92 protein-coding genes, 1 tRNA gene and 2 pseudogenes (1 of these 95 only partly in view) are annotated in these 95,822 nt (G+C 35.7%); 31 read left to right on the top strand and 64 right to left on the bottom strand.

Features of this window, described 5'->3' with window-relative positions:
- Positions 1-45: 45 nt before the first annotated feature.
- The 14 genes from ACYQ0O_RS02535 to selA form a co-directional block, all read right to left on the bottom strand.
- Entirely contained in the window at positions 46-3,201 is a 3,156-nt protein-coding gene (locus ACYQ0O_RS02535) for an EAL domain-containing protein (RefSeq protein ID WP_459890326.1), read from the bottom strand.
- Positions 3,202-3,448: 247 nt separating this feature from the next.
- Positions 3,449-4,147, bottom strand: a complete 699-nt coding sequence (locus ACYQ0O_RS02530; protein ID WP_459890324.1) for an RAMP superfamily CRISPR-associated protein — start codon at positions 4,145-4,147, stop codon at positions 3,449-3,451.
- A 10-nt stretch (positions 4,148-4,157) separates the two neighbouring features.
- Positions 4,158-4,742 carry a hypothetical protein gene (locus ACYQ0O_RS02525; RefSeq protein WP_459890322.1) on the bottom strand — a complete coding sequence of 195 codons (585 nt, stop codon included), beginning with the start codon at positions 4,740-4,742 and terminating at the stop codon, positions 4,158-4,160.
- On the bottom strand, positions 4,729-6,045 hold the full coding sequence (gene cmr4 / locus ACYQ0O_RS02520; protein WP_459890320.1) for a type III-B CRISPR module RAMP protein Cmr4: 1,317 nt from the start codon (positions 6,043-6,045) through the stop codon (positions 4,729-4,731). The genes ACYQ0O_RS02525 and cmr4 overlap by 14 nt, the downstream gene beginning before the upstream one ends.
- Before the next feature lie 5 nt (positions 6,046-6,050).
- A complete protein-coding gene (locus ACYQ0O_RS02515) occupies positions 6,051-9,683 on the bottom strand; it encodes a CRISPR-associated protein Csx11 (RefSeq protein ID WP_459890318.1) in 3,633 nt (1,210 codons plus the stop codon).
- Positions 9,684-10,718, bottom strand: coding sequence for an RAMP superfamily CRISPR-associated protein (locus ACYQ0O_RS02510; RefSeq protein ID WP_459890316.1), 1,035 nt, complete (start codon positions 10,716-10,718; stop codon positions 9,684-9,686). It lies immediately after the preceding gene.
- The gene (gene cmr1 / locus ACYQ0O_RS02505; protein ID WP_459890314.1) at positions 10,702-11,928 is read right to left on the bottom strand and encodes a type III-B CRISPR module RAMP protein Cmr1; all 1,227 of its coding nucleotides are present in this window, start codon (positions 11,926-11,928) and stop codon (positions 10,702-10,704) included. The genes ACYQ0O_RS02510 and cmr1 overlap by 17 nt, the downstream gene beginning before the upstream one ends.
- A 32-nt stretch (positions 11,929-11,960) precedes the next feature.
- On the bottom strand, positions 11,961-12,092 hold the full coding sequence (locus tag ACYQ0O_RS02500) for a CRISPR-associated endoribonuclease Cas6 (RefSeq protein WP_459890312.1): 132 nt from the start codon (positions 12,090-12,092) through the stop codon (positions 11,961-11,963).
- Positions 12,093-12,140: 48 nt separating this feature from the next.
- Positions 12,141-13,311 (bottom strand): IS3 family transposase gene (locus ACYQ0O_RS02495; protein WP_459890310.1). Its coding sequence is split into 2 segments (ribosomal slippage): positions 12,141-13,038 and positions 13,037-13,311, totalling 1,173 coding nucleotides; the frame shifts between segments, so codons are not numbered across the junction.
- An 81-nt stretch (positions 13,312-13,392) separates the two neighbouring features.
- Complete coding sequence (locus tag ACYQ0O_RS02490) at positions 13,393-14,478, bottom strand: SPL family radical SAM protein (protein WP_459890308.1); 1,086 nt, start codon at positions 14,476-14,478, stop codon at positions 13,393-13,395.
- Between the two features lie 9 nt (positions 14,479-14,487).
- The gene (locus ACYQ0O_RS02485; RefSeq protein ID WP_459890306.1) at positions 14,488-15,435 is read right to left on the bottom strand and encodes a hypothetical protein; all 948 of its coding nucleotides are present in this window, start codon (positions 15,433-15,435) and stop codon (positions 14,488-14,490) included.
- Complete coding sequence (locus ACYQ0O_RS02480; protein ID WP_459890304.1) at positions 15,428-16,495, bottom strand: GGDEF domain-containing protein; 1,068 nt, start codon at positions 16,493-16,495, stop codon at positions 15,428-15,430. The genes ACYQ0O_RS02485 and ACYQ0O_RS02480 overlap by 8 nt, the downstream gene beginning before the upstream one ends.
- Positions 16,496-16,515: 20 nt before the next feature.
- On the bottom strand, positions 16,516-17,868 hold the full coding sequence (locus ACYQ0O_RS02475) for an aminopeptidase (RefSeq protein ID WP_459890302.1): 1,353 nt from the start codon (positions 17,866-17,868) through the stop codon (positions 16,516-16,518).
- Between the two features lie 13 nt (positions 17,869-17,881).
- Complete coding sequence (selA, locus tag ACYQ0O_RS02470) at positions 17,882-19,297, bottom strand: L-seryl-tRNA(Sec) selenium transferase (protein ID WP_459890300.1); 1,416 nt, start codon at positions 19,295-19,297, stop codon at positions 17,882-17,884.
- Between the two features lie 103 nt (positions 19,298-19,400).
- On the opposite strand from selA, the gene ACYQ0O_RS02465 reads away from it, so the two are divergent.
- The 3 genes from ACYQ0O_RS02465 (at position 19,401) to ACYQ0O_RS02455 (ending at position 22,803) form a co-directional block, all read left to right on the top strand.
- Positions 19,401-19,474 (top strand) — tRNA-Arg (locus ACYQ0O_RS02465).
- A gap of 590 nt (positions 19,475-20,064) precedes the next feature.
- Positions 20,065-21,972 carry a DNA/RNA helicase domain-containing protein gene (locus ACYQ0O_RS02460; protein WP_459890298.1) on the top strand — a complete coding sequence of 636 codons (1,908 nt, stop codon included), beginning with the start codon at positions 20,065-20,067 and terminating at the stop codon, positions 21,970-21,972.
- Positions 21,973-22,035: 63 nt separating this feature from the next.
- Entirely contained in the window at positions 22,036-22,803 is a 768-nt protein-coding gene (locus ACYQ0O_RS02455; RefSeq protein ID WP_459890296.1) for a DUF3800 domain-containing protein, read from the top strand.
- 789 nt (positions 22,804-23,592) lie between these two features.
- Here the strand turns inward: ACYQ0O_RS02455 and ACYQ0O_RS02450 are convergent.
- From ACYQ0O_RS02450 to ACYQ0O_RS02405, 10 genes are all read right to left on the bottom strand, one after another.
- The gene (locus ACYQ0O_RS02450) at positions 23,593-23,784 is read right to left on the bottom strand and encodes a hypothetical protein (RefSeq protein ID WP_075068519.1); all 192 of its coding nucleotides are present in this window, start codon (positions 23,782-23,784) and stop codon (positions 23,593-23,595) included.
- 13 nt (positions 23,785-23,797) lie between these two features.
- Positions 23,798-24,178 carry a hypothetical protein gene (locus ACYQ0O_RS02445; RefSeq protein ID WP_459890294.1) on the bottom strand — a complete coding sequence of 127 codons (381 nt, stop codon included), beginning with the start codon at positions 24,176-24,178 and terminating at the stop codon, positions 23,798-23,800.
- A gap of 86 nt (positions 24,179-24,264) precedes the next feature.
- The gene (locus ACYQ0O_RS02440; RefSeq protein WP_459890292.1) at positions 24,265-24,579 is read right to left on the bottom strand and encodes a hypothetical protein; all 315 of its coding nucleotides are present in this window, start codon (positions 24,577-24,579) and stop codon (positions 24,265-24,267) included.
- Positions 24,572-27,148 carry a toprim domain-containing protein gene (locus ACYQ0O_RS02435; protein WP_459890290.1) on the bottom strand — a complete coding sequence of 859 codons (2,577 nt, stop codon included), beginning with the start codon at positions 27,146-27,148 and terminating at the stop codon, positions 24,572-24,574. Before ACYQ0O_RS02435 ends, ACYQ0O_RS02440 begins: the two co-directional genes overlap by 8 nt.
- Positions 27,149-27,640: 492 nt before the next feature.
- Positions 27,641-27,838, bottom strand: coding sequence for a hypothetical protein (locus ACYQ0O_RS02430; protein ID WP_459890288.1), 198 nt, complete (start codon positions 27,836-27,838; stop codon positions 27,641-27,643).
- Positions 27,839-27,947: 109 nt separating this feature from the next.
- Positions 27,948-29,264 (bottom strand): hypothetical protein, encoded by a 1,317-nt coding sequence (locus ACYQ0O_RS02425; RefSeq protein WP_459890286.1) that lies wholly within the window; start codon positions 29,262-29,264, stop codon positions 27,948-27,950.
- A 112-nt stretch (positions 29,265-29,376) separates the two neighbouring features.
- Positions 29,377-30,408, bottom strand: coding sequence for a tyrosine-type recombinase/integrase (locus tag ACYQ0O_RS02420; RefSeq protein WP_459890284.1), 1,032 nt, complete (start codon positions 30,406-30,408; stop codon positions 29,377-29,379).
- Positions 30,409-30,935: 527 nt separating this feature from the next.
- Positions 30,936-32,045, bottom strand: a complete 1,110-nt coding sequence (locus ACYQ0O_RS02415) for a metallophosphoesterase (protein WP_459890282.1) — start codon at positions 32,043-32,045, stop codon at positions 30,936-30,938.
- Positions 32,042-33,028: a radical SAM protein gene (locus ACYQ0O_RS02410; RefSeq protein WP_459890280.1), complete on the bottom strand. Its 987-nt coding sequence runs from the start codon at positions 33,026-33,028 to the stop codon at positions 32,042-32,044. Before ACYQ0O_RS02410 ends, ACYQ0O_RS02415 begins: the two co-directional genes overlap by 4 nt.
- On the bottom strand, positions 33,015-35,864 hold the full coding sequence (locus ACYQ0O_RS02405) for a PAS domain S-box protein (RefSeq protein WP_459890278.1): 2,850 nt from the start codon (positions 35,862-35,864) through the stop codon (positions 33,015-33,017). Before ACYQ0O_RS02405 ends, ACYQ0O_RS02410 begins: the two co-directional genes overlap by 14 nt.
- Positions 35,865-36,380: 516 nt before the next feature.
- Between ACYQ0O_RS02405 and ACYQ0O_RS02400 the strand changes: the two genes are divergently transcribed.
- Together ACYQ0O_RS02400 and ACYQ0O_RS02395 are read left to right on the top strand one after the other, a co-directional pair.
- Positions 36,381-36,788, top strand: coding sequence for a threonyl-tRNA synthetase editing domain-containing protein (locus tag ACYQ0O_RS02400; RefSeq protein ID WP_459890276.1), 408 nt, complete (start codon positions 36,381-36,383; stop codon positions 36,786-36,788).
- Between the two features lie 57 nt (positions 36,789-36,845).
- On the top strand, positions 36,846-37,268 hold the full coding sequence (locus ACYQ0O_RS02395; RefSeq protein ID WP_162506843.1) for a secondary thiamine-phosphate synthase enzyme YjbQ: 423 nt from the start codon (positions 36,846-36,848) through the stop codon (positions 37,266-37,268).
- 76 nt (positions 37,269-37,344) lie between these two features.
- Here the strand turns inward: ACYQ0O_RS02395 and ACYQ0O_RS02390 are convergent, their stop codons facing one another.
- The 11 genes and pseudogenes from ACYQ0O_RS02390 to ACYQ0O_RS02340 form a co-directional block, all read right to left on the bottom strand.
- Entirely contained in the window at positions 37,345-38,325 is a 981-nt protein-coding gene (locus ACYQ0O_RS02390) for a M20/M25/M40 family metallo-hydrolase (RefSeq protein WP_459890274.1), read from the bottom strand.
- On the bottom strand, positions 38,292-38,753 hold the full coding sequence (locus tag ACYQ0O_RS02385) for a GNAT family N-acetyltransferase (RefSeq protein WP_459890272.1): 462 nt from the start codon (positions 38,751-38,753) through the stop codon (positions 38,292-38,294). Before ACYQ0O_RS02385 ends, ACYQ0O_RS02390 begins: the two co-directional genes overlap by 34 nt.
- A gap of 21 nt (positions 38,754-38,774) precedes the next feature.
- Positions 38,775-39,089 (bottom strand): hypothetical protein, encoded by a 315-nt coding sequence (locus tag ACYQ0O_RS02380; RefSeq protein WP_459890270.1) that lies wholly within the window; start codon positions 39,087-39,089, stop codon positions 38,775-38,777.
- A gap of 5 nt (positions 39,090-39,094) precedes the next feature.
- The gene (locus tag ACYQ0O_RS02375) at positions 39,095-40,117 is read right to left on the bottom strand and encodes a uroporphyrinogen decarboxylase/cobalamine-independent methonine synthase family protein (RefSeq protein WP_459890268.1); all 1,023 of its coding nucleotides are present in this window, start codon (positions 40,115-40,117) and stop codon (positions 39,095-39,097) included.
- Positions 40,118-40,167: 50 nt separating this feature from the next.
- Positions 40,168-40,353, bottom strand: a complete 186-nt coding sequence (locus ACYQ0O_RS02370; RefSeq protein WP_459890266.1) for a MarR family transcriptional regulator — start codon at positions 40,351-40,353, stop codon at positions 40,168-40,170.
- Positions 40,354-40,371: 18 nt separating this feature from the next.
- Positions 40,372-40,866, bottom strand: coding sequence for a rubrerythrin family protein (locus ACYQ0O_RS02365; RefSeq protein ID WP_459890264.1), 495 nt, complete (start codon positions 40,864-40,866; stop codon positions 40,372-40,374).
- A gap of 27 nt (positions 40,867-40,893) precedes the next feature.
- Positions 40,894-41,046 (bottom strand): annotated as a pseudogene (rd, locus tag ACYQ0O_RS02360) (rubredoxin); the annotation flags it as partial.
- 102 nt (positions 41,047-41,148) lie between these two features.
- A pseudogene (locus ACYQ0O_RS02355) lies at positions 41,149-41,934 on the bottom strand (flavin reductase); the annotation flags it as partial.
- A 1-nt stretch (position 41,935) separates the two neighbouring features.
- Positions 41,936-42,280, bottom strand: coding sequence for a hypothetical protein (locus ACYQ0O_RS02350; protein WP_459890262.1), 345 nt, complete (start codon positions 42,278-42,280; stop codon positions 41,936-41,938).
- 263 nt (positions 42,281-42,543) lie between these two features.
- On the bottom strand, positions 42,544-43,923 hold the full coding sequence (locus ACYQ0O_RS02345) for a multiheme c-type cytochrome (RefSeq protein WP_459890260.1): 1,380 nt from the start codon (positions 43,921-43,923) through the stop codon (positions 42,544-42,546).
- Positions 43,924-43,945: 22 nt separating this feature from the next.
- Positions 43,946-44,482 carry a cytochrome c3 family protein gene (locus ACYQ0O_RS02340; protein ID WP_459890258.1) on the bottom strand — a complete coding sequence of 179 codons (537 nt, stop codon included), beginning with the start codon at positions 44,480-44,482 and terminating at the stop codon, positions 43,946-43,948.
- A 161-nt stretch (positions 44,483-44,643) separates the two neighbouring features.
- On the opposite strand from ACYQ0O_RS02340, the gene ACYQ0O_RS02335 reads away from it, so the two are divergent.
- On the top strand, positions 44,644-45,462 hold the full coding sequence (locus ACYQ0O_RS02335; RefSeq protein WP_459890256.1) for a DUF3786 domain-containing protein: 819 nt from the start codon (positions 44,644-44,646) through the stop codon (positions 45,460-45,462).
- 70 nt (positions 45,463-45,532) lie between these two features.
- On the opposite strand, the gene ACYQ0O_RS02330 is transcribed toward ACYQ0O_RS02335, so the two are convergent.
- From ACYQ0O_RS02330 to ACYQ0O_RS02285, 10 genes are all read right to left on the bottom strand, one after another.
- On the bottom strand, positions 45,533-47,272 hold the full coding sequence (locus ACYQ0O_RS02330; protein WP_459890254.1) for a methyl-accepting chemotaxis protein: 1,740 nt from the start codon (positions 47,270-47,272) through the stop codon (positions 45,533-45,535).
- Positions 47,273-47,544: 272 nt separating this feature from the next.
- A complete protein-coding gene (locus ACYQ0O_RS02325; RefSeq protein WP_459890252.1) occupies positions 47,545-47,745 on the bottom strand; it encodes a hypothetical protein in 201 nt (66 codons plus the stop codon).
- A 110-nt stretch (positions 47,746-47,855) separates the two neighbouring features.
- Positions 47,856-48,593 (bottom strand): multiheme c-type cytochrome, encoded by a 738-nt coding sequence (locus ACYQ0O_RS02320; RefSeq protein WP_459890250.1) that lies wholly within the window; start codon positions 48,591-48,593, stop codon positions 47,856-47,858.
- Between the two features lie 64 nt (positions 48,594-48,657).
- Complete coding sequence (locus ACYQ0O_RS02315; RefSeq protein ID WP_459890248.1) at positions 48,658-49,956, bottom strand: radical SAM protein; 1,299 nt, start codon at positions 49,954-49,956, stop codon at positions 48,658-48,660.
- 8 nt (positions 49,957-49,964) lie between these two features.
- The gene (locus tag ACYQ0O_RS02310) at positions 49,965-50,309 is read right to left on the bottom strand and encodes a ferredoxin-thioredoxin reductase catalytic domain-containing protein (protein ID WP_459890246.1); all 345 of its coding nucleotides are present in this window, start codon (positions 50,307-50,309) and stop codon (positions 49,965-49,967) included.
- Positions 50,302-50,550: a glutaredoxin family protein gene (locus ACYQ0O_RS02305; protein WP_459890244.1), complete on the bottom strand. Its 249-nt coding sequence runs from the start codon at positions 50,548-50,550 to the stop codon at positions 50,302-50,304. The genes ACYQ0O_RS02310 and ACYQ0O_RS02305 overlap by 8 nt, the downstream gene beginning before the upstream one ends.
- A 17-nt stretch (positions 50,551-50,567) precedes the next feature.
- Positions 50,568-50,915: a cytoplasmic protein gene (locus ACYQ0O_RS02300; RefSeq protein ID WP_459890242.1), complete on the bottom strand. Its 348-nt coding sequence runs from the start codon at positions 50,913-50,915 to the stop codon at positions 50,568-50,570.
- A 61-nt stretch (positions 50,916-50,976) separates the two neighbouring features.
- Positions 50,977-51,129 carry a rubredoxin-like domain-containing protein gene (locus ACYQ0O_RS02295; RefSeq protein WP_459890240.1) on the bottom strand — a complete coding sequence of 51 codons (153 nt, stop codon included), beginning with the start codon at positions 51,127-51,129 and terminating at the stop codon, positions 50,977-50,979.
- Between the two features lie 16 nt (positions 51,130-51,145).
- Positions 51,146-51,589 carry a flavodoxin domain-containing protein gene (locus ACYQ0O_RS02290; protein ID WP_459890238.1) on the bottom strand — a complete coding sequence of 148 codons (444 nt, stop codon included), beginning with the start codon at positions 51,587-51,589 and terminating at the stop codon, positions 51,146-51,148.
- 26 nt (positions 51,590-51,615) lie between these two features.
- Positions 51,616-51,912, bottom strand: a complete 297-nt coding sequence (locus ACYQ0O_RS02285) for a hypothetical protein (RefSeq protein ID WP_459890236.1) — start codon at positions 51,910-51,912, stop codon at positions 51,616-51,618.
- Between the two features lie 152 nt (positions 51,913-52,064).
- Between ACYQ0O_RS02285 and ACYQ0O_RS02280 the strand changes: the two genes are divergently transcribed.
- The 15 genes from ACYQ0O_RS02280 (at position 52,065) to ACYQ0O_RS02210 (ending at position 65,787) form a co-directional block, all read left to right on the top strand.
- Entirely contained in the window at positions 52,065-53,036 is a 972-nt protein-coding gene (locus ACYQ0O_RS02280) for an NAD(P)H-dependent oxidoreductase (protein WP_459890234.1), read from the top strand.
- A 268-nt stretch (positions 53,037-53,304) separates the two neighbouring features.
- Entirely contained in the window at positions 53,305-53,508 is a 204-nt protein-coding gene (locus ACYQ0O_RS02275; RefSeq protein WP_075068481.1) for a hypothetical protein, read from the top strand.
- 16 nt (positions 53,509-53,524) lie between these two features.
- Complete coding sequence (gene rbr / locus ACYQ0O_RS02270) at positions 53,525-54,100, top strand: rubrerythrin (protein WP_459890231.1); 576 nt, start codon at positions 53,525-53,527, stop codon at positions 54,098-54,100.
- A gap of 30 nt (positions 54,101-54,130) precedes the next feature.
- Positions 54,131-54,511 carry a desulfoferrodoxin gene (locus ACYQ0O_RS02265; RefSeq protein ID WP_459890229.1) on the top strand — a complete coding sequence of 127 codons (381 nt, stop codon included), beginning with the start codon at positions 54,131-54,133 and terminating at the stop codon, positions 54,509-54,511.
- Positions 54,512-54,522: 11 nt separating this feature from the next.
- A complete protein-coding gene (locus ACYQ0O_RS02260) occupies positions 54,523-54,732 on the top strand; it encodes a rubredoxin (RefSeq protein WP_075068524.1) in 210 nt (69 codons plus the stop codon).
- Between the two features lie 23 nt (positions 54,733-54,755).
- Complete coding sequence (rd, locus tag ACYQ0O_RS02255; RefSeq protein ID WP_075068480.1) at positions 54,756-54,914, top strand: rubredoxin; 159 nt, start codon at positions 54,756-54,758, stop codon at positions 54,912-54,914.
- 68 nt (positions 54,915-54,982) lie between these two features.
- Complete coding sequence (locus ACYQ0O_RS02250; protein ID WP_459890227.1) at positions 54,983-55,654, top strand: DVU0298 family protein; 672 nt, start codon at positions 54,983-54,985, stop codon at positions 55,652-55,654.
- A gap of 18 nt (positions 55,655-55,672) precedes the next feature.
- On the top strand, positions 55,673-56,983 hold the full coding sequence (locus ACYQ0O_RS02245; protein WP_459890225.1) for a cytochrome ubiquinol oxidase subunit I: 1,311 nt from the start codon (positions 55,673-55,675) through the stop codon (positions 56,981-56,983).
- A 20-nt stretch (positions 56,984-57,003) separates the two neighbouring features.
- On the top strand, positions 57,004-58,026 hold the full coding sequence (cydB, locus tag ACYQ0O_RS02240; protein WP_459890223.1) for a cytochrome d ubiquinol oxidase subunit II: 1,023 nt from the start codon (positions 57,004-57,006) through the stop codon (positions 58,024-58,026).
- A gap of 19 nt (positions 58,027-58,045) precedes the next feature.
- Positions 58,046-59,239 carry an FprA family A-type flavoprotein gene (locus ACYQ0O_RS02235; RefSeq protein ID WP_459890221.1) on the top strand — a complete coding sequence of 398 codons (1,194 nt, stop codon included), beginning with the start codon at positions 58,046-58,048 and terminating at the stop codon, positions 59,237-59,239.
- A 55-nt stretch (positions 59,240-59,294) separates the two neighbouring features.
- Positions 59,295-59,996 carry a thioredoxin-dependent peroxiredoxin gene (gene prxU, locus ACYQ0O_RS02230; RefSeq protein ID WP_162506838.1) on the top strand — a complete coding sequence of 234 codons (702 nt, stop codon included), beginning with the start codon at positions 59,295-59,297 and terminating at the stop codon, positions 59,994-59,996.
- 65 nt (positions 59,997-60,061) lie between these two features.
- On the top strand, positions 60,062-60,826 hold the full coding sequence (locus tag ACYQ0O_RS02225; RefSeq protein ID WP_459890219.1) for an exodeoxyribonuclease III: 765 nt from the start codon (positions 60,062-60,064) through the stop codon (positions 60,824-60,826).
- A 20-nt stretch (positions 60,827-60,846) separates the two neighbouring features.
- Positions 60,847-62,226, top strand: a complete 1,380-nt coding sequence (locus ACYQ0O_RS02220) for an MBL fold metallo-hydrolase (RefSeq protein WP_459890217.1) — start codon at positions 60,847-60,849, stop codon at positions 62,224-62,226.
- A 285-nt stretch (positions 62,227-62,511) separates the two neighbouring features.
- Positions 62,512-64,749, top strand: a complete 2,238-nt coding sequence (locus ACYQ0O_RS02215) for a bacteriohemerythrin (protein WP_459890215.1) — start codon at positions 62,512-62,514, stop codon at positions 64,747-64,749.
- 54 nt (positions 64,750-64,803) lie between these two features.
- Positions 64,804-65,787: a glucokinase gene (locus ACYQ0O_RS02210; protein WP_459890214.1), complete on the top strand. Its 984-nt coding sequence runs from the start codon at positions 64,804-64,806 to the stop codon at positions 65,785-65,787.
- Here ACYQ0O_RS02210 and ACYQ0O_RS02205 read toward each other — a convergent pair.
- The 12 genes from ACYQ0O_RS02205 to ACYQ0O_RS02150 form a co-directional block, all read right to left on the bottom strand.
- A complete protein-coding gene (locus ACYQ0O_RS02205; protein ID WP_459890212.1) occupies positions 65,755-68,850 on the bottom strand; it encodes an efflux RND transporter permease subunit in 3,096 nt (1,031 codons plus the stop codon). The two genes, ACYQ0O_RS02210 and ACYQ0O_RS02205, sit on opposite strands and share 33 nt — an antisense overlap.
- The gene (locus tag ACYQ0O_RS02200) at positions 68,847-70,046 is read right to left on the bottom strand and encodes an efflux RND transporter periplasmic adaptor subunit (RefSeq protein WP_459890210.1); all 1,200 of its coding nucleotides are present in this window, start codon (positions 70,044-70,046) and stop codon (positions 68,847-68,849) included. The genes ACYQ0O_RS02205 and ACYQ0O_RS02200 overlap by 4 nt, the downstream gene beginning before the upstream one ends.
- 10 nt (positions 70,047-70,056) lie before the next feature.
- Positions 70,057-71,430, bottom strand: a complete 1,374-nt coding sequence (locus ACYQ0O_RS02195; protein ID WP_459890208.1) for a TolC family protein — start codon at positions 71,428-71,430, stop codon at positions 70,057-70,059.
- 80 nt (positions 71,431-71,510) lie between these two features.
- Positions 71,511-72,509, bottom strand: a complete 999-nt coding sequence (locus ACYQ0O_RS02190) for a radical SAM protein (RefSeq protein WP_459890206.1) — start codon at positions 72,507-72,509, stop codon at positions 71,511-71,513.
- Positions 72,510-72,571: 62 nt separating this feature from the next.
- Positions 72,572-73,537 carry an MBL fold metallo-hydrolase gene (locus ACYQ0O_RS02185; protein WP_459890204.1) on the bottom strand — a complete coding sequence of 322 codons (966 nt, stop codon included), beginning with the start codon at positions 73,535-73,537 and terminating at the stop codon, positions 72,572-72,574.
- Positions 73,521-73,961: a PaaI family thioesterase gene (locus ACYQ0O_RS02180; protein WP_459890202.1), complete on the bottom strand. Its 441-nt coding sequence runs from the start codon at positions 73,959-73,961 to the stop codon at positions 73,521-73,523. Before ACYQ0O_RS02180 ends, ACYQ0O_RS02185 begins: the two co-directional genes overlap by 17 nt.
- Positions 73,958-74,749: an SAM hydrolase/SAM-dependent halogenase family protein gene (locus ACYQ0O_RS02175; protein WP_459890200.1), complete on the bottom strand. Its 792-nt coding sequence runs from the start codon at positions 74,747-74,749 to the stop codon at positions 73,958-73,960. Before ACYQ0O_RS02175 ends, ACYQ0O_RS02180 begins: the two co-directional genes overlap by 4 nt.
- Positions 74,750-74,772: 23 nt before the next feature.
- Positions 74,773-76,032 carry a D-serine ammonia-lyase gene (gene dsdA, locus ACYQ0O_RS02170; RefSeq protein WP_459890198.1) on the bottom strand — a complete coding sequence of 420 codons (1,260 nt, stop codon included), beginning with the start codon at positions 76,030-76,032 and terminating at the stop codon, positions 74,773-74,775.
- 18 nt (positions 76,033-76,050) lie between these two features.
- Positions 76,051-76,356 (bottom strand): DsrE family protein, encoded by a 306-nt coding sequence (locus ACYQ0O_RS02165; protein WP_459890196.1) that lies wholly within the window; start codon positions 76,354-76,356, stop codon positions 76,051-76,053.
- Positions 76,357-76,382: 26 nt separating this feature from the next.
- Positions 76,383-76,553: a hypothetical protein gene (locus ACYQ0O_RS02160; RefSeq protein ID WP_459890194.1), complete on the bottom strand. Its 171-nt coding sequence runs from the start codon at positions 76,551-76,553 to the stop codon at positions 76,383-76,385.
- Positions 76,554-76,564: 11 nt separating this feature from the next.
- Positions 76,565-76,849, bottom strand: coding sequence for a hypothetical protein (locus tag ACYQ0O_RS02155; RefSeq protein WP_075068460.1), 285 nt, complete (start codon positions 76,847-76,849; stop codon positions 76,565-76,567).
- A gap of 57 nt (positions 76,850-76,906) precedes the next feature.
- Positions 76,907-77,152, bottom strand: a complete 246-nt coding sequence (locus ACYQ0O_RS02150) for a sulfurtransferase TusA family protein (RefSeq protein WP_459890192.1) — start codon at positions 77,150-77,152, stop codon at positions 76,907-76,909.
- Between the two features lie 198 nt (positions 77,153-77,350).
- Here ACYQ0O_RS02150 and ACYQ0O_RS02145 point away from each other — a divergent pair, with 198 nt between their 5' ends.
- The gene (locus ACYQ0O_RS02145) at positions 77,351-78,295 is read left to right on the top strand and encodes an AEC family transporter (RefSeq protein ID WP_459890190.1); all 945 of its coding nucleotides are present in this window, start codon (positions 77,351-77,353) and stop codon (positions 78,293-78,295) included.
- A gap of 439 nt (positions 78,296-78,734) precedes the next feature.
- Here ACYQ0O_RS02145 and ACYQ0O_RS02140 read toward each other — a convergent pair whose 3' ends face one another.
- Together ACYQ0O_RS02140 and ACYQ0O_RS02135 are read right to left on the bottom strand one after the other, a co-directional pair.
- Positions 78,735-79,652: a hypothetical protein gene (locus ACYQ0O_RS02140; RefSeq protein ID WP_459890188.1), complete on the bottom strand. Its 918-nt coding sequence runs from the start codon at positions 79,650-79,652 to the stop codon at positions 78,735-78,737.
- Positions 79,653-79,899: 247 nt separating this feature from the next.
- Entirely contained in the window at positions 79,900-80,436 is a 537-nt protein-coding gene (locus ACYQ0O_RS02135; RefSeq protein ID WP_459890186.1) for a hypothetical protein, read from the bottom strand.
- A 240-nt stretch (positions 80,437-80,676) separates the two neighbouring features.
- Here ACYQ0O_RS02135 and ACYQ0O_RS02130 point away from each other — a divergent pair, with 240 nt between their 5' ends.
- The 3 genes from ACYQ0O_RS02130 (at position 80,677) to rpmB (ending at position 82,648) form a co-directional block, all read left to right on the top strand.
- On the top strand, positions 80,677-81,900 hold the full coding sequence (locus tag ACYQ0O_RS02130; protein WP_459890184.1) for an ammonium transporter: 1,224 nt from the start codon (positions 80,677-80,679) through the stop codon (positions 81,898-81,900).
- Positions 81,901-81,966: 66 nt separating this feature from the next.
- Entirely contained in the window at positions 81,967-82,305 is a 339-nt protein-coding gene (locus tag ACYQ0O_RS02125; protein WP_459890182.1) for a P-II family nitrogen regulator, read from the top strand.
- Between the two features lie 142 nt (positions 82,306-82,447).
- Entirely contained in the window at positions 82,448-82,648 is a 201-nt protein-coding gene (gene rpmB, locus ACYQ0O_RS02120; RefSeq protein ID WP_075068452.1) for a 50S ribosomal protein L28, read from the top strand.
- A 202-nt stretch (positions 82,649-82,850) separates the two neighbouring features.
- Here the strand turns inward: rpmB and gltX are convergent, their stop codons facing one another.
- Together gltX and ACYQ0O_RS02110 are read right to left on the bottom strand one after the other, a co-directional pair.
- The gene (gene gltX / locus ACYQ0O_RS02115) at positions 82,851-84,254 is read right to left on the bottom strand and encodes a glutamate--tRNA ligase (RefSeq protein WP_459890180.1); all 1,404 of its coding nucleotides are present in this window, start codon (positions 84,252-84,254) and stop codon (positions 82,851-82,853) included.
- Positions 84,255-84,323: 69 nt separating this feature from the next.
- The gene (locus ACYQ0O_RS02110; RefSeq protein WP_075068451.1) at positions 84,324-84,548 is read right to left on the bottom strand and encodes a NifU family protein; all 225 of its coding nucleotides are present in this window, start codon (positions 84,546-84,548) and stop codon (positions 84,324-84,326) included.
- A gap of 239 nt (positions 84,549-84,787) precedes the next feature.
- Here ACYQ0O_RS02110 and ACYQ0O_RS02105 point away from each other — a divergent pair, with 239 nt between their 5' ends.
- From ACYQ0O_RS02105 to nrfD, 4 genes are all read left to right on the top strand, one after another.
- Entirely contained in the window at positions 84,788-85,675 is an 888-nt protein-coding gene (locus ACYQ0O_RS02105; RefSeq protein WP_459890177.1) for a DMT family transporter, read from the top strand.
- A 451-nt stretch (positions 85,676-86,126) separates the two neighbouring features.
- Positions 86,127-89,216, top strand: a complete 3,090-nt coding sequence (fdnG, locus tag ACYQ0O_RS02100) for a formate dehydrogenase-N subunit alpha (RefSeq protein WP_459890175.1) — start codon at positions 86,127-86,129, stop codon at positions 89,214-89,216.
- Positions 89,217-89,244: 28 nt separating this feature from the next.
- A complete protein-coding gene (locus ACYQ0O_RS02095; protein ID WP_075068450.1) occupies positions 89,245-90,024 on the top strand; it encodes a 4Fe-4S dicluster domain-containing protein in 780 nt (259 codons plus the stop codon).
- A complete protein-coding gene (nrfD, locus tag ACYQ0O_RS02090) occupies positions 90,017-91,165 on the top strand; it encodes an NrfD/PsrC family molybdoenzyme membrane anchor subunit (RefSeq protein ID WP_459890173.1) in 1,149 nt (382 codons plus the stop codon). The genes ACYQ0O_RS02095 and nrfD overlap by 8 nt, the downstream gene beginning before the upstream one ends.
- 41 nt (positions 91,166-91,206) lie before the next feature.
- On the opposite strand, the gene ACYQ0O_RS02085 is transcribed toward nrfD, so the two are convergent.
- The 3 genes from ACYQ0O_RS02085 to ACYQ0O_RS02075 all read right to left on the bottom strand — a co-directional run bounded on the left by ACYQ0O_RS02085 (position 91,207) and on the right by ACYQ0O_RS02075 (position 94,323).
- Positions 91,207-91,956 (bottom strand): putative metalloprotease CJM1_0395 family protein, encoded by a 750-nt coding sequence (locus ACYQ0O_RS02085; protein ID WP_459890171.1) that lies wholly within the window; start codon positions 91,954-91,956, stop codon positions 91,207-91,209.
- A 228-nt stretch (positions 91,957-92,184) separates the two neighbouring features.
- The gene (ftsY, locus tag ACYQ0O_RS02080; protein WP_459890169.1) at positions 92,185-93,573 is read right to left on the bottom strand and encodes a signal recognition particle-docking protein FtsY; all 1,389 of its coding nucleotides are present in this window, start codon (positions 93,571-93,573) and stop codon (positions 92,185-92,187) included.
- Positions 93,574-93,591: 18 nt separating this feature from the next.
- Positions 93,592-94,323 (bottom strand): Smr/MutS family protein, encoded by a 732-nt coding sequence (locus ACYQ0O_RS02075; RefSeq protein ID WP_459890167.1) that lies wholly within the window; start codon positions 94,321-94,323, stop codon positions 93,592-93,594.
- Between the two features lie 119 nt (positions 94,324-94,442).
- Here ACYQ0O_RS02075 and ACYQ0O_RS02070 point away from each other — a divergent pair, with 119 nt between their 5' ends.
- Entirely contained in the window at positions 94,443-95,393 is a 951-nt protein-coding gene (locus ACYQ0O_RS02070; RefSeq protein WP_459890165.1) for a diguanylate cyclase domain-containing protein, read from the top strand.
- A gap of 18 nt (positions 95,394-95,411) precedes the next feature.
- Positions 95,412-95,822 carry the 5' portion of a 16S rRNA (guanine(966)-N(2))-methyltransferase RsmD gene (gene rsmD, locus ACYQ0O_RS02065; protein WP_459890163.1) on the top strand. The gene runs 162 nt beyond the window's last position, so 411 of the gene's 573 nt are visible here — the first part of the coding sequence; its start codon is at positions 95,412-95,414; the stop codon falls past the right edge of the window.

Below are 95,822 nucleotides of genomic sequence, written 5' to 3'. Positions count from 1 at the left end.
AATTTACACAGTTTTTGAAACACCTCCATTTAATGAAGTTGAAGATTATTTGGCTTGCTCTTCTATAAGTCTTTCAGCGTCTTTTTCTGGCATGGGTTTACCAAGGAGATACCCCTGTACAAAATTACAACCCATGTCCTGTAAAATCTTCAAATGTTCTTCAGTCTCCACGCCTTCCGCCACTGTTATAAAACCTAATCTGTTAGACAAAAGTATTATAGTTTCTACCAAAGCCCTATTCCTGTAATCTTGTGTAATAGTCTTTATAAATGAAATATCTATTTTAAGCTCATCTAATGGTAATTCTTTTATGTATCTTAATGACGAATATTCTGTTCCAAAATCATCTATTGCTATTTTTAGCCTGTCTTTTTCTCTTAACTTTGTTAAAGTTGTTTTTATTTTCTCTAAATCTTGTGCAAAAATTCTTTCAGTCAATTCCATGATAGCCATATTTTCAAAATTAAAATTCAATAAATATTCTATAAACTCTTCATTGGTAAAGTCATTTAAAGATATATTAAATGATAGTAATTTATTCCATTTTTTAGTTTGCTTATAAATTTTATTTACAAGCCATTTCTCAAAATCCAGTAAAAATTTACTTTCTTCCAACATATCTATAAATACATAAGGTGGGTAGATGGTTCCATCTTTATCCTTAATCCTGACAAGTGCTTCAAATCCCTTCAATTTTAATGTCTGAGCCTCAAAGAATGGTTGATAGTATAAGACAAATAGATCTTCCTTTAATGCCCTTTCTATAAGATTTAGGGTATTTGTATATTGAATTAATTTTTTATCAAGATCTATATCATAAAACAAAATTGTATTCTCTTGTCGTTCTTTTGAATATCGTAAAGCTATTGATGCCTTTTCATAAATTTCGTTAAATTTTGTTCCATCTTTTGGAGCTAATGATACTCCAGCATGGAAAGATAGACTAATTTTATCTTCTCCAATAGATATAGATTCATCAAATAATAATTTTAATCCATTTATAAAATGTTCTATCTCATCGTCTGAATAAAAATTTCCTTTGTAAATACCAAATTCATCTCCTGAAATTCTTGCGATTATAGATCCAGGAAGATATAATAGTAATCTACTTGCCACTGTTTTTAATACGTAATCTCCAGTTTCTAAACCATATATCTGATTTACATATTTAAAGTTAAAAATATCAATTAGCACCATTACAGAATATTGTCCTTTTGATATTGTGCTTAGTTGAGAGCTTACAATACTCAGAAAACCATTGAAATTGTATAAACCAGTCAGTACATCACTTTGTTTTATTTTTATTAGTTCATCTTGCATTTTAACTTCTTGAGTTATATCTTTTCCAATACTCATATACCTTTTTATGTTAGGTCTTATTACTATGGGAAATATTGTCTGCTCAATATAAAAAAGCTCCCCATTCTTCTTTTTATTGACAAAAATTGCAAAAAATTGTTTTCCAGGTTCTATTGTTTTATATAATTTTTCAAAAAACTCTTTTGGATGAATTCCAGATTTAAATATTCTGGGATTTTCTCCAATTAGCTCTCCTTTAGAATACCCACTTATTCGACACACGAACTCATTTACATAAACAATGTTAGATTCTTCATCAGTTATTAGAACCCAGGATGGAGCTTTTTCAAGAGCATCTTGAAGAATTATGGAGTTCCTTATTTCATAAAATCTTTCTATGGCAAACTCTAAGTCTGATTTTATTTCATTTAAAACAGATAACACTTCTCCATCAAAAAAACCTGGCTCAGAGGAGTACATAGTTATTACATTCTTAATATGACCATTTTCATCTTCTAGGGGAATGGCAGCTACTGACAAAAAACCTGTTTTTTTTGCCAATCCTTTCCAGAGTACAAATCTCTGGTCTTTCTGGGTGTTTGATATTACAACTATCTTACCTGTTCTAAATGCCGTTCCAGTTGGTCCTCTTCCAGTAGGTAAATCTTCTTTCCATGATACCTTAACCTTATCTAAATAACCCTTATCTTCTCCATGTTTATGTAACACCCTAAGATAAGGGCTGTCTTCAGTGTCTTTGGTTGCAACCCTTACAAATCTAAGACCAGTTTTCTCAACCAATGCCTTACAGACCCTTTCAAACATCTCCTCTTCTAACGTGGATTTGGTGATAGCCGTGTCAACTTCTCTTAGCAGATGGTAGAGCCTTTCTATTTTTGCATGCTTTGTTATATCAAAGAAAATGAAAAATCCAGAATTCTTTCCTTTATATAAAATAGTAGAGCTAAAAACACTCAATATATGAATTTTACCATATTTATCTATACCTCTAATTCCATGGTAAAAATTTGAAAATTTTTCCCCTTTAAGCCTTTTTTCTATAAAATTGAGTAACTTTTCCCTATCTTCATCATAAATAAAGTCTAAAATAGTCTTTGACAAAGCTTCTTCTTTTGAATATCCAAACAGCTTATAAGTAAATTTATTGGCATATACAAGTTTTTCTTGATAAATAACAACACCTACATTATCTAAATCAAAAATAGCAGTTGCTATATCATGTTCCTCCCATTTTTTTGCGAAGAATTTAAGCCTATCAAATATAGAAATAACCTGAAATAAATCTTTGTCGCTGGCTTCTTCTAAAAAATCAAAGGATAATAATGGAGATTTAACCTTGTCATACACACTGATATGGGCCATAAATATGTGCATAACATCAAAAAAAGTATTTCTTATTATCTTTACATCTTTTTTATCTTTTATCTTATCCCAGACTTCATTATTCATAACCCCTATATCTGATTTGCCATTTAATACAAACTCAAATACTTCAAGAAAATTATCTGTAAAAATAACCTCAGCATATTTAACATCAAAATCTATCAAAGCATAGTGGGGTTTGCCTCCAGCAATAGCTACTTTTATATAATCTTTCTTAATTACATCTGGATTTTTGCCAATAATAAATAACTGATCCTTTTGATCTTTAAATTTGGCTACTGCTTTATAACCTTTTTGATATAAATAAGGTGCTTTAACTGGACTAGAGTAATATAGATGATAATTTTTAGAGCTTAATTTTTCTTCCTCTTCTTTAAAAGAAAAGAAAGGTTCAAAGTTTATCTTCTCTCCAAGCTTTATTTCAAGTTGTTTTGCAAAATCTTTCCAGAATTGCAGATTACTTTGAGCGTCATGAGGGCAAATTGAAAAATTTATCATATAACTTCCCTTCATTATTCATAGCCAGAGTTTATCATTTTTGATAAACTTGGGTTAATATGTTGTGCAGCACTTGCTCAATACTAAGGTTTGATGAGTCTATCACCCCGACATCCTCTGCAGATCTTAATAGAGCTTTTTCCCGACTTGTATCTTATTCATCCCTTCGGAGTTCTATTTAGTTCTGATTTTATTTTTTCAAATTCCGCATATTACCAATTTGTACTAATGATTTTATAACTTCCTTTTATTGAATATTCTCTACGTATTCTACTTTCATCCCTACTCCTTTTTCTTCATCCCATCTTCTTAAAATAAGCGGAAAATACAATTCTTCTTTACCAGTAAACTCTGGCGGAATAATATAATTTCCCAAATCCGCCCTGCTTAATGAGTCCCTTATTTTATTTGCATATTGACCACTTACAGAAAAGATTTCTGAAACTTCTTCAATTTTTATTTTGCCAAAGCCCGTATTTTTATCAGCCCCTATAAAGAAAATTGAACCTTTGAGACTTGTAAAAAACTCTTTAAGTACCTGATTTTCAGTTTTAATCCAGCCAACGAAGTCTTTTTTTTTGATAAATTCCCGTTCATAAAGGGCTCCCAAAAGAGAAGTATTGGATAATGGGTCTATGGCAGTTTTAAATTCAGAGGTAACATACCCCCTTTTATCAAAAGAAAAATTTTTATCATCGTTATCCATTTTAAATGGAACAATGATATCGCTATGCTCCAGAATATAAAAATTGGTCAATCTGAGGTTAGTTAAATCTTGTTCTGCTTTTTTATAATCACGATTACTGGCTAAGGCATAGAGTTTTACAAAAGTATGCCACATGGTCCAGGCAGGTATAAAAATCTCTGTTTCATACAGAGGGCCAAAAACCCTCTTTGTTATGGCAATTGGAGATAAGGACTTTAGTTTTATTTCTAAAATATTCATTGTCTCACTCCTATTCATTTTGCATGGCCTTGGCTTTATAACGGGCATAGGTAAGCATCTTTTCAAGGATGGTCTTGATAAAAAGGGCTTTTGTAAGATCAGATAACGCATTCAGAAACTTATCTTCTATCTTTGCTTTTAAATTCTCGTTAGTACCTATTTTTTTAATGACATTCAATTCTCCCAAAATTCTGCCTGTTTGAATGAGCATTGCCTGATGTGGTTCTTTATCTTGAGATTTAAGCCATATCATATAGGCAAACGGGCCATCTTCTACCAGAATACCAAGGGCCTTGGTGATTTCTGTTTCATACTCCTTAGGGTTAAATTCTAATGATTCTTCTGAACGTTTCTTTTTAGTAAAGTCTTTTTCTCTCCACTCTTTTGCTTCTGCCAAAGGATCTACTAATTTAAAACCTAAAAACTCTATTAAACTATTTTGCAATTCAGACCTATCGTAATCTTTAGCCTTTAATTCTTGTAAGTTTGAACAACTCTTTATTTCCTTATTTGCACTTTCATACAACTTTTTCGGTATATTTAACAAATCCATTCCATATTCAGCACATATTTTATCAAGGTTAGTTGCTTCCATTTTCTACCTCCTGGTTGCAACCATTAGGAATATCAAGATATTTATCGTACATGTTAATGTTTGAAAGGAGGCTTATTAATTCTTCAACTCCCTCCTTTTGCCTTTCTAAAGTAGATTTTTTTCCCTCAACATAAAATTTCCATAACCTCAATTTTTTAGAAATATCCCCAGCCTGCTCACACAATTTCTCTTTTTCTTTCTCAAGCTCTTTATTTTTATTTTCATCAGGTTCGCTTTCAATTTCAGATTGTTTGGTACTTATTTGAGCTGATAGCTCCAAGTATCCATCTTTCAAATTCTTCACCAAATTTTTTATTCCTTCCCAAAAATCTTTTTCCTTCCAATTCTCTTTTAACACCTCAATTTTTCCAAATCCCCTTGTTCCCATGCCTCCAATTCCAAGGTTAGAGAAAAGCTCAAAGCCTTTTTCCACTGTTTCAATGATAGTATCAATAGATTCATCTTTTCTGTAATTGGCCGGATTTTCGTAGGTAACATCCAGAACAAAAACCGTGCCTCTTGGCAGGGCTTCATAGGTAAATAAGGCACCAGTTTGAGCCGCCCCTGTTACTGGATTTATGGAAACAGATGTTCTGGTTTCAAGATTAGAATTTACTATATGGCTAAATACATTTGAAGAAACGATGCAAAGTCTTTTGTTTATTTTGTTAAATACAGTATCTAAATTAGTAATCTCATCGTTTTCTGCTTCCTTTTTTAGAGTCCAGTTGCTCCAGTTTCTAACATCGCCATCATTTTTATGTTCCAGCATAATCCAGCCGAAGTTTAAGACTCTTTTACCATCGTCTGTCGTTGGTAATGAACTTATAAGAGTATCAGATGCAATAAATTCATCTTTATTAATTCCATCAATACTGGCACCATCAATATATTCTTTCACAATTTCCTCCGAAGTTACCCAGACTGTTCCAATCATAGTGGCTACAGGGAAAAATAAGATTCTGGCATCAGAAAAGTAGGCAAGACCTGCTTGAGCCTTATTTTCAGTCGCAAATCCATAGGTTAAACAAACAGGACATATTCCACATGGATTTTTATCTTCTGTCTTTTTACCCTTTGCACAACCAAAATTAATTGGCATATTATTTGTTTTATAATGCAACCAACTGTAATATCTGGCATTTCCTTCAATGGTAGTCCCTGGAATCTTTGGTAGATTTGTAGCTGGATCTCTTACAATGGTATTATCGACCCTCCCTATTCTGTAGCCACCTGTTCCCACAAAAACTGGCTCTTTGGCAATAGTCAGATACCTTTTGGTCTTAAAAGCCTCATTACTCATTTCTTCTATCCTCCTTCCTTAAATCCCCTTTTTAAAACAGTGTGCCACATATCTATAAAATCAAAGAAAATTCCATTAAGCATTGTGTTTTTAAAAAATTCAAAATCCTCTCTTGTTATAGCACCTCTCTTTGTTTCTTCTCCTACTTTTAGCCTGAAAGGAATGTTCAATATAATGTTTTCAACAAACCCTACAAATATTGGGTCATCTATTGGCAAAGCGGAATCTTCTAAGTTCCATTCCTGAAGCTTGGAAATCAAAAATCCGTAGGCATTGAGTAATTGGGATGAAGTAAGATGTAATTTATTTATTAAAAGCTTCCTTAATCGTTCAAAATCCTCAATGGCCTTTAGTTTATAAGGTTTAGGAGAAGCCTTTTTAAAAAGCCAGTGCCTTCTTTCTTGTTTACTACTTCCTGCATCAAGTCGCCTTACATTAGTATCAATCCAGATAAAATCAAAATAAGATGGATAAAACCTGACTTTATCCCCTTTAGTTAAATATGTTACATGCTTGATTGTTTCCCAGCTGCCTCTATCATCTTTTTCTTTTACATAAACCTTCCAGCCGTTGTCATTTTCAACAATAAAATAGGGATAAAAGAAGTCTTCTTTATTGGGGTCACCTGGGTCTTCTTTATCAAAAGGGCCTGTAGCATGATAAAAATCATAATCATAACCATCGCTCAGTTTCAATTTGACAACTTTTCGTGAATCCATTTTAGAAATATCACATATTTCCAGCTTTTCAGATTGAACCTCTCCCGAACACAACTTTTCAGCAGCATCCAGCACCACATACATTGGCGTTCTTTTATGAAAGGCCACAAATCCAAGCCTTATAAGAAGCCTGTTTTGAACTTTATTAAACTTAATTTCATACTTCTTTTTGATATGAGTAATAATTTCCCACACATTTTTTAATGGGACAAAAAACATGGTCTTAGAAGGCTCAAAAAGATAGGGAATAATAGGAATAAAATGCTCTTCTTCACTTTTTCTTTTGACAGTTATAGTGTCATAATAAGTAGTAAAATTCTCGTCATAAAGTTCTAATCTATCTCCAGCGGTTAAATTTAAATCATCAGAGGCAGTTATTATAGCTGCCTTCATTTGGGAGCCGTTTTCTTCAGGTAAAACTACCAGCTCGCATTTTGCCCCTTTGTTATCCTTAAACCAGTAGGTATGGGTTTTTCGAAACTTCTGACTACGGGCGCTAAAGGTTATAACTGTTCGGTCTCGTTTCTCAATCTTATTTGTTGCAGATTCAAACATTTCTATTCCAAAATTCCTTGTCGTTTCCCAAATTCTTCTTAAACGGGCAAAAGATGGATGTTTGCGGGTAAGATGCAGCAAAAAAACAAGAGCTTTGTGCTTATTATCACCTTTTGTGACACATAAAGGACAAGGATATTTATTCTCCCAGTCAGGTTCTCTTTCTTCTACTATTACTTGGAAGAGCTCGTGTGGCTTATTACACTTGGTTTGTTTTTGAAGGTTTTTGTCTTTTCTAATTCCAAGCAACACTTTAAACAACTCTTCTACTGTCAAGTTATTCCCATCTTTTTTAGCTACAGAAGATTGATGCCCAAAGTCATCCTTTTCAAAGGCTTCCTTTATCAAGTCAACCAACTGATTGTAATCAGTTACATTTTCAAGTTCTCCAAATTCCTTTTTGAATGTTTCATCAAGCAACGGCTTGCTTAAAAAGGTATTTAGCATTTCTCCACTAAGCCACCTGCTTAAGTCAAAACTAATATAAACAAGGGCTAAGCGGTTGTTTTCATCTGCCACTTCATCCAACCAGATAGAGGTATCCCATGATGGCCTTTCAAGTTCTTCTTTACTCCACTTTTTGTTTTCATCATTAGCCCATTCCTTTACCCGGTTCTGCATTAGTTTAAGGCAATCAAGGCAAACCTTTCGCTCATAGGCCTTAATATTGTTCTTTTCTTTTTCAGAAAGGTTTTCCCATTCTTTATCCTTGAGTAGATAATATTCTTCCCTTGTTAAAGGGATTGGCCTTAAACCACAGGCCGAGCACTTCTCATAACCTGCTGTTTTATCTCTCCATTTTTCTTTAAGCCTGCTTATATCAGGTTTGGGGTCTGGCTTGAATTCAACAGCGTCATTTAGGTTTAAAGCACCCCTTGAAGAAGCAAATAACTTAACTTCAGGTTTTAAAAGGCCTTCAGAGATAAAAGAACACAAATTTTTTATCATTTGTTTCATGTTGACAGGTTTATGGTTAAATATGTTCTCTAAGCTTTGCTCCTGCCAATTACCTTTAAAATCCAGCATAGACTTAAGTTGAATTCCTTTTATTGAGTTCCAAATATCTTCAGTAATTTCCAAAATATTGTTTTCTTCCACGCCTTCAGGCACAAGAAAGACGCTTCCATGTTCATCCCGATAAATTTCATTACCTATAGGAATGAGCACTTCAAGTATGTCCCTAATGGTATCAAGCAGCTTTTTTACAAGCCCTTTTCTTCCAAGCACATCTCCAATCTTTGACACCTGATTGTAAAATTTGGCTCCATTAAAACGAATAGCAAGAAGTCGCCACTTTATTTTTTCAGGTTCTTTCCAGCCATAAATAAGCACTTGCGACAGGGCAGCTTTATAAAGGGATGCCACGGAATAGGAATGGTCCCATAATGTAACATCATTGGCCGGCCTACGGGTCTCCCCAAGGGCATTTAGGAAAGCCTTTCTGGTTTCATTAAGTAAATCTTTCCTCTTTTCAATCCATGTTGAAATGCTTGTTTGATTGGCAGTTAGGATATTTAGAATACTTGCAAGTTTATTTGCATAATTTTCCCGTATCTTGGTTAATGACTTCTCATCTGAATCTGATAGGCTTAAATCAATCCTTTGTCCTTGTCCTTCATACCCAAAGGCATTGGCAATGTAAGTATGGTCTTTGGATTGCATTACATATCTGCAATCTTCAGAAACCATTTTATCAATGGCAGAGTCTATACCGTCGGTACCATCTTTCTTAGCTATTAAATGACTTAAAGTTTTACTTGGAGTGTCTGAACTGCTGTGTTCACAGATGAAATTTGCTAACGTAAGATCTTCATTAAAAAGTGTTGTGAATATACTGTTTAATAATTCTTTTAGCTGTTCTTTTAAAAAATACTGTGTTTTATCAGCATTATTAAAACATAACTGTATAGTCATTAACGGCTTTAAAATTCTATCGCTAATTTCATCTATTTTTTGACCTAAATATGAATTTGAATAAGGTTTTCCTGCGTGAGATAAAGCGCTTTTTATTTGGGCAAGTGTTTTTATTTTTCCTTTTTTTTCTAATTTAATTCTTTTTTGTAGTTCTCTCTTCAAGGAGTTTAATACAGGTTCAGTTTGCAAAAATAAATTCAAAATTCCATTTTCAACTTCTACAAAATTCCCTTGACTATACTCACTCCATAAAGCGTTAAAATGTTCATCAAAGGAAAATCTATTAGGAACTAATATGTAAGGATGATAATCTCCATCCCATAGCTTATCACTGTCTAGTAAATAATGGTCTACAAACTCCTCACTCAACTTCCCAAGGTCATGTATCAACGCCCCGATTTCAGCCAAAAGGATGTCTTTTCTTTTATCTATAAGCTCTTTTAGTCCCATTTATACTTCCTCCCATTCAAATCTCCCCCAGCCATCCTTTGTCTTGGCACCAATGCCGATTTCTTTTAATCTATTAAAGGCATCTACTATTATTTTTCTGTCTTTTTCCCATTCTTCTCTGATCTCATCTACATCTATTTTGGGCTTCGCTATTAAATCAAATGGAAACCATAAGATTCTACCTACGACCGTTTCGCCAGCAGGCACAACTTCATAGTAGATAGGCCCATGAACAGGTGTTCTTTTCTTTCTGTCAAGGGGTGTAATGACATCAAGAGCAACCTTTTTAAAATATAGGTCTTCAAAAATAAGCCTTCCTTTGCAGTTTCCCTCATCATCAGTAATACGCTGCTCTTTTATTAAATACTGCCGAAATGCATTAGATATTTTTCCTAAAACCTCTTCTATTTTTTTCACATCCTTTATTCCACCTGTTGCCAAAAGGCTTTTAAAAGTAAACCAGCTTACATATCCATCCTTTTCATTTCCAAAAAGTCTTACAATTCTGGCTCTTTTTTTAAACCAGAACTTGTCTTGTTTACCTTCTTGCTTTATAATCTCATCCTCTTCTTTTGAAGCATAGTCTTCCAATTTGCTTCCATAGTTACTTTCTAACATCTTACTTTCCAGAACATCTATAGCTGTCTGCCTCAAAGCACCTTTAAGCGAGCTTCCTCTAAGCACTGGAAGTCCTGTAGGCCTTTCTTTGGCTATGGGGTTAGAGATGCTATAAAACTTATTTTCAGAAGCAGTGAAAAAGGGAAATTTTAGGATAATTTTAAAGTTAAAGCTATTGAGAAATTTGCCATAATCAATTTCTAAAATTTCATAGTCCAAGAATTCCGGGCATAAATTGTAAACAATATCCTTATACTTAAAGAATAATGCCCTCCTATCTCCTGGTTTATTCTTCCAAAGAGCATCCCTTTTGGCATGGAAAAAGAGTAAGCTATGCTCACGAATGAACTTTTTATAGCTAATTTGGCTAAATCTATTTTTCTTTAAAAAAGCAAAGTAATCATGCTTTATTTCCATTTTGCACCTCTCGGCTTTTGATAAATAAATATTTCACATTGTTATTTACTAAACTTAACTTACTTCCATCCCAGCAAATCCCTTTCTGAATTTCTGAAGGAATATAACTCTTCCATGGTACACCCTGAAATAAGGAGCTAAGCAAATTTTCAATATCAGGAACTTTTCCATTAATAGGTCCTATATTAGGCAGCCAGCCATAAATACGGAGTTCCAGCCCATTTTTTGGGTTCTTATAAACATGTGAGACTTGAATGGATGAGAATCTTGTTGTGTTTCCAGCTACTTTTCCCATAAGAAAATGTCTAAGTTCAGAATCGTTGGGAAATTTACTTTTTATATTGCTACGAATTTCTTTCCTAACTACCGGCGCCGTTATACAACAGTTATTGCTTTTCCATTTGTCAACAACTGCTTCAAGAATACCGTCCTGATAATGATAAAACTTTTTCATTTTATTTATCAAATAATCAATTTTTGTATTTACCTTTGCACTTACCTTAAATTTAACAAAAAACATCTCTTTCAGGTTTGGTAATTTTTTATCTTCCTCTTTGAATCTTTTATCAAACAAAGACAAATATGTCTCAAATTTTTCCCAATCATTCTCGGCAATGTTAATATCCTTCTCATCTATTTTAAAATCCACTACCCCATATCCCATAGAAGTCTTTGCTCCAAGCATCCCATATTCACCAATCAGATAAAGCAATATTTTTAATATAGAAGGGAAAACATCAGACAGTTTGATTATATTGCCGTCTGCTTCCCCTATAACCTGCTCTTTGTAGGCAAATCTAATCTGTGCACTTCCATAACTTCCTGATTCATAATGCCATCCTTTATATTTTTTTCTGTCACTATCTAATCTCACAACCACTTTTCCATTATAAAGAGATGTTAGCTGATTTTCTTCTATTTCCACCAAAAACCTGCTTTTCCATCCCGTTGTCCCAAAGAGATAACAAACAGGACAGATTTTTCTGTGAATGTTTAAGACCTCGGTAGAATTTTTTATATCAGGCTCGCATTGGCTATTTTTTGTAGAATCACAGGCATAATACATCATTCCCCTTACAAGCGCCTCAAACCACCATCTTAGGGAACCAATAATACTTGTTAATTTTAATTCATTAGATTTGCCATCTACATTCCCTGTCCAAAATGGAGTTAATGTTTTTAAGGTTACCTTTATTTGTTTTTGTGGCATAATAACTCCTTCTATTTTATCTCCCGCACAACCTAAAATAGACCACAACCCTGGCTATTTTTTGATACTAGCCCAGTGCTGTAGGCAACAGTGAAATAAGATTGTGGAAGGTGGAATTTGTATATTCCAATCCACCCTTTGATGTTAGTCTCTTTAAAATTCAAAGTCGAGAAATTTTTAAAGATGCCTAATTGGTAAAGTGGACCCCAACGTCAAGACAAAAAATGAGGTTGTTTAAGGTGGATTGCTCCAGCCTGTTTATTAATTGTTTGGCTCCATCCAAAATAGATTTCTTCAGGAGTTTTATACCCAAGAGATTCATGAAACCGCTCTGTATTGTAAAATCTGAAGTACCTCTCTAAACTCTCTCTTGCTTCTTTGACTGTCTCATAACTGTGAATATACACTTCCTCATATTTTAGAGTCCTCCATAGCCTCTCTATGAAAATGTTGTCAAATACTCTGCCTCTTCCATCCATGCTGATTCGTATCCCAGCATCCTCAAGTCTCCCCGTAAATTCCTTGCTCGTAAACTGTGAACCCTGATCACTGTTGAATATCTCAGGTCTGAATATTTTTAGTGCCTTCTGTAGGGCCTCAAGACAAAATCCTACTTCAAGTGTGTTTGATAGCTCCCAGGACAGTACATACCGACTATACCAATCTATTATTGCTACAAGGTACAAAAACCCTCTGCTCATCCTTATATAGGTTATGTCCGTGCTCCACACATGATCAGGCTTTTTGATTGATAAACCCCTTAATAAATAAGGATATTTCTTACATTTATTAGATGATACACTCAGCCTCTTCTTTGGATATATCGCCTCTATTCCCATCAACCTCATCAGCCTCTGTACCCGTTTGCGATTTACCTTGTATCCCTGATGTCTCAGCCATGCCGTCATTCGCCTACTCCCATAAAACGGTGCCTTCGTATATTGTTCATCTATCAGTCTCATCAGTTCCAGATTGTATTCACTCTCTCCTGCTGGCTCGTAATAGTACGCAGACCTGGACAGCCCCAGTAACTCACACTGCCTGTATATCGGTATCTCTGTATTCATTGGCTCTATCATCCTTCGCTTCTCACTTGGTGAGTATCTCAGATTTTTTTTTAAGCCAGTCCAGCTCTACCTTCAACTGTCCTATCTGACGGTATAGTTCTGCCTCAAGTTCCTCTCTGTCCTTTTCCGCCTTTTTCTTCTTGTCTGTAAATATAGATGGTAGTCCCTCAATAAGTTGCTTTCTCCATCGCCTCACCTGGCTTGGGTGTACCCCATATTCACTGGATATCTCTGAGATCGTCTTCTCCGCCTTCAGTGCCTCCAGTGCTATCTTTGCCTTAAATGTTCCGTTGTGCCTCTTCCGGATGTTACCCATCTAATCCTTGCCTCCTCTCTGTCCTTTCAGGCTAACATCCACCTTATTCCTCTGTCCAGTTTTTGGGGTCCATTATATGGTTCATTGAAATGGTGCAAAAGAAAGCCTGAGTAAATGATTGGCAAGCCCACCTAAATCCCTGGGGGTGTAACCCAAAGTAGCCTTCCATACCTCATCAGATTCCATGCAAAAATATATCTGCTTATCAACCCCATATTTTCTCAAGAGATTCACCATAAAACGGAATTGTTTTATCCTGATGGGCCTAAAGAGCCTGAGTTTTCCGTCAATACCCTTAATAAACTCACCATGATAAATATAATCAGACTCTGGCCAATTTTCTTCTATGAATTTAAAAAGATGAGGCATGCCCCTAAAAGATCCAAGGCTTAAATAGGCAATGTCTGCAGGTTTTAAATAGTCAAAAATCATCTCTATTGTCTTACTATATCCCCTCTCCCAATCTGGATAGTAAATTATTGGATCAAAATGAAGACAAACCCTAAAGCCCATATCTGCACACCTTTCAGCAGCGTTTAGTCTTTCCTCAAGGGGAGCTGTATATATCTCTTCTTTTATGGGGATGTCTATTGCGTTGAGGGACCATGCTGGGAGGACCAAGCGGGGATCTTTCACCACATCTGTCCAGGACAAATCAACAACCTTGGTCTTTAACTCAAGAACTACATTTCTAAACTGTGACAAAAACTCAATCAAATAAGACGAATAATTTGTAAGGGATTCCAGGGCCAGGGAATCTGTAAATTCACCAGTACCAATTCTGAAGAATCTATTGGTATTAAATATTTCTTCTAATTCAGAAAAAAGATCATTTAGATTTGCCCATACCTTTATGGTGTTATGTGTGAAATACGCCTTTAATATACAATATGAACAATTTAAAGGACAACCTTCTCCTATATGGAGTATTTTATAACCACAACAATTATAAAATTTGGTTCCTGGACAATTTTTATAAAATCTCCCACGATATTTTAGTAAATATACACAGTCTTTTTTAAAATCACTTGGCTCAAGGCTTGAAAAATCACCATAAATTATGGGGATAGATCCTGCATTCTTGAAAGCAGATTTTGATATCTCACTGTCTTTTACTTCATTATCTATAAATATGGTTTGTATACTTTTTTTTAAAATATCATCCATTTAGAAAAACTACTCTGTATTTAATTTAGATTTGTACCATGTATAAAATTCGTCCCACTCACTGCTCTTATTTTTTAGGTCTTCTATAAGCTCTTTTATAGTATAAGAATCATCAAGTGTGACTTCAAGATATATCTCATCTAATTCAAATCCATTGGAATGAGTAATCTTTATTCTTTTTTTATCTGTTAAATTAAAAACCCTAACCATAAATTCTTTTTCCAAAGACCTAATATTTGGGAAACAGTTGTCTCTTAAGTAATTTAGTATGTTTTGAATCTTGTCATTGGGAGACAAATCTTTTTCTAAAAGATGAGATATGGGAGTAAGTATGGTTTTTACATTGACTTTATCTCTCTTTTTCAACTTATATAAAAGTTCTAAAAATATTTTTGATTTATTTTTTCCCCACTTAATATTTTGAAAAAATGGAATAATATATACTATTTCATCATAGCTAAATTTTTTTAGGTCTTCAACAACATCTATTGAAACATTTTCATTTATCAATATATCATCAAAGTCTTCTGGAAGTGATACCCATTCCAATAAATTAGAAATTTCCTTTTTGTTCAAAATAGTATCAAAGATACCAAAAAACTCCTTTTCTCTGTTCCCTTTGCTTAAAACTTTATCAAAATACCTTGCACAAACTATTATTTTCCCAGAATTTTTAAATTCTGAGTCTATAAATTCCAGATTTATAAGCCCTTTATAAAGATCATCCATGTCAGCTATTATTACAGGGACATAAGGATCAGATATTGACTGTAATACCTCATATCCAAAAATAAGATCAAAGTAGTCTTGTTTTTCTTCAACTATAATGGGATACAAAGTTTTTTTCTTAAAAGGCTCTATATTTAGTCTTTCTGAAATGAGTTTTGAGAAGAGCCAACTCCCATTTGATTGGATTTTATCCTTAGGTACATTGATAAGTTTCCCAAAATTAACCATTGGATCTATACACCTCTACCCTATTTTTCCCTGACCTCTTAGCCCGATACATAGCTCTATCTGCTTCATCAATCAACTCTTCTCCGGATTTTTGGCCATCATAGGTAGATGAGACACCACCACTAATTGTAATTTTTACGCCTGTCTCTATTACCTCTCCATCACAATCTCTAACAATAAAATTATATCTTTCCACGGATTTTCTTATCTTTTCCGCAAGATCAAATCCCTCCTTTGAATCAAGTCCCTCTGAAAGTATACAAAATTCTTCTCCACCATACCTTGCTGGGAATAAATTGCCCTTGTTTTTTTCTATTAAAAATTTCTCACACATGCCTTTAATTATTCTTGAAACAATAATCAAAGCCTGGTCTCCCACTCTATGTCCATATTTATCGTTTATGTTTTTAAAGTCATCTATATCAAACATTAATACACAAAATGGAAGTTTATTTTTTGAACATTTTTTAAGAATGCTATCTAAATAGATGTCCAAAAATTTTCTGTTATATAAGGAAGTAAGGCCATCTAATTTCACGTCTTCATATAATTTTCTTATATCCTCATCTAATATATTTATGACATTTTTAAAAGACTTTTTTATCTTCTTTATTGCAAGTTCTATATCATCTGTCTTTTCAATTATATCTATTGTCTTTTGTTCAAGGTTTTCTATATGCTTTTTTCTTAACTGAGATACTTCAGCAAATTTTTTAACTAATTCAGAAAATTCATTTAACACTTCTGATAACTTATTTTTATAAGGTTCAAAAAGTATGTCTCCCAGGCGTTTATTCACTCTATTGTACTCGGAGAAATCAAATTTTTTCTTCTTTATAACACTTATTAAAAGTTCCTGGATCTGCTGCTTTTGTGACAATGTCAAATAGTTATAATCAGAAATATACCTGAGATATAAAATCAATGTCTGCCATCTACCATCTTCTGGAACCCCTATCCTTTTTAGATAACTTAACACAGTTATTACACTTGCCTTCTCCGATGCAAGTAACATATTGTAATCCTCCCCCTGCAGTAATTTTTGGTCCAAACTAACCATAAAAATCTCCTAGAAAATCCTTAATTAAAAAACTCTCTATAGGCGAGATAAGTTGCATATAAATCATATTTACTGCTTATTTCAAAAGGACTGTGCATTCCCAGAATTCCTGGTCCAAAATCTATTATATCCATCCCATATCTAGCTAAAAATTTGGCAACAGTACCTCCACCACCTTCATCCACTTTTCCCAACTCTGCCATCTGCCACGGGATGTTCTTTTTATTTAGTTTCTCCCTTAAAAAAGCTATGTATTCAGCATTTGCGTCATTAGCCCCAACCTTACCCCGATGACCAGTAAATTTACAAAAGACTGGTCCATATCCCAATTTAGAAGAGTTTAACTTATCGTGAAGTTCCTGATAATCTGGATCAAGGGCACCATGTACATCTGCTGATATCGCCCTGGTATTTAAAAACACTTCTGCAATTGTGCACAACTCGCCACTCTCATCAATTATTTCCTGTATAAGATATTCAATAAACCTTGATCTTGCGCTAGATGCCCCTTCTGATCCAATTTCCTCCTTGTCCCAACCAATTAAAATCTGTGTAAATTCTGGTTCCCTTTGTTCTAAAAAAGCCCTAAATCCAGAAAAGACACAGATCCTATCATCCTGTCCATATCCACCAATGAGTGATGCATCTAATCCAACAAATTTTGCCTTATATGCTGGTACAAACTGAAGTTCAGCACTATACAGGTCTTCCTCTGTAATTGAATATTTTTTATTAAGTAAATCAAGAACTGCAAATTTTATTTTGTCCTCAACATCACTATTGTCTGTGCATGGAACAGATCCAATTATTGCATTCATCTTTTCTGCTTCAAATGCATCAGATAGTTTTTTTTCCATTTGTTTGTATGCAAGATGGGGCAACAAATCTGGAATAACAAACACAGGATCTTTTGCATCTTCACCAATTATAATATCAATTTTTGTTCCATCTATCTTTACAACAACACCATGTATAGCCAATGGAATGGAAAACCACTGATGTTTTCTTATTCCTCCATAATAGTGGGTCTTTACCATTGCAAGGTAAGTATTTTCATATATGGGATGTTGTTTAAAATCAAGTCTCGGTGTATCCAGATGTGCCCCAATTATCCTAAGACCTTGTTTTAAAGATCTTTTTCCTTTTCTTACCAATACAATACTCTTGTTTTTGAATTTTCTGTAAAAAACAGGCTCCTTTGCATCAGTGGATATTCCCAATTTTATCAATTTATCTTCAATCCAGGCTACTGTTTCCCTCTCTGTTTTGCATTTATTTAAAAAATCTATATAATCTAGTGCAAAACCATCAATTTTATCTTCATGGTCCTTATAAATCTCATAGCAAGTCTTTTGTTTGTGTATAAGCTCCATACTTTTAGTCCTCCTAGTCTCCACAAATAATTTTATACGCTTCCCTTAACACGTTGGGAATAACAGGCAAATCATCTTTAAGTAAGGTCCTAACATCCAACATAAAATAATCATCTTCAATTATACCAACAATTGGCGGATCAGTATCAAGGAGAACTGACCTAAAAACATCCAAATTCTCAACAAAACCTGGCTTAATTGAAACAAGATAGGTGGGAAGGTCTTTTTCAGGGCTTGCACCACCACCCACACGGGAATTTCCCTTTTTTATTCCAAAGGAATACAACTCACCTAAATCTTGCTTTAATTTTTTCACGAGCCTTTTTGCCCTGGACTGAAGAGTAGAAACAGGTGTGAGTATCAGCTTAAGTGTTGGGATATTTTCTCCCGCCAGATCCTTGTCTTTATATAGCCTTAGAGTTGCCTCTAGGGCAGCAAGGGTCATTTTATCTATTCTAAGGGCCCTATTTAAAGGATTTTTTTTGATTTTTTCTATATACTGCCTTTTACCAACAATAATTCCTGCCTGTGGTCCTCCAAGGAGTTTATCCCCACTAAAAGAAACAACACTGGCACCTTTTTTTATTCTGTCCTGTACTGTTGGCTCGTCAATATTTAACCAATCTGGAAATTCATAAAAATTTCCACTGCCCAGATCTTCAATAACTGGCAAATCATATCTAGTTCCCAGCTCAACCATCTCTTCAATGGAAACTTCCTTGTGAAAACCAATTATCCTATAATTTGATGTATGGGCCTTAAACAAGGCCCCAGTATTCGGGGATATGGCCTGTTCATAATCATGTAAATGGGTCCTGTTGGTTGCTCCAACCTCCCTTAAAATAGCACCACTACTTCTCATGACATCAGGGATTCTAAAAGAACCCCCTATTTCAATTAACTCTCCCCTGGAGACAATGACCTCTTTTCCCTTTGCCAGGGTATTTAACACAATCAACACAGCCCCTGCATTGTTATTTACAACCAATCCAGCCTCTGCTCCAGTTAGTTCCAAAAGCAGGTCTTCAACCAAAGAATACCTGCTACCCCTCTTTCCAGTATCTAGGGAAAATTCAAGATTGGTATAGCTTGTACATCCTTTTATCACTGCATCTATTGCATGTTGAGAAAGGAGTGATCTACCCAAATTTGTGTGCACTACAACCCCTGTTCCATTAATAACCCTTCTGTATTTTGGCCTTGTGGATTTTTTTAAAAAATTTAGAACTGAGCTCTTATCCACACATACTAAAAGTTGTTCTCTGGTCTTAATTTTGCCATCTTTTATATCTTGTCTTACTTTGTCCAAAAATTGATTTATTTTCTCTTTTATAATTGTCCTTGGAATGTTGCTTAAATTTTTTTCAGAGTCCACAGATTTTAATATTATATCCACAGAAGGAATATTGGGAAATAGCTCTCTATTCAAGATATCCTCCTTAGAAAAAACAGGGTTTACTCCTCATTACAAAAAATTTTGTTTAACAAACTCTTGACCAAATTACAAACACTTTATATAGTCCTTTTCTAACGCGCCCGTAGCTCAGTAGGATAGAGCAACGGACTTCTAATCCGTAGGCCGGGGGTTCGAATCCTCCCGGGCGCGTAAGAAAAATCAGATAGTTATAAAATAAAATCATTAAACCTTAAAATAAGGTGCGCCTATAGTGCGCCTTGTTTTTGTTTGAAATACCTTTTAAAGTTTTTCCTCTCCCTCCTCAAACTGTCCTCTTGTGGAGATCATTGGTCCTAATTTAAAGGGGGTGCCTTATTGTCAAAATGAAATTTGACGAAAATTTTACAAAACAAACTGTATATTATTCCAGTTATAAAAAACTAAAGACAATAGGGAGTAGGCTAAACTAGTACCTTTTTAAGGTTGACCTGCCTGAAACAGTATATTGTAATAAGTATCTAAAAGGATGTAGGATAAAAATAGAGAGAGATGGGTAACTTGAAGAGATAGATTTAGGAGAATCTCCAGGTTTAGTTGATATTTTTCATGTAATGATATCGTGCGGCATATACAAAATACATATTAAAAAGTCTAATTTTGGAACAAGTAATCTTTAGGGAATACGTTTATATGTTGTTTCAACATTAAAGAGGGAACTTCGCTACACAACTCTCCGATTCGCTCTGCTAACCTCAAATATCCGAAAAACTGTAGGTGCAAACTCAAGGAGTATAGCAAAAATGAATTGTATTTACATTGATAAAATTAAAAAATTTACGAACGCAGACTACAGAGTTGTATTAAATCAATTCAAGGATAATTTTAAACAAGTCTACGGTGAATATCCCGATATTAAGCAACAAAAAGCATGGGAGTCTTCAGTAAAATATTTGCAGAATACTTTAAATGATACTGAAATTTACAATCTAACTATTGCTTTTGAGTATAGATTGCCGTTTAGCAATGAAAGAATAGACCTTTTGATGTTTGGAAAATATGAAAAAGACAGACCTAAAGTTGTCATTTTTGAGTTAAAAGGATGGAAATATGCTGAAAAAACAAAAACTGCTTTTATTGTTAAAAGCGACATTAATGAAACAGTCCATCCAGAATATCAAGTTGAAAACTACGTTGGGAAAATAAAATTTTCCCATTCAGAATCTGAACACTTTGACATAATTCCCGCAGTCTTAATGTATAACGCCACTCCAGACTCAATCAATTTAGATTTTGAAAGAGTTATATGTTTTTATAAGAATGATACGCAACAAGTTAGGGATTTTATTCTATCTATTTTTAAATCACCTTTAGATGAACAGCTTATTTATGATTTTTTAAATGGTGAATATAAACAATCAAAAAAATTATTTGATGCGATAAAAAAACATTTTGAGGAAATAAAAAATCAGAGCTATTTAACCTTGGCAGAAAAGGGATGGGGATTATCCATAGAGCAATTAAAACTCATAGAAGAGATAGTTAATGACCTTAAATCTGGTAAAGAAGGTATAGTTTATCTTATACAGGGTGTTCCAGGGTCTGGTAAAACTTTAGTTGCAATTCATCTTATGCTATCTTCCCTTGCTAAAGGATATCAAACATTGCTTTCCTATCGTAATAATAGATTGATAAATTCAATTAGAAATATTTTTGATTCAATTAAACGGGGACTAAGTAACCCAATTAAATTTTATTCAGTTGGCCCCAGAGCAAATTATATAGGAGTGGCCGAAAAAAACTTCCGAGGACAAAAGTTAGACATTGTTATTTATGATGAAGCACAAAGAATGACAAAAGAAAATATCCATTATGCTTTAAAAAGGGGTAAAATAACTGTTCTCTTTTACGATGAAGGTCAAATACTGAATGCGGACGAGGAGGGTTACACAGATAACTTTAAAGATGAGTCACGAAAACAAGGAAAGACTATAAAAGAGCGATTTTTAAGAGGGTTTTATAGAGTGGAAGGAGGAGAGCAGTATCATAATTTTGTAGAAGCCTTGTTGAATAATCCAGCAAATATTTCTATAGAACTTATAAATCCCTGGAAAGGGAAGTACGATTTTATAGTATTTGAAAGCATTGAGGAACTACTCTCTGCATTGGAAGCAAAAAGAGACATCGGATTTAAGGTGGCTCTAATTGCAGCATTTACGGAATCTCCAGGAGATTTTAAAAATAATACTTCTATTAAAAATTTAAGAATAGGTTATCCTTTATATTCTGGATTTAACTGTTATCAAAATTTTGGCAAAAAAATATATTGGCTTATGGATCCTAAAAAAGACTATGTTCCTTTCTGGGTAAAGGGAGAATCGAACAGACTTGAAAAGTGTGCATCCATATATGGTTGCCAGGGATTTGAAACGGATTTTGCAGGAATTGTTTGGGGAAGAGATTTTATATATTGTAATGGGAAATGGGAAATTGGGAAAAATTGCGAGGATAATATCGGTAAGCCCAGTTTAAAAGTTGTACTCTCCCAAGCAAAAAAAGAAGATACTGTGGCGAAAAAGCAGGCCTTGAAACTGTTAATAAACCGCTATAGGATTTTCTTAACTCGAGGGATAAAAGGTACCTACATATTTTGTGAAGATGTAGAAACTGCAATTTTTTTAAGAAGGATTTATAAGGAGTTCATAACCTAACAAGCCCCATATGTCAGAAAAGATGTCGTTTGTACTGGTTTCAAGATGAGAGGAAATTAGTTTATGAAAAAATTATACTCTATTTTAGACGAACTTAATGTACGTGGAAGAGTGCTTATTTTTGGTGATGATACTGATATTCATGGTCAACCTAATCCAGATATTGTTGAAAATTTAAGTATATACTGTGGTATTCTAATAGATTCAGAAGATTATAGTCAAATAGATATAAGTAAAAAATTAACTAAATTAGGAGTTTCCGAATTTCACTCTACAGAAGTAGTAAATCCTAATAGAAAGTCTCAATGGAATAAAGTAAGTTATGAAGATAGAATAGATATTTTTGAGTATATGAATCAATTATTAATAAAATTTGTTAAAGTTTTTTATTTTGTTTATATACCGGATTCGGACTATGCAAAAATAATAAATAAAGCAAAACAAGAAAATAAAATTGATAAAATTCCTAAAAATAAAAAAAAGGGGTTAAAAATAGTTTTTATTAATAGTTTAATAGAGCGATTATACAAAGAAAAAATACCATCAGCAATTTTATTTATTGATAAAGATAAAAATGATAAAAAAGAATTAACATTTTACAATGATTCTCTTAACATTGACTTTTTGGTGGGAGGCTCTCCTATAGAAGCGAACTCTTCCTTGATTTGCGGACTACAGTTAGCTGATCTTGCAGCTTATTTGGTTAGTCGTTTTGTAGGGATATCAAAATTAAGAATAGAGGGAGATAATGCTAATTGTTTTGATGAGATAATAACAAAAACATTAGCAACTCTATTTGAGATGGAGAAAAGATATATCATGCTTTTATAATTGGCAAATCTTTTTTGAGAAATAGGATGGAGTAGGTATGAAGTTACTGTAATGTATTGCTTAGGGCAAATTTAAACAAAAATTAAGGTCTAAGGAAAGGGTTGTGAACAAACACTTTTTTATTAACGTTTTTATAAAATATTTCAGGGGAAAAAGATAATCCAAATAATACATTTGTGTTCTCCTCCAATAGTGTATTGGACAAGTTATAAGTTGCTTTTTGGATCCTACCTTCTAAATTGAGATGCGGTCCAAACTGGGTCAATTTACAATGAAAATTACATCACTCACTATTTTTTATTTTATTTCAAGACACGTAGGAAAATGGGTCCTTCTTAGATGATGGTTGGATACGGCACAACGTGGCGCATAGTTCGGGCGCTTTTGCAATTAAATTTGATAGCACTAAATGTAAATATTGCGATATTTCCATTTCCATTCCAAATTTCAAAAATATATGCAGGGATAGCTCGGGCTAGTGGCGACCCCTGTCCTTTTCAACATAGGAAGGACCCACATATTGAATTTTTCTTGAATAGCTTTGCATAATGAAAAAAATCAGCATGTCTAATTTTTGTCTAATAGCGTCTACTTTTTCTTGGACAATTTTGCATTTTTGTTGAATAAACGTTGCATAATAAAAGAGCCAGGACATAGAGGAGAACTTTTAAGGGGATACCTACTAAGTGTCTATGTGGAAAAGAAAAAATTTTGGGAATTAAAAAAGCGCCCACAAGGGCGCCCAACTCATCTTATTGCTTGGGAATATGATTCAGTATAGTTATTGAGTTATCTCATATCTTCATCTTGGGAGCTTCTCTCATTCTCCAATACCACAATTTTAGGGAGCTTTTTAAATGATTTTGAAAAATATACAGTGCCAGTAATAGATCCGTCTGGACTAAATATCTTGAACCTGTGAAAGCGTTTAGTGTCTGATTCGTATATTATCTTGGCCTTTAAATCGTCTATTTTCCCCATACATTCCCCCTTTTTACTGAGATTTTTTAATATTTAATTCCTCATCAACAAATTGACAAACATCAACCACATTTTTGCTTAACTCGGATATTTTGTTTTGTATGGACTCCAACACCATTGGCTTGATGTCATCAGCGCAATCAAGTAAATACTCAAGGGCGAAAATTGCCTCCTGAAGGTCTCTAGGCTTGTCAGTATTAGATTTAAGAACCAAAAAAGCATCCCCCTCCTCAATTGCCCTCTCAAGAGCAAGATAATTACCCACATGATTAGCCACATCGTCCAGGTGATACTTCAAAAGCCCAAGCATGTCCTTTAGATCCTTTTTTAGTTCCTCTAGGTCGTTTTGTTTGATTGTTTCTTTTGTTGTGGGACTTAAATCTTCTCTTAGCATACTTTAAACCTCCTCTTAAATGCTTCACAGTTGCATTTTTTCGACTTTTAAAAACCTAACCCATAATAAACATCATGTTTTCGTTTTCATGTGTTAGTAGCGTTTTTTGCGTCCAATGATTTTAATGAGTTACAAGATGCACCAAGGCCAAAACCACCCCTTTTTGGACGTCCTCCTATACGGATTATTTTGTTAGATGGGTTCAAGATCACAGAGTGTCTTGGCAGTTTAAAAAACCATCCTGTCTTTTTGCCTTTTAAAAATTCTGTCTTATATGGCTCAAGGCCCCTACTTATAAGGACCTTTGCCACTCTGGGAGATGCTGTGTAAATCTCAGCCTCTCCATCGTTCTCATTAAAAATAATAATTGTTTCCTGTTCGTATTTATCCATTCTATTCATTACAATTTGCCTCCTCTTTGGATATACGATAGACAACCAGGCTTTCATCCGCTGGTGGATTGCAGTTTTCACATATCCAATTACCAACTGTACTTAGCCACCATTTATACTTCTTACACGAGAAACAAGGTTGTTGAGGTGGGTTAGTTATTTTTTGTTTGTCTTTTATATCCAGAGAAAGGATTTTCTTGTCACTGTTGTCACTCTTGTCATTTTTAAATAATTTTAGAGAGTTATGTTGTGACAAGAGAAAATTTTTCTTGTCACAATACTTATCACTCTTGTCACAGATATTGGTTATCTCAATAATCCTTTTATTTTGGGTTCTTGCTTTTTGTTTTATGTCTATTCCTAGTGACCTTAAGAATTTTGTTATTCTAGGTAGTTTTCTCCCTAAAGAATTAGCATTTTTTGGCCAACCTTTTTGCCTGATTATCTTTTCTCCCACTAATTCTTCTAATTCATTTAACAACTCACTTACGGTCCCCTCCCATCTCTCTTTTCCTTTAAACCACTTAAGAATAGCGTTACCTACAAAGTCAGCTTCCACTGATTTTTGAATTATCTCACACCTGTTATTATTGTATGCCTTTAAAAATTCACCTTCTTCCCAGGGTAATGCAGGTTCAGCAGCAACTACCCATAAAGCAAAGTCAGCCATCCTTGGTTTGCTATCTAACTTTACATGTGGTTTGTTTCTTAGGGCCATGACAACTGCATCAAGCAATCCCCCCAGGATATCAGGCCTAACTTTTTCAAACTCTGAGTTGAACGCGTCCTCTTCTTTTCGTTTTTCATCTTCTAGAGACGGCAAATTGATAAAGATGGCTCTACTGGCTAAATCGTGTCTTGATATTAATTCATTGATGCCATTTATTATTTGTGGCCTACAGGGATTAAAAATCACTTCTTCATAATTACTGTAAAGTTTCCTGGTAGAAAATCCTTCTCCAGTAGCTACTCTACACATACTGTCTGAAAGCCATGGGGGGATAGAAGATAAATTGGTGAGTCCTACTATCCAAGAATTATGGGCTGTTATAATAAAGTCCTCCTCGTTCTTAGGTTTGCTCCTCATATTGGCTTTGTTTGGATCAATAAGCATTCGTAACATTTTACACAAAGTGCTTTTTCCAGAGTCATGTTCTCCATGAACTGCCAAAATAGGATAACAACCTTTAGGACTAAATGAAAAAACTAACCAGGATACTACTAATATCCAGTCCTCCTCTGTTCCAATGTTAAGGAAAGGTCTTAATTTCCTTATATCTCCATTCTGAGTTGGTTTAGGTAGGGGCAACATCCCCCTAGGACGTCTAAAGGTTACAGGGGGACTTTGAACAATGCGCCAATCCTCTTTCGTTATCTCAACTGCTTCCCATTTTTCATTTCCTAGGTCTAAATAAACTGCATTGTCTTTATAACCCACACGAATAAAGACTTCCCTTTCTTCTCCTTCAAAAAAAGCTCTTGCTTCTATAACATTAAGTATCTCAGATATTGCTTGGCTGTTAGCAACCTTTCCAGTTTTTTCATAAAATTCCCTCCCTAGCCATTGTTTAAATGCGAAAGATTTAATGGGCCAAACCTCGTAGTGATCATTAATAAAAATTTTGGCGTATCCTTCTTGGAGAGAATCGTGAAATACTTCTATTTTTTCAGTTAGTTGTTTAAGGATGTCTAATTGAGATGTGTTATTCCCCTTCCCTTTTCCTTTATATTTTCTAAAGAAAACCTCAGAATCTACCATGGGAAGGGGATCGGATAGGGGTTTAGTGGAGGGCCAATCAGCAGCGTCTTTTTTAGACCCCATCTCAAATCCTAAAGCTATTGGATCAACTATGCCCAGGACCTCAACGTAAATTGATTTAAGTTTGTTGTAGACATCTTGAGCATATTTAATGCCTGGCGTGTCTGCATCAGGCCAAATTATTACTTTCCTGCCTTCTAAAGGTTTCCAGTCAGCTTTTTTAGCTCCATTTGATCCTCCAAGAGAAGTGGTAGTAACGTATTTTTGCCCTAATAATTTTTGAGCAGCAGATGCCGATTTTTCCCCTTCGCAAATTACTATGACTGAGTTAATATTTTGGTAGATGTCTTTTAGTTTATAGAGCGGGCGGGAGCGTTTGGGTGCTCCCACTTTCCATTTTCCCCCTTCCTTGTTAAACCAAGGGATTACCTCTTTGTTACCATTTTTGTCTTCATATCTAACTACATAACCCAAAATGTTTCCATCTGCGCCTTCATATTTCCAATAATTAACAGCTACTTTACCTTTCCATTTATACGAAATGCCCAAAGGTAATGAAATATATTTCTTTTTGGAGTTATTAAACTTGCTGCTTGGCCATAAATCTAACTCCTTTAATCTATTAATTATTTGTCCTGAAGGACATCCTGCAAAGCAATGGACTAGTATTTTCCCATTTTCTTCTTTTATGCTTAAGGAAGGATCGGTGTCATCATGAACAGGGCAAAGACATAACCAACCGCTTTTATATTTTTTCGCTTTGCCTAGTTGTTGCGCTATATATTCAGCCGTTATTCTTTCCATTATACTCCTTTTCATATTTTTAAAGGTTTTTTCTTTATGACAAGAAGTGACAAGAGCGATTTTTTCTTGTCACAGTTCTTGTCACACATAACCCACCTAAATTACTTATAATGACAAGAATGACAGGAGTGACAAGAGATTTCTTACTCTTATATAATTGTGAATAGAAAATTATCCTTAATAGTCTTTTTACTGGTAAAGAAATTATACACTTCGGTATCAACTTTTTCTGTCACTCTTGTCATATAACAAACACAAAATAAATGCCCATTATGTGCTTTTTGGCTTGTTTTGATATCTTGCTATCTGATTTTTGCTATGCTAAAAAAAGTAAAGGGCTGTGGAGGTAGATAGGTCTCAACCCTCTATTTGAAAAAGAGGGTGACCCTACCTCTCTTGGCGTATAAAAATAGATGCGCCATAGCCTTATGTGTTCCCTTTACCCCCTGGGGGCGGCAACCTGGTAGGGGGCAAAAGGATTCGGGGCCTCTGTAAAGGGGGCCTCTTTTATTTATTACGTCCTTTTCTTTCTTCCACCATTTTTTCCCATTCTTGAAGATCAATAAAAAGTGCACCTCCTATCTTAGAAAATAATTGAGGATAGCGCCCAGTATGACGCCAAATATACAACGTTCCTGGTTTTATAGGAAAATCTTTTGGAAGTTGAGATATTCTCACATAACGTCTAGTTACTTTCTCTTCCATTTATAATTCCTCCTTTTTCATTTTTCGTTAGCTTTAATTCTATTTAAAATTCCTATATTATCTATTTGAAAAAGGGGGTTGTCCCGAAAAAGGGCATTTTTCAGAAACCTTAACTAGAACGTAACCAATTAAAAATAGTTCTAGAGGTGTAAGGCTTAGATTTCCCTTTAAGACCCGTAAGTCCAAGTTTTAAGATTAGATTGGATTTTTTTGGCTCCTTGTTTTTTTTCATAGACTCATTTAAATCAGCCATAGCTAAAACCAATTCCTCATATATTTCCTCCGCCAATTGATAGTTTGTAACATTTGGATTTTGTTCTCTTTTTTTCGCTGCATATTTTAAAATTTTCTCTTTATCCTCTTGATTTTTAGGTCTGTATTTTGCGTAGAGGGCTGAAATTTTTTGGTGAGCATGCAGAGAGATAAAGGGAATCTTGTCTCCTAAAACTATAAGACAAAGCTCTCCAATCTTAATACTCAGTTTTGAAAGTTCTTCAGAATATATGGTTAGCAATGTGGGGTCATCAAGGGGATTGTGTAATCCAGAATCTTTTATGAAATCTTTAATCCTAGATTGATATTGTTTTTTATAGTGGTCAAAATAAGCTAGCTCGTGACCAACACAATCTACTTCTCCTTTAGAAATTAATGTATTAACAAATAAAAGATGGTTTACCAGCACATCAAATAAATAAATTATAGCCCACCATACTCTTTCAAATTCCCATGGAATCCACGGGGATCTTTCAGCAATGGTAGGAATTTCTGATTCTTCTTCTAACGTATCCAGTGGGGTAATCTTAATATTACCATAGTTCATATTCCAAAAATAAAGATCCCCAGGCTTTGAGTGTTTCAAAATGCCAAGGTTTGATCCAAAAAACGAAAAATCGCTAATTAAAGGCATATCTATACCAGGAGTGGCATATTTTTGAATTGTGTCTTGTATTTTTTTCGGTTTAAAACAATAATCGTTGAGTACAAAACAACAAGTATCCCAGTATATTTTACTGAATATAAAATTATTCAAGTATCCCTTTTGAACAGCCTTTTTGTCTTCGTTACATACGCAATGATCTTTCCTTACAACACTAATCAACACTTCTGTAAATAAGTTAAATAAAAGATCCATTATTGCACCAATTTTTTTGTTTAGAGATGAAAAAAAATCAATTTCACCTAATAATATTTGACGAACAGCTATAAGGTAGATTGACATCTCATCCCAATTGCATTTCCTAATAGGGAACACTGGTAATAAGTATACTCCAGTCATGTATCCTTGTAATGTATTAGGCCAATCATTAGGCAAGTTTTGTTTGAGTAATTGAAGAAACTGTCGTGTATTTTCTTCAAAGACTTGATCATCAACTGGAAGTGGTTGGTCTTTAAGCCAATCAATGAATTTTTGTTCAATAGCAGTCATAATGCCCTCCCCTAGGCCCCCATATTTAGAGCGGGAGAAGGCCAGGTGGGGATTCCTGACTTTTCGGGCCGCGGCACCCTATCTCCCGCAAGAATTAATTGATACCCATCAATTACTCCATATTTTGTATTTTTATTATTTTGTTTGAGGAGGATCTTATAAGTTCTGCTGCTTTTTCCGCAGCTTCTCTTAAAGCAGCTGGCGAGAGATGAGCATAACGTTGAGTAGTTTTTAAATCTTTATGTGTTAGCAATTTTGATACTACTTCCACTGGCACTCCTTTAGATACCAGAGTAGAGGCAAAGTGATGTCTTAAATCATGAAAACGGAAATAATCTGGTAATTCTGCTGCTTTTTTAATCCTTAACCATGGCCCTTTAAAATCCTTCCTCATTTCCCCATTCTTCCCTGGAAATACATACTCTGAGACTACACACAATTCTTTAAGAACCTTAAGAGCCTCTGAGGAAACAGGGATGGTAACGGTTTTCCCTCCCTTAGGTCCTTTTATTGTGATAAGTTTCTTGGTAAAATCTATATCCTCCCACTTTAGTCTAAAAAGTTCACTTCTTCTAAGGCCAGTGAGCATAGCAAATCTTACAAAACATGCGGACTCCCTACATGGCCAATTATCCAGAGTCCTTAATAATCTGTCTTGTTCTTCGGGAGTTAAATAACGCACTACTTCATTATCAACTTTAGGTAGAGTTATTTTTGAGACTGGATTCTCTCCGTGATACATTCCCCATTTTATAGCAAGATTATAAAGCCTTCTTATAATTATCAAAATATGTTTAATTGTGGCGGGTTTAAAGTAATCTCCCCTTCTAGTCTTTGTTTTATGGAGTTCTATTCTTAATTTTTCTAGATCAAAAGGGGTAATATTATCTAAGCGTTTTGAACCAAATTTAGGCTGAATATGAGCCTTATAATAATAAGCATCTGTCCGCCAAGACTTTTTCTTTTCTTTTGCATAGGGAAGATATTTTGCCCATACTTCATCTAAGGAGGGGATTTGCTTAGGCTTTTCTATATTTAATTCGCCTCTAATGAGATCAGCCTTGAGAGCTACTTCTATTTCTCGGGCAAGTGCAAGACTATTCACAATACGAGATATCCGTTTCCCTGAATGCTTAATCTCCACTCTATATTTCTTCCCTTGATAAGGGAATGTGTATCCGCATTTTTTACAGGATCTTGCCCTTAATGAGTTCCTGTTTTTGCATTTTGGACAGTGGAGGTATATAGGCATCTATTATCCTTTTTTTAAACATTGGATAAAATTCATAGGCTATTTGGTGCGCCCAAAGTGCGCCCAAAAATTTAAAATTAGCCTAATTCCTGTAAAAAACTATTAAAGGGTAATTACCCAAAAATCTTTGTTTTGTAAAGAGTTATCAAAAAGGGTTAATACTGATAAAAATGTAAATTTATGGACTTCTAATCCGTAGGTCGGGGGTTCGAATCCTCCCGGGCGCGTAAATAAAACGAAATAATTAAGGTCACTTAGAGAGAGTCTCTAGGTGGCCTTTTTCTTTTAGGTTTTCAGATTTGTCACCTATTAGTCACCTTTTGCGAAAATAGGGTGGAAACTTTGGAGAGTTTCTCGCGAACCACCATTTTTAATTGATTAGGCTGAACTCCTTTTATATTGTTTCAGACAAATCAACACTAAAAAGGTGTTGCCCTTGGCTTTATTTCAACTATAACTGCCTCATTTTCTGTAAGTATCCTCATTGGTGGGCCCCATGTGCCAAAACCCATGCTAACAATTAGATTTGTTTCATTTTGAGAGTATTTGCCATATATAAATGGGTAGAAAAGTTTTACAAGATAGTTAAAGGGATATATCTGGCCTTTGTGAGTATGGCCACCTAATTGCAAATCTATCCCATTTTTTGATGAGAATTCTTTAAATCCCCATGGTCTGTGGGAGATAAGGATGTTAAATTTGTCTTTGGATATTAAATGAGATATTTTATTTAACCAGGAATTAAGCTGTTTTTTAGAATATTTTCCATGCCCTGCAGGATCATCTACTCCTATTAAGCTTATATTGTCTAATAGATAGTTTGTGTTATTTAATAAAATTATGTTGTTTTCGTTTAAAAATCTTTTTATTTCACTAATATCATTGGTGTAATGTTCATGATTTCCAAAAACAAAAAATACATAATGACCTTTAAATAGGCCAAAGATTTTTCTTATATCTTTTTTGATAAATTTAAGATTTGACTCAAATATATCCCTACCTAAAATAATAATATCAGGAGATTCTGTTTTTATCATCTTTGATAGGTTTTTAATAATCCTGTCGCAATTCGTTATAACATGGATATGCATATCAGATAAAAATAGGATCTTATATTCTCTATTTATTTTGGAGGATGAAATGAAGTATTTAGTTGTTTTGATATTGGTTGTATTTATATAAGCATAAAATGTTATGGATATGCATAATATATTGCATAATATGAAAAGAAATTTCATTAAATTAGGTGAGTTTATTGCCAGTTTTATTAAAATGAGAGTGCATGAAAACAGAAATAAATAGAAGATAAAGCCTATCCATATATATGCCAATAACCAAAGAGGACGTATTATTTGTAAATATATGTAATCATCTAAAAAGCGCAGGATAAATGGAAGCAGACCAATTAAAAGTATTAAACTTAGTTTTTTATATCTTGGAAATATAGTGGAAAGTAAATAATATGGGGCAAGGTGCATTAAAGCATACACCAAGATTACAGTTAAGAAAAATAGGAGATAGCCTTTCATGGTTGATGATAAAATTCTGGTGGATTTAGCTCTAAAAAATTAATCTTTTTCTCTTTTTTCAAGAAATCTCTGATCTCTAAACATAGGTGACACTTATTTAAATAAAACTCCCTTTTATTTGTGAAACCAAAATCTCTTTTTGCAAGATCGTATAGCCCCTTTATTCCCCTTTTATGAAGTATATTTAACAATGGGTATTTTTGTTCATTTATTGGATTTAAAATATCCTCTATTTTTATGGCAAGACCACTGCATAGACCTGGAATGTAATTTCCATATAGGTCAATGTGAAAGTGTGATGTATTCTCAAGTTCTAGATTACAAGGTTTAGATTTTAGTATTTCATTAAGTGGTCTTTTAGGAAGGATTTTATCTAAAAAATCGATGGCCCGTCCCCCTGGATGTATCCAATATCTATTTACAATATATTTTTTGTAATTCTCACCAAATATTTTTTCATACTCCTCTAATGTGTGGGTGGAATTTATATCTAATCTAGTTATATGCGGTACAAAATCATAACTCCATGGCAAGATAGAGAAACTGAGGCTTTTTGCTAAATTCATTACATTTATAACCTTAGAAAATGGTATGTATTCATTGTGAAAAGGAGATATGGAGATAAGAAGTCCTTTTAATCCTGCTTTTTTTAATTTTATCAAGATTGACTTCGCAGAGTCTTCATATTTATACCATGAGGAATTAGTCTCAACATATTCAATAAAAAGTCCATGCCTTAGAATTATCTTAACTGATTCAGCCAATTTTTCATGTCTTAAAAAGGGCTCTCCTCCACCAATGTGTAGTATTGGGTTTTGTTTTTTTAAAATAATCTCACAAAGATATTTAATGGTGTTTGAATCAATATAGTTTTTTAGTAGTATAGGGGAACACCGATATAGGCAATGTCTGCATTTTGATGTGCAAAAATAGTTAGTGATTATTCCACCTGAGTTAAGGGGTGGGATCTTAAATGAGTTCATTTGCCAGTGTTATTAGTTTTTCCAGTTGAAATGGTTTTTGAATAGCTGCCTTAAATCCATATTGTTGATAATTTGCGACTACAGGGTCGTCTCCATAGCCACTTGTTATAACGCACTTTGCATCCTTGTCTATTTTTAAAATCTCTGTAACTGTTTCCTTTCCACCCATTCCACCAGGGATAGTTAAATCCATTATAACAAGATCATATGGATCACCCCTTTTGTGTGCATCTTTGTATTTATCTATTGCTTCTTGTCCAGTTGAAGCCACATCCACAGATAATCCATACATGCTGAGTGCTTCCTTAACAATATCCTGTAGCATCTGTTCATCATCTAAAAAAAGGATTTTCCCTTGTTTGGCTGAATTTTTTACTCTATCATCTGGCTCTTTTAATTTTGGCCTTTTCTCCTTTGTGGCTGGAAGATATATGATGAATTTGGTTCCAACTCCCTTTTTAGAATTAACTATTATAGTTCCCCCATGCTTTTTTATAATGGAAAATGAAGCGGTAAGCCCAAGCCCAGTACCAGTTGGCTTTGTGGTAAAAAATGGATCAAATATTCTGTCTAAAGCATCTTCATCTATTCCAGGACCAGTGTCTTTTATCTCCACAAATACATATTCTCCTTTACGTAGGCCTGGGATTTGGTCTTCTTCTATTTTTTTGTTTGATAGGGATATTTCCAATGTACCACCTTGTTCCATGGCCTGCTTGGCATTGATTATGATGTTAGATAGTGCCCTCTCTAGTTGTGAGATATCTCCCATAACTGACCAAATTTCTCCTGGGAATTTATATATAGGCTTGACCTTACTTCCACTTAGGTCAAATTCAGTAATTGATTTTAAAAATTTTCTGAGATCAATGAGTTCTTTCAGAGGTTCCCATCCTTTGGTGAGAGATAGAAGTTGATTTGTTATCCTCTGTGCCCTATCAAGGACCTCTTCTGCCTTTGTGAGATTTTCATAACTGGGATGAGATGGCTCTAATTTACCCTTTGCAAGATTTATCTGACCAAAGATTCCAGTAAGCAGGTTGTTAAAATCATGAGCAATTCCACCAGCCAAGGTGCCAATACTTTCTAATTTTTCCAGCTTAAACAACTCTTGTCTATGCTTTTCTATCTCTGTTAAGTCCTGGACTATCCCCACACCTCCAACTATCTGGTTTTTGTCATCTTTAATTCCTTTAAAGATGCCTCTGACATACGCAGTTCTTACCCCTAACACAGACGCATATTCCCCTTCATAGATTCCTATTCCTTTTTCTAGAGAATCTAAAATTGCCTGAAGAACTCCCTTGTTTTTGAGATTGGCCTTCATATTAAAGCCAATGAGATTTTCCCTTTTAGTACCAATACCTTTTGCAAACGATTCATTACATTCAGTTATTGTGGTATCTTTGTCATAGACTATTAATCCAAGTGGAGCTTGGTCAAAAATGGCCCTATATTTTTCTTCACTCTGGATTAGTTTCTCCTTTAACTTGCTAAAATATGTAATATCCTGACCAACTAGAACTCCATTTTTAGTTGATTTATCAAGCTCTCCAGTTGCGAATATTTCCTTTACAAGCTTTGATTTGGGCCCTCGAAATTTGAAATTTAGAATAACAAACTCTCCCTGGGCTAATTTTTTTAATTGATTTTTCACATTCTGTTTATCCTCAGGAAGGACAATTTTAAGTAATAGGTCTCTGGTAATTTTTATCCCTGGTTCTAGCTCAAACAAAGAATATGCAATACTATTAGCAAATACCAAGTTACCATTATTGTCAAATTCAGATATTGCAATCTTTGCTATATCACACGCCCTTTCTATCAATTGCTGCTGCTTTTTAATTCTTTGATTTTTTCTGTATTCCTCTGATACATCTCTAAATATAAGCACACATCCTATTATATAATTATTGTTGTCAACTATTGGTGCAGCTGAATCAGCAATATGATATGTTTTGCCATTTTTTGAGATAAGTAGTGTATGATTTGCGAGGCCCTGAACCTTGCCTGTTTCAAAGACCTTTTTTACTGGATCTTTTGCAGGTTTCAATGTAATTCCATTAACTATATTAAAAACTTCTTTTAAATCTCTTCCAATGGCATCTTCTAATTTCCATTCTGTTAATTGTTCAGCAACAGAATTCATAAGGGTAATTTTGCCCTGGAAATCTGTTACTATTAAGGCATCACCTATGGAATGTAAAATAATCTCCAATTTTTCATTTAGGTCATTTAATTCCTTTGTCTTCTCAGTTACTTTCTTTTGCAAAAGAAAGTTCCATACAAAAAATCCAATCGTTACGGTCAATAATATTAATATTGGAATAGTAAATTTTTTTATATCAATTAGTTGTGTACCCTGCCATTCTTTTAATATATTATTTTTTTCTTTTTCAGTTATTTTAGAAAATCCAAGATTAATCAACTCAATAAGTTCTTTGTTTCCTTTTTTAACCCCTGCAACCACCTCTTGAGAATATATTGGATTTGTTGAGACCTTAAATTGATTCCCCTTTTTATTTTGCGATAAAAAGAATAGGCCTACTGGTTTATCCATTATGAATACTTTAATATCATTATTAAATGCTGCTTTAAATAAATCATCAACACTATCAAATAGAGTTATAGTATATTCAGGATGTTTTTGTTTTACAAATTCATATGCAAAGTCACCTTTTACAATCCCAATATTAAAACCAGCCAGTGAGTCCAAATCTTTTATACCATATATATCTTTGTGAAAAAATACGCTTGTATCAATTTTTAGATATGGTTTTGAAAAATCATAATATTTTGTCCGCTCTTTGCTGTAGAAAAAAACCACATATAACATAATTGTCCCTTTGTTTAACTAAGGAAAGGGCCTTGTTCCATGGCATTAGGTCAAATTTCACCTTTACATTGTTTTTTTTTGACCATAAAATCTATAGATCAACAAATATGCCTTTAGGCTCTTTGTTTGCATCTAAAAAAATAAAAGGGGCATATGACTTACTTCCAACTACATGGATCTCTTTTGGTGGGGCTGCATAAAGTGTTGCTGTAAAAAACAAAAGGAATAACAAGAAAACCAGTTTGTTTTTCATGAACGTAATATACAGGATTGTGAACCTATAAGTCAATAATAGTATGAATAAAATTTTAATGTGAACATGTTGAAACGTTTGCATGTTTGAAGATTGTTATTGGTGATTTGTGAACTGTGGTCCTATATTTATACTGTTTCAGACAAATTTAGACAAAAATTTTAAAATACACTTTTTAAGCGTCGACTAATTATTTATAAGTTCAAAACCTGGATAAAAGGTAATTTATTTTAAAAATGACTTAATAAATTGGAGCATAAAAAATGCGGCTTCTTCTATGGTATTGTGATGTATTTGCATGGAATCCTTCAATTAAAACCATTGAACAGGCAGGTCAGGCCAAAGCAGAAACATATGAAAAAGTAGTGGTTGCTTTTATACATGTTGAACCCCAGGATGTTAAACCAGGTAGCTCAGCAGAGACCAAGCTAGTTAAAAATGTGAAATGGCTTGCACGCAAATGGAATACAAAGAGGATTGTACTCCATTCTTTTTCACATTTAGGGGAGGAAAAGGCAGAGCCAGATTTGGCAAAAAAACTTTTTGATAATGCACTTAAAAGATTAAATAATGCAGGATATGAAGCAGTTATGTCTCCTTATGGATATTTTAATGACTTAGAGATTAAGGCACCAGGTGATCCATTGGCAAGAATTTATAAGAGTTTTTAATATCCACTGTAAGTATTTTTTATTAGCTAATTTGATACTCAACCAGGGGAAGGAAAAATGAATTTATATTTCAGTGATTTTTCCATAAGAATGGAAAGAGGAATTGATATAAAAGACATAACCCAGATACTTAAAGATACAGTATCTAAATCAAATATCAAAGATGGGGTATTGCATGTTACCTCAATAGGCTCAACTGGCTCCATAACCACCATTGAATATGAGCCTGGGGTGGTAGAGGACTTAAAAAGAGCAATAAATGAAATAGCTCCTCCAGATAGATTTTATGAACATGAGAAAACATGGCATGATGGAAATGGCCACAGTCATGTCCAAGCTGCCATAATTGGTCCTTCTATATCCCTTAGTATCAGAAATGGAAAGCTGATCCTTGGTACATGGCAACAGGTAGTACTTATTAACCATGACATACATCCAAGGGACAGAAAAATAACTGTTACTATTCTTGGATCAAATTAAAAAACTGGCCACCAGGGACAGTTAGCGTAAAAAAAACAGAAGGGTATCTAGCCAATCCTAGTAAATTTGACGCTAATCAAGTTATAGGCTCCTCGCTCAAATGGACCAATGTGTGTGCTGCCTTTTTTACATCATCTATTTTAACTTTTTCTCTCATAGTGTGACAATCATCCAATGAGCCAGGCCCCCAAACTACCACATCAAATCTTTCTTTCAAGTTCAAACTATCTGTCCAAGACTTCATCTCAGTATAAGCAACAGGCAATTGTGCGTGTTTTATCGCACTTTCCAAATAATGGACCACTTCTTTACTAATATAACCAGTAAAATAGTTGTCTACTTGATAGTTACATAGCTCCTCTAAAAATTTTATTTTCTCTAGATAATCAGAACCATCTTCTCCTGGTCCAATAAATACTTCAAAATCAATTTGACAATTATGGGGAATCACATATTCATCTGAACCACCTCTTATCTTTAAGGGATTGATATTTAAGCCTAGCCCCTTGAGACGATTATATATGTCCAGGGCCTTTTCTATAGCATTAATTCCACTTTCAGACATGGCACCATGGGCAGGTTTTCCCTGAACATCTACAAAGAGTTCAAAACTACCCCAATGTTTAGATGCAATTTTAAGGTCAGTTGGCTCCATTACAACTGCGTATTTCCCTAGGTTCCAATTCCTGACAAATTCCTTAGATCCAGAGCCGTCTTCCTCTTCATCACAAAAAAAAGCAAGGGTGTAGCTTAAATTATTTTCAGCTGCAAGCAACATAGCAGCAACACTTGCCTTTGCATCGCAAACCCCAGTCCCATATGCATAAGTTCCATCATGGAAAAATTTCTTTTTAACAGGAACAGTATCCATATGGGTTGCCACTATGAGATCTGAATCAGCTTTAGTGGCCACATAATTTGTACCTTCAACTACTTTATATCCTAAGTTGGTTAAATAATCCTTGACAAATTTTTTAATCTCATCTTCCTGTTTACTGGGGGACTCAATTTCAACCAGTCTTTTCAAGAGTCCAACAATTTTATCATTCTTAGCCATTTTCCCCTTTCCCCGGCCCTTTCAAAGCCACATTTTTCATAAAACTTTATTGATTTATAATTTTTCCGACCAACCCAGAGTTCAGCAAGACGCCTTCCACGTCTTTTTCCATAAGCTAGACATTCCATTAGAAGCTTGTAACCAATATCTTTTTCCCTAAACTTAGGAAGCACAAAAATTTCATGGATCTCCAAAATTTTTTCCCCATCTACACCAAGCCAATTGGTATCCGCTCCAGCAAAACCAGCAATCTCATTATTATCTTCAGCAAGAATAAATCCATCTTTGTCCCTGTGATACAGCCACTTAAAGTAATTTTCCACCTCTTCCCTTGTTGTGTACTTATAATTGGCCATATCCCAATAAGCTTCAATATAGGCTTCAATAAAACTATCTATATCGTCCAATCTTACCTTCCTTATCAACATGGCTTATATTTTATAGAAAAATTAACTAATTACAAGTAGTCCTTTACCTGTTTGATGATAACAAATTGTAATTAACCTTCTGACAACAGATATAACTTCCTTTACTTCCTTTAACTTTAGACTCAAACTTCCTTCAAATAAAATTATGCCAACAGACAACGAGATAAATGGGTATAAAAAATTCCCAAAAAAGGTGTCTGCATTAAAAAGTTTGTAGATAGGACCTATTAAAATGCCAAATAAGAGTAAAAATAAAATTGCAGGTAGTTTAATCCTCCAGGCAATCCATTGAAGGATGAAACAAGAAAAAATAAGGATGGAAAATAAGAGTTCCATACCCATCAAGTCAATTTATATTCTTCTTTTAAATCCTGTGCCAGTCTTTTAAGTAGTAAAAACGCCTTTTCAACAGTCTTTTCTTTGTCCTCATTTACCAGACAACATGTAGCAGGAGACAACATACTTTTTGAAATAAGCTCATCTCTATCAATTCCAGATTTTAACACAGAATTCCAGATATCCATTAAAAGTTTTTTTAAAGTGTCTAAGGTCTCCTTTTCAAAGGGCTCAAAATTTGTGGGAACTATCCCCCAAACTATAGTCCCTCCCCTATCTAAAAAACTTTTAATGGATTTTCCATATAGGGGTATTACTTTTTGGTTGGTGTATATATCAATGGACGCAATATCCATATCAAAACCAAACAAAAAGTCCCAGTCTGGATTACCACAAAGATGTATTCCCCTGGGCCTATTAATTTGAGAAAGAAAACTCTCTATATCCTGTTTTGCAAATACGTCACTGTAACCAGAAAGTGCACTAAATAGAAACTGTAGTCCTGGTTCATCTATAAACATAAATGCATTTTTATTTTTTTGTTTTAGCCTCTCTAGTTGTACATTTACCCTTTTAGCCATAAATTCATATAAAAAAGGCCTTACTTCGTCATCAAATAAAATTGGCCTATCATTTTCATCTACAATATTAAATCCAAAACTTATTGGACCTTCCATTTGTCCTCTTATTGCAGGATATTGACTCAAATCTTTTTTCAAAAACTTTGGATAGACTACGGAATATTTACTGGAAATATCAAAGATATCCTCATTTTCATAATTTTCTATTATATTTGGTAGCTCTTCGTAAAACTTATCTTTGGAAAACCTGATTGTCCTATTCTGTGTATCAAGGATAATCCCTGGGAAATTTTCAGACGCCTGTACATACATGTCCTCATAAAAATTATATAGGGGAAGTTGGGGCCAGAAGGGAACATCTAAAGACATGGCCAATTCAAGGGCCCTATCAACGTCTGTATGGGGCATAACCCCCATTGCAGTGGTATATAACTTTCCCAAATCCATAATAGTTGTCCTTATATATAGAAGGGGCAGGGTATATCCCTGCCCTTTATTTAAGATTCTTTTGGTGCATAGTAACACCTTTTTGGAGATATAACGACGCCCTTTTCCCTTAATTTTTTAATTATTTTTGATACCTCTTTACTATCAATTCCAAGTTTTTTGGCTATATCTCCAGGCCTAACAGGCTTTCCTGCATCTTTCATTGCAGAAATGACCAATGCTTCCTTTTCTTCCATAACAACCTCCCTTTCCTTTTATTCTACCTTTTTAAATACCTTCTTTAAAGTATTGCACACAGGACACCTCTCAGGGGGCTCATTTTCACAGGTATAACCGCATACTGGGCATACATAGTAGTCAACATCTTCCTGACTATCCATATTTTTCAGGGCCTTTTCAAAAAGCTCAGCATGTACCTTCTCCACTGCATTTGCATATTCAAATGTCCTGATGGCCTGAGAGTTGCCCTCTTGTTTTGCCTCTTCAATCATTTTTGGATACATGGCCTTAAATTCATGGGTCTCGCCTTTAATTGCCTCTTCTAAATTTTCCTTTGTGGAATTAATCCCTCCCATTACCCTTAAGTGGGAATGGGCATGAACTGTCTCTGCCTCTGCTGCCGCACGAAATAGCTTTGCTATTTGAGGATACCCTTCTTTTTCGGCCTTGTTTGCAAATGCAAGATATCTCCTGTTTGCCTGGGACTCACCAGCAAATGCATCCATTAAATTTTTTAAAGTCTTTTCCATTACTACCTCCTCTTAATTGTTCTCTTATTAATTTTTTTCAAACTCTGATTTTGAGGCCCCACATATTGGACATGTCCAATCATCAGGAAGGTCCTCAAACTTTGTCCCTGGTTCTATTCCATTGTCTGGATCCCCTTTTTCTGGGTCATAAATATAACCACACACCTTGCAACTATACTTTGCGCTGGTCCCCTCAAATTTAGTTGACTGTTCCCTCCTATAGGTTGGGGCATTTTTAGGCTCCTTACCTTTTTTTATCTTGTGATAATAGTCATAAGTCATGGGGGTTCCTTGTTTTACCACATCTGATGCAACTACTTCGCCTACAAAGATTGTGTGTGTTCCAACGTCAAGGGAATCGACCAGTTTAGCTTCTATTACTGCTAATGCATTTTCTAAAATAACAGGGGCACCAGTTTTCCCTAATACATATTCAACACCACTTAATTTATCTATATCTCTGCCACATTGAAATCCAAATCTACCAATAAAGGGCAGAGGGGTATTTTGAGACAGTATTGAGACACTGAAAACACCACTGGCTTTTATGTATTCATGGGTTAAATTTTCTTTGTTTAAAGTAACTGAAATCTTAGGTGGGTTTGATGTAACCTGAATAACAGTATTGGCAATCTGTGCATTAAATTTACCATCTTTTACAGAACCAACAACATAAAGGCCATAACTTATGTTATATAGTGCTTTCTTATTAATCTGGCCAAGGTCAACTTGGCCTTCTCCACTAATGGACTCAGATATCCCTATCTGCCTTTTGAATTCCTCCACTCCAATCTCATTTATATACTTTCCAATACGACCTGGATTTTTAAGGTCTTTAAAATAGTCTATTATCCTTTTTACAAGCCCTAACGCTTCATCATCATTTAGGTTTTCAGCAAATAGATGTGCAATCCTGGGATTTCTACCTCCATTTCCTCCCACTACAACTTTCCATCCCTTCTTTGTCCCAATAAGACCAATATCCCTTATCCATGAATCAGCACAGGAATTTGGACATCCAGAGACACCAATTTTAAACTTAGCAGGTAGGTTGTACCCATGATACATCTCATCTAATTTCATACCCATTTTCACAGCATCCTGCTGTCCAAGTCTGCAAAATGGTACCTGGACAAAATTTTACACTCCTAACACACATCCCAACAGCAGCTCCAGGACCCATCTCCAGCTCTTTCCACACTTTTTCTAGGTCCTGTTCATTCAGTCCCACAATAGCAAGTCTCTGTGCCCCAGTTACCTTAATTGCCTTTGCATTATATTTTTCAGCAACTTGAGCTATGTTTTTGAGGATCTCAGGGGTACAAATCCCCCCTGCCATATGGGGAACTATTGCATAGGTTTCTTTGTCTCTTTGCAGTATTGCTCCAAGATCCAGCCTGTCTTTTTTTGTCATCTACAACCTCCACTTTAACATTTTTAAATTCAACGGATTAAACTCAAGCAAATTAAATGCCAATTATCAGATTGCTAATAAATTACATACCCTTATAGCAACATCTATACCCTGGCAAAATGAACTTCTACCATCCATTGGTAATCCTCTCAACACCAATATTATTTTCTGGCAAAGGATCCAGCTAGCTCAAGGGAACACTACAAAAAAGGGATGTCTCAAAAAAAATGAGACATCCCTTTTTGTCTCAAGTAGAGACAAAACTATTTTTTAAAAATCTGGGGAGGTCTTGTAGTATCTCCACCTGTTCCAGGAAAGGATTCATATTTTTCAGCTTTTGTGCCACTGGATATGAGCCTATTTGCCTCTTGCATAAATTCATTAAAACGTTTTTTGCACTCATAAAATCCATGCCACCAGCTATAATCTGGTGCCATCATTGCAGCACCCATTCTAGCTCTTCTTCCTTCATGATGCCATAGTTCATAAAATTCCCATTCCAGCTTTTCATCAAAATACTTTGATTTATCTAACAGTCCCTTTTTATATAACTTAGAAAGCATGGCCTTTGCTGGTTTAAAATAATTTTCATTGTAGTTTTTCACCACCTGATCTAGCTTCACATAATGGTCATCAACCCAGCTCTTTGCATGACACTGCATACATATCTCTTTCATCTTATCCCTCTCCACCTTCCAATTGGTCTTTGCAGGAAAAGGTTTAAATTCTGAAGGTCTGATAGTTAAAGGTGCCTGGGTCTCCCAGGACAGACGTTCTGTTACATCATGGGTTGTGAGAACACTTCCAGCCCCTGACATATGACACGAGGCACATGTAGGTCCTCTAAAGTCAACCCCTGGTGTCCATGTGCCGGGAGCTGCATTAAAATTATATTCCTGTTTAAATGCATCATAGATATCTCCATGCTTGGACTCTTTGTATATTTCCATCTGGGGATGATCAGGGCCTAAGTGGCACTGGCCACATGCCTCTGGTCTCCTTGCATCTGCAACGGAAAATCTGTGACGCGTATGGCAACTTGTACAACTTCCAAAACTGCCATCTAAATTTAGTCGTCCAACTCCCACATTTGGCCAGGTGGACGGATCAGGCACACCCTCTTTATCCAGTTTTATAACAGTCCCATGACAGTAAAAACAACCTGCTGTCCTTTCCCAATCATTGTTCATACCCTGATTTAGCCATGGATCTAATTTCCAGATTATCTCTAAGGTATTTGCATGTTTACTTCTGGAATACTCTTTAGCCTCATCAGGATGGCATCTGGAACAATCCTTTGGTGTAACCACTGTAGCAATTGGGACGCGGTATTCTTTTCTCCCCCACTTTATGTCACTTCTCTCATATTGCTTAAAGTGTTTTTTATTCACATCAGGATCAACTGGATCTGCCCTGTGACAATCAATGCAGGAAATATTTGCATGGGCATGTCTTGAGTTTGCCCAATCAACAAAAATACCAGGGGTTTCTATTTTGTGACACTCAATGCACGCCTGTGCCTGTTTAGACATACTCCTCTCCAATCTAAATTCCTTGGCCTTGCTCACATTTTTGGCCCATACACTATTTGTTAAAAGACCAGTTATAACAATTAAAAAAACCCATTTTAACTTGCCTCTCATACCTTCCTCCCTTTTTTGATTTTTACATTTTGCTTAAATTATAATACGCCTTTTTATTGTGCACCAGATTCTGGTGACAGTCTGTACACTTTTTCTCGTAACCTTTCCTTGGATACAACACTGTCCTATGGGCAAGCATAGCACCCCTTTTATTACTCAAGTACAATATATTTCTGTGACACTTTTGGCATTGCTCATTTTTAATAGATGCATATGCCTTTTTTCTGTTTTCTCTGTGATTATATTCCTTGATTGGATCCTTATAACTTAAATGAACCAAAATATCTTTGATTCCATGGGTAGTCTTGGCAAAAAAGAAATTCCAGGTATCTTGTGGGGCGGGAAGGTGACAATCCATACAATCTGCAACTATCCCTTTTGAGTTAAAGGCATGGGCAGAGCTCTTCCAGGTATTATATGCATACTGAATCTCATGACATGAGGAACAAAAATGGGGAGTGGATGTCCTGACCATTGTATAATAAGTCATGCTAAAAAGAGGAAAACCTACAAAAATAGCAATAAACAGAACTAAAAGAAACCTCATAAATACCTTCATACCATGGCCTCCTATGGTTTGTACAAGAGTCTATATGTTAGTGTACACTATCCACTCCTTTATTTCAACAGAAAAAAAAATATTTTTGACCCAAATTTATCATTTTTTTTGGTATGTAATATGCTATAAAATTATTACCTTACTTCTCAGGGAGGTACAAAATGAAGATTTCACCAATAGATGTGTACAGAGATATTTTACCAAAGACAAATTGCAGGGAATGTGGAGAAAAAACCTGTCTTGCCTTTGCAGCCAAAGTGGTATCAGAAAATATCCCTTTATCAAAATGTCCCCACATTCCAAAGGATGTAATAGATAGGTATCAAAAAAAGCTGCACAAACAGCACAGCATGGGAATCTTTGCCAAAAGAAATCCTGCAAAAGATGCCCTGATCTGGGCAAGGGAGAGGGCAGCATCAACCAATATAGAGGATCTGCCTGATAGGATTGGGGGTGAAATTGTGGAGTTTAATGGCAAGAAGGCGTTAAAACTCCCATATTTCAATTTCCATGTATATATCACTGACAATGGAATCTTTTCAGACACAGGGGAAATGGAACACTATGAACAGGTATTTTTATACAATCACATAGCCCAAGGAGGAAGAAGGAACCCCACAGGGAAACTGGTTCCCTTTCATGAGCTTCCAAATACAGTATCCAAAATAAAATCTTTAGAAAAGCACATAAAAAAGCCACTTCAAGAGACATTTGAAGGAAGAGTGCAAGATCTGAAGAAAAGGGCTCTGGAGATTGGAGCTAAGGATGTAAGTCATGATTATTCCACATGTGATCTGGCCCTACTTTTTAGGCCACTTCCCAAGATTCCCATACTATTAATATACTGGGATAAAGAAGAAGGCGAAGATAATATGCCTGCCCAGGTGAATATTCTTTTTGATGAAACAATAATTGAACACCTGGACATTGAATCAATATTATTTTTACTTGAAAAACTGGTAGACTTATTAACTCAATAAAATTCTTTTAATCCAATAAAAAAAGGGGGATTTCAGTCCCCCTTCAAATATTATTCTTTCATATCCCATGTTATTCAGACAAGAGTTGTTCCACCATCTCTTTTAGTTCCCCTGACATCACCACAAATTGTTGAATTTCTCCCCTTATATCCTCTATATTATTTGTTGTAACATCTGAAATTTCATTTATTTCATTTATGGCCATGGTAATTTCATCACTTGCAGCAGACTGTTCTTCAGATGCAGTTGCAATTGCCCTGATCTGATCAGATATTGAAATTACTAGATTTACAATCTCTTCTAAAGCCTTTTTAGAGTCATTGGAAAGAGCTGTCCCCCTTGCAACAGATTCAGCTGCCTTCTCCATCTCCCTTACATCTTTTTTTACTTCTTCTTGAATTTCATTTATGGCATCTCCAACTTCCTTTGTGGCATTCATTGTCTTTTCTGCAAGCTTTCTCACCTCATCTGCAACAACAGCAAATCCCCTTCCAGCTTCACCTGCCCTTGCTGCCTCAATGGCAGCATTCAAGGCCAGAAGATTTGTCTGGTCTGCTATATCTGATATAACAGTCATTACCTGGGAAATACCATCTGCCTTTTCTTTTAATACATCCATATTGGCCTTTAATTTTTCCGTGAGAACATTTATCTCATTTATTGCACTTACTGCTTCATCCACTATTTTTGCACCTTTTTCTGCCTGAGTCCTTGCATTATCTGCGCTTTCTGCAGCTTGCGCAGCATTTTTTGCAACCTCTAACACTGTTGCGTTCATTTCTTCCATTGCAGTGGCTGTTTCTAGTACGCGCTGTTTCTGAATATTGGCACCTTCTGATACTTCATCTGCCTTTTGGGATAAGTCTTCTGATGCAGTAACAATTCTTTCTGACATCTCATTTATCTGATGTGCTGTCTGTCTGAGGATATTTTCATTTTCAACTGCCCTTTTCATTGCTTCTTCTGCTTCTATCCTAGCATTTTCTGCTTCCTTTGCCATAATTTCAGCCCTGTCTAATGCTTCCCTGGATCTAGTTATCTCCTCTTTGAGTTTTTCTACCATGGTATGTATAGCTGAATCTAGCAGCTTTATCTCATTCTCTTTTTTGTCAGACACATCTAAAGATTTATCTTCTCCAGAATATTCACTTGAAACCTGCTGTGCAAACATTGCAAGTTCTGAAACAGGAGATATTAAAGTCCTATCCATCCACCACCCAACAAAAAAGATTACAAATATTCCCAGAAAAATGCCAGCTATACAGATAACTTTTAACAGGGAGACCTTCTGATCTGCACTTTTTTGAAGCAAAAAAACCGCCTTATTCATTTCTTTTAACAAAGAAATATTCTTTGCAAGGACATGTTCAAATGCAGTCCGATCCCCATCATGTAAAATCTTTTCTACCTGTGTTTTAAATGGAATCCAGATGGCCTTTACTTTTTTAAGCTGGAGAAGGGCAGCCCCAGAGGCTGGAGGTAACATCTTCTTTGGTCCATCCAGTTTTAATGTAAGGGGTGCATAACCTGAAGAGATAAGGGCATTTAGTGTTACATCAAAAATGTTTTTGGTATTTTCCAGGGCCTTTTCTACTTCTTTCTCCCCAGATCCGCCGGTAGTGCGGAGATAGAAAAGATGAAGCACTTCTTTACTCATTTTCTGGGTAAGCATTCTCTGTCTGCCTGCAAGATTTATTACCAGGCCATCACTCTTTTGTTTATGCACCACAAAAAGGGTAGTTGCCACCAGCACTACCAAAATAGAAAACATACTCCCTAAGGAAACCAAAATTCTGGACCTGATACTCATAATCCTCTCCTCTCTATTTATTTTTTATTTTTATCTTCATAAACCATCTTGGGCCTCTGATAAATTATTTCCTTCTCCTATATAATAATTATTGGAAATAATAAATCGCCACTCATAAACGTCAATGTATTTTTCTCTGATAATTTCTTTTATTTTTTTATTATCAATATTAACTAATTCATTCTGTAAAATTTTTCAAGGGAATTATGAATTTAAAATTCACATAAGCCTATTCCAGAAGTAAGATATAGCTTGCCTCCATTTTTATAACTTTATTTCTTTAAACAAAATTTCTTTAATATTTCATCCAGATTTTTGTTTAACTGAAATCTGCCATTTGCAAAGACCCCATAGTCCCCACCACCAGACATGGCAGCAGAAAATCTTATTGAATTGGCATAAAATAGCCATAGCTCAGTCCATTTTTTCTCCATGGGCTCATCAAATATACTCTTATTTTTATTTAAACCCACAAGGACTCCCCTGTTCCAATAACCAATCATGGTTTTGGTTGCATTTGAAACTAACTGATTTGTTGTAAATATTACTTTATACAACCTATTAAAATAACTATTTACCCAACCTAATATACCTTATATACAGGGACATCTGGTCCTTTATGGCACTGGGCACATGAATAGGGCTTTCTTGCAATCTCCACAGAAAAACTGTGCCTGGGATGGAAACAGGTGCATGATCCCCTTGATCTATCTGGATTTAATCTACCAACTCCCTGATTTGGCCATCCCTCTAATTGTGGAAATCTTAGATCCCCAAACATGGTATTCCTTTGTTCCCAACCAGTCACCTCTATCCTGGTTCCGTGATAATAAAGACACGAATCACTTCTTATTATATCTTTCATCTCCATTGAGATTTGATTTCTGGAAATCCCCCTAAAATTGATATTCTTCTCGAGGTACTTATAAACCCTATTTTTCATTAAATTGTCATAAATAAAACTCATCATATTTTCTGAATACTGGGATGCCTCTGTTTTATGACACCTACTACAATCCCCTGGTGTTACTACAGTATGAATATTAAACCCATTGTGTTCAAATGCATCTTTGTGATTCTCATTGTTTTTTCCATGACATTCAAAACACCCAATCCCGGCTTTTGAGTGTTTACTACTTTTCCATGAACTAACAATACCTGGATAAATTGATCCATGACAGGAAATACAAGTAGCTGACTCATCACTCAATTTGCCAGATACAACCCCATTTATAAAAAACAAGATACACAGAAGCATTAAAACCAACAGACATTTTTTCACTCTACTACCCCGTGATTTAAGAATAGCAACTATATTCATACAAAAGCAACAAGATTATAATATTAATATAAAAGAGGTTAACATCCAATAAAAATTTATAAATTTAAGGAATCACATCTGTAAGTTTTGATAGATATCCTGAAGTTAAGTAAAATTTATCTGGAGTTAAATCAAATTTTTTAAGATAAGATCCTATCTCTCCCACCATATCCTTAACCATGGCAACATGGAGTCTCAGGACTTGACATATCTGCAATGTCCTTAAATCAGACCCAAGCAAGACCTGAACAGGACACCTTCCACCACAATAAGGCTCAATTCCACATATATTGCAACCAAGTGAATCTCTATACTTTATGAGATGAGATAAATCTAACTTTTCTAATATTGGGTTTCCTGTTTCATCAATTTGACCAATTTTATAATCCATAGGTAAATCAGCACAGGGCAATATCTTTCCCCCAACAATATCAAAATTTTCCATGAGTTCCACGCCACATCCACTATGCCCCCTTCTGTATCCAGTTAAAATATAGGTAATAAGTTCATTTAGATGAATTATGGGAAGAATCTGGCCTTTACTTAGATGTTCTTTTATATCATTTAAAACTTTCTCAAATTCATTTTCATACTTTAGTACATAGGACTGAAAATCTCTATATCCTTCATCTGCTTCAGCAAGGTGGTAGAAAAAATAATCAACCAGTTTAGCATCATATAATCTTTTAAATTGCACATAACAGTCAAGTAACGACTGTTCTTCTCTTAAAGTTGACCACATTATAACTTTACAATTATATCCAGACCTAAGATATTTTAAATTATCTATTATTTTTTTTAGATCAGTACCTCTTCTAAATGCATTATGCTGATTATTTGTACCATCAATGGAAATAGACACCAGCCATATATTATTAAAAAACTCTGGATAGTCATCTATAATCTTATCTATTAACATTCCATTTGTATAAACCATATATTTTATATTTTTGTCCTCATTTAATCCATTTAAATAATGAATTAAATCTATACATTTTTGTGGATCTAAAAGGGGTTCTCCACCATATAGGGCAACTACCACATCCTTAAAGTTTTTTTCCTTTATCAGGTTAAATACGCCCAAAGAATCCCTCTCTGGATCTACTTCAAAGTTGCTGAGTAAGCTGTATCTATTTTTTGAGGTAAGTTCTACATTTATACAACCACTACAATGTGCATTACACCTGCCAGTGATACTCACATGAACAAGTAAATAGTCTTTATCACAATTTAACATAGCATGAGGATCTACATCCAATGTTACAGAACCTGGATCTGATAAGTCACCATATTTGGGATGAATTATTTTATCTGCTTTTTCTGGAGTAAAAGATTTAATAAAATTCCGTATAGTTAAAGACATATGGAAAATCAAATACCTTTATTTTTTCTTCTCTCTGGTATACACACATCTTGAGTTAAACCTAAATTATATTCCTTGCTAACATAGAGTCCACAATAACATCTACCATACTCTTTTATATCCTGGTCCCTGTATGTACAAGGACATATAATGTCTCTGTCTTTTTCTCTATCTCCACATGCAAGTCTACAGGGACATGCCATGTATCCATATCTATTTTTGTTTACAAATAGGCCTTCCAGTAAGTCATATACAAGATTTTTGTCTTTATTAAACTCATATTTTCCATTATATCTGTGCTGAAGTATATTTTTTAGCGTATTATAAAGCTTCTCCACATCTTTCCTATCCACCTAATGCCTCCTCAATTTCTTTTTCCTTAAAACCAACAATTACCTTATCTCCAATTAAAATAGTAGGAAAGCTTAAGTCTGGATTATATTTCCTCACTTCATTTATAATTTCTTCCCTTCTCTCACCCTCAAGTAAATCCACATCAATAAAGTCAAATTCTATACCTTTTTTATGTAAAAATTTTTTGGTATTCTTGCAGTGTCCACATGTGCTAAAGGCGTATAAAAAAACTTTTTTCATATCTCCTGCCTTGTTTTTTAAAAAGTTATTACAGTGTATCCTTCTGATACATATCTTTCCATGGAAGGGTGCCCCATCATATCATTTAGTAAAGTTAGGCCTCTGTCCTTAACAATATCATAGGTGTTCATTTTTTTTGAACATGCCTCGCATACACCATCTATAATACCAGCATCTAAGGCCTTATTTGCCAATTTATAAAGCAAACTTTTTTCATCAAAAAATTCAGAAATAATTTTAGTTGCTTCTCCTTCAATAATAACTTTTACATTGTAACCTTTTTCTTTAAAGCTAAGACCATTTAAAAGCACATGTATAAAACACATGGGGTTTCCATTAAAGGCAAATAATGCTACTTTTTTCATTAAAAAACCTCCCCATTAAACAAAAAAAGGGGCCACATCTAGGCCCCCTTTTTTATCAAGGTTAAAGCCTTTTATCAGAACCATCACTCTTACAATCTGGTATGTAACAAGATACATCTACAAACTCACATTTTTGTTTACAGGATGGACACTGCTTTGGTGGAGTATCTGCCTGCAATGTATAACCACAATTTGTGCATTTCCATTCTGCCATTTTCTTTCTCCTTTTTTTATCCTAATTTTTTTCCAATTTCCCTACCATAGTCCTGACATACCTTAAGACCATCATCACTATTCAAAGTGGCATCTTTTAAACTTAATGGACCCAGATCTACTGTATCCATCTTAAAAACAAATTTCATTGTATCATATACCATTGGTGCAGCTTCTCCTGAATGGGTATATGAGCCAAAGGCACCACCAACTTTACCAACAAGATTTACATTTTCTGCCAGAAACAAAAACTGCTTCATACCTGGAGTCATGTCCCTATGGTAAGTTGGACAACCAAATACATATGCATGGTATCCTTCCATATCTTCTGGCTTTTTAATCTCTGAAATTTTCTTTACAACGGCTTCATGACCAGCTATCCTCACACCTTCTGCAATGTACTGGGCCATTTTTTCTGTATTTCCTGTTCTACTTCCATGCACTATTAAAACCTTTTTCATTCTAAATCCTCCTTTGTTTTTTGTTTTTACTTACACAAATTATTACTGCCTTTCTTTAATGAAGACAGAAGTTCAATTAACAGTTTTTCATTTACTTTTCTGTTTTTTACCTTTTTAGACATCCTCAATACTGTCTTTTTCCAATATGCATTATCCCTGCCAACTCTGAGGCAAATAATAGAATTGTCATGACATTGGTTACATCCAGAGTCATATATAACCTTTCCAATATCCTTTGCACTGGAACCTGAACTGGAACATGAAACAAGAAAAATCAAAACAAAATATAACCCCACTATTGTAATCAATAATTTAGATTTCATAAACACCACATCTCCTCTTTTCTTAACATCTTATAATCACTCTTGTTGGTTTAAAATTTGCATTTTTCTTGCCAACTTTATATATAGAAAAAAATTTAATGTTTTTTATTTAACAAACAGAAATAATTAATTCAACCCATAAGGAGAGGTTTATGAAACTACTTGGAATTCAAGGAAGTCCGAGACTTAAGGGGAACACCAGTGTGCTCTTGGATACCTTTTTAAGCAAAGCAGAAGAGATTGGGGCAAAAGTAGAAAAAATAGAAGTAGCCAAAGAGAATATTAAGCCCTGTATAGAATGTGGGTATTGTGATGAAAAAGGATACTGTTTTCAAGAAGATGATATGCAAAAAATTTATCCCGAGATCTGGGATTCAGACCTAATTATACTTGCAACTCCCATGTTTTTCTATGGTCCAACTGCACAGGTAAAGGCCCTAATAGACAGATCCCAGGCACTCTGGACACGAAAATATGTAAAAGGATTGGAAGATCCAGGGAGAAAACACAGAAAAGGTCTGTTTATGGGAGTTGGCGCCACAAAAGGGAAAAACCTCTTTGATGGCTCAAAATTAATCGCAAAATACTTTTTTGATGCTTGTGGTGCCTCATATCTAGACGATATTTGTGTGAGAAAAGTTGAAAAAGCAGGAGAAATAAATAATTTTCCTGAGGTGCTGGAAGATACGAAAAAAAAGGCAGAAGAGATTTGTAGTATGTATCTTAACAGAAAAAAAATAGTATTTGTGTGTAGAGAAAATGCATGTAGAAGCCAGATGGCATGGGCATTTTTTAAAAAATTTTATGGAAATGAGTTTGAAGTGTTCTCAGCAGGGTCTCAACCAGCCCAGGAAATAAACCCCAAAATGGTAGAGGCCATGGAAGATGTAGGAATCGATATGGCATATATAAAACCAAAATCTTTAAACAGACTACTGGAGGGACTTACCCCTGACTTTCTTGTCACCATGGGGTGTGAGGAAGAATGCCCATACATCCCTGGAGTGAAAAGAATAGACTGGGATATTGAAGACCCAGCAGACAGGGATATGGAGTTTATGAAAAAGACAAGAGGAATAATTTCAGACAAGGTTAAAAGCCTATATGAAGAACTTAAAGGATAAGAAGGTGTCTCAAACAAAAAATGAGACAAAGATGTCTCTAATATGAGAACACAGGATAATTAACAAAAAATAAAAACAACAAAGGTTGATAGTGTCTCATGAGACTCAGTGGCACCTTCCCTTAAAACAGGCAGTAAATCACAAATAATAAAAAGGGACCATATGACCCTCTTTTTATATAAGGAAAATATAACACTTTATACATGTTTTTTAATGGCACATTAGTTGCTAGTTAAGTAAACAACCAATTTCAATATCAGGATGTGATATGAAAGTTATGGAGAAAAATAACAACCAACTAGTTGATGAAAGGGAAAAATTAGATTATATATATCAGGTGGAAAAATTAATCAAAAACATGCTTGATTTATCCAACAAAGGAATTAATAAATTTAACAATGAAGATTTGCTTATCCTGTGTGGTCTTATTAGAGACTGTGCATTTAGAATAAAGAAAAAACTAAAAGATTAAAACGGAGGTTTAAAGTATGAGTAGTTTAAAAGGTACAAAGACAGAAAAAAATATTTTAACTGCATTTGCTGGTGAATCCCAGGCAAGGAATCGTTATACCTATTTTGCATCCCAGGCAAAAAAAGAAGGTTATGTTCAAATCTCAAAGATCTTTGAAGAAACAGCAAATCAGGAAAAAGAACATGCAAAAAGGCTCTTCAAGCTTTTAGAGGGCGGAGAAGTAGAGATTACTGGTTCATTTCCTGCTGGAAAGATTGGAACTACGCTTGAAAATTTAAAGGCAGCAGCTGAAGGTGAAAATTATGAGCATACACAGATGTATCCTGAATTTGCCAAGATTGCCAGGGAAGAGGGGTTTGAGGACATTGCAAAGGTCTTTGAGGCAATCGCTGTTGCAGAAGAGTTTCATGAAAAGAGGTATAAAAAATTAGCAGAAAATATTGAAAAGGGCATGGTATTTAAAAAAGAAGAAGAGGTTGTTTGGAGATGTCAAAATTGTGGATATTTACATAAGGGAAAAGAAGCACCAGAGGCTTGTCCAGCATGTGCACATCCAAGGGCACATTTTGAGTTAGTTTGTGAAAATTATTAAAAAGAAACCATAAAATAGGAGGATTTAAAAATGGCAGAAAGGTATCAAATTTATAAGTGTGATGTTTGTGGAAATATTGTAGCAGTACTCCATGGGGGAGCGGGACAACTTGTGTGCTGTAATCAACCAATGAATCTCTTAAAAGAAGGAGCTGTTGATGCAGCGTTGGAAAAGCATGTACCTGTTATTGAAAAAATAGATGGTGGTTACAAGGTAAAGGTAGGCAGCGTAGCCCATCCCATGGAAGAAAAGCACTACATTGAGTGGATTGAGCTCCAGGCCAATGGAACGTCCTACTATAAATTCCTAAAACCAGGAGATGCTCCAGAGGCAGTCTTTTTGATTGAGGCAGATAAAGTAGTAGCTAGAGAATATTGTAACCTTCACGGTCTTTGGAAGGCAGAAGCTTAAGGGATAAAAATATGGCAAGACCAGAAGAAATGTATCAATGTCAAACCACAAACTGTGGTTATATCTATAACCCTGACAAGGGGGATAGAAAAGGCAAAATCCCCAAAGGGACTAGTTTTAAGGACCTGCCTGATGATTGGAGGTGCCCAATTTGTGGCGCATCAAAGGATGCATTTAAGCCACTGGCTGGTCCAGGTTCAGTTTTAGAAGAAAACAAATAAAATGTAAAAGAAGGAGTAACAAGATGGAAAGATGGATTTGTGGAGTATGTGGATATGTATATGATCCAGAGAAAGGGGATCCAGACAACGGAGTTGAACCAGGAACAAAATTTGAGGACGTACCCGATGATTGGACATGCCCTGTATGTGGTGCGTCAAAAAGCGACTTTAGCAAAGAATAGATATATTCAATTAAAAGCCCCTCAAATCCGAGGGGCTTTTTAGATTCTTTAAAATAACAGTGTTAAAAATGAACTCAAGAAAAATAAAAAAAGCTGTACAAACCATTTTAGCTGAAAAAGGATATCCTGATTTTTTGGGGGATATCTTGTGTTATCCCTTAAAAAAAGTTATAGGAGCTCTTTTTTCCTGTCTAAATAGTAATAATGAAAAAATAAAATGGCATGCAATATCCTGTTTTGGAGAAGTATTAAGAGAAATTACAGATAAGGAACCAGATTATGGAAGGACCTTTATAAGACGCCTTATATGGATGCTTTGTGATGAATCAGGAGGAATTGGTTGGGGAGTTCCAGAGGTTATGGGAGAGGTCTTGTCTCAGGTGGAATTTCTCGCCACAGAATTCTCAACCATTTTAATATATCAGATAATAGATTTGCCAGGAAGGGCTGACCTTTTTTTGGAACATGAGCCCTTACGTAGGGGAGGTTACTTTGCAGTAGCTCGTTTCTCCCAGAAGTATCCGCATGAAGTTAAGAAATACTTAAATAACATCGTAGAATCCTTTGAAAAGGAAACAGATCTATATATTCAACTAATGGGGCTGTTACTCTTTAAAACAATTGGCTTTAGCTGGCCTGGAGCTAAAGATCTTGCACATAGAAAAGAAAGATTGACTGTGTATTGGGAACACAAATTTCAAGAATTTGTTCTAGGAGACATAGCCAAAAAACTTTTATAAAAATAAGGGAGGTCACTTATGGATGTTGTTTGGCTATCTAGGTTACAATTTGCTATGACCACTATGTTTCACTTCATTTTTGTCCCCTTAACCTTAGGACTATCAATACTTGTGGCAATTATGGAGTGGAAATATGTCTTGTCTGGGGATGAAGATTACAAACGTATGGCAAAATTTTGGGGAAAGCTCTTTTTGATAAATTTTGCCCTTGGGGTTGTTACAGGAATTACACTGGAATTTCAATTTGGCACCAATTGGTCCAAATATTCAGAATATGTAGGTGACATCTTTGGTTCCCTACTTGCCATTGAGGCAACGGCTGCATTCTTTTTGGAATCTACTTTTTTAGCTGTCTGGGTGTTTGGATGGGAAAAGCTCTCTCCCAAATTACATGCCCTGGCAATAACCCTGGTTGCATTTGCCTCAAATCTATCTGCTATCTGGATACTACTTGCAAACGGCTTTATGCAACACCCAGTTGGTTATGTAATCAGAAATGGAAGGGCGGAGTTAAAAAGTTTTAAGGCAGTTGTAACAAATGGATTTGCCTGGCAGCAAATTTTTCATACCTTATCAGCTGCATACGTTCTGGCGGGATTTTTTATCCTAGGGATATCCAGCTACCACATCTTAAAGAAAAATGAATTTAAATTCTTTGAAAAATCCTTTAAACTGGCATCGGTTTGGACATTTGTCCTTGCGCTGTTACTAGTATTTCAGGGACACATCCACGGAGGTGAGGTAGCACAAAAACAGCCAGCTAAACTAGCAGCCATGGAATCCCATTGGGAAACAAAAAAATGGGCACCCATGTATCTCTTTTTAATCCCTGATGAACAACATGAGAAAAATAAAATACAGATTTTGCCCCTTCCTGGTGTGTTAAGTATGCTTGCATATCACCATCCATCTGCAATGGTAAAGGGACTCAGGGACTTTCCGAAGGATGAAAGACCCCCTGTACTTCTAACATTTCTCTCTTTTAGAATTATGGTGGGACTTGGCTTTTTGTTCATATTACTTACCTTTTTTGCGTGGAAAGAGAGAAATAACTTAGAAAATAATCCCAGGGTATTAAAATATTTACCATGGGCCATCCCACTTCCATATATTGCCATTGAAGCTGGATGGGTTGTAGCAGAGGTTGGACGTCAGCCCTGGATAGTGTACGGCATGCTAAAGACATCCCAGGCTGCATCACCAATTGCAGGATCACAGGTCTATTTTTCACTTGTCCTCCTTACCCTGCTCTATGCCTTCTTGGGAGCTGTGGACATTTTCTTACTCTTTAAGTTCGCAAAAAAAGGTCCTGAACCAGTCACCAATTAAATAAATAAGGGAGGAAAGATATGAACACTATATGGTTTTTACTCTGGGGAATTTTATGGATAGGATATTTTATTTTAGATGGCTTTGACCTTGGGCTTGGGACACTCATGCCCTTTATTGCCAAAAATGAAGAAGAAAAGCGCATAGTTTACAATGCAATGGGACCTTTTTGGGACGGAAATGAGGTGTGGCTAATTAGCGCTGGAGGAGTGACATTTGCTGCTTTTCCAAAGACCTATGCTGTCATGTTCTCAGGTCTATACACTGCACTCATGCTACTTTTGGTTGCCCTTATTATAAGGGGTGTGTCCTTTGAATTCAGATCAAAGGTTGAGAGCAAATTCTGGAAAGCAATATGGGATGGTTGCCTATTTATTGGTAGTTTTTTGCCTGCACTACTACTTGGAGTTGCCTTTGCAAATATCTTTAAGGGAATACCAATTGATGAAAATGGTGTCTTTCATGGAAACATTTTGACCCTTTTAAATCCATACGGACTACTTGGGGGAGTACTTTTTGTACTACTATTTCTGGAACACGGCGCACTCTGGCTCTGTATTCGTTCAACAGGAGATCTTCAAATTAGATCTGCCCTACTAGCTACCAGAATCTGGCAGGCAAAGGTGGTGGTATTTGTGTTGTTTTTAGGGGCATCGGCTTTTGCAACTAACCTATTTGCAAACTACTTTCATCACATCTACTTACTGCCATTGCTATTGGTACCCATTTATGGACTATTTCTTTCCAGAAACTCCATAGCTGAACAAAAATGGCTAAAGGCATGGATTGGTTCTGCAATAACCATTGCTGGCTCCGCCCTATTTGGGATATTGGGAATATACCCAAACATGTTGCCATCATCCATTGATCCAAAATACTCAATAACAATATACAATGGGTCATCCAGTCCCCTTACACTTAAGATTATGCTAATAGTTGCACTTATATTTGTACCAATTGTTATATTGTATCAGTTCTGGGTATATAAAAATTTCGCACATCCTATAACAAAAGAAGATCTGGCATATGAAGAAGCATATTAATTAAAAAAGGAGAGAAATTATGGGACCAGTAAAGATAGCTGACAATATCTATTGGGTTGGTGCTGTAGATTGGAATATCAGGGACTTTCATGGATATTCCACATATGAAGGATCAACTTACAATGCATATCTTATTTTGGATGAAAAAATAACACTTATTGATACAGTAAAGGACAAATTGTTTGACCAGTTTATGTCTAATATAAGACAGGTAATAGACCCAAAAAAAATCGATGTAGTTATTAGCAACCACACTGAAATGGACCACACTGGATCACTCCCAAAAATAATGCACCTAATTGGAAAAGACAAACCAATATATTGCTCAAAAATGGGTAAAAAGAATCTATCCCTTCATTTTGGAGATGGGCTCTATTACATCCCTGTTTCAGATGGAGATAAATTGAGTATTGGAAAACGAGAACTCATGTTTCTTGAGACCAGGATGCTCCACTGGCCAGACAGCATGTTCACATATATACCTGAAGAAAAGATTTTATTTTCATCTGATGCCTTTGGAGAACACTATGCAACATCCAGGCGATTTGATCATGAAGTAGATGAAGAGGAATTATTTAGACAGGCAAAAAAATATTATGCAAATATACTCCTTCCCTATTCCAACCTGGTTCTAAAATTAGTTGAAAAGATTCAGAAACTAAAACTGGAATTTAACATGATCTGTCCAGACCATGGAGTTATATGGACAAAAAATATTGGTAAGATAATAGACCTGTATGTTAAATGGGCAAAGCAAGAGCCCCAGCAAAAGGCCCTGGTTGTATATGATACCATGTGGCACTCTACAGAGAAGATGGCAGAGGCCATTGGAGAGGCGATAAATAAGGAAGATGTGGAAGTTAAGATTATGAGCCTCAAATCCTGGCACAGAAGCGATATTCTAACAGAGTTAATGGACGCTGGGGGGATGTTAGTGGGTTCTCCAACCTTAAATAATAATATATTCCCCACTGTTTCAGACTTCTTGACTTATATGAAGGGGCTTAGACCTTTAAATAAATTTGGGGCAGCCTTTGGCTCTTATGGATGGAGTGGCGAGGCTCCCAAAATGATTGAAGGGATATTAAAAGATGCAAAGTTTGATGTTATAGCTCCTGCCTTGCGGATCCAGTACGTGCCAAATTCTGATGGTCTTAAGCAGTGTGAAGACCTTGGAAAACAAATGGCTGCTAAATTAAAAGAACTAAATTAAATTACAATAATTAGATAAACCCCAGTTTTCATAAACTGGGTTAGGAGGGATGGTTATGGAAAAATTAAAAGACGAATGTGTTACACCAACAAAAGGTCCTATTGTACCTGAAGGAACAGGCAAATCAGGTGATGAAAATTTAGAAACAAAGGGGGAGGTTAAGATGTTAGTTAAGGTAGGTAGAGAAGCAATAGATTTTGAAACAAGTGGTTTTGTACCAGGTTTTGGTTTTAAACCAGTAAAATTATCAGATTATAAAGGCAAATGGATAGTTCTCTGTTTTTATCCAGGGGACTTTACATTTGTCTGACCCACTGAGCTGGCGGCAGTTGCTAGCCTTTACAACGAGTTCAAGGCCCTTGGAGTGGAAATACTTGCTATTAGCACGGACAGCCGTTTTGTCCACAAAATATGGCAAGAAGAAGAACTTTCCAAAATGATTGATGGCGGTGTGCCATTCCCAATGCTATCTGATCCAGGAGGTAAGATTGGTGCTGTTTACGGCATCTATGATGAGGACGCTGGTGTAGATATTAGGGGGAGATTTATAATTGATCCAGATTTTAATGTAAGGGCCATGGAAGTCTTAACCCCTGAAGTAGGAAGGAATCCAAAGGAACTTTTAAGGCAAATCAAGGCATTTCAGCACGTTGCAAAAACAGGAGAGGTAACACCATCTGGTTGGGAGCCAGGTGGAAAGACCTTAACACCTGGGCCTGATCTCGTTGGTAAGGTTTGGGAAGTCTGGAAACCATAAAAATAAAAGTCTAGACATATAGGGGATATCAAGAAAGATATCCCCTATTTTTTTAGGGACTCAAAATGAAAATATATTCCTGGAATGTAAATGGATTTAGGGCTGTCATAAAGAAAGGATTCTGGGAGTGGTTAACAGGTTGTAATGGTGATTTGGTTTTGGTGCAGGAGGTCAAGGCAGAACTTGATCAAATACCAAAAAAAGAGCTTACCAAAAAAAATGGATATAATCTCATATGGAATCCGTCAAAAAAGAAAAAAGGATATTCTGGAGTTGCTGTTTTTTATAAAAAAGAACCTGTTAGATATTCCTTAGAGTTTCCTGAAGAGAAATTTTCAGGGGAAGGCAGGGTCATAGAGCTGGAATATGAAGATTTTTATGTGTTCAATATATACTTTCCCAATGGGCAGATGAGTGATGAGAGGCTTAAATTTAAACTGGACTTTTACGACTATTTTTTGAGTTATGCTGAAGAGAAGAGAAAAAACAAACCAATAATTGTAGGGGGAGATTTTAACACTGCCCATACAGAAATTGACCTTGCAAATCCCAAAGAAAATTCCAATAGATCAGGTTTTTTACCCATTGAAAGGGAGTGGATTGATAAATTTATATCCCATGGATATGTGGACACATTTCGCATGTTTGATAAAAATCCTGGCAGATACACATGGTGGAGCTATCGGTTTAATGCAAGGAAAAAGAACATAGGATGGCGTATAGATTATTTTTTTGTATCCAAGGAGCTTGTTTCCAGAGTGAAAAACTCATGGATTGAAGACAATATCATGGGATCAGATCACTGCCCCATAGGCATTGAGATAGAATAAAACCAAAAAAGGGGAAGATTATGTATTTTAAGCAAATAATAGTAAAGGGTATGGGGTGCTTATCCTACCTTATTGGCTGTCCCGAGGCGAAGGTAGCATGCGTTGTGGACCCCAAAAGAGATGTACAGGATTATCTCACCCTAGCAAGAGAAAATGGCATGGAGATCACGCACATTTTTGAAACACATGTCCATGCAGACCATGTAAGTGGTAATCAAGAACTAAAATCCAGGACAGGGGCTGATATATATTTCATGGAGGGATCCCCAGTGGAATTTCCTCACAAAGAGATAAAAGAGGGAGATATAATTGAATTTGGTAAGGTACGCCTCCAATTTTTAAAAACCCCTGGACATACACCCCACTCCATGTCAATTTTAGTAAGCGATCTATCCAGGGGGGAAGACCCCTGGCTTATTTTAACTGGAGATTGCCTATTTGTGGGAGACATTGGCCGTCCTGATTTGGCAGGAGAAGAACTCATAGAAGAGCAAGTAAAAAACTTGTATAATTCCTTGCACAATGTCCTTGGAAAACTCCCTAAAAATTTAGAGGTTTATCCTGCACATGGAGAAGGCTCTTTGTGCGGTAAAGGCATGAGTTCAAAAACACATAGCACAATTGGCTATGAATTTGAACACAATCCTATACTTAAACTTTCTTTTGATAAATTTGAAAGGGAAATGACAGCTGAGTTTCCTGAGCGCCCCAAAAGTTTTACCCACATTATAAATACAAATAAAAAAGGTGCTCCCCTCTTAGATAGGTGTCCAATAGTTAGAGACTTAAGTCCAAAGCAAGTAAAATCCCTGATAGATGAAGGGGCAACTATTTTAGATACAAGAAATACTGCAGCCTTTGGCGGAGTGCACATTCCAGGTTCAATAAACATTGGTCTTACTCCTCAAAGTGCCAACTGGATAGGTATGGTAATTGAACCAGCTGCCCAGCTAATCTTAGTGGTGGACAATGAGGAGGCATATGATGAGATGATAAGGCAACTCCATAGGATAGGATATGACAACATAATAGGATATCTATATGGTGGAATTGCTGCATGGCAGGAATCTGGATATCCAATTGGTCAACTCTGGCAAATTTCAGCTGAAGAATTGTTTAATAAGTTAAAAAATGGGAAATATGACTACTTCTTTGATGTGAGGACAAAAGCAGAATGGGAAAGTGGTCACATAAAAGAGGCCAAACACTACCCCTTGAACAAATTACTAAGAGAAATTCCTGATGTTCCAAAGGATGCAGAGGTTATTGTCACCTGCGGTGTAGGTTATCGTGGAAATATTGCAGCCAGTTTTCTTCAGAGTCAGGGTTTTACCCATGTGCACAGCCTGGCAGGTGGAATGAAGGCCTGGATCAATGCAGGTTATCCTGTGATAAAATAAAATCAAGGCCCTTTAACCCGAGTTTGTCATTTTGATAGACTCGGGTTAGCAGGGGGGCTTAAACTTTATTCATAATTTTTATATCTTATCAAATTAGTTTTAATTCACTCCTTCTATAGAAATTTTACCATGAACTTATCATCCTATTATCCAACTTCAATTTTATGCTCAATCAAGAAGTAAATAGAAAAACAGAAAATCGACTTTATACTTGCAAATATGTTAAAAAATTTTTAAACTTCACATAGTTAAATGACGATAAAAAATATTATAGGGGGATTAATCATGAAAAAATATTTGATAATTGGATGGGGAGTTGGAGTATCTTTAATTACTATAATACTATATCTGCTGAAAATTGTAGATTTACAACTAGTTATTGGAACAGTGTTAGCTTCGTCCATACCCTGTATTCTTGCATTTTTTATTAAAGAAGGAAATGAAGAAAATGAATGGAGATTTTTAAGGGAGATAATAGAAACTAGAGGATTTGAGCATATAAATATAGACTCAATTGAGTTATTAGAGAAAAAAGAAACATTAAAATTTATAGAAGATATATTTAAGAAAAACGAAAAATTAAATAAAGAAATTGAAACTATTAAAACAGATCATCTTCAGCTAAAAGAACAACTAGGGTCTTTAAATAATGCATTACAAGAAAAGGACAGAATAATTACCAATATGGAAAATGTAACACAAATGGCATTTGAAATATCAGAGAAAATCAATTTAAGTTCTGAAACCATAAATTCCATGGCCATTGAAATTAAAGATAAGACAAAGACTCAGACAGAGAGGATGGCTGAAACTGCAACTGCCATGGAAGAGATGAATTCAACAGTACTGGAAATTGCCAAACAGGCAGCTATGGCATCTGAAAACTCAAGTGAGGCAAAAAAGGTAGCTGAAAATGGCGCCAATATAGTTAGTCAGTCCATTTCCGCTATGGATGTAGTCAAAGAAAAAAGCCAGGAATTAAGGGAAATAATAAGAAAATTAAATGACGAGGTCATGTCTATTGGAGAAGTTATGGGGGTTATTAGTGAGATTGCAGATCAAACCAATTTGCTGGCCTTAAATGCAGCCATTGAAGCTGCAAGGGCAGGAGAGGCTGGCCGCGGATTTGCAGTGGTTGCAGATGAGGTTAGAAAGCTTGCTGAAAAGACAATGAATTCCACAAAGATAGTTGGGGACAAAATAGCTGCCATTCAGGAGGTAATGGAACTCAGTGTAAAAAATATGGAGGATACAGAAATTTCAGTTGAAGAAACAACTCATTTGGTAAATGAATCTGGAAACGCATTAAATGAGATTGTGCGTTTTGTGGATGATACCAATTTTCAAATCCAGTCAATAGCAACTGCTTCAGAAGAACAGTCAGCAACATCAGAGGAAATAAACAGGGCAGTATCAGAGGTCCACAGTCTAGCCCAGGAAATAGCCGATGAAATAGATGAAACTTCAAACTATATTAATGAATTGGCCACCCAGTCAATTGAGCTAACAAAGGTTTTTAAACAACTTATGGCTAAAAAAAGGCCCCAAAAAGATATTGGTGAGTCCAGTACAGGGATGATGAAGGGAATTTTGCCTAAGCTCATGCAGGATTATATAAGAGAAGAATTTGGGGATGATATTTATAAACAACTACAACAAGAATTGGGAAATCCTGTATTTTTGGCTACAGAGAGCTATCCAGATTCAGTTATAAAGGAAATGGCAAACATAGCATCTAGGCACACCTCTAAGCCCCCTGAAGAAATTTTATATGGACTTGGTTTTTACACACCATTTGTATACAAAAAGGTCTATGGTAGATACTTTAGGTTTAATACCTATAAGGAATTCTTGTTGAATATGAATGAGGTGCATGAAGAATTAACTAAGCAGCTCCCAGGTATTACCCCTCCAAGATTTGAGTACAATGACAAAGGGGATATTCTGGAGATGACATATATTTCAAAAAGGGGACTTTTCCCATATTTTGAGGGAATTTTAAATGGCATGGCAAAACTTATGGGTGAGGAAGCTGATATCTCAGTTAAGGTTTTAGGAAATGATAGGGCTGTTGCACAAATTAATTTTTTGTCAAAACGGGATGGCGGTTCTGATAATGTTTATATGAAATGGGAAGATTCATTCTCAGTTGGAGTAAGAGAAATAGATGATCAGCATAAAAAACTTGTTAATATGATAAATGAACTCTACTCTGCAATAAAAACAGGACAGGGCAAAAAAGTGTTAGATAAAATTATGCAGGATCTTGCCTCATATGTAGATGTACACTTTGGAACAGAAGAAAAATATATGGAGGAGTTTAAATATCCAGGTTATCTTGCCCACAAAAGGGAACATGATAAGTTTGCAGAAAAGGTGTTGGATATTTACAAAGATTTTCAAGCTGGTAAGGAAGTGGTAACCCTGGAGCTTATGGAATTTCTAAAAAAATGGTTAAAGAATCATATCCTGGGCACAGACCAAAAATATGCACCATTTTTTAGATCCAAAGGGCTTAGATAAAGCTAACTATCTATTTTTTAACAAAATAATAGTAATAGTATTAAATCAAAATAAATGAATAAATACATCCTAGCAGCAGACATAGGAGGCACCAATAGCAGATTTGCCCTATTTGAATATATAGACAACCAGGGCCTTGTGATGAAAGACAAAATCTGGTTAAAGACAAAAGAAGCTAGTTCCTTTGAACATCTAATTGAAAAGCTCAAGGACTCAGGTTTTAAAAAAAAAATAGAAAAAGCAGATATAGCCATAATTGCTGTGGCAGGACCAGTTAAAGATAACATGTATTCCTTTCCACCCTATATACCATGGGATGTGGACCTATCAAAGGTGATAAAAAAAGGTCTTTTAAAAAAGGCGTATCTCATAAATGATTTTCTGGCCCAGGGGTATGCCACAATTAGTCCTATTGGCAAAAAGGCAATCCAGGTGATTTATGGTACACCCTCACATTCATATCCCATTGGGGTTATTGGTGCTGGTACAGCACTTGGCAAGGCATTGGTTTTCCCTGTAGAAGATGATTTTGTGGTGTTTCCGTCAGAAGGGGGACATAGTTATTTCCCTTTTTTGAACAAAATAGAATTTGAATTTTTTGAGTTTTGTAGGAAAAAAACAAATCTAAAACAAATAACAGAAAATATAGTTGTATCTGGAAGGGGGCTAAAGCTTATACATTCCTTTTTGACTGGAGAGAAATTAACCCCTGAAGAAATTACCAAAAGATTAAGTGAATACCCTGAGACACTTAGGTGGATGGCCCGTTTTTACGGAAGGGTTTGCAGGGATTTTGCTATGAATATCTTATGCTTGAGAGGTCTTTATATTGCTGGGGGAATTGCTGCACGAAATCCTGAAATAGTAATGAATCCTGTCTTTGCTGAGGAGTTTATAAATTCTGAAACCATGTCACACATATTAAAAGATATCCCTGTATATCTTATCACAGATCAAGATAGTGGACTCTGGGGAGCTGCTGTGTATGGCATGAAAAACAATGGCCTATTTTCTGAAAAACTGACCCAAATCATCTAAAAGAGAGTATGTCACTGGGGTGATGACCATTGTCATTACAGTTCCTACAAGGAGTCCAAAGCCTGCAGCAGTTCCCAAGGGGGACATCCTTTCTAAACCAACAGCTGTTTCATATATTATTGGCAACATACCAACAAAGGTAGAAATAGTGGTCATTAAAACTGGCCTTAGTCTAAGTCTTACTGAATTTATAAGTGCCTCGTTTCTCTCCATACCTTTATTTCTGGCCTGTTTTATAAAATCTATCAAAAATATTGAGTTATTTATGACAATCCCAGCAAGGAGCAACATTCCCATCATCGCAGGCATACACATGGGTTTATTGTAAATCAAAAGCCCCCAAAGAGACCCCATTACTGCCAGGGGAATTGCAATGAGTATTGGTAAGGGAAGAGAAAAAGACTCAAAGGTACCTGCCAAAAGCACAATAAGTAAAGCAAATCCTAAAACTACTGCCTTCATTACACGGGGCATTGAATCCTTCATATCAGCAACTGTTCCAGATATTTTTATTCCATAGCCTTCTGGAAAATGTAGCCCCTTTAACCTCTGTTTCATCTGTTCCATTACCTGGGTGAGTCTATAGATTCTATTGTAGCCAGTTAGATCAATAGTATTTTTTAGATCTTCCCTCGTGATAACTGTCTGGACATTATGAAACTCTACATCAGCCAGTGTCCTTAAGGGGACTTTTCCTCTAGGGGTAAAAATAGTCAAATTTAACAGGTCCTCCTTATTTTTAATGGATGAGTCTTCTAAGGATATACGAATTGGCACATCTAGAAAGTCTTTGAGTCTAAACTTAGATGGCACAACACCACCAATTTGAAGATTAAGCTGCTCAGCAACATCTTCAGGACTCACCCCATAATATCTTGCAATCCTCTGTTTTACAATAACCCTAAATTCTGGCTTATCCAGCCACCAGCTCCTGTGAAAGTCATAGAGCCCTTTGACTCCGTGCATACGTTTTTTTATAATATCAGCCAATTCTGAAAGCCTTTTGGGAGAATCTCCATATATAACAAAATCAATGGGTGCCCTGGATGTGGCCATTGGTGTAGCACCAAACTCATACACCTGGTAGGTCTTAATGCCAGGGATAGTATCTAACTCCTTTCTTATTTTATCCTCAATTTCCCATATGGTTTTATCCCTTTTGTCTCTGGTAACTAAATTTATTGTGATTTGTGCCTGTTGTTTTGTCTGGCCACCTGCTCCAAAGGATATCTCACCTGGTTCAGACCCAACAACAGAGGATACTGACATAACCCCTTTTTGTTTTTTTATTACATTCTCCACTTCCGTTAGTACCTTTTCCATCTCAGATATCTTTGCACTTGGAGATATCTCAAAAAATATCTTCATAATACCTGTATCCATTGGCGGCATAAGTTCTCTCCCAATTATAGGGATTGTAATTTTCACACTTATAACAAAAAATATCACCACCAAAATCATGGTAACAAACCTGTGTCTGAGACATACCTTTAAAAGTGCTACATAACCATCTGCTATTTTATCAATGAGTTTTCCAAACCACAAAACAGACCTTTCTAATACATTTTTTTTGTTACCTTCAGAAGACCCAAATTTTAAGGCCAGAGGTGGTACAACAAATACTGCTGCAAGCAATGAACCAACTAGAGATAGGGCAAGCACTAAGGTAAATTGCCTCAGTACCTTTTCCACATATCCACCAGCAAACATAATGGGGACAATCATCACAACTGTGGTTAGCATTCCAGCCACAATGGAGAGCAATATCTCAGATACAGCATCCCTAACTAATGTAGGAGGATCACCTTTATAATCCCTTTTGTATCTATTTATATTCTCAATCACAACTACCGTTGCATCCACAACCATACCAGTTGCAATAATAAGACCTGATAAAGTCACAATGTTTATGGTATATTTAGTAAGGCTTAAAAGTGTTACGCCAAATAAAAAGGAAAGAGGGATACTAATTAAGGAGATGGCAGATGCACGAACATCAGCTAAAAACAAGAATATAATAATCACAGTAAGTACTATGGCCATGTATAAGGATGACCTCATACCCGAGGTATTTCTATCTATAAGTGGCTCTTGATCATCTGTTATCTCAAATTTTATTTGAGGCCACATTTTCTCCATTTGAGGAAGATGTGCTTTTACGTTTTTTATTGCATTAATAACACTCCCACCATCAGGCCTTAAAATATTTATTGCTATGGCAGGATGGAAATTCCCATGATATAAACTGGAGGGATCCTTGTAAGAAAATCTAACATCTGCCACGTCCTTTAAGAGGATGTATGCATTATCTTCCTTTGCTACTGTCAGATTTTTAAGATCATCTAAGTTACTAAATTCCCCCTCTGTTTTTATTAAAATCTCACTATCCTTTGTATAAATTGGTCCAGATGGGGTTGCAATATTTTGCTTTTTTATTGCAGCAAGTACATCTAAATAGGTCAATTTATACCCATCCAATTTATCTTTATTTAGGATTACTGCAATTTCTGGTTTATGTGCACCAAATACATCTATATCAGATACTCCGTCTATATTTAAAAGGTAGTCCTTTATCTGGTTTTCAGCTAACAGTCGTATGTGGGTTAAACTTAAGTTACTACCTTTTTTGGGGCTAAGTGCCAGAGTCAAAACAGGTCTTGTTGCATCTGTAATTTTATATATCCTTGGCTCTAGTATATCTCCTGGAAGATCTGCTCTTACCCTTGATATGGCGTTGGTAACATCCACAACAGCCTGTGCAATTGGTTTGGTATATTCAAACTCTACACTAATTGCTGATACCTCATCCCTAGAGGATGAAGTTATTTTCCTGACCTTGTCTATGGAGTAGAGTTCCTTTTCAAGCACCTGGGTTATCCTATGGCTTATATCTTCAGAAGATGCACCAGGTTCCACTGTAATAACAGCCACCTGAGGCCTGTGGGTATCTGGAAAATACTCAGTGGGCATTGTAAAAAATGCCCTAATACCCATAATGGAAATAAGTAAAGATATAACAAGTACTGCCCAAGGATGTTTTATTGCAAACTCATGTGGTTTCATAGAACTACCCTAACCTCCATTCCAGGGGATAGTTTGGTCCATTTTAAATAATCTCCAACAACCACCATATCACCTTCTTTTATTTTACCCTCAATAATGCTATATTCAGGTGTGCTCAATTTAACCTGTACTTGAACAAGTTCTAGCTTGTTGTTTTTTACTAAATATACACCCTTTAAATTTCCTTTTATTGGAACAATTCCAGAAGATGGTATGCAAAGTCCCATCTCTTTTTTTACAAATACATCAACAGGAATAAAACTTCCTATTTTAACTATTTTGGGCAATCTTCCTAAATAAGCTTCAACAAGAGTGGTCTTACCGGATGTCATGGAAGGATAGACTTTTGTTATTCTGGCAAGTTGAGGAAGATTTATATTTCTGTATTCCTTGGGCCAGTTTATTTTTACTGTAACACCTGGTTTAACATGGGCTACATCTTCCTGAACCATAGAAAATACCAGCTTTGCTTTGTCTGGTGAATACATACGAAAAATTGGTTTAGATATAATTGCCATATCTCCAACATCTAAAAGACGCTCTGAGATGACACCATCATAAGGTGCCCGTAACTCTGTATAAGATAATTTTACCTTGGCCTGATTTAATATTGCATAGGCTCCATTTAAAGCACTTTTAAGAGACTTATAATTTTCTTTCAAGGCCGATACCTTTTGCTTTGATATGTTATATCTTGCTTCTATTTCATCTAAGGAAGATTTACTTGCAGCCTTTCCTTTGTATAACTCTTTAATCCTTTTATATTCATTAGATAAATATTGATATTCACTTTCAGCAGATAAAATATCAGCCTTTGCTCCACTGATCTTTGCCTTTAGCTCTTCAATTTTTGCATCTATCTCTTTTATGTTATTTAATATATCTTCATCATACAACTTACAGAGAAGATCTCCTTTTTTTACAACGTCCCCTTCATCTTTATACATCTCTATTATTTGAGCAGTTATCCTTGGGCTAATGTCTGACGATAAATCTGATTCCAATCTTGCCAAATAATGTATCTTAAAGCTTAAATCCTTTTTTGTAATCCTTGCCACATTAACTGGAACTGGACGAATCTTAAAAACTGGGGCTAAAGCAAGGCGCTTCTTTGCCTTTATTACAAATAACATCATTATAATGACTAAAATTACTATACTGGCAATTAACACTAATCTCTTATTTTTTCTATCCATAGATCATACCTCATTTATTTTCCAAAGCTTTGTTAAGATCATAACCAATTGCCTTATATAGATTTAATTTAGAAATATCATATTTAAACGAATATGTTACATAATCTAGTTCTGACGTGAGTAAATTTGCATGTGCATCTAGCACATCATTTATTGTGTTTTTACCATTTTTGTATTTTAGTTTTTCAATCCTGAGCACCTCAATGGCCAGCCTTTTATTATTATAAGCAGCCTCCAGGCTATATTTAGCTGAGATAATCTCTGATATTGCCTGGGTTATATCTCTTTTTAACTGGAGCTCTAAATCCCTTAAACTTTGCCTCGCAGCAAAGAGTTCCATTTGAGACTTTGAGATATTGTTTACAATTGCTCCCCCATAAAACAAGGGGATATTTATATTTAATGATGCCTGATAGTAGTCTTCATGATCAATTGCACCAGGGGGCCCATCTTGACTATATGGGGAACCTGATCTCAAGTTATAACTTGATGATAGAGTAATAGCTGGAAGTCTGGTGGCCTTTTGTTTTTTTAGATTTAGTTTGGCAACATCAACTTTTTCCTTTGCCACCTTGTATTCTGGTCTATTTTGTTTTGCAAGTGAAAATAATCTATCAATATCTGTTAAATTGTATTTTAATTTAAAGTCAATCTTTTCATTCTCATCTATATGTATTTTAGCATCATCCCCTACGCCAATTAATCTTTTTAAAATCTGTTTTAAGACTATAGTATCTTGTTCCAAGGTCTTTTTCCTGGCCTTTAAACTGGCAATGGGAACCAATACCTTTAAACGATCCACTGGAGCAACCTTTCCCACCTTTAATTTCAGGTCTATATCCTCTAGTTGTTTATTTAATAATTCAATATTCTTATCCACTGCCAATATGGCCTTTTTTGTCTCAATTATCTTTAAATATGTAGAAACTATGTTATAAATGAGCTCTTGTTTGGTAAAAAAATGTATATTAACTGAAATGTCCTTTAAAAGCCTTGCAGCTTTGTAGTTATAAACCCTCTTTCCTCCTAAAAATATAGGGAGTGTTAGTTCCACTGATCCTTGAAATAAATCCTTATTAAATATCCCTGGCTGGTTATTTTCATGGGCAAATATAACTCTATTGGGATACTCCGATCTCACATAAGATCCTTTTAAATCAATGTGTGGGAAAAAGTCTGATTTTGCAATGGAGATAGCCTTTTCCTTGGCCTTAATATCATAGGCTTTTTCATTTAGCATAGGGCTGTACTTTAAAGCAGTTTCTACACAACCCTGTAAATTTTTAATAAGAATAAATCTCTTTGTTCTTGCATATAAAAAATTACTAAAACTTAAAAGAAAACCAATAAAAAAAATAAAAGAAAATAATCTTTTTCTACCCATTTATCTGTCCCTTGGTTAATCATATACCCTATAAAGCAACAATTTCATCGCTATATCGCTATACAACTATCAAATCCCTGTCAAGAAAATTTTATATTTTTTGACCAATTACCCCAAGTTTTGATAAACTTGGGGTAAGAAACTTGTTCCTTTGTTTTATAAAATACTCCCCTATGTTGTATAACTGTTTCAACTTTATTGGCATTCAATAAAATTGCCAGATACTTCTTTAACTCATTTTCAGGTATATTTAATATCTTAATTAAATCTTCCACTGTACATGGCCTTCTTTTAATTGTCTCAAAAATAGTGGATTCAATATCCTTTCTGTATGACACTCTGTTTTGTGCTTCTAATATGGAAGATATTATCCTTACATTCTCCATATTAAAAATGTTCAAAATATTTTTAAGTTCATTATAATCAGCACCCCTTAGACCCTCCACTGTACCAGGTCGATCTAGTGTATTTATCTGAACTTCATCTGGATTAATTTTTTTTATTATTTCCTTTAAACGGGTTAATTCTTCTGTATTATCATTATATCCAGGAAGAATAAACACCTCTAACCATATTGAATTTAAAAACTCCTGTCTGAATAAAATAAGTCCTTCTATATGCATCTGAACATTTAGATCCCTATGTGGCCTATTCATTTTTTTAAAAATTTCTTCACTTGCAGCATCCAGTGAGGGAAGTACTAAATCTGCCTTTAACAATGAATTCCTAACACCTTTATCATAAAAAAGTGTTCCATTTGTTAGTACAGCAACTGGCAAATCTGGTCTTATATCTTTTATAAATTCTATTACATCACCAATCCTGCTATTTAAAGTAGGTTCTCCAGAACCTGAAAAAGTTACATAGTCGGGATCAGGATTGTTTTTAAAATAATGTACCAGTTCTTCCTTAACCTCATCAAAAGGTACATATTCATCTCTCATTAAGGTTAAATTTGTAGTTCTCCCAACCTCACAATATACACAATTTAAAGAACATACCTTCTTTGGGACAAGATCTACTCCCAGCGACATTCCAAGTCTCCTGGATGGCACTGGACCAAAGATGTATTTATACATATGAAGTTCTATCCTTATATGGTTGTAGGGTTAATGGAAAATCATTGCCAAAATACATCTATCTATGCTGGGTAATATTTTAATATATGGTTAGTCTTACAAATTATCTTCCCCTGCTCACAGAGATAATTTAAATGGGCCTGGGCCTCACCTGTTGCAAACCACCTCTGTCCCATGGGAAACTCGTCCCATGATTTGTAATCCATATCCCAGTTCATAAAAGATGCAACATCATATGAACTTATTCCAGGATGATCAAATACAATTCCCAAGACTTCTTTAAGCCTCCTATTATGATGGGATACAAGCTCGTCTATTCTCCCTTTTAGATCATAAAATATCTCTCTGTGACCTGGTAAAACCATATCTACATCCAGGCCCCTTACTTTTTCAAGACTCTTTAAATAGTCCTGCAAAGGGTAATACTTATCTTTCCATTGGGATATATTAGGAGTTATGCTATACAAAATATGATCCCCTGATATAAATATCTTTCTCTCTTCCTCATATAAACATATATGCCCCTGGGTATGACCTGGGGTGTGTATGGCCCTAAATCTAAAATTTCCAAGGTCAAACACCATTTTGTCTAACATGGCAAGGTAGTTAATTTTTCCAATGGGCCTAAATCTATACCCAGGATGTTCCCTCTTGGCCTGCTCAAGTCTGTGTATAGGCATACCCAATTTTTTTGCAAAGTCTATCATTTTATCCCAATCCACGGGATTGTTTATAATCTCTCCATCTAAAGGATTTACATATACTTTAAATCCATTTTGATTTAACTTAACGCCCAGTCCACAATGGTCAGAATGCATATGTGTTATAATCAATTTTGTATTTTGTGGAGAAAAATTTAACTCATCAATTGCTGAAAACAATATTCTTTCAGCCCCTGGATGATTTAGGCCTGTATCTACAATTAAATTGTAATTATCTCCCTTAATAAAGTATGAATTTAGGTATTTTAAAGGATTTTTAGGCATTGGAATCTGTATATTAAATATATTATCAATTATCTGTCTCATGTTTTTCCCCTTTTGCCTGAACAAAATCTTTCAAAAACTGTCTTTTTCTATAGACTGTTCCCTGAAAAACAGAGAGCAACTCACCTGATTCATGGAATACATCAACCTTATAGGTTGCTAATTTTGAATTTTTAGTCAGTTCCACAGCCTCGGCAAATATGGTTCCCGTTGATACAGCCTTTACAAATGAAATAGTTGCATTTATTGCAACAGCTACCCTTCCATGGGAATTTGAGGCTATGGCAAAGGCATAGTCTGCTAATGCAAACAACACTGCTCCATGCACAATATTTACTCCATTTAAGTGCTCATCTCTTATTTTAAGCCTTACCTTTGCCCTTCCCTTTGACACATCAACTATTTCAATCCCTACATATCGGGCAAATTTATCCCTTGTTTCAAAAAAATTCCTTATATCATTCATCTCCTACCCTTAACCAATTTAAGAAAAATTTTATCCCCTACCTTAAGTCCCAATTTTTCTGCCAGATTCTCCTGGTTCATGGCAAGTTCTAAGTACCCTTGAGATCCATCTAAAATTCCTATATCCCCATGAGGTATTTTTTCATATGAATCTACTAAATGAACCCTTATATCTTCTGTTCCTATAAAAATATTATATGGAATTAATTTATCCTTTAAAGATTGTTCCACATTTAAAATACAATTTCCAAATCTATCAATGTGAAGTATTGTTGCAAAACTATTCTCTTTTACATCAAAAACAGGAATATTCAGTTTTTTTATGTCTTTTTCATTTATTCTGTTTGCTATCCTTGGTATAGCTTTTCCACCTGCTATATAGAGTGCCAGTGGTGCAAATATATCTCTGCCATGAAATGTACTGGAAATGCAAGATATACCAATCTCATCTATAAATCGACCAATATCCAGCGCAAAAAAATCATTAGAAGAGATGAACTTCTCTATTACTAAAGATAATACACCATTATCTGGGGCTAAAACAATTCTTTTGTCCTTTTTTAGTATCAAAATATCTCTGCTACTTCCTACACCTGGATCAACTACAACTAATGTAATTGAATTTTCAGGAATATATTTCCAGGATGTCTGTAGAAAAAAACTTCCATGTAATACGTTATGGGGTATGATATTGTGAGATATGTCTATTATCTGTGCATCTGGATTTCTCGATAAAAGTACGCACTTCACCTGCCCTACATATGAATCTTCATAGCCAAAATCTGTCAAAAGACAAAAAATCTGTTTAATTTTTAAGCCTCCATACCTTTAAGAATCATTTTCTGAAATTCTTCCTGGGGAATAAGTTTACCACCAGTTAGCCATATGAGGTGATTAGATTTCCCGATATATTTTTCCACAAAGTAGACGCCCTTAATTCCAGCTGCAGCAGATGGTTCAATTTTTATATTCTCCTTTTCATACAGTTTACTAACTGCCCAAAACATCTCATCATCATATAAGGTAAAACCTCCAGCTACGATATTTTTTATAATTGGAAGAGCCAACTTTGATGGGGATGGGACAGCAAGACCATCTGCCTGGGTCTTTAAATCTATTCCAAGCTCACTAATATTTAAATTGTCTTTTCCTGTAATTATTGCCCCCATAACACAGGGGGCACCCACAGGTTCTGCTATATAGCACCTTGCTGAATGACCAAATACATGGGCAACTCCAAAGGAAATACCACCTGGTGCTCCACCCACCCCACAGGGCAAATATACACAAATGGGATCATCAGGTGATGGATTAACACCCAACTCTTCTAATTGTGCCTTTAGGGTAATTGATGATACTGCATAACCCAGAAAAAGATCTAGGGAGTTTTCATCATCTATAAAATAGGCGAATTCATCATTCTTGCATCTCTGTCTCCCCATTTTAACAGCATAAGAGTAGTCACCTGGATGTTCTACAACCTTTGCTCCCCATTTTCTTAAAAGTTCCTTTTTCCATTCTTTAGCATCATGGGACATGTGGACTTCGGCATTGAATCCAAGTGCTGCTGCCATTATGCCAACACTGAGACCAAGATTTCCAGTGGAACCTACCACAATGGAGTATCTTGAAAGAATTTCTCTGAACCTATCCTCAAGTAACCTTGAATAATCGTCTTCATGGGTTAAATGACCCTGGTCTATCAAAATAGTCTCAGCTATTTTTAAAACTTCATAAATTCCACCACGAGCCTTTATGGACCCAGCAATGGGCAGGGTATTGTCCATTTTAACAAATACCCTGCCCTTTATCTTTATTCCATATTTTTTTTCCAGGGATCTTTTAAATTCAGGAACTTCTTTTATGGAGGATTCAATAATACCATCGTTGGTTTCAGGAAATCTTTTTTTAAGATATGGTCTAAATCTATCCAGTCTCTTTTTTGCTAAAATTATATCCTGCCAGGTTATATCAAAATTTTTCAAATAGTCCTGTTGATCTTTAAAAGCAGGATTTTCAAAAAATAGACTTTCTTGTTTTTTTAAATAAGTAATATATCTATTAATTTCCATATAACATATAGCTTTTATTTAAAATACCAGGTACCTATCACATTCCTCTATCATTTCAGCATTTCTTGCCTGGGTGACAAATTGTTTGAATCCAACTCCTGGAACTTCTTTTCCTTCTAGGCCATTTGCCCTAAAGCTCACATCACATACAAATAGTTTGGCAACATCAACGAGCTCTTTAAATCTATCTTCCTGAGTTAAGAGAACCCCCCTGCCTGTAAAAAATATTTCCACTTCAATATTCTTTTTATTTGCTGCCTTAGCAGCATTGATTACATAGTCGAGATATTTATTATCCCTTACCATTATTCCAAGCTTTGCCATAATTAAAGCCCCTCATTAATTATTTTTTACCACCAACAAATTACTTTTTCATGGGAAAATACTTCATCTATAAATTTATCCCAATCCACATTTTCCTCATACAAAACAAAAATATCTTTATCATTTCCAGATATAATATCCATTAATTTATTTGTTGTTTCATCTGGTTCTGATTTCAATACATGCAATACCTTCATAAAACCTCCTCTTAAAAAGGAATTACAATATCTACTTCTTTTAGCATCTCACCAATCTCTTCCAATGTTGCATACTTAAAGCCATATTTTTCTACATTGACCTTGTTATTGGAATACCTCTCCCCTTCCATCTCATCCAGAAATTCCATATTTTCTTCATATGCCTCGTGCATATCAATCTCATGATCCAGAACAATCATCTTTACAGAAGGAATTTCCAAAAGCGCACCTAAACTTGAGCGCAAGGCCTCATATTGTTGATCTTTTTCCCTGACTATGACAGCAAGTTTCTTCATATAATTCCTCCAAAAATCAAGGTGCCAAGACCTCTTCCTGACACCTTTTAATTAAATTTACTTAACCCTGATAAGATACCTGGTGAACCCACCTGGATCGTCTTCATATCCCAAAAACTCATATCCATGTTTTTCACAAAAAGAAGGAATGTCATTTTTTGATCCTGGATCTGTTCCAAGCACCTCTAATACCTCTCCTGATTTCATGTCCTTTAGGGTCTTTTTGGTCCTTAACATGGGCATGGGACAGCTAAGTCCCCTGGCGTCCAAGGTTTTATCCACATTTACCTCTGGTAATGCCATAATCCTACCTCCTGTTGGTTTTTGTTTTGACGAAGAATATATTTGTTTGTACACACTGTCAACTATTCTTATGCATCCTCCTAATAGGTTCATATAAAATACATAAAAAAATAAATAAATCAAGGCTTACAAAGCTCAATTGACTCTGGTCTTATATTTATTTAGATTTATTTAAAAAAGTTCTATTTGAGAAATTCAATGGTATCATTAATTGACTCAATTAAAATCATCGCCCCAATTTTCTTACTTATGTTGTGCGGTGTTGGTTGTAGGGCCTTTAAATTGATAGATGATAATTACCTGCTTTCGTCCAACAGGTTGCTATTTTACTTCTTTTTGCCTGCATTTTTATTTATAAAAATAGCAAAATCACACCTTGAAAATATAATCAACATAAACCTTATAATTGGATGTTATCTGGGTATTTTAATTACATTTTTAATGAGCTATTTTTTTGTTTCAACAAGAAATTTAACCACTGAAATCAAAGGATCGTTTATTCAAGGATCATTTAGAGGGAATACAGGATATATTGGGCTTGCTGTTGTCATGAGTGCATATGGAGAACATGCCCTTTTTACCGCAAGTGTTTTACTGGGATTTCTTACACCTCTTATAAATTTTTTGGCTATTTTGTCATTTTTATTACCCAAAAAAAATATAATGAATCATAAGAATTTAATCAAATTAACAAAAGATGTAGTTCTAAATCCCATTATTCTGTCATCATTATTTGGTATGTCCTTTAATATTTTTGACATACATATACCTAAAATAATAGATACTAGCTTAAGTTATTTGTCCAATATAACACTGCCTTTAGCACTTTTTATAATTGGTGGCTCTTTAAAAAAACCCTCTTTCAATAAAAATCTCATTATACCAATTTGGTGTAATTTCTTTAAATTGATTTTAATGCCAATTATAACATACACTGTCCTATTTTTGTTAAATGTTAGATCCACAGATTTATATATAGGACTAATCTTTGCAGCAGCCCCAACTGCTGTAGTAACATATGTGTTTGCATCTCAATTTAATGGGGACACTGAACTTGCCTCTTTAACTGTAATCACATCGGTAATTTTTTCATTCTTTACTTATCCTCTCCTTTTTTGGCTTTTTAGATTTACAAATGTATGAAAATTTAAATTAATTAGTCGACGCTTAAAAAGTATAATTTAATTTTTTTGCTTATTCCATTAACCCCGAAGTCTCAATCTTTGATGAGTTCACTCTACCCGTGGTCTGTGTCTAACGTTCAACGTTCAAAGTTCAAAGTTTTAGGTGTTCTTCGCCCTTCTACCTTCACCATTCTACCTTTCACTAATCACTTGATCCATAACTCAATCAATAATCGGAGCTAAAGAAATAGGCAGATAGTGAAGGACCAACTGGTCCATGAGCTTTTTGAAGTTATAAGCTGCTGCTGCCATGAGTAAATTGATAGTATCCCCTATTGTTACTTTTAACCAGTTGACACTCCATTGGACCCTCTTTATATGGCCAAGTTTCCAGCTTCTCTTTTGTGATTCTTTGGCTGTCCTCTCTCTCCCTGCCTAATCCTTTTAAACCTTAATCATCAGTGGCTTCTAGGCACATGAAATTGTATAAATTCATCTAAAAATTGCGTTCTCCTAATCTCATCTTCCAATACAGAATATCTACCAATGGATTTTATCTCGGCAAGGCCAAGATTTCGGGCAAACCAGACAAGGGCCCTGTTGCAAAAAGTTCGTGATATCGTCTCTTTAGCTTTAGAATCAGACTGATCAGGCACTTCTGAAAGAACCATGGGAAATGCTGTTATAAACCTTTCCGAGTAAAATGATAATTTTTTAAAGGTAGTTCCGTAATTTTTCAGCAAATAAATTGTGAACAAAAAAGAATCCTGTATGATATTTAGTGGTTCACCACCATAGGTATAGGGCCAGTTGAATTTTCTGGTATAGGTTTTTAAAATGTGCATATAGTCTTCTATAGTCATTCCATCTTCCAATACCTTTTGCCCCTTTTTTGTTAAGGAAAAACGTTTCTTGTACTTTCTTATGTAGCCTGAAAGCTCCCCTATTACCCGGGCGATGTGCAGTATCCAGAAATCTTTTTCTGATCTTAAGGGCAAGGAATTATAATAGAACTCTTCCACATCTGGCCTTTTAGAAAATTCATCATATATCTCCTGGCACAGCTTCCTGGGGAGGTTTCCAGTGACAGTACACTTAACTGGAGTCTTCAATCCTTCCAATACCAGCAACAACAGGTAAATCAATGGAGCAGAAACAGGTGGAGTTGCTTCAAAATTAAAGCTCACAACATCTGGACAGTGAAATGGCCTGTATAGAATATTAGACATATCATCAGGACTCAGTCCGCAAAAATCATTGAGTGGCTGCTGATTGGATACTTCATAAAACTCCCGTAAGGCCTGATTGGCCTCTTCTAGGCTATGAAACTCCTTGCTGTTTAAAAATTCTTCAAGGGCCTTTTTAATGGAATCCATTTTTACCTTCCTCCTTTTCTTATATATGCTGTCACTCAGGCCTTAACACACCCTTTATGACGTTAAAATTCCTTCAAATTTTACAGAAAATTTGAGACTTAACCCTAGGCTCTGGCCCTGGTACTCAAAGTTCGAATCCTTGTCCCCCAGTCAATCGTCTCCATTGTCTAGCCAGGTCCAGTACATAGGCTCTTACAGTGGCAACAGAGATTCAAATCCCTTTGGGGACTCCCAAAAAAACATAAAATTAATAACCACGCCAGCTCTTTATAAGAGTCCCGTCTTTTGCATTAATATTCATCCATAAGGGAGCTCCCCTTTTTGACTTACACTTGACCTTTACTCGCCAATGATCTTTTTCTAAACACGCCCAATAATATTTTATGGGGCAGTTACAATATTTTTTTATGTATTCTAAAACTGTTGGAGAATCCATCCAACTTTCAACACTTAAGCAATTATAATATTGGTTATTTTCTTCACTAACTCCATCTACCTTTCCATTACATACCTCAACCTCTAATACCTTTTTCTTATCGCTGGCACGAAAAATAACTTGCCATCTGTTTGAGAGCCCGTCGTCCCCATATGAACCCCAGGAATTGGTCAGTATGCACAGGGTTGCACTTCCTGACCAATCTTTAGCGGATTTTTTTGCAACTTCATAAGCCTCTTTAGCAGTTTGGCGTTTTTGGGAATACGCATTGGGGCATAAAAAAAGCCATAAACAAAAAAACAACAAAATTCCTGTAGCCGTTGTAAGTGCTGTTTTGATGTTTTTCATGTCATACCTCCAAAAATAGTTATTTCTATATTTGTGACCAAAATAAAAAAATATTGAAAAGTCAACAGAGAAAATTGTTAAATTTGTGTCTGTTTTAAATTTTGCTCAAAAATTAATAAAAAGCGATACATTTTTGTATATTTTTTAATAAATAAAATAGTACAAATTCCAAAATATTTTTTAAAATCCACTAGTTATGTTAGTGGCACAAAAGATGCTTTAGAAAATAAAAAAATTTTAATGGAGGTGTTTTCAATGATTTTAAGCTCTAATACTTGCTGGTTACTCATATGTTCAGCATTGGTTATGTTAATGACCCCAGGACTTGCTTTGTTCTATGGAGGTCTTGTTCGGAACAAAAATGTTCTAAATACAACATTAATGAGCTTTATTTGTCTTGGAATTATTTCTGTGGAATGGTTTTTTATTGGCTATTCCATGAGTTTTGGCAAGGATGTAGGTGGAATTATCGGTGGATTAAACCACATCTTTCTGGCTGGAGTGGGGCTTGAACCCAGCCAAAATTATGCTACCACCATACCCCATGCCCTATTTATGCTCTTTCAAATGATGTTTGCCATTATAACCCCTGCATTAATTTCTGGTGCAATTGTTGAGAGAATGAAATTTTCAGCATATGTTTTATTTGTTTTATTCTGGGCAATTCTTGTGTACAACCCATTATGTCATTGGGTATGGGGTAAAGGTGGATGGATGGCAAAATTGGGTATCCTGGATTTTGCAGGGGGCATAGTAGTTCATATTAGCGCCGGAATTTCAGCCCTTGTTGCCGCACTTGTTGTTGGAAAACGTAAAGGATACCCAGGATCCCAATTTGTTCCACACAACCTTCCCCTGGCTGTAATCGGAGCTGGACTTTTGTGGTTTGGATGGTTTGGATTCAATGCAGGAAGTGCCCTGGGGGCAAATAAAATTGCTGTACTTGCTGCTGTTAATACCCATATTGCCGGTGCAGCTGCTGCAGTAACATGGATAATTGCTGAATGGTATCATTATGGGAAGCCAAGTACTCTAGGTGTAATATCTGGTCTAGTTGCAGGTCTTGCAACCATTACCCCTGCTTCTGGCTTTGTCCCCATGTGGGCTGCCCTGATAATAGGACTACTTGCAGGAATTATATGTTACACAGCAGTGGTATTAAAAGTAAAAATGGGATTTGATGACTCCCTTGATGCATTTAGCATCCATGGAATAGGTGGAATATTTGGAACAATCTCTCTTGGAATTTTTGCCAAATATGGTGCAACGGGGCTTATTTATGGCAACTTTCATCAATTTTTACTTCAGGTAGGGGGAGCCCTTTTTACCATAATATATTGTGGTACTCTCACTTTTCTAATATTAAAAATTTTAGATTTAATTATAGGAATCAGGTCATCTGAAGAAGACGAGGTAATGGGACTTGATCTTAGCGAACATGGTGAAGAAGCCTACAAAATTTAACCTTGCAAACAAATTAGTTATTAAATACTAAATAGACGTTTAGACAAATTCTTATTGGAGGAAAAAATGAAAAAAATAGAAGCAATAATAAAGCCATTTAAGTTAGATGATGTAAAAGAAAAACTCACTGAAATTGGGGTAAAAGGCATGACAATAACAGAAGTTAAGGGATTTGGCAGACAAAAGGGCCACACAGAGATATATAGAGGAGCAGAGTATGTAGTAGATTTTTTGCCCAAGATCAAAATAGAGATTGTGATTCCTGATGAGATGGTGGATGAAGTCATATCCACAATTTGTGAACATGCAAAAACAGGTAAAATTGGAGATGGAAAGGTGTTTGTGATTCCAGTGGAAGAGGTAATACGGATTAGAACAGGAGAAAAGGGAGAAGTTGCAGTATAAATCACTCCACCCAAAAACTTAGACTTGCATTTAAAAAAAATAGTGGTTATACAGATGATCTTTGCGGCTGGTATATTTATATACAAAAAAGAAATTTTCTATCTAAAAATAGAAGTAACTAAAACAATGGAGGAAGTAGAAAATGTCCAGAGTATGCGAAATATGCGGAAAAAGGACAAGGGTTGGGAACCACATAAGCCATGCACACAATAAAAATAAGAGAAAGTTTAAACCAAATATCCAAAAGGTCAGGGCTCAGCTCCCAAATGGCGAGGTTCGCAGAATTAAGGTATGCACAAGGTGTATTAGAAGCGGAGCTGTACAGAAGCCTGTAAAGGCTTAAATATTTGAGCCTGTGTGGAAGCTACTGTGTAGGCTCTAAAATTTTTAAAAGGGCAGGTCTAAATTGACCTGCCCTTTTATTTATCTAAATATCTTATCAAGATATCTTATGAAATCTTAGCCCAAGTTTGTCAAAACTTGGACTTACATATTATTATAACGGCTTTAATTCAAATTTCTGCATTAACCCTAGTTTATCATTTTTATAAACTAGGGTTAGATAGAGCTCTGGAAAGTCTATTTATAGTCCTCTCTTTTCCAAGGACTTCCATTGTTTCAAATAGCCCAGGACTTGCAGTCTTCCCAGTTATACAAACCCTTATTGGTTGGGCTAATAGTTTAAATTTTACATTCTTTTCTTCTAGATATCTTTTCATTAAATCTTCAAGTTGCTTTTGCTCAAATTTTTCTAATCCCTTAAGCCTGCCCAAAATATTTTCCAGATGTGCCCTAACTTCAGGGGTAAGAAATTTATCCAGTAGTTCTTTGGGATATTCAATTTCTTCATCTCTTAACACAAAAAAAGTGGCCTTTTCCGCCATTTCCACCATTGTGGTAGCCCTTGGCTGTAGCAAGGGGACAATCTTTTGCAAATAATTCAAATCATCACAGGCCACCCCCTGCATGCCAAGATATTTCCTCAGTAACACAGCTAGTTCCTTTGGTGATTTTTTCTTGATGTGCTGGCTGTTTACCCATTTTAGTTTTTCTGGATCAAATACGCATGCAGAATTACTCAAATTTTTAATGGAGAATTTCTGTATAAGCTCATCAATGGTAAAGATCTCTTGGTCTTTATATGACCATCCAAGCCTCACAAGGTAATTTAGTACAGCTTCTGGGAGGTATCCAAGTTCCCTATATTCAAGGACTGATTTTGCACCGTGCCTTTTACTCAATTTTTTCTTATCAGGTCCAAGTATCATTGGCACATGAATAAAATAAGGCACATTATAGCCCAGTGCATCATATAACAAAACCTGTTTAGGTGTATTGTTTATGTGATCGTCTCCCCTTAAGATATGGGTAATACCCATTGTGGCATCATCTACCACCACAGCAAGATTATACGTTGGAGAACCATCTTCTCTTCGAATAACAAAATCGTCTAATTCTTTATTGTCCACAGAAATAGGGCCTTTTAGGAGATCATTAAAGACAGTCTCTCCCACTTGAGGAGTCTTAAATCTCACTACTCGTCCAGGACCAGGACCAAGTCCAAGTTCACGACACCTGCCATTATACTTTGGCTTTTCACCTCGTTCCATTGCCCTTTTTCTCATCTCATCCACTTCTTCCTTTGTGCACTGGCAATAATAGGCCTTTCCCTGGTCCACAAGCATGTCAATATGGTGTTGATATATTTCAAATCTCTTTGTCTGAAAATAAGGTCCTTCATCCCATGTAAGACCAAGCCACTCCATGGCCTCAATAATAGCTTTAGTCATCTCTTGTGATGATCTCTCAAGGTCAGTATCTTCTATCCTTAAAATAAACTTTCCACCACTACTCTTTGCCAGCAACCAGTTAAAAAGTGCTGTTCTTGCCCCACCTATATGAAGATGCCCTGTTGGGCTAGGTGGAAATCTGGTCACTACTTTTGACATAAAAGTCCCCCTTCATAAAAAAATAAGGGCGGGAATCCCGCCTACTAAGCTTTAGTTAGTAAGCTTAACTTAAACAGACTCAACGTATTTTATTCCTGGAATCTTCATCTTAAGGATCCGTTCAATTCCATTTTTAAGGGTCATCTGGGCCATAGGGCATCCTGCACAAGCGCCCTGTAATTTAACCTTCACAACATTATCATCTGTTACTTCAACTAATTCCACATTTCCACCATCTGCCTGTAGCTGTGGCCTAATTTCTGATAGTACCTTTTCTACTTCTTCCTTTAACATTGTATGCTCCTTTTATAATAATTAAATTGTGTTACTGCCTACTATATGCGGATAATAAATTGGTACAAACCTTGTCAAGTTAAACAACAGGTTCAAATCCTTAACCCAAGTTTGTAAAAATAATAAACTTGGGGAAAAAATAGACTAGATGTAATTTTTTGGTTAAATCACTCCAGTGAACTTATTTTTCCAAATAAGGTAAACTTAATCTTTACATAACCTACATATTGGGACTAAATATGTTTAAATTATCTAAAGAAATCACTGGTTACATATTTATAATTATAGCAGCTACCTGTTGGGGAAGTATTGGACCTGTTGCAAAACTGGCATTTCAAAAGGGAGTGAGTCCACTACAAGTTGCATTTTACAGGGCCATGTTTGGATGGACATTCTTTTTTATACACTCATCCTTGACAGGGGTACTTCGCATTAATTTAAGAGATCTACCAACTTTTGTAGTCTTTAGTGTCTTATGTGTTTCCCTCTTTTACGTTTCCTATCAAATGGCGGTTGCTGAAATTGGTGCAGCCCTGGCCTCTGTACTCCTATACACTGCCCCTGCATGGGTGACTCTCCTCTCAAGGATATTTTTAGGTGAGAAAATAACCCCTATAACACTAATAGCCCTATTTCTCACTATTTTTGGGGTATGTCTAATTTCTTTTTCCTCAAGCACAACACTCACACAACCAAAAATAACTCCCATGGGAATCTTGTGGGGACTTATCTCGGGCCTAACCTATGCCCTATATTATATCTTTGGCAAAAAAACACTTAAAAATTACTCATCCATAACCATTTTTACATACATCCTCCCTCTGGGAAGTCTACCGCTAATATTCATGATTCCCAAGTCCATTCCTCCCATCTCAGCGCTCCTTCCTCTGATCTTTTTGGGTTTTGTAACTACTTATCTGGCTTATATGGCATATTATAGAGGACTTAAGTACCTTGAGGCATCCAAAGCATCTGTAGTGGCAACATTAGAGCCAGTAGTTGCTTCAATATTGGCCTTTTTGTTTTGGGACGAGGTATTGAGCAAAATTGGATACCTTGGTGGTGCCCTTATCCTGACTTCAGTTATCCTGATTATTATTCATCAAAGGAAAAAGGACACAAACTAAATTAGTCAACGCTTAAAAAGTATATTTTAAAATTTTACAAGGCCACCTTTAGTTAACGTTATAAGATCTCTGCATAAAGTAGAACAAATAGGGATAATTATAATTTTTGATCATAAGGATCCGTGATTGTATGTTCTTGTTATTTTTATTTAACATCTTTTGCACAAAAAATTTTAACTCCCTTGACATATTGTTAATACAGGAATAATTGTAAAGGCATAAATTCTTATTATGATAAGTGATGTTAGACTCCCTTAAGATAGGGAGGGCATTTAGCCGTTAACTAATTTTTCGTTTATATCATCAATTCCCCATTCCACCCTATTTCCGTCCCATACCCTCCTATCTTTTGGGTATTTTCTTTATAAACTTAGCCTAATAGGTGTATTTTATAATTAGGAGTCATCTGGTTGTTGTCTTTCTTAACATGTTAAACCAGGAGGAAAGGCCTATGGGTATTTCCAGGAGAGATTTTTTAAAGTTTTCTGGACTGGCTGCTGCAGGTGGTGCAGCGGTCTCTGTTTCAGATAATGCACAGGCAATGGAGTTTAGAAATAAACTCAAGGGCTGTAAAGTAACCACCACTATTTGTCCTTATTGTGCAGTGGGTTGTGGGTTTAAAGTCTTTTCAAAGGATGGTAAGGTGATCCATGTGGAAGGAGATCCTGAGCATCCCATAAATCAGGGGCGTGCCTGTCCTAAGGGTTCTGCCCTTATGCAACTGGTAAATAGTCCTTACAGAGAGCTTAAACCCAAGTACAGGGCCCCGTTTTCTTCTGAGTGGAAGGAGGTAGAGTGGGACTGGGCTTTAGACAGGATAGCAAAAAAGATAAAACAGACCAGGGACAAGACCTTTGAGCAGAAAAACAAAAAAGGTCAAATAGTGAACAGGACTCAGGGGATTGGGGCAGTGGGAAGTGCTGCCCTGGATAATGAAGAATGCTTTATTTTACAGAAGTGGTGGAGGTCTCTTGGGCTAATCTATATTGAACACCAGGCCCGTATCTGACATTCTGCAACTGTGGCGGCTCTGGCAGAGTCGTTTGGTCGTGGGGCAATGACAAACCACTGGATAGATTTGAAGAATTCTGATGTAATCCTTATTATGGGGAGTAATGCAGCGGAAAATCATCCCATTTCCTTTAGATGGATATCCAAGGCAAGGGAAAATAGAAAGGCAAAGGTTATCCATGTTGATCCTAGATATACCAGGACATCTTCCCAAGCAGATATATATGTTCCTCTGCGATCAGGTTCAGATATTGCCTTTCTTGGTGGCATGATAAAGTATATCCTGGATAATGAACTCTACCACAGAGATTACGTAAGGTTATATACCAATGGGCCTTTTATTTTAAATGATAAATTTAAACTCCCTGAAGAATTAGGTGGGGTATTTGCAGGATATAATCCAAAGACCCATTCTTATGATAAGAGCTATTGGGCATTTGAAAAAGACCATCAGGGGAAGATAAAAAAAGACCCAAACATGAAACATCCAAGGTGTGTACTTCAACTACTAAAAAAACATTATTCCAGGTATGACTTAGATACTGTTTCTGCTATTACAGGAACCCCTAAAGAGGGCCTCCTTAAGGTTTATAAGGAATTTTCAAAGACAGGAGATCCCAAAAAGGCCGGGACCATTATGTATGCCATGGGGTGGACTCAACATACTGTTGGCACTCAAAATATCAGGACAATGGCCATAATACAACTCTTGCTTGGTAATATTGGAAGGGCAGGAGGCGGTGTAAATGCCTTAAGGGGAGAGAGCAATGTGCAGGGCTCAACAGATCACTGCTTATTGTTTCATATTTTGCCTGGATATCTAAAGACCCCCAGGGCGTCCCAACAGACTTTAAAAGAGTACAATGATAAATATACTCCCAGGACAAAGGAAGATTATAGTGCCAATTGGTGGCAGAATTATCCAAAATATTCAGTGAGCTTATTAAAGGCACATTTTGGGGAAAAGGCCACAAAAGAAAATGATTTTGGATATGAGTGGTTGCCCAAACTCGATGATGGTCAGAATGCTTCCTGGCTGGTCATGTTTGATAAAATGTATCATGGTGAGATAAAGGGTTTTTTTGCCTGGGGTCAAAATCCTGCATGTTCTGGAGCAAATTCCAACAAGGTAAGAAAGGCATTATGTAATTTGGATTGGATGGTCACTGTAAATCTATTTGACAATGAGACTGCCTCATTTTGGAAAGGTCCTGGTATGGATCCATCAAAGATAAAGACAGAGGTCTTTTTTCTACCCTGTTGTTCTTCTGTGGAAAAGGAAGGGAGTATAACTAACTCAGGGAGATGGGCTCAGTGGAGATATAAGGCAATAGATCCCATTGGAGAGACAAAACCCGATGCAGATATAATAAATGAATTGTATTTTAGGCTGGTTAAATTATATGAAAAAGAGGGTGGTGCATATCCTGATCCCATATTGAATTTGAGCTGGAACTATGGTGAAAAGAACAGTGATGGAAAGGTAAAGGAAATAGATCCACATCTGATTGCAAAGGAAATAAATGGGTATTTTTTGAAAGACGTGGAGATAAAGGGAAAGTTGTTTAAAAAAGGCACTCTTGTGCCTAGTTTTGCTTATCTCCAAGATGATGGCTCAACATCATCTGGAAACTGGCTATATTGTGGTTCATATACAGAAAAGGGTAATATGATGGCCAGGCGTATAAAGGAGGACCCAACAGGACTTGGCCTGTATTCCAAGTGGGCATGGTGTTGGCCAGTGAATAGAAGAATTTTATACAATAGGGCATCAGTAGATGAATATGGTCGGCCATGGAATCCCAAGTTGCCAGTGATAAAATGGAATGGTCATAAATGGGTAGGGGATGTGCCTGATGGTGGTTGGCCTCCACTTAGAAATCCAGATGGCTCATGGAATGAAAATACCAAAAAACCATTTATCATGAAACCTGCAGGTGTTGCTTCTATATTTGGTGCAGGCCGTAAAGATGGGCCATTTCCTGAACACTATGAGCCATTGGAGAGTCCTTTAAACTTTAATCCAATTCCTAAAAATAAACACAGGATAAACCCTGCCCTGCCTCTTTTATGTAGAAAAGAACATCTATCTCCAACAGATCCTGATATATGGTATGATGCAAGTAGTACATATCCTTATATATGCACAACATATAGGGTAACTGAGCACTGGCAGACTGGTTGTATGACAAGACATGTGCCCTGGCTACTGGAGTTGGTGCCTCAAAATTTTGTTGAGATAAATGAGGAGCTTGCTAAGGAAAAGGGTATAAAAGATGGCGATAGAATACTTGTTGAAAGTGCAAGGGGTAAGATTATTGCCAAGGCAGTGGTTACAAATAGACTTAGACCTTTTGTAATTATGGGAAAGAAGGTGCATCAAGTAGGTACTACCTGGCATTTTGGGTGGGAGTTTCCAGAAGGTGGAAACAGTGGAGACAGTGCAAATTTACTTAGCCCTACAACAGGAGACCCAAATACATTAATACCAGAGACAAAGGCATTTATGGTGAATATAAAAAGGCTTTAATTTGTTTTAATTTTTAGGAGGGTTAAAAATGGCCAAAGCGGTTTTAGTAGATATAACAAGGTGTATTGGGTGTCGTTCGTGTCAGGTAGCATGTAAGGAATGGCACAATCTACCAGCCACCCATACATCTATGACAGGAGAATATACAAATCCCCAGAATTTGAGCGCAGATTGTTATACATTGATAGACTTTTTAGATAAAGGAGAGGGAAAAGTACCAGCATGGTATTTTGTAAAACATCAATGTTTTCACTGCAAAGACCCTGCTTGTGTCTCAGCATGTCCAGTAGGGGCACTTCAGAAGATGAAAGATGGTCCAGTTGTGTACGATCAATGGAGGTGTATAGGGTGTAGATATTGTATGATTGCGTGTCCCTTTAATGTGCCCAAATATGAGTGGGATAGCACAAATCCGTGGGTAAAGAAATGTGATTTTTGTGCTGACAGGATTGAAATGGGATTAAAACCCATGTGCGTAACTGCTTGTCCCAGGGACGTCATGTATTTTGATGATTATGAAAAAGTAGTGGTAGAGGCCAAAAGACGTATTAACAAAGAACCTGGAAAGTATGTAAATCATATCTATGGTCTTGATGAGGCTGGTGGTACATCCTGGATGTATATATCAGATGTACCTTTTGAAAAATTGGGATTTAATGAAAAAGTGCTCAAGCAGCCATATCCATCATTTACCTGGAAGAACGATCTCTCAACTGTACTCTGGGAAGAGGTAGGCCTCCTGGCAATCCTTGCAGGCATTGCCTATTTCAGGAACAGAACAAGTTCAAAGGAGGGGAAAAATGGATAATTCTATGACAGTAAAGCAAAAGTTTTTTACTCCCAGGACATATATTTTGTTGATACTGGGTATAATAGGTATCATTACCATGCTATACAGGCTAGCAGTTGGGCTTGGTCCTAGTACGAATTTAAGTGATACCCATCCCTGGGGGCTGTGGATTGCCTTTGATGTAACCACAGGGGTTGCCCTGGCTGCAGGTGGATTTACAGTGACCTTTGCAGCATATATTGCAAATTGGGACAAATATAAACCCATAGCTCGTGCCGCTACCTTGACTGCATTTTTGGGATACCTCTTAGTCCTTGTTGGTTTACTTATGGATATTGGAAAGCCTTTTGCTTTCTGGCACCCATTTTTTCTTTGGAATCCCCATTCTGTAATGTTTGAGATAGTTATTTGTATAAGTACTTATACCACTGTATTGACCCTTGAATTCTTACCCTGGCTCTTGGAACGTTTGAATGTACTAACTGGATTAAAGGATTTTTTAGAACAAAAAGCAGTAGTATTTTGTCTGGTGATCTTGGGAATTATGCTATCTTATGGCCATCAATCTTCACTAGGTGGATTATTTTTAATTGATCCACATAAACTCCATCCATTGTGGTATTCACATATTATGCATCACTTGTTTTTTCTTTCTGCCATATGCGCAGGTATTTCTATGGTGTCTATTGAGACCATAATAAGTGCCAATTTAAGAAATAGAGAATATGAATTTGAAGTATTACAAGGTCTAGCAAGGGGTGCTTCAATAGCCCTTTTGGTCTATTTTGTGGTAAGGTTTTTGGACATTGGTATACATGGTAAATTGCATTTTATATTCCAGGGAACCGGGGCAAGTCTCCTGTTTTTAATAGAAATGGTGTTATGTGTATTGGTCCCTATGATATTTTTGAGCTCTAAAACCATTCAGGGTTCTGTCCCTTCTCTTCTCTTGTTTCATTCTCTTGTGATTTTTGGAGTAATTTTAAATAGATTTGACGTGGTATTCTTGACTGAAGCAAATATGGGCAAGGGCTTTTATTTCCCATCCTGGCAGGAAATAGCAATTACATTGGGTCTAATTTCCATTGGTCTGTTTCTATACAAACTTATAGTAACATATCTGCCAATCTTTGATTCCCCCTCAGATCAAGCTGCTTGATATATGATGGGTATGGCTGGCCAAAGAGCCAGCCATACCCATCATGCAACTACATGAATCTGGGAGGAGTTGTTATTGGTGGGAGTATAGGCTGAAGCTGCCCTTTTTAGGGTTAAAGGCCCACCCTGAATTATATCATTTATATCATTGAATGAACCTTCTTCATCTATATAAGCATTTCCCTGTCCATTTGTTTCTTCTTTTTTATCAACGAGTTTTCTCATCTCCTCTACCTGTTCTCTGTACTTTTCTATGCGCGCTTTCATGGCCATTTGATCTGCCTTTGCTGCAACAGCCCTATCCTGGGGGGATGGATCAGAAGGTGCCAGTGCTGCCCTTTTTATAACCTGGGCCTTTCTTATTGTTGCATCTGGATCCCCTGGAACAGGAGATACATCTATTTTAACCTCTCCAGCTACCGCATATCTATTGCCATCTGGCCCAATAATATAAGAAAATTGAGGACCTCCTCTAACATAAGGTCCACCAGCTGCAACATGGGCCTGTTCATGGGCCTTTACATGGGCATCTATTTGTTTAAGTTTCTGTACCTTTTGTTCTTCTCTTAGATCTGTCTTGCTGTTTTTTGAGAGACTTGTCTTATTGTCTATTTTACCTGGAGAACTGTTCCCATTATCCCCTTTATTGGATTGGATACTTTCACTTTCATTGGCAGGTAATTTATTAATCTCGTTTTTAGAATTTGTTGTATTGTCTTTAGAAGGATCTTTATTATATGTAGCTTGATTCCCAAGGGGATTATAATTTGAAGATATAGGGTGTAAATTCATAATAATCCCCATTAAGGTTTAAGTTTCTACCTTATTTTAAATCAAGAATATCAAAGAATACTCCTTTGTCAAGGAGCACTGACCTTTTAAATAGCTTCCAGGGAGTTTTTAAATCTGCCTATTCCTTTAGCATGTGTATGTGGCCTGTAACTTTCATAGACACAGTTCACAGCCCACAGTTCACAACTAGACTGGACTCCTCAAAACTTGAAATAGTCGGAGTTAAAGTTATCCCAAAAGGGCATCTGCAAATTTAACTGGGTCAAAAGGCCTTAGATCTTCCATTTTTTCACCCAGTCCAACAAAGGTAATGGGTATATCAAACTCAACAGAGATTCCCAAAATAACCCCGCCTTTTGCTGTCCCATCTAATTTTGTCAAAATTATCTCATCCACACCAACTTCTTCATTGAATAACTTCACCTGGGAAATTGCATTTTGACCAGTGGTTGCATCAAGCACCAAAATTGTCCTGTGGGGGGCTCCTGGATGCTGTTTATTTAAAACCCTCTTAATCTTTTTCAATTCCTCCATTAAATTTATCTTGGTGTGAAGCCTGCCAGCAGTATCCACAAACATCAAGTCATATCCTTCTTTTTTCGCCTTATTTATGGCCTCATAGGCTACCGCTGCAGGATCTGCTCCAGACTCCTTGGCATAAAAACCTGTGCCAACCCTCTTTGACCAGATCTCAAGCTGTTCAATGGCAGCAGCTCTAAAGGTATCTGCTGCAGCAAGTAATACCCGTCGCCCTTGCATTTGTGCCCGATGGGCCAATTTTGCAATAGTAGTTGTCTTCCCAACACCATTTACTCCCAGCATTAAAACCACTTCAGGGGCAATTGGCTTTATCTTTTTCCTTGGTTTTGGGATAATTTCAGCAAGCTCTTCTTTAAACATGGCCTTAAATTCCTCTGGAGAATTTATATTGTTCTCCCTTACCTTTGTCTTCAGTCTGTCAACTAATTTCACAGTGGTATTGAATCCCACATCTGCCATAATCAAAATCTCTTCTAATTCTTCCCAAAATTCCTCTCCAAATTCTGAAGACCTTTGAAGAAGCGCATCTATTTTCCTTGTAAACTGTTCTTTTGTCTTGGCAAGACCCTGGGATAGCTTCAAAAAAAGCCTACTCTGTTCATCTTCTTCATCTTCCAGATCAAGCGCAAGGGCCAATCGATATTGGAGTTCAGACCTAAATTCATATATGGATGAATACTCCATCTCATTGAGCCATTTTTTAAACCTGTTTATAAAATCTTCTGCCTCATCTGATGGCACTTCCAGGTTTTCAAATAAAAAGAAAAGTCTGTCCCACAAAAGATCATCTGCTTTTTGAACATCTTTTAATAGTATATCCAACCATACGCTCAGCTTTGGCTCCGCCTGTTGCAGGGCAATTTTAAGCTCTGTCTCCCAATCCTTATCTTTTTCTATTGATAAATCTTCTGGTCTTTGTTTGTGTACTTCTTCACCTGCAGCTACCGTTGCAGCAAGCTGTTCCCCTTGAGTTGATGATTGTTCTTCTAACTTGCTTTCTTCTTTTACAGGTTTATCTTTGACTTCCTGCTTTTCTTTACCTTTCCATAATCTTTTTATCTTTGAAAAAAAGCCCATAATCCCGTTCTCCTTAGCTTAATATCTTTCCCAAAAAATTTTCCCCCTGGATTTTTTGTATTTTCTAAGTAAAATATATACTGCCCCTGCACCTCCATGTCTTGGGATGGCAGAACAAAAGGCCAAAACCACCCTTTTTAATGGATCCCTTGTAATCCAAAACTGCAAATTTTCCTTTAAAATGCTCCTTCCCAGAGGGGAATTTTTACCCCTACCAGGTATTACCAGCAGACACCTCCGACCATCCAAATAATTTTTTTTAACAAATGAAATAAGGCTAAGGTATGCATCATCACTGTTTAGGCCATGTAGATCCAGATGGGCCTCAGGGCTAAACGAGCCAGCTTTTAACTTTCTAAAAATCCTGGGATCCAAACCCTTTACATTCCCCTGTATATATTCATCAGTAAATTCAATCTCAAATTGTATCTCTCCCTTAAGAAATTTTTCCAGGTACTTGTCTTTTCGAGAATATTTGGACTTGATTTCACCTTCTGATACCTCATGTTTTACAGGCACCACTTCCCTACCCCCTACCCCATGGATGGGAAGGACCCCTTCCATTGCCCTTTGAAAAAGCTCATTGTCATTGTCCTTGTTTGAGGGATTGAGGGTAATAGACTGTTCTTTTGACTGTAATTTTTTATTATTAACTTTACCAAACTGGGAGCGGCTGCTCACAGAATTTAGCTCCTTGTCCCTATGAATTTTAATGTGCTTTGAAATCTCTTTAAAATCTTTTATAATCATTTTTAACACCCTAGATTGAATACCTCTAAAACACATAGATAGTAACCTAAAAATGTCACCTTGTAAATTCTGGAAAATCCGGGTAATATTCTCAAAAATATCACGGGAGACATATACCCATGCCTATATCAAAAAAAATAATGGTTATATGCCAAGACAACGAACTAGCATACACAGTTAAACAGATCCTGGAAAACCAGAAACTCACTGTAATAACCGCCAAAAACCATCTCCAGGGGATTGCTATTTTGGACAAAACCAATGTAGAAATAATTATTGCACCAGTTTTTCAAACCAATATGGATGGTTTGGAATTCGCTAAATTTTTAAGGACTAAAGAAGATAACCAATTGATCCCTAAAAGGTATTTAATACTATTTGGTGATGAAGATTCCAGAGATAAAGTATTTCAATCCACTTTAAATATAGATGACTTTTTAATATATCCATTTTATGAAGCAGAACTCTTATGGAGGGTAAAAAGGGGAATTAATTTAATTGATCAAATGGAATTTCTCTTTCAAAGGCTATCTATTGACAGTAATACCAATACCTTAACAACTGACGGTTTCTATATTGTATTGGAAAGTGAAATAAACAGGATATCACGGCATACCAAAGATTTTTCCCTCTTACTTATATACATAAACAACTTAGAAGATATAGTAATAAATTATGGAAAGGACTGGCGCACATGGATAGAAAAAAGCTTTTTGACCCACTTGAAAAAAAATTTAAGGAATTATGATCAGCTCTGTAGATTAGAACCCAATAAGTTCGTCATCCTGGTGCCCGATGCAAATTACAACTCTCTTAAAGGTCTTGATAATAGGTTAAAAAAAGAATATGAAAACTTCTTTTTAGAACTTAAGAATATGGGACTTACCGAAGATCTAAAAATTGTACATAGGGGAATTTCAATAAAGATGATCCAAAATATGGACAAGAGAAACGAAGTACTGGCCTTTGTAAAGGAGTGGCTAACAAAGGAAAAGACAAAGGACGCCCAGGAAGATGAATTTGTATTGTGTACTTTTAGTGACTTTGGGCCTGAAGTTGAATACGTATAGGAGATTAAAATCAACAACATGAGAATTATCAGTGGAGAATATAAAGGGAGAAAGTTAAAGACCCCTAAAAAAAATCTAGAAGGATATAGACCTGCTACTTATAAAGTACGTCAGGCTATATTTTCAATACTAGTCTCCCAGGGAATGGAATTTGAGGGGGCCAGGGTAATTGATCTATTTGCAGGCACTGGGAGTCTTGGGTTTGAGTGTTTGAGTAGGGGGGCAACCCTGGTATATTTTGTAGAAAATAATAGGGAGGCAGTTAAATATCTTAAAATCAATCTGGAAAATTTTGGAGTTGAGCATACTCGTTTCCGTATAGTTTCAGACGATGTACACAGGATATTAAACAAACAATCCTTTGAAAAATTTCACCTATGTTTTATAGATCCACCTTACAGAAAGGGTCTTGCCCTACCAGTTATTAAA

The sequence above is a fragment of the Desulfothermus okinawensis JCM 13304 genome (assembly GCF_054654515.1).
This window is presented reverse-complemented; position numbering and strand designations above follow the sequence as displayed.

Coding starts and splice junctions, on each gene's coding strand:
- ACYQ0O_RS02200 (WP_459890210.1), bottom strand. CDS start 70,046: ATGGATAGAAAAAATAAGAGATTAGTGTTAATTGCCAGTATAGTAATT.
- ACYQ0O_RS02190 (WP_459890206.1), bottom strand. CDS start 72,509: ATGTATAAATACATCTTTGGTCCAGTGCCATCCAGGAGACTTGGAATG.
- ACYQ0O_RS02275 (WP_075068481.1), top strand. CDS start 53,305: ATGAAAGTTATGGAGAAAAATAACAACCAACTAGTTGATGAAAGGGAA.
- ACYQ0O_RS02260 (WP_075068524.1), top strand. CDS start 54,523: ATGGCAAGACCAGAAGAAATGTATCAATGTCAAACCACAAACTGTGGT.
- ACYQ0O_RS02425 (WP_459890286.1), bottom strand. CDS start 29,264: ATGACTGCTATTGAACAAAAATTCATTGATTGGCTTAAAGACCAACCA.
- ACYQ0O_RS02295 (WP_459890240.1), bottom strand. CDS start 51,129: ATGGCAGAATGGAAATGCACAAATTGTGGTTATACATTGCAGGCAGAT.
- ACYQ0O_RS02490 (WP_459890308.1), bottom strand. CDS start 14,478: ATGGATGATATTTTAAAAAAAAGTATACAAACCATATTTATAGATAAT.
- ACYQ0O_RS02375 (WP_459890268.1), bottom strand. CDS start 40,117: ATGGATTTGGGAAAGTTATATACCACTGCAATGGGGGTTATGCCCCAT.
- ACYQ0O_RS02445 (WP_459890294.1), bottom strand. CDS start 24,178: ATGCTAAGAGAAGATTTAAGTCCCACAACAAAAGAAACAATCAAACAA.
- ACYQ0O_RS02405 (WP_459890278.1), bottom strand. CDS start 35,864: ATGTTATATGTGGTTTTTTTCTACAGCAAAGAGCGGACAAAATATTAT.
- ACYQ0O_RS02075 (WP_459890167.1), bottom strand. CDS start 94,323: ATGATTATAAAAGATTTTAAAGAGATTTCAAAGCACATTAAAATTCAT.
- ACYQ0O_RS02345 (WP_459890260.1), bottom strand. CDS start 43,923: ATGAGAGGCAAGTTAAAATGGGTTTTTTTAATTGTTATAACTGGTCTT.
- ACYQ0O_RS02305 (WP_459890244.1), bottom strand. CDS start 50,550: ATGAAAAAAGTTTTTTTATACGCCTTTAGCACATGTGGACACTGCAAG.
- ACYQ0O_RS02135 (WP_459890186.1), bottom strand. CDS start 80,436: ATGAAAAACATCAAAACAGCACTTACAACGGCTACAGGAATTTTGTTG.
- ACYQ0O_RS02215 (WP_459890215.1), top strand. CDS start 62,512: ATGAAAAAATATTTGATAATTGGATGGGGAGTTGGAGTATCTTTAATT.
- ACYQ0O_RS02450 (WP_075068519.1), bottom strand. CDS start 23,784: ATGGGGAAAATAGACGATTTAAAGGCCAAGATAATATACGAATCAGAC.
- ACYQ0O_RS02105 (WP_459890177.1), top strand. CDS start 84,788: ATGTTTAAATTATCTAAAGAAATCACTGGTTACATATTTATAATTATA.
- ACYQ0O_RS02410 (WP_459890280.1), bottom strand. CDS start 33,028: ATGAACTCATTTAAGATCCCACCCCTTAACTCAGGTGGAATAATCACT.
- ACYQ0O_RS02480 (WP_459890304.1), bottom strand. CDS start 16,495: ATGGTTAGTTTGGACCAAAAATTACTGCAGGGGGAGGATTACAATATG.
- ACYQ0O_RS02460 (WP_459890298.1), top strand. CDS start 20,065: ATGAATTGTATTTACATTGATAAAATTAAAAAATTTACGAACGCAGAC.
- ACYQ0O_RS02265 (WP_459890229.1), top strand. CDS start 54,131: ATGGCAGAAAGGTATCAAATTTATAAGTGTGATGTTTGTGGAAATATT.
- ACYQ0O_RS02070 (WP_459890165.1), top strand. CDS start 94,443: ATGCCTATATCAAAAAAAATAATGGTTATATGCCAAGACAACGAACTA.
- ftsY (WP_459890169.1), bottom strand. CDS start 93,573: ATGGGCTTTTTTTCAAAGATAAAAAGATTATGGAAAGGTAAAGAAAAG.
- ACYQ0O_RS02235 (WP_459890221.1), top strand. CDS start 58,046: ATGGGACCAGTAAAGATAGCTGACAATATCTATTGGGTTGGTGCTGTA.
- ACYQ0O_RS02195 (WP_459890208.1), bottom strand. CDS start 71,430: ATGGGTAGAAAAAGATTATTTTCTTTTATTTTTTTTATTGGTTTTCTT.
- ACYQ0O_RS02160 (WP_459890194.1), bottom strand. CDS start 76,553: ATGAAGGTATTGCATGTATTGAAATCAGAACCAGATGAAACAACAAAT.
- ACYQ0O_RS02300 (WP_459890242.1), bottom strand. CDS start 50,915: ATGAAAAAAGTAGCATTATTTGCCTTTAATGGAAACCCCATGTGTTTT.
- ACYQ0O_RS02145 (WP_459890190.1), top strand. CDS start 77,351: ATGGTATCATTAATTGACTCAATTAAAATCATCGCCCCAATTTTCTTA.
- ACYQ0O_RS02395 (WP_162506843.1), top strand. CDS start 36,846: ATGAATTTATATTTCAGTGATTTTTCCATAAGAATGGAAAGAGGAATT.
- nrfD (WP_459890173.1), top strand. CDS start 90,017: ATGGATAATTCTATGACAGTAAAGCAAAAGTTTTTTACTCCCAGGACA.
- ACYQ0O_RS02155 (WP_075068460.1), bottom strand. CDS start 76,849: ATGAAGAAACTTGCTGTCATAGTCAGGGAAAAAGATCAACAATATGAG.
- ACYQ0O_RS02475 (WP_459890302.1), bottom strand. CDS start 17,868: ATGGAGCTTATACACAAACAAAAGACTTGCTATGAGATTTATAAGGAC.
- ACYQ0O_RS02140 (WP_459890188.1), bottom strand. CDS start 79,652: ATGGATTCCATTAAAAAGGCCCTTGAAGAATTTTTAAACAGCAAGGAG.
- ACYQ0O_RS02130 (WP_459890184.1), top strand. CDS start 80,677: ATGGAGGTGTTTTCAATGATTTTAAGCTCTAATACTTGCTGGTTACTC.
- ACYQ0O_RS02435 (WP_459890290.1), bottom strand. CDS start 27,148: ATGAAAAGGAGTATAATGGAAAGAATAACGGCTGAATATATAGCGCAA.
- ACYQ0O_RS02340 (WP_459890258.1), bottom strand. CDS start 44,482: ATGAAGGTATTTATGAGGTTTCTTTTAGTTCTGTTTATTGCTATTTTT.
- ACYQ0O_RS02535 (WP_459890326.1), bottom strand. CDS start 3,201: ATGATAAATTTTTCAATTTGCCCTCATGACGCTCAAAGTAATCTGCAA.
- ACYQ0O_RS02525 (WP_459890322.1), bottom strand. CDS start 4,742: ATGGAAGCAACTAACCTTGATAAAATATGTGCTGAATATGGAATGGAT.
- ACYQ0O_RS02110 (WP_075068451.1), bottom strand. CDS start 84,548: ATGTTAAAGGAAGAAGTAGAAAAGGTACTATCAGAAATTAGGCCACAG.
- ACYQ0O_RS02220 (WP_459890217.1), top strand. CDS start 60,847: ATGTATTTTAAGCAAATAATAGTAAAGGGTATGGGGTGCTTATCCTAC.
- ACYQ0O_RS02485 (WP_459890306.1), bottom strand. CDS start 15,435: ATGGTTAATTTTGGGAAACTTATCAATGTACCTAAGGATAAAATCCAA.
- cydB (WP_459890223.1), top strand. CDS start 57,004: ATGAACACTATATGGTTTTTACTCTGGGGAATTTTATGGATAGGATAT.
- ACYQ0O_RS02210 (WP_459890214.1), top strand. CDS start 64,804: ATGAATAAATACATCCTAGCAGCAGACATAGGAGGCACCAATAGCAGA.
- ACYQ0O_RS02400 (WP_459890276.1), top strand. CDS start 36,381: ATGCGGCTTCTTCTATGGTATTGTGATGTATTTGCATGGAATCCTTCA.
- ACYQ0O_RS02150 (WP_459890192.1), bottom strand. CDS start 77,152: ATGGCATTACCAGAGGTAAATGTGGATAAAACCTTGGACGCCAGGGGA.
- ACYQ0O_RS02205 (WP_459890212.1), bottom strand. CDS start 68,850: ATGAAACCACATGAGTTTGCAATAAAACATCCTTGGGCAGTACTTGTT.
- ACYQ0O_RS02350 (WP_459890262.1), bottom strand. CDS start 42,280: ATGACAAAAAAAGACAGGCTGGATCTTGGAGCAATACTGCAAAGAGAC.
- ACYQ0O_RS02290 (WP_459890238.1), bottom strand. CDS start 51,589: ATGAAAAAGGTTTTAATAGTGCATGGAAGTAGAACAGGAAATACAGAA.
- cmr4 (WP_459890320.1), bottom strand. CDS start 6,045: ATGAGTAATGAGGCTTTTAAGACCAAAAGGTATCTGACTATTGCCAAA.
- ACYQ0O_RS02280 (WP_459890234.1), top strand. CDS start 52,065: ATGAAACTACTTGGAATTCAAGGAAGTCCGAGACTTAAGGGGAACACC.
- ACYQ0O_RS02180 (WP_459890202.1), bottom strand. CDS start 73,961: ATGAATGATATAAGGAATTTTTTTGAAACAAGGGATAAATTTGCCCGA.
- ACYQ0O_RS02385 (WP_459890272.1), bottom strand. CDS start 38,753: ATGTTGATAAGGAAGGTAAGATTGGACGATATAGATAGTTTTATTGAA.
- ACYQ0O_RS02415 (WP_459890282.1), bottom strand. CDS start 32,045: ATGAAAGGCTATCTCCTATTTTTCTTAACTGTAATCTTGGTGTATGCT.
- ACYQ0O_RS02320 (WP_459890250.1), bottom strand. CDS start 48,593: ATGAATATAGTTGCTATTCTTAAATCACGGGGTAGTAGAGTGAAAAAA.
- rbr (WP_459890231.1), top strand. CDS start 53,525: ATGAGTAGTTTAAAAGGTACAAAGACAGAAAAAAATATTTTAACTGCA.
- ACYQ0O_RS02245 (WP_459890225.1), top strand. CDS start 55,673: ATGGATGTTGTTTGGCTATCTAGGTTACAATTTGCTATGACCACTATG.
- ACYQ0O_RS02430 (WP_459890288.1), bottom strand. CDS start 27,838: ATGGAAGAGAAAGTAACTAGACGTTATGTGAGAATATCTCAACTTCCA.
- ACYQ0O_RS02455 (WP_459890296.1), top strand. CDS start 22,036: ATGAAAAAATTATACTCTATTTTAGACGAACTTAATGTACGTGGAAGA.
- ACYQ0O_RS02125 (WP_459890182.1), top strand. CDS start 81,967: ATGAAAAAAATAGAAGCAATAATAAAGCCATTTAAGTTAGATGATGTA.
- ACYQ0O_RS02225 (WP_459890219.1), top strand. CDS start 60,062: ATGAAAATATATTCCTGGAATGTAAATGGATTTAGGGCTGTCATAAAG.
- ACYQ0O_RS02530 (WP_459890324.1), bottom strand. CDS start 4,147: ATGAATATTTTAGAAATAAAACTAAAGTCCTTATCTCCAATTGCCATA.
- ACYQ0O_RS02250 (WP_459890227.1), top strand. CDS start 54,983: ATGAACTCAAGAAAAATAAAAAAAGCTGTACAAACCATTTTAGCTGAA.
- rpmB (WP_075068452.1), top strand. CDS start 82,448: ATGTCCAGAGTATGCGAAATATGCGGAAAAAGGACAAGGGTTGGGAAC.
- ACYQ0O_RS02515 (WP_459890318.1), bottom strand. CDS start 9,683: ATGGGACTAAAAGAGCTTATAGATAAAAGAAAAGACATCCTTTTGGCT.
- ACYQ0O_RS02370 (WP_459890266.1), bottom strand. CDS start 40,353: ATGGAAGAAAAGGAAGCATTGGTCATTTCTGCAATGAAAGATGCAGGA.
- rd (WP_075068480.1), top strand. CDS start 54,756: ATGGAAAGATGGATTTGTGGAGTATGTGGATATGTATATGATCCAGAG.
- ACYQ0O_RS02335 (WP_459890256.1), top strand. CDS start 44,644: ATGAAGATTTCACCAATAGATGTGTACAGAGATATTTTACCAAAGACA.
- ACYQ0O_RS02315 (WP_459890248.1), bottom strand. CDS start 49,956: ATGTCTTTAACTATACGGAATTTTATTAAATCTTTTACTCCAGAAAAA.
- dsdA (WP_459890198.1), bottom strand. CDS start 76,032: ATGGAAATTAATAGATATATTACTTATTTAAAAAAACAAGAAAGTCTA.
- ACYQ0O_RS02510 (WP_459890316.1), bottom strand. CDS start 10,718: ATGGAAATAAAGCATGATTACTTTGCTTTTTTAAAGAAAAATAGATTT.
- cmr1 (WP_459890314.1), bottom strand. CDS start 11,928: ATGCCACAAAAACAAATAAAGGTAACCTTAAAAACATTAACTCCATTT.
- ACYQ0O_RS02440 (WP_459890292.1), bottom strand. CDS start 24,579: ATGAATAGAATGGATAAATACGAACAGGAAACAATTATTATTTTTAAT.
- ACYQ0O_RS02095 (WP_075068450.1), top strand. CDS start 89,245: ATGGCCAAAGCGGTTTTAGTAGATATAACAAGGTGTATTGGGTGTCGT.
- ACYQ0O_RS02365 (WP_459890264.1), bottom strand. CDS start 40,866: ATGGAAAAGACTTTAAAAAATTTAATGGATGCATTTGCTGGTGAGTCC.
- ACYQ0O_RS02085 (WP_459890171.1), bottom strand. CDS start 91,956: ATGAATTTACACCCTATATCTTCAAATTATAATCCCCTTGGGAATCAA.
- ACYQ0O_RS02185 (WP_459890204.1), bottom strand. CDS start 73,537: ATGAGACAGATAATTGATAATATATTTAATATACAGATTCCAATGCCT.
- ACYQ0O_RS02390 (WP_459890274.1), bottom strand. CDS start 38,325: ATGGCTAAGAATGATAAAATTGTTGGACTCTTGAAAAGACTGGTTGAA.
- ACYQ0O_RS02330 (WP_459890254.1), bottom strand. CDS start 47,272: ATGAGTATCAGGTCCAGAATTTTGGTTTCCTTAGGGAGTATGTTTTCT.
- gltX (WP_459890180.1), bottom strand. CDS start 84,254: ATGTCAAAAGTAGTGACCAGATTTCCACCTAGCCCAACAGGGCATCTT.
- ACYQ0O_RS02380 (WP_459890270.1), bottom strand. CDS start 39,089: ATGGAACTCTTATTTTCCATCCTTATTTTTTCTTGTTTCATCCTTCAA.
- ACYQ0O_RS02165 (WP_459890196.1), bottom strand. CDS start 76,356: ATGGCAAAGCTTGGAATAATGGTAAGGGATAATAAATATCTCGACTAT.
- ACYQ0O_RS02285 (WP_459890236.1), bottom strand. CDS start 51,912: ATGAAATCTAAATTATTGATTACAATAGTGGGGTTATATTTTGTTTTG.